This is a genomic window from Thermasporomyces composti (assembly GCF_003386795.1).
GTDB classification, from domain to species: Bacteria; Actinomycetota; Actinomycetes; order Propionibacteriales; family Actinopolymorphaceae; genus Thermasporomyces; species Thermasporomyces composti.
Genome location: NZ_QTUC01000001.1, coordinates 632,841 through 748,183 on the forward strand (window position 1 = coordinate 632,841; position 115,343 = coordinate 748,183).

Here is a 115,343-nt window from a genome sequence, read left to right on the forward strand (position 1 = left end):
AGCTTCTCGCTGGTGCAGATGGGGCTGGTCAGCGCCCGCCGGATCCTGACGATCATGGAGGAGGAGACCGAGCTCGACCAGAACCCCCACGGTCACCGCGGCCACATGCGCGGGGAGATCGTGTTCGAGAACGTCTCCTTCGGGTACGGCGGGGAACCAGTGCTGCGCAACGTGTCCTTCCGCGCGGAGCCCGGACAGACGATCGCCATCGTGGGCGAGACGGGGGCAGGCAAGAGCACCCTCACCAAGCTGGTCAACCGCATCTACGACGTCGACGAGGGGCGCGTGCTCATCGACGGGGTCGACGTTCGCGAGTGGGATCTCGACGCGCTCCGGTCGCAGATCTCCACGATCGAGCAGGACATCGTGCTGTTCTCACGATCCATCGCCGAGAACATCGCCTTCAGCCTCGGTCAGCGGGTGAGCCGCGAGGACATCGTGCGAGCCGCCAAGGATGCCCAGGCCCACGGCTTCATCGAGGAGCTCGAGGACGGCTACGACACGGTCATCGGTGAGCGCGGGGTGACCCTGTCCGGCGGTCAGCGCCAGCGGCTCGCGATCGCTCGCGCGCTGCTCACCGACCCGAGCATCCTGATCCTCGACGACTCCACCAGCGCCGTCGACAGCGCGACCGAGGACGAGATCCAGCGGGCCATTCGCCGCATCCTGCACGGCCGCACCACCCTCCTCATCACGCATCGGCTCGCGCAGATCCGCTGGGCCGACAAGGTCCTGCTCCTCCAGCGTGGCCGGATCGTCGACCAAGGCACCCACGAGGAGCTGTACGAGCGTTGTCCGCTCTACCGCCGCATCTTCGCGCACTACGACGAGATGGCGCCCGCCTCCGGAACCTCCGGCGCGACCGCGGCACCGGCAGGCCGACCACCCATCGCCGGCGACGGTTCCCTCACTCACGGTGACCTCGCACCAGGTGACCTGGGAGTCACCGATGGCGGGGTCGTGTCGCGCGACACCACGAGGCGGCTGGACGGTCACGCTCGACTCGACGGTGGACACCTCGACGGGCACGACCGCGAGCATCGGGACCCGCACGCCGACGGACCCAACGGCGCGGTCCGGACGGTCACCGAGGAAGCGCTCGCCATGCCCGCGCACAGCCACGACGGCGAGGAGCACTGATGGGCTTCATCCTGGACGGCCTCGACGCCGAGGACTACGACCGGCACTACAACGACCTCGACCTGCTTCGGCGGATCTTGGGCTACTTCCGCCCCAAGCTCCCGGCGATGGCGGTGGTCGCGGTGATGATCGTCGCCACCTCGTTGCTCCAGGCGGTCCTGCCGGTCGTCATCAGCTGGGGTCTCGACCGGCTCGTCGCCGACGACTCCAACCAGTTCCTCGCCCTGCTCGTCACGCTCATCCTGCTGTCGGGCGTGCTCGCCTGGGTCACGAACTTCGTCCGGCAGAGTCTGAGCGCCCGCGTCGTCGGCGACGTCGTGCTCCGGCTGCGGGAGGACGCCTTCGCGGCCGTCCTGCGGCGCGACATGTCGTTCTACGACGAGAACCCCTCGGGGAAGATCGTCAGCCGGGTCACGTCCGACACCGACGACTTCGCCAACGTCGTGACGCTGACCATGAACCTGCTCAGCCAGGTGCTGCTCGTGGGGTTCATCACAGCGCTGCTGTTCCAGCGTGACGTCGGCCTGGCTCTCATGACGCTGGCGATCACACCGGTCGTCGTGGGGCTGGCGCTCGGTTTCCGTCGGGTCGCACGCGAGACCACCCGTCGGGCGCAACGTTCGCTCGCCCGCGTCAACTCCAACGTGCAGGAGACGATGGGCGGCATCGCGGTGGCGAAGAACTTCCGCCAGGAGCAGACCGTCTACGACGAGTTCCGTCCCATCAACGAGCAGAACTACCAGGTGACGCTGCGCCAGGGCATGGTCTTCAGCGGCATCTTCCCGGTGCTGTTCCTCGTCGCCGGCCTGGGCACCGTCCTGCTCGTCTACGCCGGCGGGCGTCGGGTGCTCGACGGATCGGTCTCACCCGGGGACTGGTACCTGTTCCTGCAGGCGGTCGGGTTGTTCTGGATGCCGCTCACGAGCATCGCGTCGTTCTGGTCCCAGTTCCAGCAAGGCCTCTCGGCCGCCGAGCGCGTCTTCGCCTTGATCGACGCGACACCGCGGGTCGTCCAGACCGACGAGCGACCCGTCGGTCGGCTCGCCGGGCGGATCGAGTTCAAGGACGTCACGTTCGGCTACGTGCCGACCCAGCCAGTCCTCAAGAACTTCGACCTCACCATCGAGGCCGGAGAGATGGTGGCGCTCGTCGGCCACACCGGCGCGGGGAAGTCCACCCTCGGCAAGCTGATCACCCGCTTCTACGAGTTCCAAGGTGGCCGGATCGAGATCGACGGCCGCGACATCCGCACGTTCGACCTCCGCGAGTACCGCCGCCAGCTGGGTGTGGTCCCCCAAGTGCCGTTCCTGTTCTCCGGCACCGTCGCCGACAACATCCGCTACCCCCGCCCGGAGGCGACCGACGAGGAAGTGCGCCGGGCCGCCGAGCACATCGGCAACGGCGACTGGCTGGACGCGCTCCCCGAAGGACTCGACACCAAGGTGGGTGAGCATGGTCGCGCCTTGTCGATGGGACAGCGCCAGCTCGTCGCGCTCGCCCGGCTGCTCATCCAGGACCCCGCGATCGTCATCCTCGACGAGGCGACGGCCAGCGTCGACCCGCTCACCGAGGCGCAGATCCAGGAGGGACTCGACGTCGTCTTGCATGGCCGCACGTCGATCGTGATCGCACATCGCCTGTCGACCATCCAGCACGCCGACCGGATCATCGTCCTCCGCGAGGGCCGTATCGTCGAGGAAGGCGACCACGCAACCCTCATGCGTCTGGGCGGCCAGTACTGCGAGGTCTACAACACCTACTTCCGGCACCAATCGCCCAACTACAAGCCGGGAACCGGCTTCGTCCCCGTCCTGGGGTGAGTCATGGCCGGGAGCACATCCAGGCCCAGGCGTCCGCTCCGTCCGTCGGTGCCGAACCGAGCTCAGGCGCGGTCCGCCCAGGAGCCCCAGGACGCGAGGACGCGTGCCGTCTCGTCCCCGACCTCGAGCAGGCAGTGATCCGGCAAGCGAAGCCGCTCCCACGCCTCCAGATCGGGTGGTCGCCCGGTGAGGGCCGCGACGAGCAGCGTCCACGCGGTGCCGTGGCCCACCAGCACGATCTCCTCGCCCGGACAGCTCTCACGGATCCGAGCCACGACACCCACGACTCGTTCCGTGGTCGCCCTGGCGCTCTCCCAGCCGGGCGCGGCCGGCGTGTCCGGCTCCGTCATCGAACGGCGGACCAGCGCGGCCCACTCCGCGGTGTCCAGCCAGGCCCGCGCCGGCCGCGTCATCTCACGGAGCCCGTCCACGAGACCCAGCGCACCGTCGGTGAGCGCCCGCGCGGTCGCGAAGGCCTTCGGCTCGGGCGAGGAGAACCACCGGCCGCGCTCCGGTAGCACCCCGGACCGTCGGAGCTTCGTCACCCCCTCATCGGAGGGGTCCAGCGGCCACTCGGCCGCCCGCCGATCGTCGGGGCGCGGCCGCCCGTGGCGGACCAGATGGAGGCGCGTCATGGCGTCATCCCACCGGGACCAGCAGGCTCAGGACGAGCCAGCTCACCACAGCGGTCGGCAGGAGGGAGTCCAGACGGTCCATGACACCTCCGTGGCCCGGGAGCAGGCTCCCCATGTCCTTGATCCCGATGTCCCGTTTGAGCATGGACTCCACCAGGTCACCGAGCGTCGCCGTGACGGTCGCGACGGCCCCCACGACCAGCCCGGCCCACCAGGAGCCGTGCAGCAGGAAGACGACGCCCGCGACTCCCGCGACGAGGCAGCACAGGGTCGAGCCGGCCAGTCCCTCCCACGTCTTCCCGGGACTGATCGTGGGCGCGAGCTTGTGCCGTCCGAACAGCACTCCCGCCGCGTAGCCGCCGATGTCGCTGGCGACCGCGACGGCGACGAAGACCACGACCCGGAGCGGACCGTCCTCCTCGCGGAGCAGCAGCATTGCGAAGGCGGCGAGGAACGGGACGTAGAGCGCGACGAAGAGGCCAGCCGTGACGTCACGGACGAAACCCTCGCGGCCGCCGGGCAACCGCCCGACGCAGACCGCGAGGGCAGTGAGGCCGAGTGCGGCCACCAAGGCATGGGTCTCCCCCACGTAGGCGCCGACCAACATCCCGACCACCCCGGCCAGCAGGGGAAGCAACGGCAGCCGGACTCCGGCCGGCCGCAGCGCGCGGGACAGCTCGATCACCGCGACGCTCACCGCGACGACGACGAAGGCGACGAAGACCGCTTTGACGATGAAGAGCGACGCGGCGACGACAGCGGCCAGGAGCAACCCCACGCCGATAGCGGCGGTCAGGTTGCGGCCGAAACGATTACGGGACTTGCTTGGGACGTCGTCGCCCCCTCCACGCGGCTCGGTCACGATGTGTCGCGTCGTGTGCTGGCTCCGAGGTCGGATTCGGGTGTCCACGCCGCCCTAGACCTCGAGGATCTCTTCTTCCTTGTGCTTGAGCACCTCGTCAATCTGGGAGATGTACTTGCGCGTCTCGGCGTCGAGCTGCTTCTCGGCCCGGGCGACGTCATCCTCGCCCACCTCGCCGTCCCGAGCGAGCCGGTCGAGCGTCTCCTTGGCGTGCCGGCGCACGTTACGCACCGACACCCGCGCTTCCTCCGCCTTCTGGCGAGCGAGCTTCACGTACTCCTTGCGACGTTCTGCGGTCAGCTCCGGCAGCACGACGCGGACGACGTTCCCGTCATTCGTGGGGTTGACCCCGAGGTCGGAGTCCCGAATGGCCTTCTCGATCGCGCCCAGCGCGTTCTTGTCGTAGGGCGTGATGACGACGAGCCGCGCCTCGGGGATGTGGAACGACGCCAGCTGCTGGATGGGAGTCGGACTGCCGTAGTAGTCGGCTTGGATCTTGGCGAACATCGCCGGGTGGGCCCGGCCCGTGCGGATCGCCGCGAACTCCTCCTTGGCGACCTCGACGGCCCTGCCCATCTTCTGTGCCGCGTCGCGGAGAGTCTGGTCGATGGTCACGGTCGTGATCTCCTTGTCCCTCGGTTGCTCGGCCGTCGGCCGGCGGGTGCACTACCGGTGTGCGCACATGCCGACGCGTGATCGGACCCGTTCGTTCCATCCGGCACGGACGTCCCGATCGGTCGCCTCGCCGGGCCGACAGGCGGTCGACCAGCCGCCCGATCAGGCGTCGGCCGAGACGAGAGTCCCGATCCTCTCACCTCGAACGGCGCGGGCGATATTGCCGTCCTTGAGGAGGTTGAAGACGATGATCGGCAACCCGTGCTCCATGCACAAGCTAAACGCCGTCGCGTCCGCCACCCTGAGCTCACGGCGCAGGCATTCGGCGAAGCTGATCTGCTCGAACTTCCGCGCCTGGGGCGCGCGTTTCGGGTCCGCGTCGTAGACGCCGTCGACGGATGTCGCCTTCAGTAGCACCTCCGCACCGATCTCCAGGGCCCGTTGGGCCGCCACGGTGTCGGTGGAGAAATAGGGCATGCCGGAGCCGGCGCCGAAGATGACCACCCGACCCTTCTCCAGGTGTCGGATCGCCCGCCTCGGGATGTAGGGCTCGGCGATCTGCCCCATGGTGATCGCCGTCTGGACCCGGGTGTCGACCCCAGCCTTCTCCAGGAAGTCCTGCAGGGCCAGGCAGTTCATGACCGTCCCGAGCATGCCCATGTAGTCGGCGCGGGCGCGGTCCATGCCGCTCTGCTGGAGCTCGGAGCCTCGGAAGAAGTTCCCTCCGCCCACGACAGCGGCGACCTGGACCCCGCCCCGCACCACTTCCGCGATCTGTGCGGCGATGTTGGCGACGACGTTGGGATCCACACCCAGTTTGCCGCCGCCGAACACCTCGCCGGACAGCTTGAGCAGGACTCGCCGGTACGGCACCAGCGCGGACGTCGGACCGTTCGAGATCGTCTTGGTCGTCGTCACGAACCCACCCCCATGGTCACCTGCACGATCTCGCCTCCTGTCCGTCCGCCTCGCTGGCCCTGCCTCCTCAGGTCGGTGCGTACCCGACCCGCCGCGCCACGCGTGCGAACGGCCTAGGCCTGACCGACCTCGAACCGGACGAAGCGCGTCACGGTGACACCCGCTTCCGCGAGCAGCTGTCCCACGGTCTTCTTCTGATCGTGCACGGACGGCTGCTCCACGAGCACCGCGTCCTTGAAGAAGCCTTCCAGGCGCCCGTCGACGATCCGCGGGATTGCCTGCTCGGGCTTGCCCTCATTGCGGGCGGTCTCCTCGGCGATGCGGCGTTCGTTCTCGACGACCTCCGCGGGAACCTCATCCCGGGTGAGGTACTGCGGGCGCATCGCCGCCACCTGCATCGCGGCCGCCTTGGCGGCCTCCTCGTCGTCCCCCTCGTAGGCGAGGAGCACGCCCACCTGCGGCGGCAGGTCGGTGGCTCGGCGGTGCAGGTAAACGGTGGTCTTCCCGTCGAACACCGCCACCCGGCCGATCGCCAGCTTCTCGCCGATGACCGCGGCGAGACCGTCCAGCGCCTCACCAGCGGTCCGGCCGTCCGGCAGCTTGGCCGCGACCAGCTCGTCGGGCGTGCTCGGCCGCGTCTGGCTCGCGAGCGCGACCAGCTCGGCACCGAGCGCCTGGAACTGCTCGTTCTTGGCGACGAAGTCGGTCTCGCAGTTCAGCTCGAGCAGCGCGCCGTCCTTGGCAACGACGAGGCCGTTGCCCGCGCTACGCTCCGCGCGCTTCGCGGCCTTCGCAGCCCCTTTGACGCGGAGGATCTCGACGGCTCGGTCGAAGTCGCCCTCCGCCTCCTGCAGGGCGTTCTTGCAGTCCATCATCCCGGCTCCGGTCGCGTCCCGAAGCCGCTTGACGTCAGCGGTGGTGAAGGTGCTCATCGTGTGTGAGTCGCTCTCTTCGGTCGATGTCGATGTCGATGGCGTCGGTCCACACGGAGGAAGCCCGGGCTCTCAGGCGCCAGACTCGCTGGACGCCGCGTCGCCACTCTCACCCGCGGGCGACGACTCCGGAGTCGCGCTCGTACCCTCCGAGCCGGCTCCCTCACCTGCCGACTGCTCCGCGCTCGAGGCGCTTTCGGCCTGGGCCTCCGCGGTCGGCGCGCTCTCGCCACTCTCGGAGCGAGCGAGCAGCTCACGCTCCCACTCCGGCAGAGGCTCCTCGGCGCCCACCTGCGACTCGTCGCTCACGCCGGCCCGCGCCATCAGTCCATCGGCCACCGCGTCGGCCACGATGCGGGTCAGGAGGGAGACCGACCGGATGGCGTCGTCGTTGCCGGGGATGGGGAAGTCAACCTCGTCCGGATCGCAGTTGGTGTCGAGGATCGCGATCACGGGGATCCCGAGCTTCTTGGCCTCATCGACCGCGAGGTGCTCCTTCTTGGTGTCGACGATCCAGACCGCGCTCGGGAGCCGCTGCATGCGCCGGATACCCCCGAGGGTCCGCTCGAGCTTGTCGCGCTCACGCCGCAGCTGGAGCAGCTCCTTCTTGGTCATGCCCGAGCTGGCGACGTCGTCGAAGTTGATCTCCTCGAGCTCCTTCAACCGCAGCAGGCGCTTGTAGACGGTCTGGAAGTTGGTGAGCATGCCGCCCAGCCAGCGCTGGTTGACATAGGGCATGCCGACGCGCATCGCCTGCTCGGCGATGGCCTCCTGGGCCTGCTTCTTGGTGCCGACGAACAGCACCGAACCGCCGCGGGCGACGGTGTCCTTGACGAACTGGTACGCGCGGTCGATGTAGGACAGCGATTGCTGCAGGTCGATGATGTAGATGCCGTTGCGCTCGGTGAAGATGTAGCGCTTCATCTTCGGGTTCCAGCGTCGCGTCTGGTGCCCGAAGTGAACGCCACTCTCGAGCAGCTGCCTCATCGTGACGACGGCCATGGCCGCGTTTCCCTCCTTAGCGCCCGCGTGGGCGCGCTCTCGGTTCCTCGGCCGCGGCCGGACGGCCGTGGCCCCTGACGCTCGCGCACGTACCGCCCCGCGGGACTGTGCGGGGACCGAGAGACGTGCTCACGTCGAATGCGCGACGCGACAAGCGAGCGTGCGTAGTCTTGTCTTCTCCTGTTGCGGGCTTTCCGCCGATTTGCCCACCTGGCGACACGGTGTCTCCGGGCACCCCGTGCGCCGCCCGGTGCGGTGAGCCAAGCCAGAGCGTCGCGCGAACCAGCGAGGACCCCACGAACCGGCGGGCGCGGGCGGCGGAATTGCCCGCCAAAGTGTACTCGATCGCGGTGGACCGCCCCGCCCGCCGTGGCGTGGCGGCGATGTCCCAGGGCGCCGATTCGTCACCTTCACGGGGTCCACACCTTCACGGGGTCCACGCCGGACTCCGTTCCCTGACGAGCCCGTTGTCCACAGCCTCCCCGGACCGCGTCGTCGTCCACACCTCGCCTCATCCCACCTGGAGGCACCGCCACGTCCCCTTGACGATCACCTCCATGACGATCCCTGCACAGCGTTCCCCCGTCGTCACGTCGTGGCGTCACCGTCCGTTGCCCACGAACCGCTGGCTTCCCCCTCCTCAAGGCTGCTGGCCCCGCCCTCGGGCCGGCAAACCTTCCCAGCCGTCCCGCTGTCCAGGGCCCCGCCGCCGGTGGTGGCGCCGCCCGAGCACGGCGGACCGCCCGGACCAGGGCGAACGGTCGCAGGAGGGCGCCGGTGCCACGAACGGGGACAGTGGTGGTCCGGCGTCGCGGAGCAGGCGTCAGAGCCAGCGCCGCCGAGGCACCCGCTCTCGCCTCGTGGGCGCGATCGGGGCTGCCGTCGTCGCCCTCCTCGGCCCGACCGGCCCAGCCGAGCCCGCCCACGCAGCCGTCACCACGGGCCACGCCCTGTCGACGTCCGCGGACCGCTCGAGCTCCACGGACGGTGCCCGCTCGACCGTCACCTGGACGTGGCCGCTGTCACCACCTCAAATCGAACGCTTGTTCGACCCTCCATCCCACCCCTGGGGCGCCGGACATCGCGGTGTCGACCTCGCGGGGGCGGAGGGTCAGGCAGTTCGCTCGGCCGGGGCAGGCGTGGTCGTCTATGCGGGCCTTCTCGCCGGACGCGGCGTCGTGAGCGTCTCCCACGGGGCGTTGCGGACGACGTACGAGCCGGTGGCACCCGCCGTCCGCGCGGGGACACGGGTGGCCGCCGGAAGCGTCCTGGGCACCTTGACGACCGACCGGAGCCACTGCCAGCACATGGCCTGCCTGCACTGGGGCCTCCGTCAGGGCGACCGCTACCTCGACCCGCTGTCCCTGATCGCCACGGGTCCCCCACGGCTGCTGCCTCACCTCGGTCAAGATCGGCTTCCGCGGGCCAGTCCAGTCCGTGTCATCCGGTCGGGCGGGCGAGCGTCGGCACACGAGGCCACCGCGCCTGGCGTCTCGACCGCGATCTCCAGCCCAGCACCCGGATCAAGGCGCCTGGAGGACGATCGTTCGGCCGTCTCCGAGGCCCACTCAGCGACGCGGGCGGCCGCGGTGACGGCCCCCGCGCGAGCGAGCCGTGGCCGGTCAGGCGCAGAACTGGAGGACCAGCCTCGCGAGCCGGACAGGGACTCCGGCACGCGGAGTCTCACTGCCTTCATCGGGGGCGTGGTGGCGGGCGCGGCGACCGCGACACTCGTCGTGAGGGCGATGAATGCCCGCCGCTTGCCGTGGGAGAACCCGACGCCGCGTCCCCCTACCTCACCTGGCGCCGTGACCTCGGCTGACAGCACAGTCGTTCCTCTCCGTCGTAGCGAGCGCCCACCGACGGTGGCGGTCTGAGAGCAGCCCACCGCAGGTGGTGGCTGACCAGGTGTGGCGCCAGGCACAGGAGACGAAAGACCTGCCAAGAAGCACGGTGTCTCAGGCGCGCGGGTGGGCCTGGCGGTAGACGGCACGCAGCCGCTCGGCGGTGACATGGGTGTAGATCTGCGTCGTCGCAAGCGACGCGTGACCGAGCAGTTCCTGGACACTGCGAAGGTCCGCACCACCTTCCAGCAGATGGGTGGCGGCGGAGTGGCGCAAGCCGTGGGGACCGATCCTCGGAGCCTCAGGAAGATCCGCGAGTCTGGAGTCGAGGATCCGCCGAACCGTCCGGGGGTCCAGGCGTCGGCCCCGCACACCCAAGAAGAGCGCGGGACCGCTGTCGGCACGCGCCAACGCGGGTCGGCCGTGGCGGCGGTAGCTCTCCAACGCCTCCGCCGCCGGAGCGCCGAAGGGCACTGAGCGCTCCTTACCGCCTTTGCCGATCACGCGGATGACCCAACGCTCGTCGTCGATGTCGTCAAGGTCGAGAGCGACGAGTTCCCCCACCCGAATCCCGGTGGCGTACAGCAGCTCCAGGACCGCGCGATCGCGGCTCGCGACTGGATCGCCGTCGTCCGCCTTGCCAGCGATTTCGAGGAGTCTGCGCGCCTCGCTCTGCTTGAGGACAGCGGGCAGGCGGCGCTGGGCCTTCGGTGTCTTCAAGAGAGCACCTGGGTCGTGGTCGAGGACGCCACGGCGGTGGGCCCACGCCGTGAAGGTTCGTACCGCAGCCGCTCGACGGGCGAGGGTGGTCTGGGCCAGCCCGTCACCGCGCATGGTCCCCAACCAGGCTCGAAGGGATTGGAGCGTCAGGTCCACCAGCTCTGGCGACACCGCACCTGACTGGTCCTCGTCCACCGCGCCTGATCGGCCCTCCTCGTGAACGGGGGTTCGGGGCCTGTCGTGCTCGGAGGCCCGCTGCTCACCGGCACGCTGTCGGTGATCGTGGTCGTCGGGGACATGGCTGACCGTGGGCAGGTCAGCGTGTTCCGCTGCCTTCTCCGCCTTGGTCGGTCGCCCGCTCGCCGGCGTGACCGGCACACGGCGACCGCCGGCGGCGAGGTAGCGCATGAGGTCGAGTACGTCACCGATGTAGGCGCGGACCGTATGCGGCGAAAGCCCACGTTCGACGACGAGATGACGCTCGAACTCAGCGAGCAGCCGCACACCGGCCCGGCTCGGCTCGTCAACCGATGCCTGCTCGTGTCCTCGCATCTGCGTGTGACCCGCTGCGCTGCCGGCTTCCACACCTTGACCGTGAACGAAGTGCGCCGCCCATGGCAAGCGACGCGCGCCCACCTTTCCCTCGAACCTTCGCCACAAGGCGGGCCATCGCAAGCCACGGGAGGTGACCTGACAACGCGAGGGTGCGAACGACCGTCGGCGAGGGCGTGCACCTAGAGGCGTTCGCGGACCACCGTTGACACGTGCTTGCGGGTTCGGCGTTCCCGAGCGGACAGCCGCCAGCCGTTGCCCTGCTGTTCGACGAAGCCTGCCACGAGGAGATGCCCGAGCGCCGCGAGCGCCTCATCGGCTGACACACCCGCCGTGGCGGCGATGCTGGCCAGACCGCTGCCGCGTCGCACAGGCACGGCCTCGAGGACCTGGCGGGCGAGTGGGTCGAGGTCGTCGCGAGCGCGGCGCTCCCCCGTCTTGGGCGGCGCAAGGTCTTCACCAATGCGACCGATCTGCTCGGCGACCTCGGCAGCGTCGGTCACCACGACCGCCCCGCCGTCGCGGAGCAACCGGTGGACGCCCGCCGAGGCAGCGGACGTGACAGGGCCGGGCACACCCATGACCTCGCGGTGACAGCGCTGCGCCCAAGCAGCCGTGTTGAGCGCTCCGCTCCGCAGAGCCGCCTCGACGACGACTGTGCCGGCTGTCAGCGCGGCGATGAGGCGGTTACGGACGAGGAACCGCGGCCGTCGAGGCGTCGCCCCCAGCGGTGCCTCACTCACCAGCACTCCGTCCGCCGCGATCCACTCCAGCAACTGCTCGTGCGCGCGGGGGTAGGGAACGTCGACACCGCAGGCGAGCACCGCCACCGTGGGGCCGCCGGCCGCGAGCGCTCCCCGGTGTGCGGCGGCGTCGACTCCGAACGCGCCACCCGAGACGGTGACGATGCTCCGATCCGCCAGTCCGGAGGCAAGCTCGGCGGCGACGTACGTTCCGTACTCGGTCGCCGCTCGGGCGCCGACCACCGCGCAGGCGCGCTCGCTGAGGTGCCGGACATTCGCACGGCCGCGAACCCACAACGCCAGGGGGACTCCACCGCGTCCGTCGATGTCACCCGCTGTGGCCAACACCTCCAGGCACGGGGGCCACTCCTCGTCGCCGGGGCAGATCAGCCTGGCGCCCACCCGCTCGCCTCTCTCGAGGTCGCGGCCGCCGTCGGCGGTCGCCAGCCGTGCCTGGTACCCGCCAAGGTGGCGACTTGGGAACGTCCCTGAGCGAATGGCCTCCACCGCCTCCTCGGCACCGTGGTGGTCGACGAAGCGAGCGAGGACGAGATCACCAGGCTCACCCAGCCGAAGAAGGACTGCACGGGCACGCCGCTCGGCCTCCGTCACGCGTGGCGGCTCGTCCGTTCGTGGGGACTGGATCTTCCCCTGCCCGGTCATCCGACCCTCCGTTGGCGTTGGCGCCCGGCGAGCCGCGGCTCGTAGCCGAGTCGAAGGGTCAGAGCGGTGAGAACGTCTCGACGCCCGGGTCGAGCTCGTCCCGCGAGATCGGCGACTGTCCACGCGACGCGTAGAACTCGGTCGACGCCTCGGGCGCTGATCGCGCCCGACGCCAGCAGCTCTTCGACCGCCGGCAGTGCGTCGTGGTCGGGTGGCCAGCGACGGCGCAGCTCATATCCCGGGACATGGGCATTGAGGGTCCATGGCGTGTCCGCGTAGCGGTGGCGCTGTCGTTCGCGTGCGGCTCGCACCCGCTCCGCCACCACCGCAGTGGACTCGACCAGGCGCTGGTCGGCCACCATCTCCGCTCGCGCCACAGGCTCGACCGGCTGGTACAGATCTATCCGGTCACGGATGGGCCCCGAGAGCCGCTGCTGGTAGCGACTGCGTGCCTGAGGGCTGCAGGTGCAGTACAGGCCCTTGCCGTAGGCCTGACCGCACGGGCACGGGTTCGCGGCGAGCACGAGCTGGAACCGTGCCGGCATGCGTACCGTGCCACCAGATCGGGCAATGACCACCTCACCGTGCTCGAGTGGCTGACGCAGCGCGTCGAGGACGGATGGCTTGAACTCAGGGGCCTCGTCGAGGAACAGGACGCCCCTGTGCGCAAGGGAGACCGCTCCCGGCCGAGCCACCCGAGCCCCGCCACCGACGATCGCCGGCAACGACGCGGAATGGTGCGGATCGCAGAAGGGAGGGCGGGTGAGCAGCGGCGCGTCCGCTGGTAGGAGGCCCGCGACGGAATAGATCGCGGTCACCTCCAGGGCCTCGCTCAGCGTCAGATCAGGCAGGAGGCCAGGCAAGCGTTCGGCCAGCATCGTCTTGCCGGCCCCTGGTGGACCTGACAGGAACAGGTGGTGGCCGCCTGCGGCCGCGACCTCGAGGGCGCGGCGTGCGGCGGCTTGGCCGAGCACCTCGGCGAGGTCGAGGCGTTCGAGGTGGTCGGTGCGGCTGCGGAGCGTCTTGTCGTCGACGACCTCCTCGTGGGGGGAGGCGGGCTCGTCCGGCACCTCCTCGTCGCGCAGAAGGGCGATCGCTTGGCGTAACGAGCGGATGCCGAACACCTCGGCGTCTTGAACCAGCCGTGCCTCGGCGACGTTGGGCTCGGGGACAACGAACCGGCGCCGACCGGCGCACGACGCTGCGAGGACCGAGGGCAGCGTCCCGCGCACCGGCTTGACCCGACCGTCGAGTCCCAGCTCACCCAGCACGACCACGTCGTCCAAGGCGGCTCGGGGAACGACATCGGCGGCCCCGAGCACGGCCAGCGCGATGCTGAGATCGAAGTGAGCACCGGCCTTCGGCAACGTGGCAGGCGACAAGGCGACCGTGAGCCTGCGTTGCGGCCAGTCGTGCCCCGAATTGGCGACGGCGGCCCGGACTCGGGCCCGAGCTTCCGCCAGCGCGGCGTCGGGCAGACCCACGAGGCTGAAGCCGGGGAGGCCGTTGGCGATGTGGGCCTCGACGTCGACCATGTGCCCTTGAACCCCAGTGAGGGCGACCGAGTGTGCACGCGCGAGCGCCACGTCACTCCACCCCACGCACGTGCTCGATGACCGCCGGGGCCGCGCCACGTCGCAGAATGCCCACCACATCGATTCGGACCGCGCGAGGCCGGACCTGGTGCTCGGCGAGCCAACATGCGGCCAGGTGGCGCAGCCGCGTGACCTTCTCCCGGGTCAGCGCTTCCAAGGGCGACCCGTAGCCGAGCCCGGTGCGGGTCTTCACCTCGCAGACCACGAGGACGTCGCCATCGCGAGCCACGATGTCGATCTCGCCACGGTCACACGTCCAGTTGCGGGCGAGGACGACGAACCCGTTCGCCTGCAGGTGCCGGACGGCGAGTTCCTCGCCATGGCGTCCGATCAGGTCTTTCCGTCGCACCGACGTCACCTCCGGCCACCATGCTGCGGCCCACGGTGACCGGAGGCCGTGTCGTTCGACGGCGCTGTGGAGAAGAACGCCGGCGAGCGTCCTGTGGACAACCCGAGGCGCAGGGACGGCCGTCCGCCGATGTGCTGCCCACCGTCCGAGGGCGATCGTGGGGACGGTGCTGCGCAGACGACCCTGCTCCCGCGGACGGCCAGACGCCGCCCGCCTGCGCCCACGAGACGCCGAGGTCAGTCAGCCGAACCAGAGAGGCCGCGGCGGAGCCGTCGGCACGCCGCGCCGCGGGCCAGACCAGCCACCTAGAACCTGCGCCCTAGAAGCCGTCCTTGGGTGGATCGAAGTCGCTCTTCGCGAGCTCCTCGATGTTGACGTCCTTGAACGTGACGACCTTGACGTTCTTCACGAAGCGGGCGGGCCGGTACATGTCCCACACCCACGCGTCGGACATGGTGACCTCGAAGTACGTTTCGCCGCCCTCGTTGCGGACCTTCAGGTCAACGTGGTTGGCGAGGTAGAAGCGTCGATCGGTCTCGACGACGTATTTGAAGATGTTGACGACGTCGCGGTACTCCCGATAGAGCTGGAGCTCCATCTCGGTTTCGTACTTTTCGAGGTCTTCGGCGCTCATTACGCGCGCTCTCCTCCCCGACGCGGGATTCCCGCAGTCACATTCACCAAGTCCTCGTCCCTCGTCCCAGTCGACGGCGTGACGCCGGGCGCGTCCTCCGGGCCGACGGCTCCCGGGCCATTGTCACTCATCTCCCAGACACCAGCCGAACCCGGTGGGACACCGGCCGCGGCGGCCGCCCGCATGACGTTGACCCAGCGGAGACGATGGACGGGAGACACTCCGTGACGTTCTAGTGCCGCTTGGTGGTCAGGTGTGCAGTATCCCTTGTGCGTGGCGAAATCGTACGCGGGGTAACGCTCGTGGAGCTCGATCATGAGCCGGTCGCGTGTCACCTTGGCGATCACCGACGCCGCGGCGATGCAGGCGGCCACCCGGTCGCCCTTCCACACCGCCAAGGTCGGCACCCCGACGCCGTCGACCGGAAAACCATCGGTCAGCACGTACGCGGGCCGCTGGTCGAGGCGAAAGACCGCCCGTCGCAGGGCCTCGACGTTCACCCGGTGCATCCCGAGTCGATCGCACTCGGCGGGCGGAACCACGACCACCGACCAGGCCAGTGCCCGCCGCACCACCTCGTCGTAACACCGCTCCCGCGCCTTCGGGGTGAGCAGCTTGGAGTCGGCGAGTTCAGGAATCTCCCCTCGGCGCCCGGGAGGCAGGATGACTGCGGCCGCGACGAGCGGCCCCGCGCAGGCGCCCCGCCCGGCTTCGTCGACTCCAGCGACAGGTGCCATGCCGGCCCGCAGCAACGCGCGCTCGTAGGCGTAGATGCCTGCGTCCCTGCGAACCAGCACCCGCCGGGAAGGACGCATGCGACCTCCTCGGGATTCGATCGCCGGACTGCCTGATCACCGCTCGGACGGCGACACCCGCCAGCTCAGCCCATTGTTGCCCCGCGCTGCCACCCCAACCGGGTGGGGGCCGACCCCACCTTGCTGGGTCCGCCGTCCCGACCATGTGCCCGGCCGACCGAGGCTGCCCAGCCGACGGGGGGTGCCCAGCCGACGGGGGGTGCCCGGCCGACGAGGGTGGGGGCCCGGCCGCCCTGTCATCGGGTCGACCGCGGCGACCCTGGACCTCGGGGCGGACGCCTGGTGGGACCGCGGCGGCTTCGGTGATCGTGCGGACCTCGACGACAGCTGTCGTCGACGTGTGGGCGACCGGGCGACCGCTCCCCACGCCTCCGGTGACGTCGGAGGACGCGGCGGGTTCCCACCACGGGGACGACGGTCGCCACCGCCGCGGCGACCGGGGCAGAACCCACGGCGAACCCGGCCAGCGCGGCGGTGCCGGCGGTGTTCTCGGCCAGATCCGGCGTGGCTGGCGCGGCGAGGCCGGCCTCGGCGTAGGCCTCGGGCCGGTTGAGGAGGGCCAACCGGTCGAGCGGCCAGACGATCATGAAGGCCCGGCCGACCACCTTGTCGATCGGGATCGTGCCGTTGCCGGGGTCGGAGAGGTGCGCTCGCGAGTCGGCCGACTCCGACCGATGGTCGCCCATGACCCAGACCCGACCAGGTGGCACCACGATGTTGAACGGGTCCTGGGAGGGGACGTCACCCGGGTGGATGTAGGACGACTCTTCCAGGGGCGTGCCGTTGATCAGGATGCGGTCCTTCTCGTCGCAGCACTGCACCCTGTCGCCGGGCAAGCCGATGACCCGCTTGATGAAGTCCTTCTCGCCCACCGTGGAGAACCCGAACAACTCCCCCACCCGTTGGAGGGCTCGCTGGGCGAAGCTCCCGGGCTCCGGGACGACGACCTCGCTCTCCCACGAGTCCGCGCCGTTGAAGACGATGACGTCCCCGCGTTGGATCTCGCCCAACCGATAAGCGAGCTTGTTGACGAGCACCCGGTCGCCGACGAGGAGCGTGCGCTCCATCGACTCCGACGGGATGTAGAAGGCCTGGATCAGAAAGGTTCTGATCAGGAGCGCGAGCCCGAGGGCGAGTAGGACCATAACGGGCAGCTCACGCCAGAAGGAGCGCTCGTTGCCACGGTCACGAGAGCCCTTTCCGCCTGAGCCCTTGCCGCGCGACTCCTCATTGGACCCCACCTCGGCGCCCCTCCCCGAGATCAACCCACTACTCCGTGCGCGATCTTGGTCGCGCCCTGGGGCCCGAGCCTAGCTGGCAGGCTCACTGCCCGGGAGTTGGCTCCCGCCGCTCCTTGATCTTGGCGGCCTTACCGTGCAGTCCACGCAGGTAGTACAGCTTGGCCCGGCGGACGTCACCCCGCGAGGCGACCTCGATCTTCTCAATGATCGGGCTGTGCACCGGGAACGTCCGCTCCACACCGACGCCGAAGCTGACCTTGCGGACGGTGAACGTCTCCCTGATCCCCGATCCACTGCGCCTGAGGCACACGCCCTGGAAGACCTGCACCCGGGTCCGGTTGCCCTCGACGACCTTCACGTGAACTCTGAGCGTGTCGCCCGGCTGGAACGACGGGATGTCGCTGCGCAGATGGGCGGACTCGACGGCATCGAGCGTGGTCATGTCTCTCCTCGTGGTGCCACAGGTCACCATCGGGTTCATGCGGGCATGTCGAAGCTCGCGGGATTCGGCTACGAGGGCGGTCCCACGCTTCCCCTGTGGCAGAAGCGGGTGACTGCGGTACGGGTCCGCACAACGCCAGCGCCCAAGTCTCTCACACGGGCCGGTCGCCAGGAACATCAGCCCGGCGATCGCCGCCCGTGACCCCGGAACGCAGGGCAGAATCCCCGACCCAGCGTAGAAGCTGCGGGCGGTCCGTGGAGCCACCCGAGCGGATACACGGGACAAAAGGACGACGGAGAAGCGGAGACGACGCAGGCAGGCGGCCGGCACCGGCCAGCGCCGCCTCACTCCTCCGGTACCCACCCCTCCTCGGCCAGGACCTCCCGATCCCTGGCGTCCAGGGCCTCCGCGGGCAGGCGGGCCAAGAGGTCCGGCCGGCGGCGTGCCGTCCGGCGAAGCGCCTGGTCCCTGCGCCATCGAGCGATTCGACCGTGATGGCCGGACAACAGCACGGGCGGGACGTCGAGGCCTCGCCAGTGCGCCGGCTTGGTGTAGACGGGGTACTCGAGGAGCCCGCCGGTGTGCGACTCCTCGGTGAGCGACTCCGGGTTGCCCAGGACGCCGGGCAGGAGCCGGACCACCGCCTCGATGATCACGAGCGCCGCGGCCTCGCCGCCGGCGAGCACGTAGTCACCGATGGAGACCTCGTCGACCCGCATCCGCTGCCCGGCATGATCGATGACCCGCTGGTCGATCCCCTCATAACGCCCACAGGCGAAGAGCAGCCACGGCTCAGCGGCGTACTCGTCGGCCAACGCTTGTGTGAAGGGCACGCCAGCTGGCGTGGGGACGACCAGTCGAGGCTGTGGCCCGCCCGGAGGGGCGAGCGTGTCCAGAGCCTCCCCCCACGGCTCCGGCCGCATCACCATGCCTGGTCCGCCGCCAGCGGGCGTGTCGTCGACGGTGCGGTGCTTGTCGTGCGTCCACTCGCGCAGATCGTGAACCCGAAGATCCACTATGCCCGCCGCGACGGCCTTGCCGACCAGCGACAAGCGCAACGGCGCGAGGTAGTCGGGGAAGATCGTCACGACGTCGAGTCGCACCGGGCCTCCCTCGTCGTCAGGCTCGGCTGAGCCGGCCAGCACCCGACCATCACACCCCCGGTAGCCACAATCCAGACAGCCACACCCCGACAGCCCGGACGTCTCACCGGGAGTGCCTCAGCCACAGACAGCTCGACACCGTCTCGGGATCGTCCGGTCCAGCGGGCCCAGGACCAGGCCGGACCTCAGCGACGGCTGTGTGGCTGTCGCGCCCGTGTCACCTCATGTGGCGCCCACCAGGGAGGCCGTCGCGTCGGGGCCACCTTACGGGGAGAGGAGCCCCGGCGGCGGGTCGATGGTGATCGTCCGGGAGCCGAGGTCGACGTCGGGCACGATCTCGCTGACGAACGGGACGAGAACCTCGCTGCCGTCGTCGCGACGGACCGCGAGCAGCTCCTGCATGGGCAGGTGAACGACCTCGGTCACCTCACCGACCGGCTCACCGTCGACCGTTCGAACGCCCAGCCCGACGAGCTGGAAGTCGTAGAACTCGTCGGGGTCCTCCAGGCGCTCGTCCTCGGGGACATCGGCGACGAGCAGGACTCCTCGCAACCGCTCGGCGGCCGTCCGGTCGTGAATCCCCTCGAAGGAGACCAGCAGTCGCGACCCATGCCAGCGCGTGCTCCGAACGGTCAGCTGGCCGGCCTCGGTCGAGAACACCACACCAGGGGCGAAGCGAAGCTCCGGCGTGTCGGTGCGGACATCGACCGCGACCTCGCCGCGCACACCGTGTGCGCGCCCCACCCGTCCGACCACGACCTCCATAGGAGACCCGGCTCAGCGGCTGGGGCGCGCCTCGACGAAGTCGATGCGTGGGCTGCGACCGTTGCCGAGAGCGCCGATGACGGTACGGATGGCGGCGGCCGTCCGTCCCCGACGTCCGATCACCCGACCGAAGTCCTCCGGGTGCACCCGAACCTCGAACGTGCGCCCTCGGTTCCGTGAGTTTCGCACGGTGACGCGCACGTCATCGGGGTGCGTAACGATGCCGCGCACCAGGTGCGCCAGCGCCTCGGCGAGCATCGCCTCAGCCCTCGCTCTCACCCTCGTCCGCGTCAGACTGGGCGGCGCTCTCGCTGGCCTCGGAGTCCTGGGAGGCCGATGCCTCGGTCTCTTCGCCCTTCGACTTGCGGTTCTTCTTCTTGCTGCTCACCGCCTCACCCGCGGGCTCAGCGTGAGCCTCCCGCAGAGCCTGGTCGAAGAGAGCCCGCTTGTCGGGCTTCGGCTCGGGAACCCGCAGTGGCTCCGACGGCAGCGGCTCGCCCTTGAACTTCTGCCAGTCGCCGGTCTTCTTCAAGATGGCGAGGACCGGCTCGGTCGGCTGCGCCCCCACCGACAGCCAGTACTGCACGCGCTCGGAGTTGACCTCGATGTAGCTGGGGTCGGTCTTGGGGTTGTACTTGCCGACCTGGTCGATCGTCTTCCCGTCGCGCTTGGTGCGCGAGTCCGCGACGACAATCCGGTAGTACGGCGCACGGATCTTGCCCATGCGCTTCAGCCTGATCTTGACGGCCACGAGTGTGGTGTCTCCCTGTGTCGACGAAAGGATGACTAGCGCGTGCCGCGTGGGGGGACGGCACCGAAAGCTCCGGACGCGCGAACCGACGCTGTGAGAGGGCCTACGCCGGTCCGACTCAGCCCACTATTCTGCCAGATCTCCCTGGCGGCAGCTCAACACCCGGCCCTTCGCCCGGGTCGCCTCGGCCCACCAGGCGGTCCATGCCACCAGCCGACCACGGCGGGGCCGCGAGCGGACAACGCTCACCGGACAGCCCGCGGCAAGCCTGACGACGGTCCGGAAGCCTACGCGACGATCCGGCCGCGGAGCACGATTCGCGCTGGATGGGCCAGAACGCCCAAGTCGTCGAGGGGGTTGGAGGGGTAGACCACGAAGTCCGCCGGGGCACCGTCGTCGAGGCCGGCGTGGACGCCCAGCCACTCACGCGCCCGCCAGGAGCCCGCCGCCAGCGCGTCATACCTGGAGAGCCCCACACGCTCGTGCAGGAGTTGGATCTCCTTCGCGATGAGACCGTGCGGCAGCACACCACCCGCGTCGGTGCCGGCGTAGATCGGAACACCGGCCTCCGCGGCCGCGCGCAAGGTCTCATCCACTCTGGCGTACAGGGCCCGCATGTGCGCGGCGTACGCCGGGAACTTCACCTCGCCGCGGCTGGCGTACTCGGGGAAGTTGTCGATCTGTAGACGGGTGGGCACCAGCGCGACGCCGCGTTCGGCCATGGTCTCGACGAGGTCCGGAGAAAGCCCGGTGCCGTGCTCGATGCAGTCGATCCCGGCGGCGAGGAGAGCGGGGAGCGCGTCCTCGCCGAAGACGTGGGCGGTCACCCGGGCGCCCTCCTCGTGCGCCGCTGCGACCGCGGCGGCGAGCTCGTCGTCGGGCCAGCACGGCCGCAGGTCACCCATGTCCCGGTCGATCCAGTCGCCGACCAGCTTCACCCAGCCGTCACCTCGGCGGGCTTGCTCGATCACCGTCTCGACCAGCTCGCTCGGCTCGATCTCGACGCCGAAGTTGCGGATGTAGCGCTTCGGGCGCGCGATGTGTCGGCCGGCCCGGATGATGCGCGGCAGGTCGGGGCGCTGGTCGATCCACCGGGTGTCCGCCGCGCTTCCGGCGTCCCGAATGAGGAGCGTGCCGGCGTCACGATCTTGGAGGGCTTGGCGCTCCTGGACATCCTCCGGCACCGCGCCGTTGGCGTCGAGACCCACGTGGCAATGCGCGTCGACGAGCCCCGGGACGATGTAGCCCTCCGCGACGAGCTCGGCTCGGCTGACCGGGGTCTCGCTGATCCGTCCGTCGACGACGTAAAGGTCACGGTGGCGGCCATCGGGGAGGGTGACTCCCCGGACGCGGAACGTCTCCCCCGTGTGTGCCGTCACTGGCCGTCCTTCGAGAGCAGGTCGCGAATCTCCTTGGGCAGCTCGAACCCGTCGGGCGCCTTGGCCGAGGGACCGAGCAGGTCCGGCAGGTCGCTCCCGCCCAGTGGCGAGCGGAACGCCGCCGCAGCGTCGGAGCTCTCCGAGGCGGCGACGCTCTCCTGACGCGCCCGCTTGGCGGGGTTTCCGGACCGACCGGCACGCTGCTTCTTGCTCTTGCCCTTCTTGCCCTTACGGCCACCGCCTCCCACGCCCGGCATGCCGGAAAGCCCGGGCAGCCCAGGCATGCCGGGGAGACCCTTGCCCTGGCTGAGCTGGCTCATCACCTTGCGAGCCTCGAGGAACCGCTCGACCAGCAGGTTGACGTCGGACACGGTGGTGCCCGAACCCTTGGCGATGCGCGCTCGGCGTGAGCCGTTGATGATCTTCGGGTCGGCCCGCTCGGCGGGCGTCATGGACCGGATGATCGCCTCGATCCGGTCGAGCTCGCGGTCGTCGATCTGGTTGATCTGGTCGCGAACCTCGCCGAGGCCGGGCAGCATGCCGAGGATCTTCGACAACGGCCCCATCCTGCGGACCGCCTGCATCTGGGCGAGGAAGTCCTCGAGGGTGAAGCCCTTCTCGGTTTTGAGCTTGTCGGCGACCTCGGCGGCCTGCTTCTCGTCGAACGCCCGCTCGGCCGCCTCGATGAGGGTGAGGACGTCACCCATCCCGAGGATGCGGGACGCCATCCGGTCGGGATGGAAGACGTCGAAGTCCTCGAGCTTCTCGCCCGTCGACGCGAACATCACCGGCCGGCCCGTCACGTAGCGCACGGACAGCGCGGCGCCACCCCGGGCGTCGCCGTCGAGCTTGGACAGCACGACGCCGTCGAAGCCCACGCCGTCCCGGAACGCCTCGGCGGTCGTGACGGCATCCTGACCGATCATCGCGTCGACGACGAACAAGATCTCGTCGGGCTGGATCGCGTCGCGGATGTCGGCCGCCTGACGCATCATCTCCTCGTCGACGCCCAGGCGCCCGGCGGTGTCGACGATCACGATGTCGTAGAGCTTGCTCTTGGCGTACTCGACACTGCGCCGAGCCACGTCGACGGGATCGCCGACACCACTGCCCCGTTCGGGGGCGAAGACCGCCACACCGGCGCGCTGACCGATGATCTCCAACTGCTCGACGGCGTTCGGACGCTGCAGGTCGGCAGCCACGAGCAACGGCTGATGCCCCTGCTCCTTCAGCCAGCGACCGAGCTTGCCCGCCAGCGTGGTCTTACCGGCACCCTGGAGGCCGCAGAGCAAGATCACCGTCGGGGGTGTCTTGGCGAAGCGCAGTCGTCGGGTGTCGCCACCGAGGATCTGGATGAGCTCCTCGTGAACGATCTTGATGACCTGCTCGGCGGGGTTGAGCGCCTGGTGGACCTCCGCGCCCCGCGCGCGCTCCTTCACGTGGCCGATGAACTCCCGCACCACCGGAAGGGCGACGTCGGCCTCGAGCAGCGCGATCCGGATCTCGCGGCACGTGGCGTCGATGTCGGCGTCGGTGAGCCGACCCTTCCCGCGCAGGCGCTTGAACGTCGCTTCGAGACGATCCTGAAGTGTGGCGAACACTGTGGCAGTGATCCTTGGTCGACGTGTTGGGGTCCTGGCCAGGGTAGCCGTCCGGATCGGCGGAGGAAGACAGCTGGCCGGGTCGATTGTCACGGACGACCGCGTTGGCGACGGTCGCGCGTCGTCGTCCGCATCGCCGGCTTCGGGCCGGCCGCCGACCTCAGCGACATCTGCAGGGTACGACGAAGCTGGTCCGCTTCGTGCTCGCCGAGCGGCCGCCCGTCACCGGCTGTGAGGTAGAAGACATCGACGGCCTCACCGCCCCAGGTGCTCACGTGGGCTGAGCGGACGGAGCAGCCCGCGCGGGCCAGCTCCAGGCAGATGTCGCGGAACAGGCCGGGACGGTCGTGGGCGTGCACTTCGAGGACCGTGGCCCGGCTGGACGCCCCGGCCACGATCCGAACCTCGGGCGGAGGTTCGACCGCGGGCCCGGTCGCTCGCGTCCCGAGCAACGACGTCTCCGCGGGAAGGACGGTGGCCCGTCGCCGGTCGCGCACTCCGACGGGGCGGTCGCGCGTGTCGGTGGATCCGACCGCCTCGACCGCGCCGGTGATCGCCGCCCTCAGGCGTTCCCGAAGCGCCGAGGCGTCCGGCAGGTCGCCGGCCACCGTCCACACCGAGACGCCCATGTCGTCGACCGTGTGCACCGACGCCGTCCGCACCGAGAGCCGAGCCGCGGCAAGCACGCTCGCCACCGTGGCCAGCAGGCCCCGGCGGTCTCGTGCCACCACGGTCACCCGGATGGCGTCCGGCCAGACCTTCGGCTCCACCACGACATCGGGGACGCCGCGTCGAGCCATCGTCCGCTGCCAGGGCCGCAGGGGCGACGGCGATGGTGGCCGGCCACGGGCGAGGTGGCTGCGAACGCGCGAGACCAGCCGGCTGGTGAGATCCGCCCGCCATGGTGTCCAGGCCGCCGGGCCGGTGGCCCTCGCGTCCGCCTCGGTGAGCGCGGCCACCAGCTCCAACGTCTCGACATCGTGGAGCACGTCCGCGACCCCGCGGATCGTCGCGGGATCGTCGATGTCGCGACGCGTGGCGGCCTCGACGAGGAGCAGGTGGTGACGGACGAGGGTGGTCAGCGTGGCGACGTCCCGCGGCTCGAAGCCCCACCGTGACGCGATGCGCGGGACCAGCTTCGCGCCGACGACGCTGTGATCGACGAACCCGGTGTCACGGGTCGGACCAGCGCCACCCTTGCCGATGTCGTGCAGCAGGGCCGCGACGAGGAGCAAGTCCGGACGCTGGACACGGCGGACCAGGCGAGCCGCCTCGACGCAGGTCTCGAGCAGGTGTCGGTCGACCGTGTACCGGTGGACCGGGGAGTACTGCGGCGCCCAGCGCACCCGATCCCACTCGGGGAGCACGTCAGCGATCAGCCCGGCCTGATCAAGCGCCTCCCACACCGGCACCAGATCAGGGCCGCTTCCCAGCAGCGCTGTGAGCAACCGTCGCGCCTCAGCCGGCCAGGGCTCGGGCAGCGCCACACACTCGCGGGCCAGCTGTGCCGCCGTCCGCGGTGGCAGCAGGAGCCCGCGATCGGCGGCGCAGTAGGCCACGCGCAACGGCAGCAGCGGGTCCGCGCTCGGACGGGCGTCGACCGCCAGGACCACCTCCCCGTCGACCGTCGCGACTCCGGGTGCCAGCGGCCGGAGGACTGGCCCGGGACGCGGCCGCGGCCGTGGAACCCGGCGTTCCCACCGGACCGCGAGCGCTCGGCCAACCCTCCGCCAGGCGACGTCGAAGACCTGGTTCATGGCCCGCCCCAGCCGGAACACGTACCGCAACAAGGCGTCACGGTCGGGCAGTCCGCAGCCGCGCGCCACCTCCGGTTGGAGGTCGGCGATCAGCCGGTCCGTCGGTCGACGACCCGCCACCTGGTGGAGGACGTCTCGGATGTCCAGCAGCTCCGACCGCAGCCGCATGAGCGTGCCGTGCGGCACCTCCACCAGCCAGGTGGCCGCCAGTGCTCGGAGCACGACGCCGTCGCGTAACCCGCCACGCGCCTCCTTCAGATCCGGTTCCAGCAGATGGGCCAGATCTCCGAACCTCTCCGCGCGCTCCCGACAGCTCTCGGCCAACTCCGGGAGCCAGCGGTGAGCTTGGCGACGCCAGGTGGTGAGCAGCGTGGCGCGGAGCTGGAGGGTCAGGCCGGCGTCGCCCGCGACGTGGCGGGCGTCGAGCATCGCCAACGCGGACCGCAGGTCGGTTCTCGCCGCGTCGAGGGCCTCGTCGAGCGTCCGAACACTGTGGTCGAGGCGCGTTCCGTCATCCCAGAGCGGGTACCAGAGACGCTCCGCCACCGCGCCCACGTCCGGGCACCGTTCGTCGTGCAGGAGGAGAACGTCGAGGTCACTCGCGACCGACAACTCCCCACGCCCGTAGCCGCCGAGCGCGACGAGCGCCACGCCACGCCGTCGGCCCGAGCCGTCGCTCGCCCCCTCCTCCGCTGCGCCGGTGTCCTCGCCCGTCGAGCTGGTCGACGGAGGGTCGATGGCCGCGGTGAAGAGAGAGCGCAGCCGCGCGTCGGCAGCCCGCGTGCGCTCGGCACGCCGCGACGCCCACGGCGTCGCCCTCGAGGCGTCGTCAGGTGACGCTGAGGACGGCGATGGGGGGTGCCGTGTCGACGGATCGACCCGTGGCCGGCCGGTCCATCCCGTTCGGCCACGGGTCAACCGTTGAGACCTCGTCTGGTCTCTCACACCGCTACAGCGCGTCTGGTCCGCGCTCACCCGTACGCACCCGGACGACGGTCTCGACCGGAACGACCCAGACCTTGCCGTCGCCGATCTTGCCGGTGTGGGCGCTCTTGGTCACGACCTCGACGACGTCCTCGACGTCGTCGTCGTCCGTGAGGATCTCCAACCGAACCTTGGGCACGAGGTCCACCTCGTACTCCGCGCCGCGGTAGACCTCGGTGTGTCCCTTCTGCCGGCCGTACCCGCTGGCCTCGCTGATCGTCATGCCTCGGACGCCGAACGCCTCCAGCGCGGCGCGGACCTCGTCCAGCCGGTGCGGTTTGATGACCGCTGTGACCAACTTCATCGGGTCACACTCCCTTCGGTCTTCTCGGCCGGCCGCGCCGGACCAGAGGAGTTGTAGGAGTCGACCGGAACCTCCTGCCCGGACCGCTCCCCAGCGATCCGCCAGGTGCCACCACCGATCGTGCTGAAGTCGTAGGCGGTCTCAGCGTGCTCAGCGAGGTCGATGCCGTTGACCTCGTCCTCGGTCGAGACACGGAAGCCGATCGTCGCATCGATCGCCTTACCGATCAGCCACGACACCACGAACGAGTAGGCGAGCACCGCGACGACCGCCACGGTCTGCCGCCCGAGCTGGCTGAGTCCACCGCCGTAGAGCAGACCGTCGACGCCCGCGGGAGCGGCGGCCGACGCGAAGAGGCCGATCAGGAGAGAGCCCACCATCCCGCCGACCAGGTGGACGCCCACCACGTCGAGCGAGTCGTCGTACCCGAGCTTGGTCTTGAGGCTGACGGCCAGCGCGCACAGGACACCCGCAGCGACACCGATGACGAGCGCGCCGATCGGCGTCACCGACGAGCAGGACGGCGTGATCGCGACCAGGCCGGCGACGGCGCCGGACGCCGCGCCCAGAGTCGTGGGCTTGCCGTCGCGAATCTTCTCCACCAGGAGCCAGCCCAAGACGGCGGCTGCCGTCGCGGCCTGTGTGTTGATGAAGGCGACGCCGGCCGCGCCGTCAGCGGCGACCGCCGAGCCGGCGTTGAAGCCGAACCAGCCGAACCACAGCAGGCTCGCCCCGAGCAGCACCAGCGGGAGGTTGTGCGGGCGCATCGGCTCCTTCCGCCAGCCGACCCGCTGTCCGAGGATGAGCGCGAGCGCGAGAGCGGCGGCGCCGGCGTTGATGTGCACCGCGGTTCCACCAGCGAAGTCGATGGCACCCAACCGGTCACCGATCCAACCCCCGTTGCCGTCGTCGAAGAAGAACACCCAGTGCGCGACCGGGAAGTAGACGAGCGTCGACCACAGCGCGACGAAGACCAGCCACGCGCTGAACTTCGCTCGATCAGCGATCGCTCCCGAGATGAGCGCCACCGTGATGATGGCGAACATCGCCTGGAACGCGACGAAGACCGTCGAGGGAATCGTCCCCGACAGCGAGTCGTCGCCGAGCAGTCCGCGCAAGCCGACATTGCTGAGGCCACCGAGGAGGCCACCTCCGACGTCGGTCGAGAGTGCCAGCGAGAAGCCGTAGAGCACCCACAGGACGCTGACGACGGCGATGGCCGCGAAGTTCATCATGAGCATGTTGAGGACGCCCTTGGCCCGAACCATGCCGCCGTAGAACAGCGCGAGGCCGGGCGTCATCAGTAAGACGAGGGCGGCACTGGTCAACACCCAGGCGGTGTCGCCGGCACTAAGCTCGGGCATCGCTTCGCCTCCTGGAATGTGGTTTCCCACCCGTGGTGGGTGGGCCCGGTGGATGTCGAGCGCCCCATCCACGACGGCGTGGCGGAGCCGAACCCAGACGGACGCGGCCAGCGTGGTCCAGCACTGTTTCACGGGCGCGCGCGATCTGTTGCGCACGGATGACGAGACGAGGTCGACTGTGAAATCCAGGTGAACGGCAGCACAGTCGGCGGAGTGGGTCTCGCTACCCCGGAAAGGCCCTCGTGCAGGCCTTATGCGCGCACACGGTCAGTGCTGCTCGGCAGCAGGCCCAGGAGCACCAGCCGTGCGAGCCGCCGTCGCGGCCGAGGCGATCCACCTCCGTACGGGGCCGCGGTCGGAGTCGCGGAACTCGCGAGCTCGTGGAAGAACGTCACGAACTTCCCGGTGCGACAGGGTACGTCCCGCCCATACGGCGTGGATCTGGTAACCGTGGGGCACACCGCGAGGTCCCCAGGGTCAGGTAACCCGGAGGCGCTCATCGCCGAAAACGATGCTGTGGTCGCCCGCGACAACGTAGGAGGTCCGGTCCTCGCGATGGTGCACGTGCAGATGTGGGATGGCGCCACGCGGACCGACGACCTCGAGGACACCGAGGGCGCCATGCGGCTCCCTCGCCGATGCGAGGATGGACGTCACGCGAGGGTGGAAATGGTCTGTCGGAAGAACGGGTCGACCCGTCACACCTTCGCGCGAGACGCCGAACTGACGCGAGGTTCAACCGACGGCGCCCAGCCGGGAATCCGGCGCCAGCGATGTCAGTCCATCAGCCGGCGGACCGCCGACGCCACCTCCTCGAGCCGTTCCTCGGTCCGCTGCCGCTGTCGCTTGACCCACTCCTTCCCCTCCGCCGCGATCCCCTCGAGGATCGCGAGGGTGTTCGTGAGCCCTGACGCGTCCAGAGCAACCGTCGAGGGGACCCCAAGGATTTCACCGTCCCGCCCGTCACCGTCCGAGATCATGGCGTCGGACGGTGCCTCACTGTCCAGTCCTACCCCGCCATCCAGATACCTTTCGGCGAGCAGCTGTAGGTCGTCGTCCACCAGCGTGTCGTCGAGGAGCTGCGTGTCACCGAGTGCCACTTCGGTCACGGTCACCTCGATCGGATTGCCATCGACCAGGGTGAGCTGGAACGTCTGCCGAGAGCTAGCCAACCCGTCGACGCGGACCGCGGCGACCGCGTCGAAGCGGTAGTTGTGTCGCCCCATCACGCGGTGGGTCCCGTTGACGAAGTCGAGGTCCACATCAACCTGCCGCACCCCGTCGTCAGTCAACAAGAACAGCAGGAGCCGGTACCGGGAGTAACGCCATGGACCATCCAGGACCCTGGCCCGCTTGTAGGACTGAGCTGGTGACGCAAGGCAGGCGTGAGCGATCACCTGACTCGGTCGAAGCCCGCAACTTCGCATGACTTCGTCGAGGATGACTCTTCGGTCGCAGTCGAACCAGAACGCCACCAACGGGTCGGATGGCCGATCGGACAGCTTCCGCTCCCACAAGAAGTGACGGAGCCGACGACCGGCGAGCTCGTGCGCCCGTTCGAGAGCGTCGGCTCTTTCCCGCCTCCGTTCGGTGCTGATGTAGAGCCACGCCCACACGCCATAGATCGCGCCTACGACGGCGAGCACGGTCCAGGCGAGGCCAGGCAGTGGCGAGGCAGAGACGGCCCGGCCAGCCACCCGAAGTCCGCCGGCGGTCGCTGTGACGAGTCCGCCACCGCAGGCGAGCTTGACCCACCACGGAGTACGGAGCTCGTGGACGTACGCGGTGAGACTACCGTTCTCCCACTGCCTCCGGACCCTGCCGACAAGGTGACGAACTAGCCACGCGAGCTGATCGGCGTAGACCCGCTGCTCGCGGTAGATCTCGACGAGCTCGTCCCGCAAACGCTGCCGAATGCCGGCCGTGCCCTCCAGCCACACGTCACGGTCGGTGCCGGCGGGAACGTAGCGTGCGAAGTACCGGTCGAAGAGCTGGTCGACACCACTCGCGAACCCACCCGCTGGTGGACGGCGTCTGTGCCTGGAGGGGACGAACTGGGCCTCCTTGGCTTGGCGACGCTCAGTACGGAACCGCCATTCCGCTCCCGCCACGGCGAACGCCACCAGGCCGAGACCGAGGAGAAGCAGATCGAACCAGGGCGCGAGCGTCCCTCGCTGACCCGCCAGTGGTGCGAGCTTGCCCACGGCGAACAGGAACCCCGCCGTGCCGAGCGCCAACCGGAGCCAGTCACCCGCCGAGATCGCCGCGGGTCTTACCGGTGCGGCTCGGGGACCGGCTGGGGGCGGCTCGAAAAACTTCCACAGCCTCTCCCGCCTGTTCCAGGCTTCGCGACCGGCTTTGGCCCGGTCGACCGAGAGCTGCCACATCTGGTCGACCATCGATCCTTCGAGCAGGGCCCCGAGGTGGCCGACGATGAGGTCTCGTTGGCGCGGTGGAAGCTGGTCGAGCTGCTTGAGCAGCACCTCCGGGTCGGCAGCGGCCGGCGAGCCGAGCAAGCTCACGATCACTCGAAGGCCGGCCGTCCACTCGTCCTGAGTGTCCCGCCATGTAACGCGGTCACAGATGGACCGCAGCTGAGCCACGTCCTCCTTGCCCAGCTGCCGCAAGGTCCGCGCACTCAACAGGGCAAGCAGCCAGTAGAACCGCACCTGGTTGTTCTCATATCCGCGAGCCACGGCGTCCTCGATGTGCTCACGAGCCTTGTCCGGCAGCCCGGCATCGAGACATGCGACTCCGATCTCGAACCGCTTCTCTGGTGTGGCGTCTGGCGGAGCTTGGTAGACGATGTTGAGGTGGACCGCCTCGGTCTGGATGCCCACACGAGCGTTATCGCGCGCGATATTGCCACGGAAAGAGTCCTCGTCGCGCGTCAAGCCATTCATGATGACAACCCCTTGGCGACGGCGATGATCGTGGCCACCTTCGCGGCGAGGTCAGCGACGTCCGCGACCAGGCCCCGCAGCTTCTTGAGCGCCACCAAGGCCTTCGTGGGTGGCGATTCCTTCCTCAAGGAGTCGTCCGCGACGTCGAGCTCGGCTGTCGCGGCGGCATAGCTCTCCTCGTCCAACCGGCCGTCGCGATACGCCCGCTCGAGGAGCCGCCGAAGGTCGGCGAGGTCCGCCGCCAGGTCGATCGAGCGTTCTCGGTCACCGCCGACCACGACCGAACCTTGGATCGTTCCCGCCTGGATGCCCACCCTGGCGTTGCCGGTCGCGATGTTCTGGTGGACGACGCCGAACCGCTCAGATCCCATCCAGTCCGAGCTCACTCCGTCCGGGCCGATGCGCTGGAGCTCCCGAGGCTCAGGCGCCGTCCTCGCGAACTCGGGTCGCGCACGCGTGGCACCGACGGTCATCGGGTTTGCCTGGTCGCCTCTCGGCGCGGCGACCAGCTCGTCCACCAGCGCCACCGCGAAGGCAGCCGCGTGCGCGGCCGCCCGAGGTTGCCAGTTCTCGGCGTCCGTGGCCGCCTTCGTCCCGTCAGCCCGGTCGCTGATGCCCCGGATCACGACGACTGGGAGCGAACGGTTGAGGTGTGCCGCCTGTGCGACCCCAGCCGCTTCCATCTCGATGGCCAACGCGTCGTTGTAGTGCTCCCGCACCCACCGAGCCTGGTCGGAGATCGCCGAGTCGTGCACGACCTCACCCGCGGCGATGGGCCCGAAGTGGACTTTCGGTGTGTCGGCCAGGTCACGCGCCCACTCGTCACTGCGTGCCACGTGCTGGACGACCTGGCCCGCGACGTGCGCGATCTCCCACGCGCGGGGCCGCGCCTTCAGACCGTCGTCCTCGCTCGTGGCCCCGTGATAGGCGTAGACCTGCGAAGCGACCACGACGTCCCCGAGCTTGACGCTCGGCCACAAGGCTCCGGCGACGCCCACGAAGAGCACAGCGGCGGGACCGAACAGGTGGATGGCTCGCTCGGCCAGCACCGCCGCGGAATGGTTGCCCTTGCCCACCAAGCCGAGCGCGACCTGGCAGCGCTCGCCGAACTGCCCGACTTCGAAGCGCGTGCCGCCAGAGGCCCATTCCACGCGCACCTGACGCATCTTCTTCCGGACCGCCTGGTACTCCAGATTCAAGGCGGTGAGGATCACGACGTCACAGCTACTCATCGCCTCGGTCTCCCTCCTCGTCAGTGCCCGATTGGCCGGCGACGGGTTGGTCGGCGCCCGGTGGCTCGGGGGCTGGGCGAGTCATCGGCGGGTGCAATGTCTGTCGAGGACCGCGACGGAAGAGCTGCGCTGGACGACCCGTCTCGGTCTTCCTGGTGGCACCGACCGGGACGACGAAGCCCTCGACGCTCTTCACCTTCCGGTAGAAGTTCCGCGGGTCGAGGCGGACGCCCCAGACCGCCTCGTAGACCTGCTGCAGCTCTGCGATGGTGAACTCCGGGCCGCAGAACGCGGTGGCCAGTGCGGAGTACTCCAGCTTGTTCCGGGCGCGCTCGACGCCGTCGGTGAGGATCTGTCGGTGGTCGAACGCGAGCCGGGTGCAAGGCGACAGCGCGACGTCGACGGGCACCCAGCGTGCGGCGGACGCGTCGGTGCCGGCGACGGGCTCCGGAAGGCCGGGCGCGATCGCGAGATACGCGACGGAGATGACCCGCCCCCGTGGGTCCCGTCCGGGTGCGCCATAGGCGGCGAGCTGCTCGAGGTGCAGCGTGTCGGCGGTGAGGCCGGCTTCCTCGTTCAGCTCGCGGTGTGCTGCTTCCAGCAGGTCCTCTCCTGCGTTGTTCAAGAACCCGCCGGGGAGGGCGAGCTGCCCCTGGTACGGCTCGATCCCCCGCTCGACGAGCAGCGCGTGGAGTCGGCCCTCGCGCAGCGTCAGGATGACCAGGTCCACCGCGAGCAGCACGGCGGGAGGAACCCACTGATCGTCGATCACGGTCGCCAGCGTAGGTTCTTGTCACTTTGACAAGAAGCCCTCGAGCTGGCCGAAGGCGGTCAGGTCACCGGAGAGGCGCCATCCGGAATGGGCGACGTCGGGATGCCCGCCGACCATCGGCTTCCCTGCGCTTGAGCGACCAACGAGGAGCAACCTCGAATGGCAGAGAACGAACGCGACAGTCGGCGTCACAGTCCAAGCGCCAGACCTTCGGCGCGGGGATCGCTCCCGCCGACGAGCACGCCGGAGGATGGGTCGCGGGCGATGATTTGCAGGGCGCTCAGACCGCTCCACTCACCCTCGACGACGACCTGGTGCCCGCGGTCCCGCAACGCCTCCGCGAAGGCCGGGCCGAACCGTCCTTCCAGCCTCAGCTCGAAGCCGTTCGAGCTGGCCGGCGGTGTCGTGGTCACCCACTGGGGCCGCTCCACCACCTGCTGGACGTCCCACCGACCGTCGATGAGGCCCACCACGGCCTGGAGGTTCCACTGTGGCTGGCGGTCGCCGCCCGGTGTCCCGCCGACCACGACCACGCGCCCCTCGCCGTCGGCGACGAGGTAGCAGTTGAGCGTGTGCATGGGCTTCTTTCCAGGAGCGAAGACGTTGGGGTGCCGGTCGTCGAGCGAGAACGCCTGGGCTCGGTTGTTGAGCAGGACCCCGGTGTCACCCGCCACGACCCCACTGCCGAAGTTGCTGGCGACCGACTGGATGAGCGACACCATCACCCCCTCGGCGTCGACGACGCACAGGTAGGTGGTGTCACCGTCATCGAACACCCCGGGCGGGACGTCGACACTCGCGGGCTCGCCGATCGTCCGCGCTCGCTCCCGCGCCCAGTCCTTGGAGAGCAGCCGCTCGACCGGCGAAGGTCCGAACGCTGGGTCCTGGCAGTAGGCGTGGCGGTCAGCAAAGGCTCGCTTGATCGCCTCCACGAGGACATGGGTGGCCTCCGGCGTCGCGACGCCCATCCCTTGGATGTCGAACTCCTCGACGATGTTGAGCGCCTCGAGCATGATCAGCCCCTGGCTCGGCAGCGCCGTCTGGTAGACGGTGAAGCCGCGATAGGTCGTCGCGTATGGAGGCGACACCACGGTGCGGTGGTCGGCGAAGTCACTGGCCCGCAACGCTCCACCAAGCTCTTCCACCGCCACCGCGATCTGCTTGGCGATCTCACCGCGATAGAAGACGTCGGGGCCGGATTCGGCGATCGCCTCCAGCGTGCGGGCAAGGTCGTCTTGCCGCAGGACGTGTCCCGGCGAGGGAGGACGACCATCGGGCAGGAACACCTTCGCCGTCGCCGGGTACGCCCGGAGCAGGTCGGCGAAGGCGGCGATGTAGGACGCCAGCACCGGCGAGATGGCGTGCCCCCGGGCGTACTCGACCGCGGGCTCGACCAGCTCCGCGAACGACCGCGTGCCCCACCGGTCCAGGAGCGTGAAGTAGCCGTCGACCATGCCGGGAACCGTGATGGACAGCGGTCCGGTGCTGGGCATGCGTCCCCCTCCGGCCTGACGCATCCCCTCGAGCGTGGCGCCCCGGGGCGCGATGCCGCTGCCCTGGACGGACCACACCCGACCCGCGCCACCGTCGTCGCGAGGGTCGTAGACCAGTGCGAAGAGATCCCCGCCGAGCGCGCACATCTCGGGCATCACGACCGACGCCACGAGGCCTGCGGCGACAGCCGCGTCCACCGCGTTGCCGCCCCGGGCCAGCACGTCCAGCCCGGCTCTGGTCACCAGCGGATGCGCCGCCGCCACCATCCCGCGCCGCGCGAACACGGGAGCGACGCGGCGGCGGGGCCACTCGAAATCCGACGCATCCGTTCGTGGGAACCCAATCATCGCGCTCCCTTCGCGGGGACGAGGCGACCGGCGTACAGCAGCATGACGGTGAAGTTGTCGGCGTAGGGCGAGTTCTGCAGGATCGGATCGTCGTCCGGTGGCCACGAATCCACTCGGTGCCCTTCCAGGACCGGGTTGTTCCCGTAGCGCTCGAACAGCGGGACCATCGGAAGCAACTCGTTGAACGCCAACGCGAGCGAGGTGACCGTCCGTCGCTGAGCCTCCTCGTCCAGCCCTTCACCCGACTCGACGACCAAGCGCTCCAGGTCGACCGTGCCCAGCGCCTTCGTCTCCTGACGGAGCTCGAAGCCCATGCCACGCCCACCTTGGTTCGCCGCCACCGGGATGTTGTGGGTGAACAGGTCCTGGACGAACGCGAAGTGAGGGTGCGGGTGGGCCGACGTGCCCCACGCTTGGATGGCGAGCTCGAAGTTGCCCTTGTCGACGTCGATGGGCTGCTGGGTGTGGGTGACGCCCCGCCCGACCACCTCGATGCCGAACGCCGACAGCTGCGAGGCGACGTTCTCACCGGCGGCGGACCAGTCGGCGAACTCGGCGGGAAAGATCAGCTCGTACCGCGCCGGCCTCCCGTCCGGCGTCAGCCACCGCTCGCCCTCCTTGCGCCAGCCGGCCTGCGCGAGCAGCTCAGCGGCACGCTCCTGGTCATGCTCGTAGCGGTTCAGCAGGTCGATGTCGTCTGACGCCAGCCAGAGCGGCACCAGGTTGTCGGAGAACCCGGCCATGTACCGCACACCCTTGCCGGACCTCCCAAGGGACACTTCGCCGTTCTCGTCACGGTCGATCGCGTGGGCGAAGGCTTGACGTACCCGCACGTCGGTGAGCTCCTCGCACCTGGCGAGGTTGAACAGCAGGGCTGGTCCGGAGTAGATCGGCGGGCGAATGATCCGGAAGCCCTTGCGGACCAGTTGTCGCTCGGTCGCGACCGGGAAGCCGTGGGTGGCGTAGTCCATGTTCCTCGCCAGCACCACCGGCGTGATCGTGGTGGTCTCGCCGTTGTGGATGACGACCCGGTCGAAGGCCACCCGATCCGCGGCGTACCCCCTGGGGTTCTTGACCAACGTGAGCTCGGCGTTGGTGATCGTGTCGTAGTCGTAGTCGAACGGGCCGGAGACGATGGCCCGCTCGGGACGGAACGCCTGGAACTCCTCGTTGAGCCGTTTGCCTTCCGGCGTCTCGAGGTCCCCGCCGTTGCGGAACAGCTCTTCCGCCCGCCGCGCCCACGTGCCGTACGTCGCGTCCGCGTGGATGCGCTGCCGCAGGATGTAGCGCTCGAGCACGCTGGACGGCTTCTTCATCGTCACCACGACCGTGCGGTCATCCGCGGCCTCGACGCGGTCGATGTACTCCCACAACGAGTTGCGCATGATGCGCAGGCACCAGTACGTCGACAGCGCGTCCCGGCTCGTGATCGGCGTTCCGTCGCTCCAGGTGAGCCCGTCCCGCAGCGTGAACGTGAAGGTCCGCGCCGTCTGGTCGGTCTCCCAACGCTCGATGAGCATGGGTTCCCACGTCCGCTCCTTCCAGCGGTACATCGCGCCTGGCGTCATCACCAGGTCGATGTAGAAGTGGCCGCCCAGGATCGAGTCGGGAACGCCGTCCATCAGGTTGAAGTGGCCCTTGGGCGGCACCTGGTAGGCGGTGCCGCCGTGGAACACCGCGGGCCGAGCGGCGCCGCGGTCGGAATCATCGCCGCACGATGGGAGGGTCAGAGCACTCGCACCCCCACCGAGAAGGGCCAGCACGTGCCGGCGAGTGAGCGGGCGTCCCGAGACGCTCACGTGGTCGGGGCGACCAGAGCGCGGATGTGATGAGGCCACGCCACCCTCCACCTGCGTCGAGCACGGCGACCTCCCCGTGGGCGCCCAGGGGTACGTGCGGCCGCTTGTCGCTCAGGAGTCTTCCGCCAACTCAGGCGCAGGTGAAGGTTCGCGGTGCACCGCGTCCTCCATCGGACTCACGACACCAGGCGTCCAAGGTCACGAAACACCGCCGTCACGACGGCGCGCTTGGTGGACCGTGTCGGAAGTCCCGACCGCGATGGAGGGATGTCGTCGACGATCCGGAGCCACTCGGCGCCTCCTCATCGTGCGTCCTTCGACGGACGAGGCGGCCGAGGCGCAGCGGCATGACCGCGACGTTGTCGGCGTCAGGCGGGGCCCGCGCGGAAGGCGTGGCTCCCGCGGCAACCGGCGCTTCCGGACCCGATGCCCTCGAGACCAGCGGCCCGAGGGCGTCAGGCTGCACCCTCGCCTACCGCAGGGCCTGGTCGACGGCGGACAGGGCGGACGACAGGATGCCGAGCCCTTCCTCGATCTCGTCCTCGGTCACCGTCAGCGGCGGACCGATCCGGATGACGTTGCCGTACAGGCCGCCCTTGCCGACGAGCAGACCACCACGCCGGCACTCCTCCATCACCATGCTCGCCGCTCGCGGGCTCGGCTCGGTGCCACCCGGCTCGACGAGCTCGACGCCGATCATGAGCCCCTTCCCTCGCACGTCGCCGACCACCGCGAGGTCGTCAGCGCATGCCCGCAGCCCGGCCAGCAGCTTCCCGCCGAGCTTGGCGGCGTTCGCCTGCAGGTCGTGCTCGAGGATGTAGTCGAGCGTCGCCTGCGCAGCCGCCATGGTCAGCGGATTGCCGCCGAACGTCGACAGAGAGTTCGCGGTCAGCGCGTCCATGATCTCCGCGCGCGCCACCACACCACCGATCGGCAGGCCACCGGCCGCGCCCTTGGCGAAGGTGAGGATGTCGGGCACGATGCCGTGCGCCTGGTACCCCCAGAAGTGCTCGCCGGTGCGCCCCCACCCGGTCTGCACCTCGTCGGTGATGAAGAGGATGCCGTACTCGTCGAGCACCTCCTTCATGGCGGCGAACAAGCCGTCGGGTGGCGCGGTGAATCCACCCACCCCCTGGATGGGCTCGGCGATCATGCAGGCGACGTCGCCGGAGGTCATCGTCTGCAGGACGTCCCGGAGGTCGTCGACGCAGGCCTTGATGTAGTCGGCGTCCGACAGGTGGCGGAACGGGCTGCGGTAGCGGTACCCGCCGTGCACGTAGCTGACGTGGACGGGCGACAAGGACGTGGTCCCCCAGCTGCGGTTCCCCGTGACCGCGACGGTCGCGAAGGCCCGGCCGTGGTAGGAGTTGCGCAGGGCGAGAACCTGGTTGCTGCGGCGGTACGCGGTGGCGAGCAGCAGCGCCGCCTCGTTCGCCTCGGTCCCGGAGTTGACGAAGAAGACCTTCGCGTCAGGGATGCCCGACAGCTCGGCGACGCGTTCCGCGTACTCGACCTGACGGCGACCGAGGTAGGCGGTGGACGTGTGGACGACACCGCTTCGAAGCTGCTCCTCCACGGCCTTGGTCAGCTCCGGGAGCCCGTAGCCGAGGGAGTTGGTGAGGATGCCCGCGAAGAAGTCGAGGTAGACGCGACCGTCACCACCGGTGAGCCGACGTCCCTCACCGCCGACGATCTCGAGCGGCTGGTCGTAGTAGAGGGTCATCCACGCGGGCATCACCGCGCGGTGCCGGCTGAGTAGGTCGTCGTGGCTGTTGGTCATCGGGTCACCTCGGTTCCTCGCGCCTGGCTCCCTCGGCGTCTCAGTCGGCCAGCAGTGCGTCGACGAACGCGGTCGGCTCGAACGGCGCGAGATCGTCGGCACCCTCGCCCAGGCCAACCAGCTTGACTGGAACGCCGAGCTCACGCTGTACGGCGACGATGATCCCGCCCTTGGCCGTGCTGTCAAGCTTGGTGAGGACGATGCCGGTGACGTTGACCACCTCGGCGAAGACCCGTGCCTGGATGAGCCCGTTCTGACCGGTCGTCGCGTCGATCACGAGGAGGACCTCCGAGACCGGCGCCTGCTTCTCGACGACGCGCTTGATCTTGCCGAGCTCATCCATCAGACCGGTCTTGGTGTGCAACCGTCCCGCGGTGTCGATGAGGACGACGTCGGCCTCCTGCTCGATGCCGGCCTTCACCGCCTCGAAGGCCACACTCGCCGGGTCGCTGCCCTCCGGACCGCGAATGGTCGGGACACCGACCCGCTCACCCCAGGTCGCGAGCTGGTCGACGGCCGCGGCGCGGAAGGTGTCGGCGGCGCCCAGGAGCACGTCCTTGTCCTCGGCCACGAGGACCCGGGCGAGCTTGCCGACCGTGGTGGTCTTGCCGGTGCCGTTGACCCCCACGACGAGGACGACCGCTGGCTTTCCGCCCTGGCGCGCGACGTGCAGCGACCGGTCGAGGTCGGTGCCCACCAGCGTGAGCAGCTCGTCGCGCAGAATCGCCTTCGCCTCCTCGGGGCTCGCAGCGCCCTCCACGCGAACTCTCGTCCGCAGCCGCTCGATGAGCTCCTGGGTCGGCTTGACCCCGACGTCGGCGGACAGGAGCGTGTCCTCGATCTCCTCCCAGGTGTCCTCATCGATGCGGTCCCGCGAGAGCAGAGTGAGTAGCCCTCGGCCCAAGGTCGACTGGGATCGGGCGAGGCGCGACCGGAGCCGGACCATCCGTCCCTTGGCCGGGGCCGGCTTCTCGACCACCGGCGCGGGTGGCTCCTCGACGACCCCAAGATCGTCAGCGCCGGTGGGCGGACGCTCGTCGGTGACAACCCCGCCGCGTCCAGCCGCTCCCTCCTCCTCCCGCGTGCCGGCGGCACCACCCGTGGAGGTGGAAGAGGTCTGCCGCTGCTCGGGAGCTGTGGCCTGGCCGCCTCGCCGGCCCATAGCGACGAAGGCCGCGATGACGACGACCATGACGGCGATGACGATGGCTGCGACGACGTACTCCACGGTCGTTCATCCTCGCAGACGCGAGCTGGTCACACCGACCAGCCCGGGAACCTCCACCGCACCGCTACGCGTGGTTGGACGACGCGCACACGGATCGCACACCCTCACCGATCGTCGCGCGTCGTGCGGGAGCCCGTCACCCGCGGCCGGCGACGAACCCCCAGGTGCTCCGTCCGTTGGAGTCGCGCATCTGGGGAGGTCGGGGCGACGTTGCTCCATATGCCCTCACGTCCGCGCGTCCGTGAGGTTCCATGAGGGAGGGTCGACAGGTTCGGTGAGGGGGACGGCCATGGTCGATCGACCCCTGGGCGGCCAGGGTCGCCCAGGCGCGAAGCCCCGGTGCGTCCCGACTCGGGGATCGCCGTGACCCGCTCCGACGTCGCCGCACTGGTCCTTGCGGTGCGTTCGGGCGACCGTCAGGCGTTCGAGCCGCTCTACCGGGAGAACCTCGGCGCCGTCTACTTGGCCGTCCGAGATCAGCTGCGAGACCCCGACCGCGTCGCCGACGCGGTCCAGGAGACCTTCGCCCGTGCGCTCGCCTCCCTGGACAAGCTTCGCGATCCGGACCGGTTCCGGCCGTGGCTCTTGGCGATCGCCCGGCACACCGCCGTCGACTTCCGGCGCGGCCAGAACCGGGTGACGCTCGACGAACTGGCTGAGCACGACCTGGCGACGCCGGACGGCTCCGACCCGGCCGAAGTCGCCGCCCTGCGGGACACCGCGGCGCTCATCAGCGGCCTCGTGGTCGGCCTCTCGCAGCGGGACGCCCTCGCTCTCAGCCTGGCCACACTGGGTTTCGAGGTCGCCGACATCGCGACCGCCCTGCGGGTGACCCATGGCGCTGCCAAGGTGATGCTCCACCGCGCTCGGCGACGGCTGCGCGCCGCGCTCGTCCTCCGGCTGCTCGCCGGCGGCGCGACCGCGCGCTGCGCCGATCTCACGAGGATCCTGGACCGGGACGGGCCCCAGGCCGCCGCCCGCCACGCGGAAGCCTGTCCCACCTGCGAGAACCTGGCCCGACGGGCCGTCTACGGGTGACCGTCCCGGCGCGGCGTCGCACCGCCGTGGCGGGCTCAGCCGTGACCCATCGAGTCCGGCGTACCGCGACAGCGCGGACCGTCCTGTAACCGCGGGCCGGCTCAGCCGACGTGAATGGTGGGTGGACGCTAGCGAACCTGGGCCAGGGGGGTGGGTCCGGGCTCGCGCGGACGGCGACCATCCGACAAGGGGGACGGCGGATCCGTGGTGGACTGGGCTCCCAGGCCCCGCGGATCCGCCTTCTCGTCACCTGGTCCGCGCTCCTGTGGTCCGGTCCGGCCCACGGCCGCCTCGTCCGCGGTCGCGCGGACGGCCGCGGTGTGTCCGGTGTCTGGGTCGCTCAGGCCTTGGCGAAGACCACCCAGACCTGACCTGGCGCGAAGGTCAGTGGTTCGCCTGTCTCGGTCTCGAACGTCGTGCCGGACGTGGGGCTGGGGCGGGACCACCGCGCGTCGTACGCGCGCCCATCCCGGAGCACCAGAGCGCGGCCAGCGCCGACGGATTCGGTGTAGGGGGTGTTGTTCCCCAGCTTGTCGCTGAACCGAGACGGACGGATCGAGGTGTACTGCACCACGACCGTCGAGGCCTGCGGCGCCGGCCCGGAGGCCGACTCCAGCGGCTCACCGTCCATGGAGACGGTCCAGCGCCGGTCAGAGGTCGACCAGTGGAAGCTCACCTGGAACGCCGGGTAGTCGACGGTGTGCTCGGTGGCGGGCCGGCCGCCAGCCGGGGCCGGGCCGAACCGGAAGCCGATGTCCTTCGCGACGCTCGCCTTCGGCGCCTTCTCGAGCAGCTCCCCGGTCCTGGCGTACAGGTTGTGCGGCGCGGGACGTGTGCTGCCCCGCAGGTACGCCGATCCGGCGTGCGCGGGCGAGACGTCGTGGACGGGCGCGCGCCCGATGATGGGAAGCACCCTGCTGTGCGCCCCTGAGTAGGCGAACGCTGGCTCACCGAACTGGCGGAGCAGTTCCAGGTCGGATTCACGGGCACTGCGGATCGGCCCGATCAGCTCGGGGCGCTTGGACGAGAAGATCGCCAGGATGCGTCCGAGGCCACCCTCGACGGGCTCGATGTAGACGATGTCGGCGTCCGCCAGACCGGTATGCGGTCGAGCCGCCCGCACGTTGTCGAACTTCACCGCGAGGACGGGTTCGCGGTGATCGCCGGGAAGCCCGGTGAACGGCGAGATCGGTGCCGGCGTCGACGTCCGGGCGGGCGCGGTTCGTCGTGGAGTCGGAGAGGTCGCGGTCGGGGTGGCTGTCCTGGCGGGCTCGGGCTCGGCTGTCGGCGATGCCACGGGCGAGCCCATCACCCGTGGGACCGCCTGGGCCGAGCAGGCGGTGGCCGCGACCGCTGCTGCGACCGCCAGGATCGCGGGGAGGCGATATCGATTCATGACAATGACGGTTTTGTCTCACACAAACATGTCGTCCACTTTCCCATGACCTTTCCGTCCTTGACGAAAAAGGTCCCTTCGTATGGTCAGGCCATACGAAGGGACCCATCATGCACGATGGAGACCGACCAAAGACCAGGCCGGCTTCCATCCATTGGACACTAGTGAGCGCTCATTCTGGATGTTCAGCCAAAAACGAGATCAGCTGAATCGCGGAATGATCTCCTCGGCGAACCGGTGGAGCGGTTCGTGGTCGTAGGCCACGCCCGGAATGTAGGTGATGATGTAGTCCGAGCCGGCTTCGAGCAAGGCCTCCACCCGTGCCGCGATCTCGTCAGGCGTTCCCACGATGGACGACTTCGCCAGCTGTTCGAAGCTCATCCGCCCGCGGGCCTTCGCGGTCGCCTTCTCCGGGTCGGCCCCAGCCGGAATCGGAAAGACGTTGATGCTGGTGGACTTGATGATCTCGGTGTAGTCGCGGCCCAGCTTCTCGCAGTGGGCGCGCAGCACCGACGCCTTGTGCTTGAACGCCTCCGGGTCACCGCCGCCGAAGTTGGCCGCGTTCCCGTACTGGGCGACGAGCTTCAACGTCACCTTCTCGCCACCACCACCGATCCAGAACGACGGGTGGGGCTTGCGAACGCCCTTCGGCTCGTTGATCGGCTTGTCGATGGAGTAGTACTTGCCGTGGAAGACCGGCTCGTCCTCGGTCCACATCCGGTAGATGATCTCGACGGCTTCACGGAAGGCACCCATCCGGTCCTTCAGCTCCGGCCACGGGTAGCCGTAGGCCTTCCACTCGTGCTCGTACCATCCGGCGCCGATGCCGGCGTAGAGACGTCCATGGCTGGCCACGTCGACCGTCGACGCCATCTTCGCGAACAGGGCCGGGTGCCGGTACCCGTTGCAGCCCACCATCTGGCCGACGTGGACCCGTTGGGTGTCACGCACCAGCGTCGAGGTGATCGTCCAGCACTCGAAGGTGGTGTTGTGCGTCGGCTCAGGGACGGTGTGGAAGTGGTCGTAGACCCAGATCGAGTCCCACGGCCCAGCGTCCGCGGCCTTCGCGACCGCGGTCATCGCCTCGTACTGCTCGATCGGGTCAGCGATCTCGACCAGGTCCATCCGCCAGCCCTGCGGTACGAACACACCGAAACGTGGCGTCATCGCTCACTCTCCTGGTCTCGGCGTACCGGACATTCGTCGTGACCTTATCGGCCCAGGCAAGCGTCCTGCCTTGCGTGGGGCGCCGGCGGAGAGCAGACCAACCCAGGTCGACATACGACACGGCGTCGTAGGATGGAGAGCATGGCACGGCTGGGCAACCTTGAGCGCGACGTCATGGAGCAGGTGTGGGCCGCGGGAGCGCCGGTGACGGTGCGTGAAGTGCACGAGGCGCTCGCCAAAGACCGCGACCTCGCCTACACCACGGTCATGACCGTGCTCGACCGACTCGCGAAGAAGAACGTCGTCCGTCGAGTCCGGGACGGCCGTGCCTACCGCTACGAGGCTGTCGCGACCAAGGATCAGATGGTGGCCGACCTCATGCGCGAGGTGCTCGACGGCGCCGGAGACGGAGCCGACCGTACGGCCGCTCTGGTCCGTTTCGTGGGACAGGCCACCCCCGAGGAGGCCGCCGCGTTGCGTGAGGCCCTGAGTATGTTCGAGGACGACGAGACGAGCTCCCGCTCACGCCGGGGGTAGTAGCCCCATGACGCCGGTCATCCTGGGCCTCCTGGCGCTCCTGCTCGCCGGGCCGGTTCCCGTGCTGCTGGCGCGTGCGCAGTGGCCGCACCGCGTCCCCCGCGCGGCCATCGTCTTGTGGCAGGCGCTCGCGCTCGCGGCGGTCCTGGCGGCGTTGGGCGCGGGACTCTCCCTCGGTAGCGAGCTGATCCTGCAGCCCGAGCTCGGTCCGCTCGAGATCGCGTTGTACACCCTCGTGACGGTGCTCACCTGTGTCGTGGCGGGTCGTCTCTTCTGGGCGACCGTCAAGGTCGCGGTCCGCACCCGTGCGCGGCGTCGGCGACACCGTGAGCTCGTCGACCTGCTCGCCCGACACTTGCCGGCGACAGGAGTGGCTGGCGTGAGCGTTCCCAACATCCGAGTCCTCGCCGAGCGCACTCCCCTGGCGTACTGCCTGCCCGGCGTCCGTGGTTCTCGCGTGGTCGTCTCCGAAGGCGCGCTGGAGCGACTTCGCCCCGAGGAGCTGGCTGGTGTCCTCACCCACGAGCTCGCCCACGTCCGTGCCCGCCACGACTTGGTGGTCGAAGCGTTCACCGCACTGCGCGAGGCTTTCCCGAGCTTCGTTCGGCTCCGCATGCCGCTCGAGCAGAACCAGCTGCTCATCGAGATGCTGGCCGATGACGCGGCGCGCCGACGCGTGGGCGCGGCTCCCGTCACGCGGGCGCTGGTGACCCTGGCCACCGCGAGCGCCCCGGCGGGCGGCCTGGCCGCCGCGGCGAACGGGACGCTGCTTCCGCGGGTTCGCCGGCTCGCCGAGCCGGCGTCTCCACATCGCCTGCTGTCCGCCGTGACCTACCTCACCGCGGCGGCCATCGTGACGGTGCCGACCGTCACCGTCGCCCTACCCTGGCTGATCCGACTGGCCGACGCTCTTGCCTGACAGCGGCCGGAACTCCTCGTCAGCGGGCGGCCGCTGGCTCGGGAACGAGGGCGACGGAACGGAGTGATCGTGGCGTGGACGCGGTCGCGCCGGAGCGTGACGGTCGAAGACCGCGACCATCGCCAGCGTCACCACCGCAAGTGTCACGATCATCAACAACGCTCCTGCTACCGCAAGCACATCTCTAGGATGCCTCCGCACCTGATCGCAAAACCGGGTGGCTCGCCGCACGCCATTCGCCAGTCACGTCGCCAGGTCGCCAGTCACGTTGTCAGGTCGCCAGTCACGTCTCAGGTCAAGGCCCGCACGATCTCCTCGGCTGCCCACTGGAGTGACACGGGACCACCGAAGAACCACGTCCTGGGCCGTAGGGCGCGGACGCGCTTCGCCTCCACGAACTCCAGGTCCCGCCATTCGGTCGTGGCGGCGAGTGTGCCGGAGACGATGTCGTCGCCCTCCACCGGGACGTACAGGAACTCCGCCATCGCCACCGCCCGCAGGTCCGCCACCTGCACCGTGGACAGGCCGTCCGGCTCCGGTCGGCCCCGCCACGGGTTCTGCAAGCCCAGGCGAGCCAAGAGATCACCGGCTAGCGACGTTCGAGCGAACACGCGGATGACGGGCAGGCCGCGGTCGGCGTAGCTGATGGCGACGACTGTCGGCGTGTGCGACCAGCCCACGTCGGCAAGAGCCTTCCGCGACCGGTCGATGGTCTGGTCCAGCCGGGTCAGGACTCGCTCGGCTTGGGCGCGTCGCCCGACGGCGCGGGAGAGCTCGATGAACGTCGTCCGCATCTCCTCCCACGCCGACATGTCGGGGCGCTGGGGATCGAACACCAGGACCGGGGCGATGAGCCGGAGGGCGTTGATACGCCCCAGCGGACGCGAGCGGTCGGTGACGATGAGGTCCGGTTTCAGCGCCCTGATGACATCCAAGTCCGGCGTCTCGCGCTTCCCGACGTCGCGGACCGAGGCCGGCATGCGCGGTGCTCCGCCGATCGTCGCGTAGCCCGCCTTCTCCGCCACGCCGACCGGCGTAACACCGACGGCCAGCAGGTTCTCGGCGTAGGTCCACTCGAGCGCGACGACCCGGCGCGCCGGGCCGTCCAACCGCACCTCGCCCGTCGCGTCCCGCACGACGAGGCCTCGCCCGGCGCGCCGCGCGTCGCTCGGTCTGGGCGACCCGCTCGGGCTCGACGAGGCCGGACTCGCCGAGGCAGTGCTCGCTGGGCTCGCTGTGCTGTTCGGTCGTGCCGGAGTCTCCACGGTCGTGGGCGTACGAGAGCCGTGCGGTCGTACCGCATCGGAACTCGTGCCCCCACCGGTGCATGACGCCAAGCCGACGACGAGCAGGACGCTGGCCACGCAGCGGGACACACGTTGGACAGACACGGCAGTCGCCTCTCGCCGGATGGACTCCTCCACCGGGTCCATACCCACGACGACGGTCCCGGTGAGGTGGGTGCTCGGTGAGGTGGGTGCCGCCGTGGCCTGACAAGACACGCGACGTCGACCACACACGACGTCGACCACGCAACGTGAGCCGCCCACGCGACCCCACCAGCGGTGTCTGACACGCCCGGCGGCTGTCAGGCCGGCTCGGCCTCCCGCAACCGCTGGCTGATCACCGTGGAGACGCCGTCCCCCCGCATCGAGATGCCGTACAAGGCGTCAGCGATCTCCATCGTCCGCTTCTGGTGGGTGACGATGAGCAGCTGGCTGTTCTCCCGCAGCTCCTCGTACAGCTCCAGCAGACGACCGAGATTCGTGTCGTCCAGGGCCGCCTCAACCTCGTCGAGGAGGTAGAACGGGCTGGGGCGAGCCTTGAACAACGCGACCAGGAACGCCACCGCGACGAGCGACCGTTCCCCACCGGACAGCAGGGACAGCCGCTTGACCTTCTTGCCCGGGGGGCGTGCCTCCACCTCGACGCCGGTGGTCAGCATGTTGTCCGGGTCGGTGAGGACCAAGCGTCCCTCGCCGCCGGGGAACAGCCGCGCGAACACCCGCTGGAACTGCTCCGCGGTATCCCGGTAGGCCTCGGTGAAGACCCGTTCCACCCGGTCGTCGACCTCGCGGACGATCTCCAGCAGGTCCTTGCGGGTCTTCTTCAGATCCTCCAGCTGCTTGGAGAGGAACGCGTGGCGCTCCTCCATCGCCGCGTACTCTTCCAGCGCCAAGGGGTTGACCTTGCCCAGCTGGGCGAGCTGACGCTCCGCGGTTCGGTACCGCTTCTCCTGCTCGGTGCGGTTGTAGGGCCTGGTCTCGACCTCGTCCGCCTGCTCGCCGGACGCCTCCGCCGGTTCCCCGGGAGCGCCCGGCGGACGAGGCGTGACGGGGACGGGCACGTGCGGTCCGTAGTCGCGGACGAGCGTGTCCGGATCGATGCCGAGCTCGTCGACGCACCGCTGTTCCAGCTGCTCGATCCGCATGCGTTGCTCAGCCCGCGCCATCTCGTCCCGGTGGACGGAGTCGGTGAGCTCGTCGAGCTCGGTGGCGAGCGCACGGACTTTTTGTCTGACCTCTCGCACCTCAGCCTCGCGGGCGGCGCGGACCCGCTCGGCCTCCTCACGCTCGCGACCCGCCTCGGCCAGCGACGCCTCCAGCCGGGCCAGAACCTGCTCTGTCGCCGCGAGGACCGCGCTCGCCACCTGAGCGGAGCGGATGCGTCGCTCGCGACGCGCCTGGGCGCGTTCCCGTGCGGCGCGCTCCTCCCGAGCGGCACGCTCGAGAGCTTCGGCCCGGCCGCTCAGGGCTCGGGCGCGCTCTTCGGCGGTGCGCAGCCCGAGCCGCGCCTCCATCTCGCGCTGCCGAGCCTCCTTGGCTGCTTCGGCGAGCCGGTCACGCTCGTCGGTCGAGGGCTCCTCCTCGGGAACCTCCTCCGCGGCGGCCAACCGCTCCTCCAGCTCCGCGAGCCTGGCCTGGTCGCGCGCCATCTCCTCCAGCGCGTCGTCGATCGCCTTGGCGAGCCGCTCCGCCTCCGCCGTCGCCGACCGTACGGTCGACCCCAGCTGGCCCAGCCGCTCGGTGACCGCGGCCACCTCGGCGTCCGACTCGTGCAGCCGCGCGAGGGTCGCCTCCACCTCGGCGGCGACCACGGCCCGCTCCTCCTCCGCCGCAGCCCGCTCCGAGCGCAGCCGCTCGACTCGCTGGGTCGCCTCGCGGAGTCGCTCGGCCGCGTCATCGACCGCCGCCTGCACCTCCAGGAGGCTCGGTTGGGCGCTGGAGCCGCCGTGCCCGACGTGGGTGGCGAGCAGGTCACCCTCGCGGGTCACCGCCACGACGTCGGGCAGGGCGTCAACGAGCGCGCGGGCGGCCCGCAGGTCGTCGACCACGGCCACCTTGTGCAACAGCCGCCTCAACGCGGGCGTGAGCTCGCTTGGCGCGCTCACGACCTCGACGGCGTAGCGCGCGCCGTCAGGCAGCGCGGGCCACTGCTCGGGATCGTCCGCGGCCGTGGGTACGACACCGCCGATGACGAACCCGGCCCGGCCGAGATCGTCCGACCGCAACCGCTCCAGGCTGTGGACCGCCGCGTCGACTGACGCCACCGCGACGGCATCCGCCATGCGGCCGAGCGCGGCCGCCACGGCGGCCTCGTATCCGGGTTGGACCGTGAGCAGCGCAGCCAGCGAGTCCAGCAGGCCAGGCCCACGCTCGCTCGCCAGCAGCGCGGCCGCGCCGTCCTTACGGGTGAGTCCGAGCTCGAGCGCCTCCTTGCGGGCGGCCAGCGCGGCACGCTCCCGCTCGGCCTCCTGCTCCTCGCGACGCAGGGTCGCCAGCCGCTCCTCGACCGCCTCCAGTGCCGCGCAGGCGCTCTCGTGCTGAGCGTCCAGGCCTTCCTCGCCGGCGTCGAGGCTGGCCATCCGGGATTCGAGGACGGCGAACTCCTCCTGCGCTTGTGCCGCGCGCGCCTCGGCCTCCTCACGGGCCTGGGTGAGGCGCGCCAGCTCACGGTCGCGAGTCTCGAGCCGGCCCCGGACGGTCTCGACCTGTCCGGCCAGCCTGGCCAGACCCTCACGGCGATCGGCAGCCGCTCGCAGAAGCGCCGCCACTCGACGCTCCTCAGCGGCGTGTGCCGCCTCTTGTTCCTGCCGGTACGCGATCGCCTGGTCGAGCGCCGCCTGGTGGGCCTCGATCTCGGCCGCGATCGCCGCTTCCTCCTCGCGGATCACCGCGGCCTCCGCCTCGAGTTGGTCCGGATCGCGACCCGACGTCTCCTCCTCGGGTTCCTCGGCGAGGTTCCGGATCCGCTCGGCGGCGAGGCTCGCCGTACCGCGGAGGCGCTCTCGAAGGCTGGACAGGCTGTAGTACGTCTCTTGGGCCGCCGTGACCCGTGGCTGGTCGGCTCGAAGGGCCTCCTCCAGCTCGGCCTCGGTCTGCCGAGCGAGCATGAGCTCGTGCTCCACGGCGGCTCGGCGTTGTCGGACAGCTTGCTCGTCGGCGATGTCCTTCGCCAGCGCCTCACGGAGCTGGACCAGGTCGTCGGCGAGCAGGCGCGCCTTGGCGTCACGCGCCTCCGCCTGAATGAGGGCCGCCTTACGCGCCGCTTCCGCCTGCTTCCCGAGCGGACGTAGCGCCCTGCGAATCTCGGTGAGGAGGTCCTGCAGACGGGTGAGGTTGCCCTCGGTCGCCTGAAGCTTACGGAGCGCCTTCTCCTTGCGCTTGCGGTGCTTGAGAACACCGGCCGCTTCCTCGATGAAGCCGCGCCGCTCCTCCGGTGTCGCGTGCAGGATCGTGTCAAGCTGACCCTGCCCCACGATCACGTGCATCTCCCGACCGATGCCGGAGTCCGACAGCAGCTCCTGGATGTCGAGGAGACGGCAGGTCTGGCCGTTGATCGCGTACTCCGAGCCGCCGTTGCGGAACATGATCCGGCTGATCGTGACCTCGGAGTAGTCGATCGGGAGTGCGCCGTCGGAGTTGTCGATGGTGAGGACGACTTCGGCACGACCGAGCGGTGGCCGCCCGGCCGTGCCGGCGAAGATGACGTCCTCCATCTTCCCGCCGCGCAGGCTCTTGGCGCCCTGCTCCCCCATCACCCACGCGATGGCGTCGACGATGTTGCTCTTCCCGGAGCCGTTGGGGCCGACGACGCACGTGATGCCCGGCTCGAAGCGCAGAGTCGTCGAGGAGGCGAACGACTTGAACCCCCGAAGCGTCAGGCTCTTCAGATACAACGACGACTCCCCTTGACACTGTCGGACGGCGGTCGGACGAAACCCCGCACGACGATACCGGCGCGCGGTGGCCGAACCGACGGCAACGCGCGCTGAAGGACCCCGGACATGGCAAACGGGACGCCACGAGGCGTCCCGTCGCTGATGCTGTCCGTCGAGGCTGGTCCACGGACGAGCCCGGAGAGCTCCCTTACGTCAAAGCGGGTTCCTGCTGCGTGTCGATGGTCAACAGTTGCCCACCGTGAATCGCCGCGCTGAGGGAGTCGTTCTCTGCCTGGAGCCGCATCACGTGCGCCTCCAGCTCCGATACTCGCTGCTGCAGACGTCGCACCTCGGAGACCAGACGGGGGTCAGGGCCACCGACGTGGCCGAGGAGCGCTTTCGCCATATGGGGTCCTCCACGCTGAGTGACCGGAAGGTGGGTCGCAAATCTCCGCAGCACTCGAGATGGACAGGGAGTGCAGGCGGTGAACCTAGGTTCTCACTTCGACGGCCGTGACGTCAAGGTGACCACATAGATACTCAACGTAATTGACCTGTCGCGCTTCCCATACATCCCGACATACCCGACTTACCAACGCCCACGCCGTGGAGGCCGCTGACAACGCGGACACGTGAAGGAGGAGCGATTCATAAATGGATCACGGCGAATCGGCGTGCCACAACGGCGACACGGCTGTCCCTCTCGACCGTAGACGGCCAGCTCGCGCTCGAAGTAGCCGCTACGGCCATTGACGTCGACGTACAAGCTGTCGAACGACGTACCGCCTGAGTCGATCGCCGCCACCATGACAGCGCGGACCTCCGCCAGCAGCGTGGAGACCTCGCGAGGACGCAGCAACTCGGTGGCCCGCGCGTAGTGCAGTCGCGCACGCCACAGTGCCTCGTCGGCGTAGATGTTGCCCACGCCGGAGATCAGCGTCTGATCGAGCAAGGCACGCTTGACGCCGGTGCGTCGTCGGCGCAGTGCGGCGACGAACGCCTGATCGTCGAATTCCGGATCGAGCGGATCTCGGGCGATGTGGTTGATCTCCGCCGGAAGCCGCGCACCACCCGTACTGATCGACAAACCGCCGAACATTCGCTGGTCGACGAACCGAAGCTCAAACGGGGTGCGGCCCTCTACCGGCACGAACGAAAAACGTACGCGCAGATGCCGCTCGTCTTCCGATCCAGGCTGTCGGAGGACGAACTGGCCGCTCATCCCGAGATGAGCCAGAAGCGCGTCACCCGAATCGAGCGGAAGCCACAGGTACTTCCCGCGCCGACACGCACCGAGGATGCGGCGCCCGATCAGCCGGTCGCAGAAATCTCTGGGTCCGGCGAGGTGACGTCGGACCGATCGGGGATGTCCGACCTCGACGGCCGCGATGTGAGCTCCGGCGACGAAACGCTCCAAACCACGCCGGACGACCTCCACCTCGGGAAGTTCGGGCATCCCAGGCAGTCAGGCGTCGCTGGAACGGCTTTGCGAGCCGCCGGTCCCGTTCCCAGCGCTGTCGTCGGTGCTCTCGCCCAGCATGGCGCGGATCGCCGTCCAGGCCGCCTCGGCAGCCTTCTGCTCGGCCTCCTTCTTGCTGCGGCCGACCCCGGAGCCGTAGTCGGTGTCCCCGACCACGACGTGGGCGGTGAAGACCTTCTCGTGGTCGGGGCCTTCCTCCTCCACGACGTACTCCGGCACGCCGAGAGAAGCCCGCGCGGTCAGCTCCTGCAGGCTGGTCTTCCAGTCCAGACCAGCGCCCATCCGCGCGGACGCCTCCAGCAGCGGGTCGAAGAGGCGGTGCACGAACTCCGACGCCAGCGGGAAGCCACCGGCGAGGTAAACGGCACCGATGACCGCCTCGACGGCGTCGGCCAAGATCGAGGACTTGTCTCGCCCACCGGTCGCCTCCTCGCCCCGACCGAGCCGGAGGTAGCTGCCGAGATCCAGCGAGCGTGCCACCCCGGCCAACGCGCGCATGTTGACCACGGCGGCCCTCAGCTTGGCCAACTGGCCCTCGGACAGGTCCGGATGCGTCCGGTACAGCGCGTCGGTGATGACGAGCCCGAGGACCGCGTCCCCGAGGAACTCCAGGCGTTCGTTCGTGGGCAGGCCACCGTTCTCGTAGGCGTAGGAACGGTGGGTCAGCGCCCGCTCGAGCAGGTCGCTGTCCAGGCTGACCCCAAGCTTCTCGCAGAGCTCCTCGTACGCCATCGTCGCCCCGGGGCGGTCCACGGAAGGCTCAGACGTCGAGCACCTGACGACGGGCCCTCCGCGGGCCGTACTGGCCGCACGACGGGCACGCATGGTGCGGGAGATGCGGGGCTCGACACGCGGCGTTGGCGCAGATGACCAGCCGAGGCGCCGCGGCCTTCCACTGGGCCCGCCGGCTGCGGGTATTGCTCCGCGAAACCTTCCGCTTCGGAACGGCCACGGCACTACTCCTTCACGTCCGGTCGCCGGATGACCCGGCGCCCTCATCACGACGGTCGTTCGAACTCGGGTCAGGTGACTTCTTGTTGGGGGCTTCGACCTCGGTGGAACCCTCGTCCGCGAGGAATCGCGCGAGAGCGCTCCACCGGGGGTCGATCTCCGCCTCGTGTCGGTGCTCGGGCTCGTCGGCGAGACGCGCGCCACAGCGGACGCACAGTCCAGGACAGTCGTCCCGGCACAGCGGCTGGAACGGCAGTGAGAGGATCACCGCGTCCCGGACGGTCCCCTCGAGGTCGAGCAGGTCGCCCTCGAGCCGACTCGCCTCGTCGTCCTCGACGTCGCTGTCAGGGTACGCGTAGAGCTCCTGGAACTCGACCGACGTGTTCCGTTCGATCGGTTCGAGGCAGCGTACGCACTCCCCCACCAGCTCCGCCTGCACCACACCGGAGGCAAGGACGCCCTCGACTACCGCCTCGAGCCTGACCTGGAGCTCCAGTGTGCTGCCCTCGAGAACGCCGAGCACCTCGGTGCCTAGACCAGCCGGCGCGGGGACGGAAAGCGTCAGAACCCTCTGCGACCCCGGCCGGCGGCCGAGCTCGTGGACGTCAAGGACGAGCGGCGCCTGAGGGTCGAGAGTGCTCAAGGCGTTTTTGCTTTCGTTCATCGCACGCGGCAGATCTCGGCCCCACCCGAGGCCAGTCATCGAGCGTACCGGACGATGTCCGGCCCACTCAAACCGGGCCTTGGTCGAAGCCGGTTGCCCAGGCAAATCATACCCATCCGGACAAGCCACCCGATGGCGACTCGGTTAGGTGGGCAACGGCGGGCTCTCCCGGTCGTCGGCGAAGGTGTCGAGCCCGCTGCGGTCGCGCAGGCGCTCCCGACCTCGGACCACCGCCTCCAGCGTCTTGCGCAGCGAGTGCTCGAAGCGGCCCAGCTTCTCCTCGATGAACTGGTTGACCTCCTGCGGGGTGGGTGGTGGGACCTGCGCCTCCGGCGACGCGCCGGCCGCCTGCACCAGCTCACGGCCACGCGCCACCTGCGCCAGGATCTTGTGGAGAGCCATCTCGAAGCCGGCCAGCTTCTGGTCGACGTAGTCGTCGACCTCCCGCCGCAGCCCGTCGGCCTCCTCCCGGGCCTCGGCGAGCAGCTGCTCCGCCGCGCGCTGGGCGTCTCGGTGGATGTCGGTGTTGCGGATGATCGCCTCGCGCTCCCGGCGCGCCTCCTCGATCAGCCGCGCCGCCTCCGCCCGCCCCTCCTGGATGGCGGCTTGGCGCTGCTCCAGCACCTCACGGGCCTCGGCGAGCTCGGCCGGCAGCATGCGGCGAACCTCGTGGAGTCGCGCGAGCAACTCCTTGCGGTTGACGATGCAGGACGCCGACAACGGCACCGACCGCGCCTTCTCCAGGGTTTGGCACACCTGGTCGAGCTGCTGCCGCACGTCCACCGCTCTCTGTCCCTTCGACGGACCCGGCTCACGCATCGTGTCCGTCCTTGCTGGCACCGAGCCGTGCCGCCAGCCGACGCAGGACGTGGTCGGGAACCAAGCCGGACACGTCTCCTCCGTACGTGGCGACCTCCTTGACGAGGCTGGATGACAGGAAAGAGTACTCAGGGCTGGTCGGGACGAAGACCGTCTCGATCCCCGCGAGGCGGAGGTTCATCTGGGCCATCTGCAGCTCGTAGTCGAAGTCGCCGACCGCGCGGAGACCCTTGACGATGGCTTGGATGCCATGCTCGCGGCAGAAGTCCACCAGCAGACCGTCCACTCGAGCGACCCTCACCTCGGGCAGGTCCTTGGTGACCTCGCGGAGCATCTCGAGCCGCTCCTCCACCGTGAACAGCCCGGGCTTGCGCGGGTTCACGCCGACCGCGACGGTGATCTCGTCGAAGAGCCGGGCTGCGCGGACGATGACGTCGAGGTGTCCATTGGTCACGGGGTCGAACGACCCCGGACAGACGGCACGGTGCACAAACGCCCCCCAACCGCTTTCTGGCACCCGTCCGTGACGGACACGAGCGGGACTTGTCGTTCAGGTACGACCGTCACCCGGCCGCGGCGCGACCGTACCAAAGGGCGGTGTCGCCGTACCGGCGGACGCGGTCGGCGACGAAGCCCGGCGGCCAGGAGAACTCCCCGGTGCGGGTCGAGCGCTCGACGACAACCGCCGCGTCCGGAGCCAGCCACCCATGGTCGCGGAGCGCGATGAGGACCTCGGTGACCGCCTCGTCGGCGAGCGCGTACGGGGGGTCCAGGAAGACCACGTCGAACGGCTCACCACCGGGCGGAGGCCCGCTGACCAGGCGTTCGACCCGGTCGAGCAGGAGCTCGGCGCCGGGCAACCCGACGGCACGCAGATTCGCGCGGGCGACACTGGCGGCACGTCGATGCGACTCCACGAGCACCACCGCGGCGGCACCGCGCGACAGGGCCTCGAGCCCGACGGCGCCACTGCCGGCGTACAGGTCGAGGAACCGACTCCCAGTCAGACCACCCAGATCAGCTTCGAGCGAGGCGAACAGCGCCTCGCGGACCCGGTCCGAGGTCGGCCGGGTGTCCCGCCCCTCCGGCACGGCCAGTCGGCGTCCCCGGGCCTGTCCAGCGACGATGCGGCTCATCGCGCCCATCTTGCCAAGCGCTTCGGCACCACCCGGCACGCTCGCGACCCTCGACGACCCAAGACGCTGGCCAGCCGAGCGGCCCGCCGAAGGTGCGGCGGGCCGTCCTCCCAGCCTGCTCGCGTCTGCTCGAGACGGTCAGGTCTTCTCGAGGTAGTCGGCGCGAACGTCACTGCCCAAGGCGTCGACGACCTGGCGCAGCGCCGGGTGACGGACGAGCTCCGGGTCCTCGGCGACGAGAGCGGCCGCCTCCGCGCGGGCGTCGGCGATGACGCGTTCGTCGCGGATGACGGAAAGCATCCGAAGGCTCGACCGCCGTCCGGATTGCGCCGCGCCCAGCACGTCACCCTCCCGCCGCTGCTCGAGGTCGAGTCGGCTGAGCTCGAACCCGTCCGTGGTCGACGCCACCGCGTCCAGCCGAGCTCGGGCGGGCGAGCCGTCTGCCGCGTCCGTGACGAGCAGGCACAGACCCGGGTGCTTTCCGCGGCCGATCCGACCTCGCAGCTGGTGGAGCTGCGAGACCCCGAACCAGTCGGCGTCCATGATCACCATGACCGAGGCGTTCGGCACGTCGACGCCGACCTCGATGACGGTGGTCGCGACGAGCACGTCGATCTCACCGGCCGCGAAACGGCGCATCACGGCGTCCTTCGTCTCCGGCGGCTGCCGGCCGTGCAGCACCTCGACAGTCAGCCCGGCGAGTGGGCCCTCGGACAGGATCGTCGCCAGCTCCAACAGGCTCACCGGCTCGGGCCGCCCCGACGAGGCGCGCCCAGCCGGCTGACCGTTGGTCGAGCCAGCACCGCGCAGGAGCTCGAGGACCGACGCTCGGCCCTGGGGCTGCTCCGTCCCGTCGTCCTCGTCGTCCCCGATACGGGGACAGACGACGTAGGCCTGCCGTCCCTGGGCGACCTCCTCCCTCACCCTCTCCCAGACTCGGGCGAGCCAGGCGGGTTTGCTGACCGGGACGACGACCGTCCTGATCGGGGCGCGCCCCTTCGGCAACTCCGTGAGCGACGAGACCTCCAGGTCGCCGAAGACGGTCATGGCGACCGTTCGTGGGATCGGTGTCGCGGTCATGACGAGCACGTGGGGTGGCGCCTCTCTCCCCTTCGCGACGAGGGCGGCCCGCTGCTCGACGCCGAAGCGATGCTGCTCGTCGATCACCACGAGCCCAAGGTCGGCGAAGGTGACCTTCTCCTCCAGCAGCGCGTGGGTTCCCACCACGATGCCGGCCTCGCCGGAGGCGATGTCGAGCAAGGTCTTGCGACGCGCTGCGGTGCTCTGGCCGCCGGTGAGCAAGGCGACCCGGGTGCCGTGCTCGGCGCCGCCGAGCATGCCGCGCTCGGCGAGCGGTCCCAGGAGCGCGGTGATCGATCGATGGTGCTGCTGAGCCAGCACCTCGGTGGGAGCCAGCAGAGCCGCCTGACCGCCAGCGTCGACCACCGTGAGCATCGCGCGGAGCGCGCAGATCGTCTTGCCGCTGCCCACCTCGCCCTGGAGGAGCCGCTGCATCGGGTGGTCACGGGCGAGGTCGGCTGCGATCGTCTCACCGACTGCGCGCTGCCCGTCGGTGAGCTCGAACGGCAGCTGCCGGTCGAACGCCGCCAGCAGCCCGTCGGGCCGGGCGACCCGGGGCTTGGCTGGCAGGGCGCGCGTGGCGGAGCGCCGGCGGGCCAACTCGACCTGGAGCACGAACGCCTCCTCGAACCGGAAGCGCTCCCGGGCCGCCCGCACGTCGTCCCACGTCCGCGGTCTGTGGACGGCCACGAACGCGTCGCGCAACGAGAGCAGCCCTCGACGTCGGCGAAGCTCCTCCGGCAGCGGGTCAGGAAGCTCGCCGAGGCCGTCCAGGACCCGCCGGACGCACCGGGCGATGGTCCACGTCGCAACCTGAGCCGTGGCCGGGTAGATCGCCATGAGTTCACCGGCGAACGCCTCGACCACCTCGTCGTCCGCGTCGGCATCGTCTCCGAGGAGGACGAAGTCGGGGTGGGCGAGCTGGCGCTTGCCCCGGTAGGTGTCCACCCGCCCGGCGAAGAGGCCGCGTCTGCCGACCTGCAGGTAGCGCTCGCGCCACGGCTGGTTGAAGAACGTCAGCGACAGCCGCCCGCGACCGTCGGTGACCACGACCTCGAGGATGTGCCCGGAGCGGCGCCGCATGCGCCGACCGGTCACCCCGGCGATCTCCGCCATGACCGTGACGTCCTCGCCGGGGACGAGCTCGTCCAGGTTGGTGAGCTCGCCCCGCTGGACGTAGCGACGTGGATAGTGGCGCAGGAGGTCACCGACCGTGGCGAGGTTGAGCTTCTCGATCAGGAGGCTCCCCATCCGCCGGCCGAGGACGTCGGTGAGGCGGGTGCTCACGGTCACGTCTTGGGGACGAACCTGCGCCATCACTCCACTCCCGACACGCGACTCCTCAGCCGCCTCCCCAACCGAGGACGTCTGGCGCCCCACGCCGCGAGGCGCCCACCGCCACGCTAGCGAGGAGCACCCCCAGGACGTGGGACCACGCCACCGAGCGGTCGGGGCGGACACCGCCCTCACACGATCACCGGCACGCACGAGAGCACGCCTCCGGGCGACCACGAGCCTCCGGCGGCACGAGGCCAGCGCCCGGGGACGGCGCGGCCACGGGAGAGCGGCGAGGTGGGACCGCACCGGGGTTAGGACGGCGGCGAGAGCGGGGACAGGCGGCGATGGTGAGGCGGAGGCCAGTTGGCGCGGAAGCGTCCCGGTCGGTTACGCTCAACCGGTTGCCCGCGAGCGCCACCGGTGGCCGATGAGCACCATGGTGCGGGGCACTGATCCAGGATCGAAGACTGCTCAGGAGAGTCTGCGGTGGCTGCCATCTGCGACGTTTGTGGCAAGGGACCCGGCTTCGGCAACAAGGTGTCGCGCCTCGGTGTGCGCGCGATGAAGCGGCGGGTCAAGAGCCGCACGCCGCGGCGGTTCAACCCCAACATCCAGCGGGTCCGCGCCGCGATCAACGGTGGGACGAAGCGGATCAACGTCTGCACCGCGTGCCTGAAGGCCGGGAAGGTCGCCCGCGCCGCCTGACCCGCATCCGCTCGGCGACGGCGGCGTCCGCTCGACGGCGCTGTCCCGACCATGAGGCCGGTCACCCAGGTCGGGGTGGCCGGCCCCTTGGTGTGCCCTCTGGTCGTGCGTCTCTTCCCCAGTCGTCGGCGTTCCCGAGTCGTCGGCCGGCAGGACGGGCGATCCGTGCCGCCCTCGCCCGTCCTGCGACCTGGAAGCGTCAGCCGAAGTGATCGTGCCCGGCCGGGCCCTCGTACGCCGCGCCGTCGACCGTGACCGCGGGCTCGCCCTCCAGCACCCGGCCGACCACGTTCCAGTGCGGCGGAAGGGAGACGTCCGCGGGGAACGTGCCGGCCAGCGCGTGATCCTCACCGCCGGTGAGGACGTACGACAGCGGCTCAGCACCCACGGCCGCAGCGACCGCCTGGATCGGCTCAGGGAGGTCGAACCGGGAGGAGTCCAGGTCGATGGCGACACCGCTCGCCACGGCGATGTGCCCGAGGTCGGCGAGCAGCCCGTCACTGACATCGATCAGCGCGGTCGCCCCCAGGCACGCCGCCTCCGGTCCCGCCGCGTACGGCGGCTGGGGCCGGCGATGGGCCTCGACGAGGACGCGCGGTGACCGGAACCCTCTGCTCAGCACCGTCAGGCCAGCCGCGGACCACCCAAGCCGCCCACACACCGCGACCTGGTCGCCCGGTCGGGCGCCCGAGCGTGTCACCGCCGCTCGGCCCTGGAGGGAACCCATGGCGGTGACGGCCGCGACCACAACGCCGGAGGCCACGACGTCGCCGCCGGCGACGGCGGCCCCGACCTCCTGGCACTCGTCGCGCAACCCGTCGGCGAACTCCACCGCCCACGCGACGGGCAGGTCCGGCGGAGCCCCGAAGCAGACGACGACAGCGGTCGGCGTCGCACCCATGGCCGCGACGTCGGCGAGGTTCTGGGCGGCGGCCTTGCGGCCGACGTCGTACGCCGACGACCAGTCCCGACGGAAGTGGCGACCTTCGACGAGCATGTCGGTGGTGACGACCATCCGACCATCGCTCGCCGCGACGACGGCCGCGTCGTCTCCAGCACCGAGCTCGACCTGCGGCGCATCGCGGAGCCGCTCGCGGATCAGGTCGATCAGCCCGAACTCACCGACGTCGGCGAGGGTTTGTCCTTCGCCCGCCCGCGTGGGCGTCCGCTGCGTGCCGGTCACGTGTCGTCCTCCCACTTCGCCGACTCATGGGGTGCGGACCTGAGTCACCGCATCGTCGATCCTCGGTGGCGTGCTCCGTGCAGGGTCCGACCACCGCTCGACAGCTGGGTGGTGCACGACCCTAGTGCTCGACCGGTGTGCATTGCCGAAAGACACGGATCGGTGGGTCTTGGGGCTCTCCCTGAGGTGTCCACTCGCCTGGCGGCTCGTCAAGCGAGGCGCCCGTCTCCAGTCCTGGCCGCACCAACGCTGGCGGCCTCGATCCGACCTCGCGCGATACCGTGGCCACGACCTGATCCGTCCAGGGTCCGCGCCGCGCGACCGCGTGGCGCGGGTCCGCGAGCCGGGGAGGCCGCCCAGTGGTCGTCCACGCCTACATCCTCATCCAGACCGAGGTCGGCAAGGCGGCCGAGGTCGCTGCGAACATCGCCAAGATCAAGGGAGTGACGCTCGCTGAGGACGTCACCGGCCCGTACGACGTGATCGTGCGCGCGGAGGCCAACAACGTCGACGAGCTCGGCAAGCTGGTCATCGCCCAGGTCCAAGGGGTCCCTGGTATCACGCGTACATTGACCTGTCCCGTCGTCCACGTGTAGCGCACCGACCTGCCGTGTCCCGATCCGCCCGGCACTCACGAGGCCTCGCGGCCGGTGTACGTGCGGCCGCCACGGCCGGCGGTCTCCTCGTCTTTCTCGCCGGCTGCGGTGCCGCGCCTGTCTCCACCGAGCCACCGCGTCCCACGGGAGCTGCCGCGACCGCGTGTCGAGCTCTGCTGAGCGATCTGCCCGACACCGTGCAAGGCCAGGACGCGCGGCCGGTGGAACCCGCCGACGCCCTCGCCGCCGCCTGGGGTGATCCGCCGATCGTGCTTCGCTGCGGTGTGGAGCGTCCCGCGCGACTGCGGCCGTCCTCGCCCTGTCTCGAGGTCGACGGCGTCGGGTGGTTCCCGCAGCAGGCGGCGCGCGGCCACCTCTTCACGACCGTGGGCCGGTCAGCCTACGTCGAGGTTGCGGTTCCCGAGGCGTACCAACCAGCGGCGGAGCCCCTGGTCGACCTGGCTGACGCCATACGGCGTCACATCCCGGAGCGGCGCCCGTGTCAGTGACCCGGTCCGCGACCACCCGGTCCATGGGCGGCTTCCATGGGCTATTCCATGGACTGAAGGTGGGGCGTCCTCGACTCGTTCAGCGAAGGCCCAACGGTCGGCGCAGCGCGAGCTGGACCAACCGGTCGACCAGGCTGGGATAGTCCAGCCCGGAGGCCGCCCACATCCGGGGGAACATCGAGTACGGCGTGAACCCCGGCATCGTGTTGATCTCGTTGAGCAGCAGGGTGCCGTCCTCGCGGAGGAAGAAGTCGACCCGCGCCAGCCCTTCCACCGACAAGGCCTCGAAGGCTCGGATGGCCATGTCCTGGACCTCCTGAGCGACGGACGGCTCGAGGTCCGCCGGCAGGCGTAGGTCGACGTGGGTCTCGTCGTCGAGGTACTTGGCCTGGAAGTCGTAGAACTCGTACTCGGTGTCGTAGCAGATCTCGGCGACCACGCTCGCCTCAGGCCGGCCCCCGTCGAGGCTCTCCAGCACGCCACACTCGATCTCGCGGGCGTTCAGGACAGCGGCCTCCACCACGACCTTGGGGTCGTACCGGCGCGCTTCCTCGACCGCCTCGGGGAGGTCGGCTCGCTGGCGAACCTTGGTGATGCCGATGCTGGAGCCTCCCCGTGCCGGCTTGACGAACACCGGGTAGCCCAAGGAGTCGACCGCCTCCTGGCACGCCGCCCGGTCGGTCTCCCATGCGCGACGCGTGATGACGGTGTACGGGGCGACCGGGAAGCCGTTGGCTTGCAAGATGAGCTTCGCGTAGTGCTTGTCCATCGCCACCGCGCTGGCCAGCACTCCCGCGCCGACGTAGCGGACGCCCGCCATCTCCAGGAGGCCCTGCAGCGTGCCGTCCTCCCCGAACGGTCCATGCAGGACCGGGAAGACCACGTCGATGCGGCCGAGGGCGGTCGGACCCGCCGCCGGGTCGAGACAGACGAGCCCTCTCTCGTCGTCGTTGGCCAGGACGACCGCCGTGCCCTTCTCGTCGACCTCGGGCAGCCTCCCCGCCTGGATCACCAGTCGCTCGGGCTCGTCGCGTTCGAGCACCCACCGCCCGTCGGTGGTGATCCCGATCGGGACCACGTCGTACTTGTCTCGGTCGAGCGCACGCAGCACGCTGCCCGCCGTGACGCACGACACGGCGTGCTCCGAGCTCCGGCCGCCGAACACGACCGCCACCCGGGGCTTGCTGCCCGTCGCCCCGTCCCGCGTATCCGGGCTCCGCTCCAACTCACTCATCGCCCTGACCCTACTCATCCTTCGAGCCGATCGGCGTCATCGCCGCCAAGTACAGGTCAGCAAGAATCCCGCCATGCCCGATTCCACGCAATCTCTCGCCCTTTCGACACGGAGCGTCACCGCGGGCCGCCCGCGCCGAGATCCCGACGCACCGCTCAACGCGCCCCTGGTGCTCGCCTCCACCTACGTCGCTGGGGGCACGATGGAGTACGGCCGCTACGGCAACCCCACGTGGGAGGCGTTCGAGGAGGCCCTTGGCGCACTCGAGAACGGACGGGCCCTCGCCTTCTCGTCGGGCGTCGCCGCCATCGCCACGGTGCTCGACCTCGTGCCCGTGGGTGGGGTCGTGGTGGCGCCGCGCCACGCGTACCTGGGCACGTTGGGTCAGCTGGCCGATCTCGAGGCATCGGGCCGGATCGCCGAAGCGAGACTCGTGGACGTGGCAGACACCGACGCCGTCCGTTGCGCGGTCACCGGCGCCGACCTGCTCCTCGTCGAGTCCCCTACGAACCCGGCCCTGGAGATCGCGGATCTCCCGGCGGTCTGCGCGGCAGGGCGAGCCGAAGGCGCCGTCGTCGTGGTCGACAACACCTTCGCGACCCCGCTGCTGCAACGGCCGATTGACGTGGGAGCCGACATCGTCGCGCACTCCGTCACGAAGTTCCTGGCCGGACACGGCGACGTGGTGATGGGCGCGCTGGTCACCGCGCCAACCCCTCGAGGCGATGAGCTGTACGGCAGGCTCGAGGAGCGGCGCAAGCGGTTCGGCGCGATCCCCGGACCGTTCGAGGCCTGGCTCGCGCTCCGGGGCATGCGGACGCTGCACGTCCGGCTCGAACGGGCCTGCGCCAACGCCGCCGAGCTCGCCGACCGGCTCAGTCGTCATCGCGCGGTGGAGCGCGTGCGCTATCCGGGCCTCCCCACTGACCCCGGCCACGCACGCGCCCGGGACCAGATGGACGGCTTCGGCGCCATCATCTCGATCGAGGTCCGGGGCGGCCTCGCCGCGGCAGATCGAGTGACGCGCATGACCCGCCTGTGGGTCAACGCGACGAGCTTGGGCGGAGTGGAGTCGACGCTGGAACGGCGCCGGCGCTGGCCCGGCGAGAGCCCGACGATCCCGGACAATCTCGTCCGCCTGAGCGTCGGCATCGAGGACGTCGACGACCTGTGGGCGGACCTGGACGCCGCGCTCAACGCCGTCGCGGAGGACGCCGGCTCTACTTGACTCGGCGCCGCTTGCGTGGGTTCCCGGTCGTGGGCAGGTTGGCCTTGCTGGGGTCGAAAGGCTCGGCGGGTGGAGTCTCCCCTCGCAGTCCGGCCACCATCGCCGTGAGGGTGCCCATGACGAGAGCCGTGGCCTTCTTGAGCATCGAGGGCGTCATCTCCTGGCCGCGGAATGCCGAGAGGTCGATCGGTGGGCCGGCGACGATCCGCATGGTCTTCCGGGGTAGCAGCTTGGGCAGCTTGGCGTAAGGCATCAGAACGTCCTGCGCACCCCACTGCGCGACAGGGACGATCTCACAGCCGGTGCGGAGGGCGGTTCGGACGGCGCCAGTCTTGCCCACCATGGGCCACAGGTTCGGATCCCTGGTGATCGTGCCCTCTGGGTAGACGACGACGCACTCGCCGCGCTCCGTGATCGCCTCACAAGCCTCTCGCAGCGCGTCGCCGGCCGTCCGCGATTCACGGCGAACGGGGATCTGCCCTGCCGAGCGCAGGAACGGGCCCACGAGCGGGATCTCGAACAGCGACGACTTCGCCAGGAAGCGGGGGGCGCGACCGGCGTCGTGCAGAAAGTGCGCGATGGCCAACGGGTCGAAGTAGGACAGATGGTTGCTGACGACGATGACACCTCCCTCGGCGGGGATGTGTTCGACTCCTCGCCAGTCTCGTTTGGTCAAGACCTGAAGCGCTGGACGCAGGACGGCCGCGGCGATGTCGTAGCACAGTCCGGTCCTCGGCAAGGGCACGCTGTCCTCCTCGTCGGCCATCGCCCGCGCGTCAGAGCGCGGGCAGTCGGCGGGATCGGCGACGTGAGATGTATCCACGCGCTCGTGGTCACAGTCTGGACGACCGGGCAGAGCGCTGCACGAGTGGTCGGCGACACCTCACGCCTCCGATGGTTCCCCTCCCGCTCGCTCGTGGTGCACCCGGGCAGCGGAGCTCGGGTTTCCCTCTGGGAAGATCGAGCTGATGTCGGCACGTTCCACCCAGGACCACGGCGCGTGGACGGTCGTGGTTCCAGTGAAGTCAGGCGCGGTGGGGAAGTCCAGGCTCGCCTCCTTCGCCGGACCTCACCGCAGCCACCTCGCGCGCGCGATGGCGCTGGACACGGTGAGCGCCGCCCTCGCTTGCGCCCGCGTGGCCGAGGTGATCGCGGTGACCCCGGATCCCGACACGGGAGCTCAGCTGTCGGCCCTCGGTGCCGTCGTGGTGTCGGACGAGCCGGGCCTGGGCCTCAATGCGGCGCTGACGTACGGAGCGAAGCTGGCGCGGGACCGCCGGCCCGGCTGCGCGGTGGCTGCGATGCTCGCCGACCTGCCCGCTCTCCGTCCAGACCAGCTTGACGTCGCGCTCGAGGCGGCCGAGGCCCACCCCACGGCGTACGTGGCCGACGCGGCCGGTGTCGGGACCACGCTGTACTGCGCCGGGCCGGACGCGGCGTTCTCTCCCCGCTTCGGCCCCGGGTCACGGGAGGCGCATCGCACGGCGGGGGCGGTCGAGCTCGACCTCGCCGACATCCCTACGGTCCGCCAGGACGTCGACACGGAGGCGGACCTGCGGGCGGCCGTGCGGCTGGGGGTGGGACCACGCACACGGGCCGCCCTCGCACCGCTCGAAGGGCTAAGCTCCGTGCTCATGCAGGCGACGGTGCGTTCCTTCGACCCCGAGAGCCGGTCGGGCACCGTGCTCACCGACACCGGCGTCGAGCTCCCCTACGACGCCAGCGCTCTCGTCGGCTCCGGTCTGCGGCACCTTCGGATCGGCCAGCGCGTGGCGCTTCAGATCGAAGGAGAGGGAGCCGACCAACGGGTCCGCTCCCTCAGCCTCTACACGATGTCCGCTTGACCGGGTGGGTTCCTCGGGCGCCCGGCTGCCCCAGTACTGGGTGGCCCAGGCTCGTAGACATGGCGAAGGACCGGCCACCCTAGGGTCTCCGGTCCTTCATCGTCTGCCGTGTGACGACGTCACGCTCAGCGCTTGGCCGTGCGGCGGGTCGTCGTCCGCTTCGTCGCGGCCTTCTTGGCCGTCGCCTTCTTGGCCGTGGCCTTCTTCGCCGTCGTCTTCTTGGCGGTGGTCTTCTTCGCCGTCTCCTTCGCGGCCTTCTTGGTCGCCCGCTTCGCTGCCGTCCCGGTCGCGGCCTTCTTCGCCCCCGCGGTGGCCTTGGTTGCGGTGGCCTTGGCCGTCGTCAGCTTCGGCAGCTTCTTCGCGCCGGACACCACCGCCTTCAGCTCAGCGCCAGGTCGGAACTTCGGGACCGACGTCTTCTTGGCCCGCTTGCGCTCTCCCGTGCGTGGGTTGCGGACCATGCGGGCCGGCCGATCGATCTTCTCGAACGCGCCAAACCCTGTGATGGCGACCTTCTCGCCAGCGGCGACAGCGCGCGTGATGACGTCGATGACCGACTCAAGCGCGTGCTGCGCTTCCTTCTTGTTGCCGTCGAAGCGCGTCGCGAGCACCTCGACCAACTGAGACTTGTTCACTGCTTCCCTCCGTGAACGGGGTCGTACGAGCGAGCCTGCGCCCGATCCATGCGCACGTTATGGAATCTAGCGCCCGTACTCAAACATCAGCGAGCGAAGGATCCTTGTGTCGCACGTGTTTGCGCCCTCCGACGGGTCTCGCGAAGGCCCCTGACGTGGTTGCCGTGATGGTGGCGGAGACCGACATGAGAGGCCGTAAGCCGCTTGCTGGCATGGGCGATGACAGCCGCGACAACCGTCGTCGAGCGACGCCCCGCGGACCCGATCCAGCCTCGCCAGCCCGACCAGCGCACCCCCCGACACATCCACGTCCGGTCGCGAAAACCCCTTATTTCATTGGGTTTCTGCGATGCTTCGCGGGTACGAGCGGGCGGCTTGGCGAAGGTCTTGGAGGGCTGTCCGCGCGCGCCGGCCGGCCGGAGGCGGCGACGCGGACGACGCCCAGGTCGTGGGCCACGAAGGCCTTGCACGACAACGGTCGAAGGCGTCCGAGACGGTGGGGAGGACGGCAGATCGAGCCGACGATGAACCGAGGTGAAGTCCGTCACAACACGGGCGTGTCGCGCCTCGCCCGGTCGTCCAGGCGTCAGCGCGACACGCCCGAAGGTGGTCAGTCCCGGATCAGCTCCGGATCGGAAGGGTGGTGGGACGCAGCGGCGATCGCCGCGCCTCGTAGGCGGCGATGGCGTCGGCATGGCTGAGCGTGATGCCGATGTCGTCCAGGCCTTCCATCAGCCGCCAGCGCGTGTAGTCGTCGATGTCGAAGGACTCCCGGATGGCGTCCTCGCCCTCGCCGGCGAGGATCAACCGCTGCTCCAGGTCCACTGTCACGAGGAGGCTGGGATCCCGCTCGAGCGCCTCCCATAGGCGGTCGACCACCTTCTGGTCCACCACAGCGGCCAGCAGGCCGGCCTTGCCCGCGTTTCCGCGGAAGATGTCACCGAAGCGCGACGAGATGACGACCCGGAAGCCGTAGTCCTGCAGAGCCCAGACGGCGTGCTCCCGGGACGAGCCGGTCCCGAAGTCAGGCCCGGCGACCAAGATGGACGCGCCCTGGGACTCGGGGCGGTTCAGGACGAAGTCCGGGTCGCTCCGCCACGCGGCGAACAGGCCGTCGGCAAAGCCGGTTCGGGTCACCCGCTTCAAGTAGACGGCCGGGATGATCTGGTCGGTGTCGACGTTGGATCGCCGAAGCGGCACGGCCTTGCCGGTGTGAACGGTGAACTTCTCCATCGCAGTGACTCCTGTCAGCGCGCGCCAACGGACGGCAGGTCGGCTGGTGAGGCGAGATGGCCGGCCACGGCCGTCGCGGCGGCCACCAAGGGCGAGACGAGGTGAGTGCGCCCACCCTTACCCTGCCGACCCTCGAAGTTGCGGTTGGAGGTCGAGGCGCTGCGCTCACCAGGAGCGAGCTGGTCGGGGTTCATGCCCAGGCACATCGAGCAGCCCGCGCCGCGCCACTCGGCGCCAGCTTCCTTGAAGATGACGTCGAGTCCCTCGGCCTCAGCCTGCAAGCGGACCCGGGCGGAGCCGGGGACCACGAGCATGCGAACGCCTTCGGCGACCTTCCGGCCGCGGATGACCTCCGCGGCCGCACGCAGGTCCTCGATCCGTCCGTTCGTGCACGAACCGAGGAACACCGTGTCGATGCGGATGTCCCGCATCGGCGTACCCGGCTCCAAGCCCATGTACTCCAGCGCCCGCTCCGCGGCGGCGCGCTCGGTCGGGTCGCTGAAGTCCGACGGGTCCGGCACCTGACCGCCTAGCGGAACCCCTTGGCCGGGGTTCGTCCCCCACGTGACGAAAGGCGTCATCGTCGAGGCGTCCAGGCGCACCTCGCGGTCGAACGTCGCGTCGGGATCCGTCACCAGCCCGCGCCAGTAGTCCAGCGCCGCCTCCCAGTCGGCGCCTCGAGGAGCGTGCGGACGGCCCTCCAGGTAGGCGAAGGTCGTGTCGTCGGGAGCGACCATGCCGGCCTTGGCGCCCCACTCGATGGACATGTTGCAGACGGTCATCCGACCTTCCATCGACATGGCGCGGAAGGCCTCGCCGCGATACTCCACGATGTGCCCTTGGCCGCCGCCCGTGCCGACGTGAGCGATGAGCGTCAGCACGAGGTCTTTCGGCGTGACACCTTCAGGGAGCGTGCCGTCGACGGTCACCGCCATCGTCTTCGGCCGAGCCTGCGGCAGCGTCTGCGTGGCGAGGACGTGCTCCACCTCGCTTGTGCCGATGCCGAACGCCAGGGCGCCGAAGGCACCGTGGGTCGAGGTGTGGGAGTCACCGCAGACGATCGTCATGCCGGGCTGCGTGAGGCCCAGCTGTGGCCCCACCACGTGGACGATGCCCTGGTCGGCGTCTCCCAGCGGGTGGAGTCGGATTCCGAACTCCTTGCAGTTTCGACGCAACGTCTCGACCTGGGTGCGCGAGACCGGGTCCGCGATGGGCTTGTCGATGTCGATCGTGGGGACGTTGTGGTCCTCGGTCGCGATCGTCAGATCGGGACGACGCACTGTGCGGCCAGCGAGTCGGAGCCCGTCGAAGGCCTGCGGGCTCGTCACCTCGTGAATGAGGTGGAGGTCAATGTAGAGGAGGTCGGGCTCACCGTCGGCGCGACGCACGACGTGCTCCTCCCAGACCTTCTCTGCCAGGGTTGTCCCCATTTGCTGCCTCCAGACGGGATGAATTGGCCATCCGGATGCGCCAGATCCGGCACCCGGGCTTGCGTCTCGCCATCCGAGACGTCAATATCGAGTCATGGACAACTCTAGCGGAGTCGGCGTTCTTGACAAGGCAGCGCTGGTTCTCGGAGCTCTGGAAGCGGGTCCAGCCACCCTCGCTGGTCTCGTCCAGATCACCGGACTGGCTCGACCCACAGCCCACAGGCTGGCGGTCGCACTCGAACACCACCGTCTGGTCGCCCGAGACATGCAAGGGCGGTTCATTCTCGGCCCACGCCTGGCCGAGCTCGCGGCTGCCGCAGGAGAGGACCGACTGCTCGCCGCGGCCGGGCCGGTCCTCGCGCGGCTCCGCGACATCACGGGGGAATCGGCCCAGCTGTTCCGGCGGCAGGGCGAGGCGCGGGTCTGTGTCGCGGCGGCGGAACGTCCCACCGGACTTCGGGACACGATTCCAGTCGGAACCCAACTGACCATGCAGGCTGGCTCCGCGGCGCAGATCCTGCTGGCCTGGGAGGAGCCTGAGCGCCTGCACCGCGGGCTTCAGGGCGCGAAGTTCACCGCCGCGACGCTCGCCGCCGTGCGGCGTCGAGGGTGGGCCCAGAGCGTCGGCGAGCGCGAACCCGGGGTGGCCTCGGTCTCCGCGCCCGTCCGGTCGCCGTCGGGAAAGGTCGTGGCCGCCGTCTCGGTGTCCGGGCCGATCGAGCGACTCTCTCGCCAGCCGGGTCGGATGCACGCACCGGCGGTCATGGCGGCGGCCGAGCGGCTCAGCGAGGCGCTCCGCCGGTCCGCCGACTGAGACCTCGCCCTGGAGTGGCGCCGTGCCGGGCGACCGGCCGGCGCCTCCAGGCGCAGGGAGGGCTGGTCGAGGGTGGGAGTCCCACGGGGTGTGCCGTCGGCGCCCGGCCCCGCCGCCCGCGCATGGCGCCCGGCCCGTCACCATCGGCCGATCACGTGATCCATGAAAACGCCTGGCTCGCTGGGGGAACGTCGACACGTGCCCGGATCGGTCGGGCGATCACAACACAGAGGCGGCCTGGGCACCGCGAGGCGCTCCAGACCGCCAGAAGCCGTAGCCCCGACCGGATTCGAACCGGCGCTACCGCCTTGAGAGGGCGGCGTGCTAGGCCGCTACACAACGGGGCCGTGGAGGTGAGCCAACTGTAGCAAGGGTCTTGCCAGCTCGCTCGCTGGGGTACTAGGACTCGAACCTAGACTAACGGAGCCAGAATCCGTCGGGCTGCCAATTACCCCATACCCCAATGGGTTGGCCCGGCACGTACCGGAGCGGACCGCGAAGCAGGATACCGGAGTCCAAACCCAGACCCCAAGCCGGGCACCTCGTTCGCCTTTCGCCCCGTTCTACCCGCCCTTTAAAGCCAGCGTCCGCCTCCGCCCGAGCTCACTCCCAGCCGAGCCGTGTCCGCTGGCCGACGGGCTTCCCGTCTCACGGCGTCATCGTCGTCAGACGCCGACCTCGCGCTCAAGCGCCCGCCGAATCCGTGCCAGGGTGCGTTCCTTGCCCAGCAGCTCCAACGATTCGAACAGTGGTGGGGACACCCGGTGACCGGTGACAGCGACCCGCACGGGAGTGAAGGCGTGTTTGGGCCTACGGCCGAGCTCCTCGATCAGCACCCGCCGCAGCACCTGTTCGATGGAGCCCCGGTCCCACGAGTCGACGGCAGCGAGCGCTGCCTCCGCCGCTTCGAGGACCGGCGCCGTCTCCTGGGTGAGGACCCGGGCGGCTGACTCCGGGTCGACCCGGAACAGGTCCTCCCGGATGAAGAGGAAGGCCAGCATGTCGGCAGCGTCGGTGAGCCGCACCAGCCGCTCGCGGACGAGCGGCACGGCCGCACGGAGCAGCCGAGCCTGCTGGGTGGTCGGAGGGTCGTCGACGAGCCCACTGGCGCGCAAGAACGGCAGGAGACGACTCGCGAGGTCGTCGGGAGCAAGGCTGCGGATCTTGTCGCCGTTGATGGCGTCGAGCTTGCGCGGATCCAGCCGACCGGCCGTCGCTCCCACCCGACGCAGGTCGAACAGCTCGACGATCTGGTCCAGGGTGAGGTCCTCCCGGTCGTCGCCGGGTGACCAGCCGACTAGGGCGAGGTAGTTGACGACCGCCTCGGGCAGGTACCCGTTGTCGCGGTACCAGGAGATGGCGGCCGAGCCGTACCGCTTGGACAACGGCTTGCCGTCCGGCGCGAGGATGTACGGGCAGTGGGTGAAGACCGGGATGTCGTCGTCGGAGACCCCCATCGCCTTGTAGATGGCGATCTGCCGCGGCGTCGAAGCGAGCAGGTCGTCACCGCGGATGATGTGCGTGATCTGCATGAGGGTGTCGTCGACGGCCGCAGCGAGGTTGTAGAGCGGATAGCCGTCCGCCCGCATGATCACGAAGTCGGGGATGTTGGCGTGGTCGAACACCACCTCCCCGCGGACCGTGTCGTGAACGACCGTCCGACCTGGCGCCATCCGGAAACGCACGACCGGCCGGCGACCCTCCGCTTCGAACGCCGCCACTTGTGCCGCGGTCAACTGCCGGCAGCGACCGCTGTACCCGGCCGGCAGGCCCTTCGCCCGCTGCTCCTCGCGCTCGGCGTCAAGCTCCTCTTGCGTGCAGTAGCAGTGATAGGCGACGCCGTCGGCGAGGAAGCGACGTACCCACTCGTGGTAGATCGACAGCCGCTCGCTCTGCAGGTACGGACCGAACGGGCCGCCGACGTCCGGCCCCTCGTCCCAGTCGAGCCCGAGCCAGCGCAGGTCGGTGAGGACTGAGCCGATCGCCTGCTCGCTCACCCGAGTCCGGTCGGTGTCCTCGATCCGGAGGACGAACTGCCCACCGGTGTGCCGCGCCCACGCCCAGGCGTACAACGCCGTACGGACGTTGCCGACGTGCAGATCACCGCTCGGAGACGGCGCGAACCGGGTCCGAACCCGTCTCGCCGGCTCTCCGTCAGCCACGGCGGATCACCCGGTTGGTCAAGGTCCCGATGCCCTCCACCGTCACCGAGACCTCGTCGCCCACCTCCATCGGCCCGACGCCCGCGGGCGTCCCGGTCAGGATCACGTCCCCCGGCAGCAGCGTCATGAACGAGCTGACGTAGGTGACGAGGGAGACCACGTCGTGGATCATCTGGGAGGTCCGCCCCGACTGCCGCACCTCGCCGCGCACCGTCGTGGTGATCGCGAGGTCGCTGACGTCGAGCTCGGTCTCGATCCACGGGCCGAGCGGGCAGAAGGTGTCGAACCCCTTGGCTCGGGCCCACTGCCCATCGGCTCGCTGGAGGTCGCGCGCTGTCACGTCGTTGCCGCACGTGTAACCGAAGATGACCTCTGGGACACGCTCGGGCGGCACGTGCCGGCAGATCCGCCCGATGACGACGGCCAGCTCGCCCTCGTAGTGCAGGTCGCTTGTCTCCGGCGGATAGACGATGCCGTCGCCGGGTCCGATGACGGAGGTGTTCGGCTTGAGGAAGACCAGCGGGTTGGCCGGCACCTCGTTGCCGAGCTCGGCCGCGTGCTCGGCGTAGTTGCGGCCGATGCCGATCACCTTGCTGCGCGGGATGACGGGCGCCAAGAGGCGGACCTCGGACAGCGGGAACCGCTCACCGGTGAACTCGACGGGTCGGTAGAGGGGGTCGCCCTCGAGCACCGAGACGACCTCGGCGCCCTTCTCGCCCTCGACGGCGCCGAACTTCGGATCCCCACCGGCGCTGAACCGTGCGATGCGCAAGGCCACCCTGCCTTCGTGATCGACTGCCTTCGTGCGTGCTCAGACCTCCCAAGGATCTCGTAGCGTACTCGCCCGGCTCGCTCAGTCGCCGGCCTGCCGGCCTTGAGCCCGTACCAGCCCGTACGTCACGCCATCGACCAGCGCCTCCCAGGACGCCTCGACGAGGTTGTGGCCGACGCCGACGGTCTCCCAGGAGTCCTGGCCGTCGGACAGCTCGATCAGGACTCTGATCACCGCGTCGGTGCCGTGTCCGGACTCCAGGATGCGGACGCGGTAGTCGATCAGGTCGAACTTCTCGACGACGGGGTAGGCCTTTCCGATCGCGCCCCGCAGGGCACTGTCGAGCGCGTTGACCGGGCCATTGCCCTCCGCGGTGACGATCATGCGCTCGTCACCGGCACGCAGCTTGACGGTGGCCTCGGACACGGCTTCCTGGCCGGGGCGGGAGTCGGTGATCACCCGCCATGACTCCACCTCGAAGAACGATGGCCGTGCGCCGTCGACCTCCTCCATGAGGAGCAGCTCGAACGACGCGTCCGCGGCCTCGAACGTGTAGCCGCACGCCTCCATCTGCTTGACTCGATCGGTGATCCGGGTGAGGAGCTCCCGGTCGTCGCCCAGCTCGTAGCCGAGCTCGCGTCCCTTGAGCTCGATGCTGGCGCGACCGGCCATGTCGGAGACGAGCAGGCGCATGTCGTTGCCGACGTCGGCTGGGTCGATGTGCTGGTAGAGGTTCGGGTCCACCTTGATCGCGCTGGCGTGCAGACCCGCCTTGTGGGTGAACGCCGACGCGCCGACGTAGGGCTGGCGAGAGTACGGCGGGACGTTCGTCACCTCCGCCACCGCGTGGGCGATCCGCGTCGCCTCCCGCAACGAGGACTCGGGGACGAGCTTGCGGCCCCGTTTCAGCTGGAGGTTGGCGACGATGCTGATGAGGTCGGCGTTCCCGGTCCGCTCGCCATACCCGTTGAGCGTGCCCTGCACGTGCGTGGCACCCGCGTCGACCGCGGCGAGGGTGTTCGCGACCGCGCAGCCGGTGTCGTTGTGGCAATGGATGCCGAGGCGAGCTCCCGTTCCGTCGAGGACCGCTCCGACGATCTCACCCACCTCATCGGGCAGCATGCCGCCGTTGGTGTCGCAGAGCGCGATCACCTCAGCACCGGCCTCGGCGGCGGTCCGGACGACCTCCAAGGCGTACGCCGGGTTGTCGCGGTAGCCGTCGAAGAAGTGCTCGGCGTCGAGGAAGACCCGCTGCCCGCCCGCACGAAGGAACTCGATGGTCTCGCGCACCATGGCGAGGTTCTCCTCCAGGGTGGTGCGCAAGGCGAGCTCGACGTGCCGGTCGTGGCTCTTCGCGACCAAGGTGACGACGTCCGCGCCGGAGTCCCGCAGGGCCTGGACGAGTGGGTCGTCCTCCACCTTCAGGCCGGGGCGACGGGTCGAGCCGAACGCTGCGAGCGTCGCGTTCCTCAAGGTCAGCTCGGTCTTGGCCCGGTTGAAGAACTCGGTGTCCTTGGGGATGGCGCCAGGCCACCCTCCCTCGATGAAGCCGACTCCCAGCTGGTCGAGGTAGCGGGCGATGACGAGTTTGTCCTCGACTGAGAGGTTGAGTCTTTCTTGCTGCGCCCCATCACGCAGCGTGGTGTCGTAGACGTGGAAGTCGTTCATCGGGTCGGGCTCCTTGGGACATGGGCGAGCGTTCCAGACAAACAAAAAACCTCTCGCGGGTGCGAGAGGTCTGCGCGCGGGACGCCGAAGCGCCCAGCGCGCCTAGCTAATAATCATCGTCGACAGCACGTTGGAAAGTCTGCCACATCCGACGTGGTCGGCGTCAATCCCGCCGTGTCACCATCACGTCACCCAAGGGCGTATAGGTCGGGGACCTGCGGTCGACCGTCGACCGCAGGTCTGGCACACGGATTCCCCGTCGGGCGGGGCGTCTCGTCCGCGTTCCCGCTGTCCGGCGGCGCCGCCGCGTGACACACGGTCGCCCGCGCCGCCGCAAGCGGACCTGACGGTCGGAGCGAGCGGCTCATCAGCGGCCTCGATCGCTGGACTGTGCTCGAGGGAGCCCGACCATTGGCCCAGGAGAGCCGGCCGTCTGACGTCCTCGCTAGGCCCCCGACGGGTCGACCTCGAGGCGCGCGGGATCGAACTCCCCGTCCTTCGCCCCTGCCAGGAACGCCTCCCACTCCGCGGGGGTGAAGACCAGCACGGGACCGTCGGGGTTCTTGGCGTGCCGCATGCCGATCAAGTCGTCGACGAAACCGACCTCGATCTCCGCGTCCTCGCTGGCCTTTCGCCATTCGGCCCTGCTGGCGTCGAAGGTGCCCTTGAGGGGGTGCGTCGTGGTGGCGTTCGATGTCTCCGCCATGGCCTGCTCTCCTCTGCCCGAACGTACGGAAGCTCAACGTACTCCCGCACGCTTCAACGAGCGGGGGACAGCACGGCAACGTGCCGTCTCGATACAGGCAGTCACACCGGGAGCTGCGTGGGGTGTCAGCAGACCCGGTGCAACCACCCATGCGTGTCGTCGGCTCGGCCGTACTGGATGTCCAGCAGCTGCTGGCGCAGGCGAGCGGTCACCGGGCCACACTCGCCCTTGCCGATGGTGAGCTGGCCGCCACGCCACTTCAACTGACCGACCGGCGTCACCACGGCCGCCGTGCCGCACGCGAACACCTCGGTGATCCGCCCCGTCGCCACGCCTTGCCGCCACTCGTTGATGTCGACGCGGCGTTCGTCGACCTTGTACCCGAGGTCGGCGGCCAGCTCCAGGATTGCCGCCCGTGTGACACCCTCGAGGATGGTGCCGGTGAGCTCGGGGGTGACGATGAGGCCGTTGTCGTAGACGAAGTAGATGTTCATGCCGCCGAGCTCTTCGACCCACCGGCGTTCGACGGCGTCGAGGAACACCACCTGGTCGCAGCCGTTCTCGATGGCCTCCTGCTGTGCCAGCAGGCTGGCGGCGTAGTTTCCACCGCACTTGGCCGCGCCCGTCCCTCCGACGGCGGCCCGGGTGTACTCCTCGGACAGCCAGATCGACACCGGCTTGACGCCCGCGGCGAAGTACGACGCGGCCGGAGAGGCGATCACGGCGAAGGTGACGTCCTGGGCGGGTCGCACGCCGAGGAACGGCTCGGAGGCGAACATGAACGGCCGCAGATACAGGCTCTTCTCCCCGCCCGAGGGCACCCAGTCCTGGTCGGTCTGGATGAGCAGATCGAGCGCGCCGACGAAGTCCTCGACGGGAAGCTCCGGCAGCGCCATGCGGCGTGCCGAGCGCTGGAAACGGGCGGCGTTGACGTCGGGACGGAAGGTCCAGATCGAGCCGTCGCTGTGTCGATACGCCTTGAGGCCCTCGAAGATCTCTTGCGCGTAGTGGAAGACCGCGGTCGCCGGGTCGAGAGAGAACGGCCCGTAGGGCCGGAGGACCGCGTCGTGCCAACCGCGCTCCGGCGTCCAGCGGGCGGTGATCATGTGGTCGGTGAAGAACTTGCCGAAGCCGGGGTTGGCGAGGATCTCCCGCCGACGCTCGGCGGGCGTCGGCGAGGTCGTGAGCTCCCGGCGGAACTCAAGACGTGCGGTCATGGCTGCACCGTATCCAATCGTCAAGGTGGCGTTCCATCAGTGTGCGCTGGCCGAGGACGGCACTGACGCCCGCCCCACCGGTGAGGGGATCCCGGTGGTCCGCGACGTCTCACCTGGAGCGCTGAACGCCACGAGGCGCGATCCCCACAACAGCGGGACGGCGAGCTCGTCGAGCCGGACGCGCCGCCCCGAACCCGTCAGCGGCGGCGTCGCGGTGGGTCGGCGCGTGGACTCGGCGAGCTCTAGCTGGCTACTCGCGCGGCGATGGCGTCGCCGATCTGCGACGTCGTGCGAGCCGGACCACCGGCACGGGCCGCGAGGTCGGCGACCACGGCCTCCTCGACCTTGCGGGCGGCGACGGACGCGCCCACGTGGTCGAGCAGCAGGGCGGCGGACAGGATGGCGGCGGTCGGGTCAGCCTTGCCTTGGCCGGCGATGTCGGGGGCGGAGCCGTGCACGGGCTCGAACATCGACGGCGCGGTCCGGTCGGGGTTGATGTTGCCGCTCGCGGCCAGTCCGAGTCCTCCGGTCACCGCGGCGGCCAGGTCAGTGATGATGTCGCCGAAGAGGTTGTCGGTCACGATGACGTCGAAGCGCTCCGGCTCGGTGACCAGGAACATGCTCGCCGCGTCCACGTGCAGGTAGTCGACGGCGACGTCGGGAAACTGCTCGGCGACCGCGTCGACAGTGCGAGACCACAAGGAGCCGGCGTTGACCAAGACGTTCGTCTTGTGGACGAGCGTGAGCTTGCGGCGGCGCGCTTGGGCCCGCCGGAAGGCGTCGCGGACCACCCGCTCGACTCCGAAAGCGGTGTTGACACTCACCTCGGTGGCGATCTCCTGGGGCGTTCCTCGGCGAACCACGCCGCCGTTGCCGAGGTAGAGGCCTTCGGTGCCTTCCCGGACGACGACGAAGTCGATCGGCACGTCCTTCGCCAACGGCGTTGGGACTCCCGGGAAGCTGCGAGCCGGGCGCAGGTTGATGTAGTGGTCGAACTCGAAGCGCAGGCGCAGCAACAGACCACGCTCGAGGATCCCCGGCGGGAGGTTCGGGTCATTGGGGCGACCGCCCACAGCCCCCAGCAGGATCGCGTCGTGGCCGCGCAGCTCCGCCAGCACGGAGTCGGGCAACACCTCGCCCGTGGCGAGGTACCGCTGTGCCCCGAGGTCGTAGTGGGTCGTCTCGATCTTGATGTCGTCGACGGACACGCAAGCGTCGAGAACCTTCAGGGCCTCGGCCGTCACCTCCGGGCCGATGTAGTCCCCTGGGATCACCGCGAGGCGGATGCTTCGGGCCATGGTGTCACCGTACCTACCTTGTCCTTGTTCCGATCGTCGTCCCACTATCCAAGGCACGCGTCCTGACCGCGCTCACGGGTGGGGATCAGGCGGGCCCGGACTCCGCCGCTCTTCCTCGCCTGGTTCGAGGTAGACCATGGCGCGGCCACCGTTGTCACGCCGGTCCAAGGCCTCCTGCACCGCTCGGTAGGCCAGCTTTTGAGCCTCGGTCATCGATTACCTCCTGCGCGTCGGCGTGCGGGGCAGGACTCGGCTCGTGCCGCACGACACCAGCGTGAGAATAGTTGGACGCCCAAGTACTGTCTCGCCAGTCGGGCAGCTTTTCACATGTTGAGACACTCTCCATCGGGCGTCGAACTCTGCCACACTCTTGGCGCATGAGCGCTCCACCAGACCTGCCCGCTGTCGTCGCGCGTGCTCACGCGCTCTCGCGCCAGCGCGGCTTCGTCTCCTCGTGCCGCAACGAGACCGGCCGGCTGCTCGCGAGCCTCGCGGCGTCCCGAACCGGAACCCTGGCGGAGTCGGGCACGGGATGTGGCGTGGGCTCCGCCTGGCTCCGCAGCGGTATGCGAGAGGGCTCGAAGCTGGTGACGGTCGAGCGGGACGCCGGACTCGTGGAGGCGGTCCGCGAGATCTTCGCCGACGACCAGTCGGTCACCGTACTCGAGGCCGACTGGACGGAACTCGCGCCCTATGGGCCCTTCTCCCTGCTTTTCCTCGACGTCCGGGAGGCCAAACGCGCGGGCCCGGACACTGTGGCCGACCTGGTGGAGCCGGGTGGGTTCGTGGTCCTCGACGACTTCACGCCGTGCGCCACCTGGCCACCGATGTTCCAGGGCCGGGTCGACACGATGCGCCAGGTCTGGCTCACCGACCCTCGCTTCACCACCGTCGAGGTAATGGTGGCCTTCGACGCGAGCGTGCTCATCGCGACCCGACGCTGAGCCGAGCCGGTCCGAGCCCTTCCGGTGGCGGGCACCCCGCAGTCAGTGGCGGCCTGAGGGCGACCTCTTCGGCACAACCGCTCAGCGGAACCTACTCCGTGAGGTCGATCGCCCGGACGTCCTCGGCGTCGATCTCGCGCGCGATCGCGTCGAGCGCGGTTTGCGGGATCGTCGAGTCGACGGTCATGGCGACCAGCGCCTTGCCGCCCTTACGGTCGCGGCTGACCTGCATGCCCGCGATGTTGACGCCGGCCTCGCCGAGGATACGGCCGATGACGCCGATGACACCGGGCCGGTCGACGTACTTCAGCACCGCCATGTGCTCGGTCAGCTCGATCTCGATGTCGAAGCCCTCCACCTCGACCAAGCGCTCGGCGTGCTTGGGGCCGACCAGCGTGCCGCCGACCGAGACTTGCCGACCGCTGGCGAGCGTGCCGCGAAGTGTCACCAAGTTGCGGTAGTCCGGGCTGTCAGGATTCCTGATCAGGCGTACCTCGACACCGCGCTCGGCCGCGAGCAAGGGTGCATTGACGTAGGAGACCTGCTCCTCGACGATCCCCGCGAACGCGCCCTTGAGCGCCGCCAGCTCGAGCACCTTCACGTCGCTACCGCTGATCTCACCCCGGACCTCGACGTCGAGCTGCACCGCTACCTCGCCGGCCAGGGCGGTGAAGATGCGCCCCAGCTTCTCCGCCAACGGGATCCCGGGTCGGACGTCCTCCGCGATGACTCCACCTTGAACGTTGACCGCGTCGGGCACCAGCTCGCCCGCCAAGGCCAGACGGACCGACCGCGCCACCGACACGCCCGCCTTCTCCTGGGCCTCCTTGGTGCTGGCCCCCAGGTGTGGGGTCACCACGACGTTGTCCAGCTCGAACAGCGAAGACTCCGTACAGGGCTCCTGCACGAACACATCGATGCCGGCGCCGGCGACCCGACTGTCCTTGAGCGCGACGTACAGCGCGTGCTCGTCGATGATCCCGCCCCGCGCGGCGTTGATGATCAAGACGCTCGGCTTGACCTTCGCCAGCTCCGCCTCACCGATGAGCCCGACGGTCTCGGGCGTCTTCGGCAGGTGCACGGTGATGACGTCGCTGGTCGTGAGCAGCTCCTCCAGCGGCACCAGCCGCACACCCATCTGGGCCGCACGTCCGGGCTGGACGTAGGGGTCGTAGGCGATGACCTTCATGCCGAACGCCGCGAGCCGCTGGGCGACCAGGACGCCGACGCGCCCCAAGCCCAGCACGCCGAGCGTCTTGTCGAACAGTTCGACGCCGGTGAACCGGCTGCGTTGCCACTCCCCCGACCGAAGCGACGCGTCAGCCGCGGGGATGTGTCGCGCCACCGCCAGCAGCAGTCCGATGGTGTGCTCGGCCGCCGAGACGATGTTGGACTGCGGCGCGTTCACGACCATGACGCCGGCCTGCGTCGCAGCCCGGACGTCGACGTTGTCCAACCCCACACCCGCACGTGCGACGACCTTCAACCGTCGGGCGACGCCCAGCACCTCGGCGTCGATCTTGGTCGCGCTTCGGATGAGCACGGCGTCGACGTCGACGATGGCCGCCAGAAGCTCGGCGCGGTTCGCGCCGTCACAGAACCTGATCTCGAAGTCCGGGCCGAGCGCCTCCAGCGTCGCGTCGGACAGCTGCTCGGCGATCAGGACGACGGGCTTGCGTCTCTCGTCTGGGTCGAGGGCCTGCGAGGTGTACGTGGGGTCCACGTCGGTGCCTTCCAGTGAGGTGGAGGACGGACGCTCTCACGAGCACGACCCTGGGCCCGCCATCCACCCCAGGATAACGAGCGGCGATGGCTCTCCGCAGGTTCTCGCCGGAAAGTGCCATCCGCCTGGCGAGACGTTCAAGCGAGGGCCTGTTCCCGAAGCGTCGGATCGGGAACAGGCCCTCGGCGACTCCTCGGTCAGTGGCGAGCGGCCGTGCCCTCCACGTAGTCGTCGTCGTGGCTCTTGACCCACGCCATGAGGGACCGCAGCCGCCGGCCGACCTCCTCGATCGGGTGCTGCTCGGCCTGCTCCCGGAGCTTCTTGAACTCCGGGGCACCAGCGTCCTGGTCCTCGATGAAGCGCCGCGCGAAGGAGCCGTCCTGGATCTCGGCGAGGATCTCGCGCATACGCTCCTTCACCGACGCGTCGATCACCCGCGGGCCGGAGACGTAGTCGCCGTACTCCGCGGTGTCCGACACCGACCAGCGCTGCTTGGCGATGCCGCCCTCGTACATCAGGTCGACGATCAGCTTGAGCTCGTGCAGGCACTCGAAGTACGCGATCTCGGGCTGGTAGCCGGCCTCCACGAGGACTTCGAAACCGGCCTGGATGAGGGCCGACACACCGCCGCACAGAACGGTCTGCTCACCGAACAGGTCGGTCTCGGTCTCCTCGGTGAACGTGGTCTTGATCCCGCCAGCGCGCAGACCACCGATCGCCTTGGCGTAGGAGAGGGTGAGCGGCCAGGCGTTGCCGGTCGCGTCCTGCTCGACGGCCACGAGCACGGGCACGCCACGTCCCTCGGAGAACTCACGCCGAACGAGGTGACCCGGGCCCTTCGGCGCCACCATGGCCACGTCAACGCTGGCCGGCGGCTTGATGTACCCGAAGCGGATGTTGAAGCCGTGCCCGAAGAACAGCGCGTCGCCGTCCTTGAGGTTCGGCGCGATCGACTCCGCGTACAGCTTACGCTGGGCGGGGTCGGGCGCCAGGACGACGATCACGTCCGCCTCGGCCGACGCCTCGGCGGGAGTCAGGACACGCAGACCCTCCGCCTCGGCCTTGGGCCGACTCTTCGAGCCCTCGGGGAGGCCGACACGGACGTCGACGCCGGAATCCCGCAGAGACAGGGCGTGGGCGTGACCCTGACTGCCGTATCCGAGCACGGCGACTTTGCGTCCCTGGATGACCGACAGGTCGGCATCGTCGTCGTAGAAAAGCTCTGCCACAAGGTCTCCTTCGAAGTTCTCGTCTGCGACGCCGCGATCGTACGGCGCCACGGGTTGTCGGTCGGCCGCGAGGTCGAGCCCGGTCCGGTGGTTCGCCCGGGCGAAGCGCTCCGTCTCGCCGCTGTCCAGCGGGACGTCTAGCTCGTCGTCGCGCTCGACTGTGCCGTCAAGCTGGACTGGCCGATCGGGTCTGGGCGTGGCCGCTACGCCGACCGCTCGCCCAGCCGCTCCAACGAGCGCAGCGTGCGGTCGGTCATCGAACGACTGCCTCGTCCGATCGCGACCATGCCCGACTGCACCAGCTCGCGGATGCCGAACGGCTCGAGGACCCGCAGCATCGCGTCGAGCTTGTCCGGGCTGCCGGTCGCCTCGATCGTGACCGTCTCGGGGGTGACGTCGACGACCTTGGCACGGAAGAGCTGGACGATCTCCAGGACGGCGCCTCGGCTTTGGACGTCGGCCTTCACCTTCACCAGGATCAGCTCCCGCTGGACCGACGCGGACGGCTCCAGCTCCACGATCTTGATGACGTTGATGAGCTTGTTGAGCTGCTTGGTGACGTGCTCCAGCGGGCGGTCCTCCACGTTGACCACGATGGTCATCCGGGAGATCTCCGGGTGCTCGGTGGGGCCGACCGCGAGTGAGTCGATGTTGAAGCCGCGACGCGAGAACAGGCCTGCGATCCGAGCGAGGACACCGGGCTTGTTCTCGACCAGCACGGACAAGGTGTGACGAGACACGGGGCTTTCGTCCTTTCGAGAGGCTCAGACGTTCCAGCGGCGGTGGTGCACGGCTGGTCGCTGGATCACAGGTCGTCGTGCGTCCACTCGGGCGCGAGGTCACGCGCGATCTTGATGTCGTCGTTGCTGGTTCCCGCCGCGACCATCGGCCACACCATGGCGTCCCGGTGGACGATGAAGTCGACCACCACCGGCACGTCGTTGACCTCCATCGCCTTCGCCAGCACGTCGTCGACGTCCTCGGGACGCTCGCAGCGCAGACCCACGCAGCCGTAGGCCTCCGCCAGTCGAACGAAGTCGGGGATGCGGGTCACGACGCCGTTGGATTGGCTCCCGGAGCCGCCCCGGTGCAGGTCAGTGTTCGAGTACCGCTCGTTGTAGAAGAGGGTCTGCCACTGCCGCACCATGCCGAGGGAGGCGTTGTTGATGACGGCCACCTTGATGGGAATGCCCTCGAGCGCGCACGTGGCCAGCTCCTGGTTGGTCATCTGGAAGCAGCCGTCGCCGTCGATCACCCAGACCGTGGCGTCCGGGCGCCCGACCTTCGCGCCCATCCCCGCGGGAACCCCGAAGCCCATCGTCCCGGCGCCACCGGAGTTGAGGAACGTCCCGGGGTTCTCGTAGGAGATGAACTGCGACGCCCACATCTGGTGCTGGCCGACGCCGGTGACGTAGAGCGCCTCCGGACCCGCGATCTGACCGATGCGCTCGATGACGTACTGGGGAGCGAGCGACCCGTCCTCAGGCTTGTCGTAGCCGAGTGGGTAACGCTGGCGCCAGTCGTCGAGGACGCGCCACCATTCGGTGTAGTCGCCACGTCGACCCGCCGCGTGCTCCGCCTGGATCGCGACCACGAGGTCGGCGATGACCTCCCGACAGTCACCGACGATCGGAACGTCGGCGACGCGGTTCTTGGAGATCTCGGCCGGGTCGATATCGGCGTGCACGACTTTCGCGTGCGACGCGAACGTCGACAGCTTGCCGGTCACCCGGTCGTCGAACCGCGCGCCGAGCGCGATGAGCAAGTCGGCCTTCTGCAACGCGCCGACGGCGGCCACGGTGCCATGCATGCCGGGCATCCCGAGGTGCAGTCGGTGACTGTCGGGGAAGGCGCCGCGCGCCATCAGTGTCGTGACGACGGGAATCCCGGTCATCTCCGCGAGCACACGAAGCTCCTTGGCCGCGCGAGCCTTGATGACGCCGCCGCCGACGTAAAGGACAGGCCGTCGCGACTCGACGATCAGTCGGGCGGCTTCGCGCACCTGCTTGGCGTGCGGGCGGGTCACCGGACGGTAGCCCGGAAGGTCGACCGAGCTCGGCCAGGAGAACGTCGTCATCGCCTGCAAGGCGTCCTTGGCGATGTCGACGAGGACCGGTCCGGGACGACCCGTCGAGGCGATGTGGAACGCCTCGGCGATCGTGCGAGGGATCTCGTCAGCGTCGGTCACCAGGAAGTTGTGCTTGGTGATCGGGAGGGTGATCCCTCGGATGTCTGCCTCTTGGAACGCGTCGGTACCGATCGAGGTGCTCGGAACCTGTCCGGTGATCGCGACGATCGGCACGGAGTCCATGTACGCGTCGGCGATCGGCGTCACAAGGTTCGTGGCGCCAGGTCCGGAGGTCGCCATGCAGACGCCCACCTTGCCGGTGGCCAGGGCGTACCCCTCAGCGGCGTGACCAGCCGCCTGCTCATGGCGCACGAGGATGTGACGGATCTGCCGCGAGTCGAGGAGCGGATCGTACGCCGGGAGTACCGCGCCACCGGGGATACCGAACACAGTGTCAACCCCGGCCGCTTCCAGTGCCCTGATCAAGCTCTGGGCCCCGGTCATGTGCTCGCTCATGGTTGGCCTTTCTCGCGGGCGGATCGTTTTTCGGTGGGAAGCAAAAACCCCTCGGCCCGAAGGGCAACGAGGGGATGCGCGCTGGCTGGGAGCTGTGTGGATCGCTCAGCCGGCGCGCTCACGAAGTACGAGAATCTGGTCACGCACCCAAGCACAGTCTCGAATCAAGGCCTACCTCGTCAAGCTTCCTCGTCGCGTGTCTCGAATTCTGGACGCACCGTCCACCTCATGATCGCGACAGGGATGGACGCCGCTGGCTCGGCGAGGGCGCACGACGACCGCGGTGCGCCCTCGCCCCTGGCGCGCTTGCTCAGCCGCACACCGCGCCATGCGCGGCGGATTTCACCAAGCGGGCGTACTTGCCGAGCACCCCGCGCGTGAAGGTCGGCGGGATCGGCTGCCACTCCTTGCGCCGGCGCTCCAGCTCGTCCTCGTCGACCAGCAGGTCGAGCGTGCGCGTGGTCAGGTCGAGGCGCACCCGGTCGCCGTTCTGAATGAGCGCGATCGGCCCGCCGTCGCTCGCCTCAGGTGCGATGTGGCCCACGCACAAGCCGGTCGTGCCTCCGGAGAAACGGCCGTCGGTGAGGAGCAGGACGTCCTTGCCGAGGCCGGCGCCCTTGATGGCGCCGGTGATCGCGAGCATCTCCCGCATGCCCGGCCCGCCCTTGGGGCCCTCGTAGCGGATCACGACCACGTCGCCGGGCTGGATCGTGCCGTCCTCGAGGGCGTCCAACGCCGCGCGCTCCCGCTCGAAGACTCGAGCCGGCCCCTCGAACACCTCGGTCTCCACACCGGCGCTCTTGACGACGGCGCCCTCGGGAGCGAGCGACCCGCGCAGGATCGTCAAGCCGCCAGTGCGGTGGATGGGGTTGTTGAGGGCCCGGATGATCGTGCCATCCAGGTCCGGCGGCGCGACGTCGGCGAGGTTCTCCGCGACCGTCTTGCCGGTCACGGTGAGGCAGTCACCGTGCAACAGACCCGCGTCGAGCAGCGCCCGCATGACGACCGGGATGCCGCCCACCCGGTCGACGTCGGTCATGACGAAACGGCCGAACGGCTTGAGATCAGCCAGATGCGGCACCTTGTCCCCGATCCGGTTGAAGTCGTCGAGGGTGAGGTCGACCTCGGCCTCACGGGCGATCGCGAGCAGGTGCAGAACCGCGTTGGTGGAGCCGCCGAGCGCCATGACGACGGCGATGGCGTTCTCGAACGCCTGCTTGGTGAGGATCTTCCGGGCCGTGATGCCGCGGCGCAGCATCTCCACGACCGCCTCGCCGGAGCGCCGGGCGATGGCGTCGCGCCGCCGATCGACGGCAGGTGGCGCCGCGGACCCTGGCAGCGCCATGCCGAGCGCCTCAGCCGCGCTGGCCATCGTGTTGGCCGTGTACATGCCGCCGCAGGCACCTTCGCCGGGACAGATCGCCCGCTCCACCTCGTCGACCTTCTCCCGCGGGATCAGGCCTCGCGCGCAGGCCCCGACCGCTTCGAAAGCGTCGATGATCGTGACGTCGCGACCGTCGAGCTTGCCCGGCAGGATCGAACCGGCGTAGACGAAGACAGAGGCCAAGTCCAGGCGGGCCGCGGCCATGAGCATGCCAGGCAGGCTCTTGTCGCAGCCAGCCAGCAAGACGGTCCCATCCAGGCGCTCGGCCTCGACGACGGTCTCCACCGAGTCGGCGATGATCTCTCGCGACACCAACGAGAAATGCATGCCGACGTGACCCATCGAGATACCGTCGGAGACCGAGATCGTCCCGAACTCCAACGGGTAACCGCCGGCGGCGTGCACACCGTCCTTGGCGGCCTTGGCCAGCCGATCGAGGGAGAGGTTGCACGGCGTGATCTCGTTCCAGGAGGAGGCGACGCCGATCTGGGGCTTCTCCCAGTCCTCGTCGCTCATCCCGACCGCGCGCAGCATTCCCCGCGCCGCGGCACGCTCGAGCCCGTGGGTGACCTCCCGACTGCGCGGTTTGATGTCGTACGTCATCGTGCTTGGCTCCTCGTCGGCCACGAAGGGCGCCGGTGGCGTCCTGAAGACGTGGTGGCGGATACCGGCTGCGGTGGCAGGTCGCGCTCGCCGCAGGATCACTGTACGGCGGGCGTCTCGAGTCTCGGTCGCGTGGTCCGCGATGTGGAGCGGCGTGGCGTCGTCACCGCGGCGGCGACGACGAGCGCGACGCCCAGCATCGGGGTGACGGCGGCGACCAGCTTGTCCCCGAACGCGTACGTCAGCTCCACCCCTTGACCCCACGGCATCTGCTTGAAGACCGCCGCACTCACCCACAAGACGAACGCCGTCGCCAGACCCCGAACGAGCGGGGGAAGGACACGGTTTCGGATCGCGAAGGCGAGCGGCACCACCCAGACGAAGTGGTGGGTCCACGACAGGGGCGAGGCGAGCAGCGTGGCCACACCGCACAGCGACACGGCGAAGAGAACATGCCCTCGGCGATGCCAGAGCGCGGCCGCCCACGCGCCGACCAACGCGACGCAGGCGCTGAGGATCAGACCGAGCCGATGAGCGCTTCCGGTCTCGCCGAGAAACCGCAGCACAGCCGAGAGGATCGACTGGTTGAACAGGAACGACGTGTAGCCGGTGCGGGTGTCGCCGCTCAGCAGGATCTGCCAGAAGGCGATCGACTCCCGAGGCAGGGCCACCAGGCCGAGCAGCGTCGCCGCCCCCGCCGACAGCACCACCCACCGGGCGGTCCGCCACTGACGCGCCACCAGCAGGTAGACGGCGAAGAGAGCGGGGGTCAGCTTGATCGCCGCCGCGATCCCGGTGAGCACCCCCGCCGGCAGCAGGCGTCGCCCCACGAGGAGACCACTCAGGCGAGGACCGGGCACGAGGTCGAGGACGACCATCGCCATCAAGAAGACATTGACCTGCCCGAAGCCGATCGTCTCCCGAACCGGTTCGACGAAGAACACGCACCCTGTCGTCACCAAGCTGAGCGGCCATCCGGTCAGGCCGAGCCGGTACAGCACGGCGAACAGGACGATCGCCGTGGCCGCGAGCCACAGCGCCTTCAACGCCACGAGCGGGATCACGACGAGCGGCACGCACAACAGCGCCGCGAACGGCGGGTAGATGAACGCCAGGCCGTCCCGTGGCGTGCGGGCGGTGAGGATGTCACCGCCCTCCAGCAGGACCTGCCCCGTGTAGCGGTAGACCTCAAGGTCGACGACGCGCGGGTCCCATGGCCAGAAACCCTCGAACCGAACCGAGAACGGCGCCACGACGAGTGCCGCCAGCACGGGCGGAGCGGCGAGCGCGGCCACGCGCAGGAATGGAGTTCGCACCCTGAATCCCTGAACCTTCGAGCGGATGGCTGCCACCGACACGCTCACGGACGGGCTCCGTCAGTAGGCACCGGTCACCACGTTCGCTAACGGCTCGCCGGCGACGTATCGACGCAGCTGCGCGCTCACCAGACGACGGCCGCGCGGCAGGAACGCGGAGGTGTTGCCACCGACGTGCGGGCTGATGAGCACCCCCGGCGCGGACCACAGCGGGTGGCCCTTCGGCAGCGGCTCGGGGTCGGTGACGTCAAGGGCGGCCCGCAAGCGCCCGCTGACGAGTTCCGCGACGAGCGCCTCGGTGTCGACCACCTGACCGCGGGCGACGTTGACCAAGAGCGCCCCGTCCTTCATCCGGGCGAGGAACTTCGCGTCGACCAGACCTCGGGTCTCGTCGGTCAGCGGAACCAGGAGGACCACGACGTCCGCCTGCGGGAGCAGCTCGGGCAGCTGGTCGATCCCGGCCACCCCCTCCCGGGCGCTCCGCGCCACGCACGTCACCTCGCACTCGAACGGCGCGAGCCGTCGGCGCAGCGCCTGCGCGATCGAGCCGGCGCCGAGGATCAGCACCTGCTTGTCGGCCAGCGCCTCGCGTCGGCCCGCCACCCACTCGCCGGCGTCCTGCGCACGCACGAAGTCGGGGATACCACGGAGGCTGGCGAGGATGAGCCCCACGGCGAGCTCCGCCGTGCTCGCATCATGAACCCCGCGCGCGTTACACAGAGTGACACCGTCGCGCAGGTACGGCGTGACGTGCTCGACGCCGGCCGTCAACGTCTGGACGACCTTCAGCGCCGGCATCGACCTGATCAGCTCGACGGTGTGGCGGGGACCCAGGTACGGCGTCACGTAGAACTCCACCTCGCCGAGAGAGGCGGGCGGGTCGCCGGTTCCGTCGTAGACATCGATCGCCAGACCGTCGGGCAGCCCGTCGTACACCTCGGGTGGCTCGGGCAGCCAGACCCGCACCGGCCGACTCGTGCCGCGTTCGGATGTGTGGCTCATCGCTACGTGTCCTCGATTGTCCTGTCGTCCACCGAACCTCGATGCGGATCGCACCTCGGCGCGGGCATCGCTCGTCGCCACCGGCGACGTGGTGGCCCGGTCCACGAGCGCCCGACGTGCCGCCGGGCACAAGCCCCTAGCCTGACACGTGGGAATCCCGAAGCCGCAGGCGTCCCGTGGCCACAATGTGTCAGCCTCGACGGTGAGGGTAGGTCCCAGACCGAGCAGATCGTGAGGAGCCGCCCAGTGCGCCGCACCATCGTCCTCGCCGTCGCCGCCATCACCCTCGGGGTCACCGCCGGATGCGCGAACCCCTCGACGCCCGCCGCCTCGCCGCCTCCGCCCTCACCTCCGCCGCCCACGGCGAGGACGCCGGCCACCGCACGACCGATCAGCACCCCCACGCCCGTGAAGCCGGCCCGTCCCACAGTGGACGGCACGATCGTCGACGACCTCACCACCCCGTGGGGACTGGCGTTCCTGCCCACCGGTGAGGCCCTCGTGGCGGAGCGGGACACCGGCAGGATCAAGCTCATCGAGAAGTCAGGCGACACGACCACGGTCGGCCGGGTGAGGGGTGTGCGAGCCGTCGCCGAGAGCGGCCTGCTCGGCCTCGCCGTGGCCCCCACCACGGGCAACCGAGATCCGCTGGTCTTCGCCTACGTGACCACCGCGACCGACAACCGCGTCATCGCGATGCCGTACGACCGCGCCAAGCAGGAGCTCGGCAAACCACGCGTCATCCTGAGCGGCATCCCGTCCGGCGCGATCCACAACGGCGGCCGTATGACGTTCGGCCCCGACGGCTACCTCTACATCGGCACCGGAGACGCCTCTCACGGCGACCTCGCGCAAGACCTGGACTCCCTCGGCGGCAAGATCCTGCGGATCACCCCCGACGGCAAACCCGCACCAGGCAACCCGTTCCCCAACTCACCGGTCTGGAGCTACGGACACCGCAACGTCCAGGGCTTGGCGTTCGACGACGACGGACGCCTGTGGGCCACCGAGTTCGGACAGGACACCTGGGACGAGCTCAACCTCATCCAGAAGGGTGGCAACTACGGCTGGCCCGAGGTGGAGGGCATCGCCACGAAGCCCTCGCCGACGACGTCACCGAGATCAACCGCCACGCCGACACCGTCCCCCACGGCCGGCGAGAGCGACTTCATCGACCCTGTGGCGCAATGGCGGCCCGACGACGCGTCACCGTCCGGCCTCGCCTACGCCGCGGGTTCCCTGTGGATGGCCTGCCTGCGCGGCGAGCGGCTCTGGCGGATCCAGGTCGACGGCCCTCGGGTGGTCGGGAAGCCCCAGATGTTCTTCCGGACGAGCTACGGCCGTCTGCGCACCGTCGCCCTGGCGCCGGACAACACGCTCTGGCTCACCACCAGCAACACCGACGGCCGCGGCCGTCCAGCCGAGGACGACGACCGCATCCTGCGGCTACGGCTCACCCGGTGAGCGACGTCGGGCAGCCCTGGACACCGGCGCTCGACCTCGACGCGGCCGAGTCTCGGCGTGGTGAAAACTGGACATCGGAGGCAAAACACCCATACTGGCAGCGTCCGACGTGGCGTCTGTGGGCCGATGACCGCCCGTCCGGACCCCCGCGCGGGACACCGCGGCGGGGTCACCCACGGGAGGACATCATGCGTTGGAAAGCTCTCACCTTCGTGGTGTTCGCCCTGCTCGGTGTGATCTGGGCGGCGGCGGTCACCTGGCGGTGACGCGCGAGCGACGTGCATCCGCGTCGGGCACGTGGAGCCGGGACGGTGACGTGGTCCCCGCTCCGCTCACCCGGGTCGGCTGAGCTCACTGGCGTCCGCGGAGCGCACACCGGCGCTCCCACCGGCCAGGTCAGCTCACACCGAGCCGCTCGAGGATGAGCTGACGCACCCGGGCGGCGTCCGCCTGCCCCCGCATCTGCTTCATGACCGCACCGATCAGCGGTCCGGCCGCGGCGACCTTGCCACCACGCACCTTCTCGGCGATCTCCGGGTTGGCCGCGATGGCCTGGTCGACCGCCGCCCCGAGCGCGGCGTCGTCACTGACCACCGCCAGCCCACGGGCCGCCACGACCTCCTCCGGCGAGCCCTCACCGGCGAGCACGCCGTCGAAGACCTCGCGGGCTAGCTTGTCGTTGATCTTCCCGGCATCCACGAGCCGCTGGACCTCTGCCACCTGGGCCGGGGTGATCGGCAGCTCGTCGAGCTCGACGCCCGACTCCCGAGCCCGCCGGGCCAGCTCCCCCAGCCACCACTTACGGGCGGCCGCCGGCGTCGCACCGGCCTCGACCGTGGCCTCGACGAGGTGAAGCGCGCCGGCGCCGAGGATGTCGCGGAACTCCAGCTCGGTGAAGCCCCACGCCTCGAACAGCCGCTTGCGGCGCGCGCTCGGCGGCTCCGGCAACGTCGCCCGCAGCTTCTCGACCCACTCCGGATCCGGCGCCAACGGCACCAGGTCAGGCTCGGGGAAGTAGCGGTAGTCCTCCGCCTGCTCCTTGGAGCGACCAGGGGTCGTGATGCCGGTGTCCTCGTGCCAGTGCCGGGTCTCCTGCGTGATCCGCTCGCCCCTGGCGAGCAGCGCGGCCTGCCGGCAGATCTCGTAGCGCACCGCCCGCTCGACCGATCGGAGGGAGTTGACGTTCTTGGTCTCGGTCCGGGTCCCGAAGGCCGTCTCACCCCGTGGCCGCAGCGAGACGTTGGCGTCGCAGCGGAGCTCGCCCCGCTCCATGCGAACCTCCGACACGCCCAGGTCCCGCATGAGCTCCCGCAGCGTGGCGACGTAGGCGCGGGCGACCTGAGGGGCGAGAGCTCCGGCTCCCTCGATCGGCTTGGTGACGATCTCGATCAGCGGGATGCCGGCGCGGTTGTAGTCGACGAGGGAGTACTCCGCCCCGTGGATGCGACCGGACCCACCGACGTGGAGCGACTTGCCGGTGTCCTCCTCCATGTGGGCGCGCTCGATGCCGATCCGGAACGTCCGGCCCTCGACCTCCACCTCGATCTCGCCGTTGACCGCGATCGGCTCGTCGTACTGGCTGATCTGGAAGTTCTTCGGCATGTCCGGATAGAAGTAGTTCTTCCGGGCGAACCGACACCACGAGGCGATCTCGCAGTTCAGTGCCAGGCCGATCCGGATCGCGTACTCCACCGCCGCGGCGTTGAGGACCGGCAGTGAGCCCGGCAGACCGAGACACGTGGGGCACACCTGGGTGTTGGGAGGCGCGCCGAAGCCCGTCGGGCAGCCACAGAACATCTTCGTGGCCGTGCCCAGCTCCACGTGCACCTCGAGACCCATCACGGGGTCGAAGCGCTCGAGCGCCTCGTCGTACGACATCAGCTCGGTCGTGACGGTCATGAATCAACACCCTCGGCTACTGCGTCGGCGGTGGAGCGTCGCAAGGTCAGCCTAGTGGCGACCGATCGACAGTCGGTGCGTGCTGCGTGCGGTGAGACATCGGCGTCCGGGCTCACAGGGCGGGAGCCTGCTCCAGTAACGACCCGCCCCACCGGTCGACCAGGGCGGCCTCGACGGCCGCGCCGACCCGGTAGAGCCGATCGTCGGCGAGGACCGGCGCCATCACGTGGAGACCCACCGGCAGTCCGTCCTCGGGCGAGAGGCCACACGGGAACGACGCCGAGGCGTTGCCGGCCAGGTTGGACGGGATCGTGCACAGGTCGGCCTTGTACATCGCGAGCGGGTCGTCGACACGCTCCCCGAGGCGGAAAGCCGTCGTCGGCGTGGTCGGCGAGACCAGGACGTCCACCGACTCGAAGGCCCGCTCGAAGTCGCGCGCGATGAGCGTGCGGACCTTCTGGGCCTGGCCGTAGTACGCGTCGTAGTAGCCGCTCGACAAGGCGTAGGTGCCGATCATGATGCGGCGCTTGACCTCGGGACCGAATCCCGCTTCGCGGGTCAACGCCATCACCTCTTCGGCGCTCCTGATGCCGTCGTCACCGACCCGCAGGCCGTAGCGCATGGCGTCGAAGCGGGCGAGGTTACTCGAGCACTCGCTCGGCATGATCAGGTAGTACGCCGGGAGGGCGTAGACGAAGTGGGGGCAGGAGACCTCGACGACCTCGGCGCCCAGCTCCGCGAGCAGGTCGACGGCCTCCCGGAACCGCTGCTCGACCCCAGGCTGATACCCCTCACCGCCCAGCTCCTTGACCACGCCGACGCGGAGGCCGCGGACGTCAGCGCTGCGGGCCGCCTCGACGACGGGCGGTACCGGCTGGTCGATCGAGGTGGAGTCAAGTGGGTCGTGCCCCGCGATCACCTCGTGCAGGAGCGCCGCGTCCAGGACGGTCCGCGCGCACGGGCCCGGTTGATCGAGACTCGACGCCATGGCGACGAGGCCATACCGGGAGGTGCCGCCGTAGGTCGGCTTCACCCCGACCGTGCCCGTGACGGCGGCCGGCTGCCGGATCGAGCCACCGGTGTCGCTGCCGATCGCCAGCGGCGCCTCGAAAGCCGCCAGGCAGGCCGCCGACCCGCCCCCGGAGCCGCCCGGGACCCGGTCGGTGTCCCACGGGTTGCGGGTCGGCCCGAACGCGGAGTTCTCCGTCGACGAGCCCATCGCGAACTCGTCCATGTTGGTCTTGCCGAGGATCACCACGCCCGCCTCGCGCAGGCGCCGGACCACCGTGGCGTCGTACGGCGGGCGCCATCCCTCGAGGATCTTCGAGCCGCACGTGGTCGGCACGCCCTTCTGGGTGAAGACGTCCTTGAGGCCGAGCGGCACACCCGCCAGCGGTCCGAGGTCCTCCCCCGCCGCGCGACGCTCGTCGACGGCACGCGCCGCCGCCAGCGCGCCCTCGGTGTCGACGTAGAGGAACGCCCGCACTCGATCGTCGACCTTGGCGATGCGGTCGAGGTGCGCCTGGGTGACCTCCACAGCGGAGACCTCGCCGCTGCGGATCATCCCGGCCAGCTCGGCCGCGGACAGCTTGGTGAGCTCGGTCATCACGCCTCCTCGCCCAGGATTCGCGGCACCCGGAAGCGCCCATCCTCGGTCGCCGGCTCACCGTCGACCACCGGGGCGCCGGCGAGCGCCTCCTCCGCGGACAGACCCGGTCGAACCTCGTCGGGACGCAGCACGTTGGTGACCGGGACCGGATGAGACATCGGCGGCACGTCCTCAGCGGCGACCTCGCGCACCTGGGCGACCGCCTGCAGGATGACGTCGAGCTGGGGTGCGAGATGGTCGAGCTCGTCGTCGGTCAGGTCGATCCGGGCGAGGCGCGCCAGATGGGCGACCTCGTCGCGGCTGATCGCGGGCATGTCAGATGACCCTCCTGTAGGCCCTGGTCGGCAGCGTGGACCGGCCCAGCGTCGCTCTGTTCCACAGCACGGCCGCGGTCGTGGGCGTGCGCACTGCGTGGGCGTCCAGCAATCCTAGGCGGGCGTGGCGCCGCGACGCGCACGGGTGCCGAGCACCCCGAGCGAGGGGCCAGAAGAAATCGCCGGTCGCGTGCGCGCCCGGGAGGCGGACCAGGGCTGCCCCGCCGGAGGACTTTCGCGCGACAATCGCGTCGTGTACCTGCTCCGCGTCGTGCTCCCTGACCAACCGGGCGCCTTGGGCACGGTCGCCTCGGCCCTGGGCCACGCCGGTGCCGACATCGTCGCGGTCGACGTCGTCGCGCGTCAGCCCGACGGAACCGCCGTCGACGACTTCGTGGTCGAGCTACCCCTCGGCGGCCGGGCCGACTCGTTGGTGACCGCCTGTCAATCGGTGCCCGGCGTCCGCGTGACCTGGCTCTCGCGCTACGACTTCGGCGGCAAGCTCCGCCACGACCTCGAGGCCATCGAGGCGATGACCGAGCGGCCCGCCGAGGCCGACCGGGTCCTCGTCGAGCAGGTGCCGACCGTCTTCCGCGCCGACTGGGCGTTCCTCGTCAGCCGTGACGATGCGGAGAAGGCGGTCGTGCGGCACGCTACCCCCACCGCGCCGAAGCCGCCGGACGGCGACGCCTTCTGGCTGCCGTTGCACAGCCCGACCCGACTGGACATCCCCGACGAATGGGCGGACAAGGGGTGGCGCCACGTCGCGGCCGCCGCGGTCCCGGTCGGCGGCCCGAACCAATCGTTGGTCTTGGGCAGATCGGGCGGACCCGAGATCCTCGACTCGGAGCTGGCTCGGTTGGCTCACCTCGCCGCGCTCGCTCAGACGGTGACGAGCCTGTCCGCTGACGGTGACGAGCCGGGCGACAGCGCGTGAGCGGCTCGCGAGGAGCAGACACCGGCCGCTCAGGCGACCTGAACCGAGGAGCCGTCGAGGAAGTCGACGATCGAACGGCGCAGCCCCGCTGGGTCGAGGCCGTACAGCGCGTCGTGATCCTCCGGTGTGCCGTACCTCCGCAGCTCGATACGCCCGACGCCGAGCGGTAGCAACCGGTGCGGCCGGTCGACGAGAGCTTCCGCGACCAGCCGGGATGACGTGCCGGCCAAGTACGGCTCGACCAGCACCACGTCGACAACCCCCCGCGCGGTCACCTCGGCCAGCTGGCGAAGCCCGGCGAGATCGAAGGGGCGCACGGTGGCCGCGTAGGCGACGCTCACGTCCAGGTCGGCGGTGGCCCGCAGGACCGGGTCGAGCATGGGTCCCACCGCGACCACGACCGCCCGCTCACCGCGACGCACCACGTCGAGCGCGCCACTCGTGGCGGCGGGGCGGGCCTCGGCATTGCTCCGCGTGGAGAGCCGGATGTAGGCAGAGCGCGAGTCGCGCACCGCGCTCCGGAGGAGCTCGGCGACCTCGTCGGCGTGACCGGGCACGTGGATGGCCCAGCCCGGCAAGGTGTCGATGAGGGCCACGTCCCCCGGGGCCTGGTGGGTGCGACCACCCTCGGTCCAGTCGTAGGACGCGCCGACGCTGACGAGCACTGCACTGGCGTCCTGGTGGGAGAGGTCGAGCTTGATCTGCTCGAAGGAACGCTCGATCAGAAACGGCGCGTAGGAGTGGGCGATCGGCCGCATCCCCGTGAGCGCGAGCCCGCCCGCGACGCTGACCATGAGCGGTTCCCGGATCCCGACGTTGATCACGCGGTCAGGGTGCCGGCGAGCGGCGTCCTCGAACCGGTCCGTGGAGATGTCGGCCAGCACGACCGCCACCCGGCGGTCGGCATCCAGCAGCTCGCTGGCGACCGCCGCGAACGTCGTGCGCATGTCCGGTGTGGTCATCACGGCTCCTGTCCCTCTGTCTCGTGCGGCTGTGTCTCTTGCGGCCCGTCCCCGCGGCCTCACCCGAACTTCGGCTCCACGACAGCGACGACAACGTGGGGTTGACGCCGATCGGCTGACGTCACGGGAGCCAGGAGCGCGTCCTCGAGAGCGTCGTGATCGCGCCCGTCGACGGTGGCCGTCGTCCACCCGTTGACGCTGAAGCGGCTGGCGATCCCGCCCGGCCATCCGTGTGTCGCGGACTGGTTGTCCACCACGACGGTGGTGAGGTTTCCCAGTCCGACCGCTCCGGCGTACGCGATCGCCTCGTGGTTCGTGCCCTCGTCGAGCTCCGCGTCACCGACGAGGACGACGACCCGCGGGGAGGTCAGCCCTTGGGCTCGCAGGCCGAGGGCCATGCCCACCCCGAGCGGCAGCCCATGCCCGAGGGAGCCTGAGGAGATCTCGACACCTGGGATCAGGACTCGGTCGGGGTGGTACCCGAGCGCTGAGTCGAGCGCGCCGAACCGCGGCAGCCACTCGGTGGGGAAGAAGCCCTTCGCGGCGAGCACGGCGTAGTACGCCATCGGGCCATGCCCCTTGGACAGCAGGAAGCGGTCCCGGGTCGGGTCGTCGATGGTCGCGGGAGAGACGCGAAGCACCCGGTCGTACAAGACCCACAAGACGTCCAAGGTCGAGGTGGCGCTCGCGTCGTGCTTCTCGTCCCCCGTCATCATCGTGAGGAGCCGAGGAAGGTCGGCGTAGTCCAAGCCGAGTTCACTCGTCGTCATGCCTCGAGGCTGGCACGCGCAGCAAGCCGGCGGATCGGTCGCGTGACGAGACTCGAGTCCGACCTTCGGCCTAGGACGCTCGACCAAGAGAACGTGCGGCGCAGCGACGCCGACGCGTCGTCACCACGACCCCCGGGGCGGTGCGAAGTCCGGACGGACCGTGCGCATGTAACCCGCGTCGTCACGGCGGCGGATGCCACACCGCAGGTAGGTGTCGTGGAGGTGGGCCAACGCGTCGTGGTCGAGCTCCACGCCAAGGCCGGGCCCCTCGGGCACCGGCACGCTCCCGTCCACGAACCGGAGCGCTCCGGGTTGGACGACGTCGTCGACCGTCCACGGATAGTGCGTGTCACAGGCGTACGCCAAGGCCGGTGTCGCGGCCGCCAGGTGCACCATCGCGGCGAGGCTGATCCCCAGGTGGGTGTTGGAGTGCATCGACAGCCCGATCCCGAACGTCTGGCACATCGTCGCGAGGGCCTGGCAGAGGCGAAGCCCGCCCCAGTAGTGGTGGTCGCACAGCAGGACGTCGATCGCGTCGCGCTTCACCGCCTCCGGCAGATGTTCGAAAGCGACGACGCACATGTTCGTGGCGAGTGGCACGCGGGTGGTGCGGGCGACGTCGGCCATGCCGGCGATGCCCGGTGTGGGGTCCTCCAGGTACTCGAGGACGCCGTCCAGCTCCGCCGCGACCCAACGCGAGGTTTCGACCGTCCACGCGGCGTTCGGGTCCAGGCGCAACGGATGGTCGGGAAAGGCCTTTCGCAGCGCGCGGATCGCGGTGACTTCCTGCTCGGGTGGGAAGACACCGCCCTTGAGCTTGATCGACCGGAAACCGTACCGCTCCACCATGGCGCGTGCCTGCGCGACGACTCCATCCGGGTCCAGCGCCGGACCGAAGGCATCCGGCGGCTCCCCCGGATGTCCGCCCCACTTGTAGAACAGGTATGCCGCGAACGGCACCGTGTCGCGTGCGGGCCCGCCCAGGAGGTCGACGACCCGAACCCCGAGCGCCTTGCCTTGTGCGTCCAGGCACGCCACCTCGAACGGCGCGTACGCGGACAGCACCGCGCGCGACTGGGAGGCCTCCCCGGTGAGCCGGTCGGGATCCCGCGCGGCGACGCCGGAGACGACGGCTTCCACGGTGGCGCGAATGCCGTTGAGGTCGAACACCGACCTCCCGACGAGCGTGGGGGCGATCGCCCGGAGTCGCGCGAGCACGCTGTCGTCGCCGTACGTCTCACCGAGGCCGACCACTCCGTCGTCGCACACCACCTGGATGACGCTGCGCAGGGCGTAGGGCTGGTGCACGCCGGCGGCGTTGAGCAACGGTGGATCGCGAAAGGCGACCGGTGTCACCACGACATCGCGGATGATGGTCATGCGCTCCCCCTCGGTGTCTCACGACTCCCGACCGGCACGCTCCCGATCGGCGTGCCTCCGATCGGCGTGCTTCCGGCCGCCAGGGCGGCGAGCTCCGCGCGGGCGGTGGAGAGGAGCTCGCTCAGCTTGTCCACGTGCGCGGGATCGGGATCGACCAACGGTGGCCGCACACCGCCGACCGGCAGCCCGGCGAGCCGCGCGCCCGCCTTGACGAGCGCGACGGCGTATCCCGGCACCTGGTCACGGAGGTCGGCGAAGGGCAAATAGAAGACCCGCAGCAGCGTCTGGACCGTGCCCTCGTCGCCTGTGACGAGCGCCCGGTAGAACGCCTGCGCGAGGTCAGGCGCGAAGTTGTGCACCGCCGAGGAGTAGTGCTCCACGCCGATCGCGCGATAGGCGGCGGCGCTGATCTCGGCTGTCGGCATGCCGTTGAGGAAGTGGAACGTCGCCGCCTTCGGGTGACCGCTCGTGCGAACAGTGGTGACCAGCCGCTGTAAGGCGTCGACGTCCCCACGCCCGTCCTTGAGCCCCACCACGGTGGGGATGTCGAGCAGATCGCTCACCACCGGTGGCGGGAAGACCGCGGTCGACCGCTGGTACACGATCACCGGAAGGTCCGCTCCCGCTGCCGCGAAGCGGACGTACCCCAGCAGGCCGGCGGTGGTCGACGTCACGAGATAGGGCGGGAACAGCAGGACACCGTCCGCGCCGCAGGCCGCGGCCTGGGCGACGAGCTCCCGCGCGAGTCCCGCGCCGCCGCCCGCGCCGGCGACCACGGGCACCCGACCGTCCACCACCTCGACGGCCGTCGTCACGACGTCGCGATGCTCCCGAGGCGTCAGCGCCGGCAGCTCCCCCGTCCCGCAGGCCACGAAGACCGCCGCCGCCCCGGCCGAGACCTGCTGCTCCACGTGGACGCGTAGGACGTCGAGGTCCACCCGGTCTGCGGAGTCGAACGGCGTGAGCGGGAAGGACAACGGTCCGGCGGCGAATGTCACGACGTGCACACCGGGACCGTAGCGGCGAGCGGACGCGAGCAGGCTCGTCGTCTCACGCCCCTCGCTGCCAGGTGCGGCCATGTGGACGCGTGCACCGTCATGACGGTCAGGCATGCAGGACGGTCAGGCATGACGGCCAGGTGAGTGCCACGGCGTCCGGCCGGCTGGGCCCCGCTACGCCTCGGTCACGACATGCGCGCGGGCCGCGTCAGGTCCTTGCTCCAGCAGCACACGGAAACCGGCCTCGTCGAGGATCGGGATACCGAGGCTGCGCGCCTTGTCGTACTTCGACCCGGGCTTGTCACCGACGACGACGAAGCTGGTCTTCTTCGAGACCGAGCTCGACGCCTTTCCGCCACGGCTGGTGATCGCCTCGGTGGCCTCGTCCCGCGAGAAGCCTTCCAGGCTTCCGGTGACCACGACGGTGACCCCTTCGAGCGGACGCGGTCCTTCGTCGGTCCGGTCCTGGAAGCGGACGCCCGCGCGGCGCCACTTCTCCACGATGTCGCGATGCCAGTCGACGCTGAACCAGTCCTTGATCGAGGCCGCGATCGTGGGGCCGACGCCGTCCACCTCGGCCAGCTCCTCCTCCGACGCTGCCGCGATCCGGTCGAGGTCCCCGAACGCGCGGGCCAAGGCCTGCGCCGCGGTGGGACCGACGTGTCGGATCGACAGCGCCACGAGGACTCGCCACAGCGGCCGGGACTTGGCCTCCTCGAGGTTGTCCAGCAGTCGCCGAGCGTTGGCCGACAAGTCACCCGACTTGGTGGTGAAGAACTCCGACTGGGCAAGGCGCTCGGGCGTGAGGAAGAACAGGTCGCCCTCGTCGCGGATGAGTCCCTCCTGGAGCAGCGCCGTGCCGGCCTGGTAGCCGAGCACCTCGATGTCGAGGGCTCCCCGACCGGCCAGGTGGAACAACCGCTCACGGAGCTGCGCCGGACACGACCGGGTGTTGGGGCAGCGCAGGTCGACGTCGCTCTCCTTCTCGGGGCGTAGCTCGCTGCCGCACTCCGGGCAGTGGGTCGGCATGACGAACTCACGCTCGGTGCCGTCCCTGAGGTCGACGACCGGACCCACGATCTCAGGAATCACGTCGCCAGCCTTGCGCAGCACCACGGTGTCGCCGATCAAGACACCCTTGCGCTTGATCTCTTGGGCGTTGTGCAGCGTGGCGAACTCGACGGTGGAGCCGGCGACCCTCGTCGGCTCCATCACCCCATACGGCGTCACCCGCCCGGTGCGGCCGACGTTGACCCGAATGTCGAGAAGCTTGGTGTTCACCTCCTCGGGAGGGAACTTGTAGGCGATCGCCCACCGGGGCGCGCGTGCGGTCGAGCCCAGCTGGCGCTGCAGCGAAATCTGGTCGACCTTGATCACCACGCCGTCGATCTCGTGGTCGAGCTGGTGACGACGGTCGCTGTACTCGCGGGCGTAGGCGTCGACCTCGTCGAGAGTCCGACAGACGGTGACGTGCTCGCTGACCGGAATGCCCCAGGAGCGCAGGGCGGCGTAGGCCTCGGAGAGTCGGGTCGGCTGCCAGCCCTCCACGCGACCCAAGCCGTGCGCCACGAAGCGGAGAGGCCGTTGCGCGGTGACGCGAGGGTCCTTCTGCCGCAGGGACCCCGCCGCGGAGTTGCGCGGGTTGGCGAACGGCGGCTTGCCGGACTCGACGAGGCGCGCGTTGAGCTCCTCGAAGTCGCGCACCCGGAAGTAGACCTCGCCGCGGACCTCGAGCACCGACGGAACCGGCGGGTGGTCCGACCCGGCGGTCAGCCGGTGCGGCACGTCGCGGATGGTGCGCACGTTGAGCGTGACGTCCTCGCCGGTGCGCCCGTCCCCCCGGGTGGCCGCGCGAACCAGCCGACCGCCCTCGTAGACGAGGTCGACGGCCAACCCGTCGACCTTGAGCTCGCAGAGGAACTCCGCCTCGGCGCCGACCTCACGTTCGACTCGGGCAGCCCACGCGCGTACCTCATCACGGTCGAAGGCGTTGTCGAGCGACATCATGCGCTCGAGGTGCTCGACGGGGGCGAACTCCGTCGACCACGTGCCGCCCACCCGCTGGGTGGGCGAGTCGGGCGTGCGCAGCTGCGGGTAGGCCTCCTCGAGCGCGATGAGCTCCTGCCGCAACGCGTCGTACTCCGCGTCGGAGATCGTCGGACGGTCGAGCACGTAGTACCGGTAGTCGTGCTCTTCGATCTCCTGGACCAAGGCGGCGTGCCGCTCTTGCGCCTCGGCGGGAGCGGTCGCGACCTGCGTGCCGGGTTCCTCGCGGGGCACGGCGTTGGACTCGCTCATAGCTGCGAAGGGTACCGCCGCACCACCGACAGCACCGGTCCACGTGGCGGCCACCCGGAGGGAGGGCCGGGGTGAGGAACTGCCGAGCGGACGGGCGTGGTCGGCCCCGACGTGTCACGAGCGCTCGTCGTCGGGCGCGGTGGCGCTGTCCGGGCGGTCGTCCAGATGCGCGGCGACCTTGCGGACCAGAGTGAGGACGGTCCGCGTCCAGGCCGGCTCGGCTCCCGCGAGGCCGCAGGACGGCGTGACCACACACCCGCGAGCGGCGGTCTCCTCCGGAAACCCGAGCGTGCGCCAGAAACGCAGAACCGCCCGAGTCACCTCAAGGTCGGACGGCCCTCGCGGACCCTCCCGCGAGGGCTTCGTCGACGCGTCCTCAGGGCCGGGGACGGCGGGTACCGCTCCCACGAACAGCGTCACGCCCTGCTCGACCGCCGCCGCGAGCGCCTCGACATCCGCGTCACGGACCCGCGCCATGTCGAACGACAGGCCACGAGCCCCTCCGCGGACCAGCAACTCGAACGGGACCTCGGACCCGCAGCAATGCACGATCGGGATCGCCCCCTGTGCGTCGGCGGCGCTGACCACCTCGCGCACGAGCGCCTCCGCCTCGGGGTTGTCGACGGACCGGTAGCGGGAGAAGCCGGAGGGCGTCGGTATGGCTCCACTGAGCACGGCCGGCAGAGACGGCTCGTCCACTTGCAGCACGAGGCTGGCGCCCGGGACACGTCGGCGCACGTCCGCCAGGTGCTCGGTGAGTCCCTCCGCCAGGGACTGCGCGAGGTCACGTCGCGCGCCGTGGTCACCGAGGACTCGACCACCGCGCGGAAGCTCCACCGAGGCGGCGAGCGTCCAGGGCCCCGCGACCTGGACCTTCAGCGGGCCGGTGTAGCCCTGGGTCAGCTCCTCCAACGCGTCGAGGTCTTGGCCGAGCGTCGACCGAGCCCGCCGTTGGTCACGTCCCGGTGCGGCCGTGAGCCGCCAGCCGGCTGGCTGAAGGTCAACGCCCAGACCGACCAGCAAGGCGCACGACCGACCGACCATGTCCGCACCGGGTCCACGCGTCGGCAGCTCAGGTAGATGCGGAAGGTCGGGAAGCTCGCCGAGGACGACCCTCGTGGCCTCCATCGGATCGGTATACGGCAGCGAGCCCACCCCGCTCGCCGTTCCAGGTCCCCAGGGAAGCTCCACATCCACGGAGCACACCCTACGGCTGGTGTCACCGCGTCCTCGTCGGTACGCCTGTCAAGAACAGCACCGACTCGCGCGAGGGCGACGCCCGCCGGCGCCCGGCGCGTCAGGCCGCGGTGCGGGCGATGGTCGCCGAACCGATCACGCGGCTCCCGTCGTACAAGACGACAGCCTGCCCGGGCGCGACGCCGAAGGCGGGCTCCTCCAACTCGACGGTGAGCACGTCGCCGTCGACCCAGGCCCGGGCCGGCAGCGCCTCCGCGTGGGCCCGGATCTGCGCGTGGCAGGACACCACACCCTCCGGCGCAGGCCCGCACCAGCGTGGCCGGGTGCCCTCGATGGTGGCGACCCGCAGTCGCTCCCGTCGCCCCACCGTGACCGTGCGGGTGACCGGCTCGATGGACAGCACGTAGCGTGGCTTGCCGTCAGGCGCGGGCCGATCCAGACCGAGGCCGCGCCGCTGTCCCACGGTGAACGCGAAGCTCGACTTCCGGCGGGCGAGGACGGTGCCGTCCTCGTCCACGACCGTGGCGGGCCGCTCCCCGAGCTGACGAGCCAGGAACCCGGCCGTGTCACCGTCGGCCACGAAGCAGATGTCGTGGCTGTCGGGCTTGTCGGCCACCGCGAGCCCGCGAGCCGCGGCCTCGGCGCGCACCTCGGACTTCAGGGAATCCCCGAGCGGAAACATCGCGTGCGCGAGCTGCTCGGCGGTGAGCACCCCGAGCACGTAGGACTGGTCCTTGTCAGGATCGACCGCCCGGTGCAGCTCACGGCCGTGCGGGCCGTCGACCAGCCGGGCGTAGTGCCCGGTGCAGACGGCGTCGAAGCCGAGCGCGAGCGCCCGTTCGAGCACGGCCGCGAACTTGATCTTCTCGTTGCAGCGCAGGCACGGGTTCGGCGTACGGCCGGCGGCGTACTCGTCCACGAAGTCCTGGACGACGTCGGCGTGGAAACGGTCGGCGAGATCCCAGACGTAGAAGGGGATGCCGAGCACGTCCGCGGCGCGGCGGGCGTCGCGCGCGTCCTCGAGCGTGCAGCAGCCTCGGGCGCCGCTGCGATAGGACGCGGGGTTGCGGGACAGCGCGAGATGGACGCCGGTGACCTCGTGACCAGCGTCGACCGCTCGGGCGGCGGCCACCGCCGAGTCCACCCCGCCCGACATGGCGGCGAGTACCCGCATCAGCCCGACCCTCCGGCGACGGCGTTGACCAGCCCGGCGGCGCGTGCCCGCTCCACGACCGGCCCGATCGCCTCGCCGAGCGCCTCGACGTCGGAGCGGGTCGAGGTGTGACCGAGGCTGAACCGCAGCGAGCCGCGGGCCCGCGCCTCGTCCTGACCCATCGCGAGCAGGACGTGGCTCGGCTCCGCGACACCGGCCGAGCAAGCCGATCCCGTGGAGCACTCGATCCCTCGAGCGTCGAGCAGCAGCAAGAGCGAGTCGCCTTCACAGCCGACGAACGAGAAGTGGGCGTTGCCGGGCAGTCGGCGGCTCAGCTCGAACGACGGGTCACCGTTGAGCGTGGCGTCCGGCACCGCGGCCAGAACGCGTTCGACGAGCTCGTCGCGCAGCTGGCTCAGCCGGGCCGCGAGCTCGGGCTGGCGCTGGGTGGCGACCCGCACCGCCGCCGCGAAGCCGGCGATCGCGGGGACGTCGAGGGTGCCCGACCGTACCTCGCGTTCCTGCCCGCCGCCGTGCAGCAACGGTGTGAGAGTGATCTCCCTGCGGACCACGAGCGCGCCGACCCCGACCGGCCCGCCCAGCTTGTGGCCGGTCACCGTCATGGCGTCGACACCGGACGAGGCGAAGTCGACCGGCAGCTGGCCGACCGCCTGAACCGCGTCGGTGTGGACCGGAATGTCGAACTCGCGGGCGAGCGCCGCGAGCTCGCTGACCGGTTGGACGGTCCCGACCTCGTTGTTGGCCCACATGACCGTCAGCAACGCGACCGAGGCGGGATCCCGCTCGATGGTGGCGCGGACCGCCTCCACGTCCACGCGCCCCACGCTGTCGACGGGCAGCCACTCGACCTGCGCGCCGCACGAGCTCCCCAACCACGCGGCGGCGTCGAGGACCGCGTGGTGCTCGACGGCACTGACCAGGACGCGGCGACGGCGTGGATCGGCGGCGTTCCGGGCCCAGTACAGCCCTTTCACCGCCAGATTGTCCGCCTCCGTCCCGCCACTCGTGAAGATCACTTCAGACGGTCGAGCGCCCAGCGCCTCCGCGATCGTCTCCCGCGACTCCTCGACGACGCGGCGCGCGGCGCGGCCGGACGCGTGCAGCGAGGAGGCGTTCCCGACCGCGGGCAGGTGAGCGGTGACCGCCGCGACGGCCTCGGGAAGCATCGGCGTGGTCGCGGCGTGGTCGAGATAGACGGTGCTCATCGTCTCCCCAGCGTAGTGTCTCGCTCCTCCAGCGCCGTCGGCGAAGCCGCCACGCCGCGGCCACTGCGGAACGATCACCACGACGAGATCGCGCGGCGGGCACTCACACGGCGTCTTTCACCCCGCGTCCTTCACCCGGCGCCACCACTCCGGGCCATACCCGGACATGGGGTCGCCCTCGCCTCGCCGCGCCGTCAGCAGCTTTCGACTCGACCATCCGTCCCGGCCCACAGCACCTCGCGCGAGCGCGGCACAGCACGGTGGTCCCCATCGACCCGAGCTGACGTCATCGCCACCAGGCGTGGAAGTGGTGGACGGGGCCGTGGCCGCTGCCGACCTTCACCGCGTCGGCGGCGCGCAGGGACTGGGTGACGTACCGCTTGGCGTCCTCGATCGCGCTGAGCCAGTCCGGCCGGCGCGGGCGGAGCGCGGCGATCGCCGAGGACAGCGTGCACCCGGTGCCGTGGGTGTGGGTGGTGTCGACGCGAGGAGCACGCAGCCAACGGGACACGTCGCCGTCGACGTAGTAGTCGGCGGACTCCGCCGACTCGACCCGGTGCCCGCCCTTCAGCAGGACCCGCGCGACGCCGAGCTCACGGAGCGCGTCCGCCTGCCGGATGATCTCCTCATCCTCGCGCGCCGGCTCTGTCTCGAGCAGGGCGGCGGCCTCCGGCAGGTTGGGGGTCACGAGGTCGGCCAACGGCAGGAGGCGGTCTCGCAGGTCGCGCACCGCGCTCGCGTCGAGCAGCCGGTCGCCACTCGTCGCGACCATCACCGGGTCCAGGACCACGGAGGGCGGACGGTGCCGTTCAAGGAAGTCCGCGACGGTGTTGACGACCTCGGCGTTGGCCAGCATGCCGATCTTGACGGCGTCGACGCTGACGTCCGCGACGAGCGTCTCGAGCTGTTGGGTGATGAACGCCGTCGGCACGACGTGCACCCCGGTGACGCCATGGGTGTTCTGCGCCGTCAGCGCCACGAGCACAGCGGTTCCGTAGGCGCCGAGAGCTGAGAACGTCTTCAGGTCCGCCTGGATGCCGGCACCGCCGGACGGGTCACTGGTCGCGATGGTCAGGGCGATCGGAGGATTCATCACGCGCTCCCTCGAGAAAGGCGTCGCGCAACGTGCGCGCCGCCGCCATCGGATCGGGCTGACCGCAGATCGCGCTCACGACGGCGACACCAGCGGCCCCAACGGCTCGCACCGCCCCCGCCGACGAGGCGTCGATGCCGCCGATCGCCACACACGGCAGCGGCGCCGCGGCGCAGACCTCGGCGAGGCCACGCAGCCCGATCGGCGTTCCGGCGTCGGGCTTCGTCTGCTGGGCGAAGACCGGACCGACGCCGAGGTAGTCCACGGCCGCGAGCTCGTCGCGGAGTCGGAGGGTGGCGGGGCCACTCCGGTGGGGTTCGTCGTGACCACCACCGTCGTCCTCGTACAGATCGGCGACGTCGTGGACCGACAGGCCAACGTAGGCGTCCGGTCCCACGATCTCGCGCGCCGCCGGCGCGGGAAGGTCCCTCTGCCCCACGTGGACGCCATCCGCGCCGACAGCCCTCGCGACGTCGGCGCGGTCGTTGATGAGCAACGGGATGCCCAAGCCGGACAACGCCTCACGCAGCCGAAGGCCGAGCTCCACCAGCTCCCGCGCGCTGGCGTTCGGGTCACGAAGCTGGACCACCGTCACCCCACCGGCCACAGCGGCAGTCACCGTGTCCACGACACCGCGCGCCCCACACAGCCGGGTGTCGGTGACGAGGTAGACGGACAGATCAAGCGGTGGCGCGGACATTGTCAATGGATCCTTGCCGCGCGTCGGATCGTCGCCGCGTCGACCGCGTGGAGCTGGTCCACCAGCGCCACCGCGAAGGAACCAGGTCGGGTCGCCCCCGACGCCTCCGCCTCCTCGCCCGCCACGGTGAGGACGACGGTGGCGGACGTCGCGGCCAGCAAGGGGTCGTCGACGACGGCGAGGAATCCCGCCACCAGCGCGCCGAGCACACACCCCGCGCCGGAGACTTTCGACAACAGAGCGTGACCGTTGGCCACTCGGACGGTCCGCTGGCCGTCGGTCAGGTAATCGACCGGACCACTCACCGCGACCGTGGTGCCGTGCTTGCCGGCAAGTGCTCGCGCGGCATCACCCGCGTCGTCAGGTGACGCATCGGAGTCCACGCCCTTGCCACCGAAGCGTCCGGTGAGCGCGAGCACCTCGGATGGATTGCCGCGCACGACGGTCGGCGCCCAGATGTCGAGCAGCTCCGCGGCCAGCGCCGCGCGATAGGGAAGGGCTCCCGCGGCGACCGGGTCGAGCACCCACCGACCACCGATGTCGCGCCGAGCTCGCACAGCGGCACGCATTCCTTCGGCGGTGGCGTGGGTGACCGTGCCGATGTTGACGAGGACCCCGGCTGCGGCTCTCGCCAGATCGCCGGCGTCTGGTCCGTCCACCATCGCGGGCGAAGCACCCACCGCCAACAACGCGTTGGCGGTCAGCGGAGCGGCGACGATGTTGGTGAGACAGTGAACGAGTGGCTGCTCGGCCCTCAGTCGCTCGAGCGCGTCGGCGACGTGGTCGGCCGTGAGAGTGGTCGGCATCTGCGACGTCCCTTCGCCAGCATGACCTGGATCAGGTTCGACGGGTTTGATCTCAGCCCCAGTCCCACGGCGGAGCCTGGGACACCCCGCGTCACATCACTGCCGACCGTACCCGAAAGGCGATCTCAACGCGAGCGGGCCAGGATCCAGACTGTGCCGACGGATGTCAGCCACGGCGACGGCGGATCTCCTCGATGGCCTGGGGCAGGACTTTGTGGAGATCGCCCACGACGCCGAAGTCGGCCATCTCGAAGATCGGTGCTTCGGGATCCTTGTTCACCACGACCACGGTGCGCGAGGTCTGCATACCGGCGCGATGCTGGATCGCTCCGGAGATACCGGCCGCGATGTACAGCTGCGGCGACACCGTCTTGCCCGTCTGGCCGACTTGGTACGCGTGGGGGTACCAGCCCGCGTCGACCGCCGCTCGGGACGCGCCCACCGCCCCGCCCAGCACGTCGGCGAGCTCCTCGATGAGAGCGAAGCCCTCGGCAGATCCGACCCCGCGACCCCCGGCGACCACGATCGACGCCTCCGTGAGCTCGGGACGGCCGGTCTGGGCGCGCGGCGACCGTTCGACGATCCGTGCCGCCTTCGCCGCCTCCGAGACCGTGACCTCGACCTTCTCCTCGACCGGTTGCGCGGGCGCCGGCTCCGGCGTGGTGGCGTTCGGCTTGACGGTGATGATCGGCGTGCCCTTGGTCACCGCCGCGCGCACGGTGTAGGTGCCGGCGAACACGGACTGCGTCGTCACCGGGATGCCGTCCTCGCCAGGCTCCACGTCGACCGCGTCGGTCACCAGCCCCGACTCGAGCTTGATCGCCAGCCGACCCGCCACCTCCTTGCCTTCGGAGTCGGAGGGCAGGAGGATCGCGACCGGTTGAGCTCGCTCGGCGAGCTGGGCGAGCGCCTCAGCCTTGGGAGCGACGAGGTAGTCGGAGAGCTCCGGCTGCTCCAGCAGATAGACCTTCTGGGCGCCGAACGCGGCGAGGGTGCTCGTGGCCTGCTCGTACCCGGCACCGATGAAGACGGCGGACGGCTCGCCGAGCCGGCGAGCGATGGTCAGCAGCTCGGTGGTGGTCTTGCGGACGGTCCCGTTGACGTGGTCGACCAGGACGAGGACTTCGCTCATGGCACTTCCCTCACACGAACTTCTGCTCGGCCAAGAACGCGACGAGCGCCCGTCCGCCGTCGCCGTCGTCGGTGACGACGGTTCCCTTCTGTCGGGCCGGTCGCCGCTCGAACGACCGGACCGTCGACCAGGCGGCGGACAACCCGACCTCGTGCGCGTCGATGCCGAGGTCGGCGAGGCTCCAGGTCTCCAGCGGCTTCTTCTTCGCCGCCATGATCCCCTTGAAGGACGGGTACCGCGGCTCGTTGGCTTGGTCGGTGACCGAGACCACCGCGGGCAGTGGTGCCTCGATCGTCTCGGTGGCCGTCTCGCCGTCCCGTCGAACGCGCACGGTGCCGTCGCTGACCTCGACCGCCGCGGCGAACGTCACCTGGGGAAGGCCCAGACGCTCGGCGAGCATCGCGGGGACGACCGACATCCCGCCGTCCGTCGACGCCATACCGCACAGGACCAGGTCGACCGGTGAGGTCTCGCGGATCTTCGTCACCGCACGGGCGAGGACCAAGGACGTGGCGATCGCGTCGGAGCCGTGGATGGCGTCGTCGGACACCACCACGCCGCGGTCGGCGCCCATCTGCAAGGCCTTCTTGACTGCGGTAGCCGCGTCCGACGGACCGACGGTCACGGCGGTGATCTCGCCGCCGTGCGCTTCGACCAAGCTGAGGGCCGCCTCGATCGCGTGCTCGTCCAGCTCGCTGAGGACGCCCGCGACGTTGGCTCGGTCGACGGTGTTGTCCGCAGGATCGAAGGTGCGGTCGGCGGCCGCGTCCGGCACGTACTTGACACAGACGACGATGTGCATGTGGCGTCCGGCTCCTCCCTCGCTCGTCGGTCGGCGACCCGGCTCGCTGGGTCGGCTCGCGCTCCCAGCCTGCCAGGCGCGCGAGCCTCATGGGGCCAGGATGCCGACCCGACCCAGGCATGACGCTACTCGCGAGTAGCCTCGTTCGCCACTGCCGGACAGGTGTCTTTCCCGAGGCGGCCCGCCTCGGGAGCCCGCGGCCGACGGACCCGGCTCCCGAGGCCTGACGAGCGGCCCGCTCCGAGGCCTTAGAGGACGGCTCGCAGCGCCTCCGCCGTTCGCGCCACGGCGTCCCGAACCGGAAGCTCGCGCAGCTCGGCGTTGAACGGCTCCACCTTGACCGGTCCGGCGTACCCGATGTCGCGCAACGCACCGACGAAGCTGGCCAGGTCGATGACACCGGTCGCCCCGGGCAGCATCCGCGACAAGTCCTGTTGCTCGTCGCGCTCCAGACCGGCCGGAGCGTCGTTGAGGTCGACCGAGATGACCTGGCTGGCGGAGAGTTGCCGAATGTCGTCGGCGGTCTCGCCGGAGGTGTACCAGTGGAAGCTGTCGAGGATCACGCCGACATTGGAGCTGCCGACCGCGGCGAGCAGCTCGCGCACCTCAGCGAGGGTGTGCACGAACGGGTAGCGCTCGGTCGACCACATCGTCTTGGGGCCGACGTACTCCAGGCCGAACCGGATCCCGGCGGCGGCGAGCACCTCGTCCACGAGCGCCACCCGCTCGACCCAGCGAGCGAAGTTGCGGCGGTAGGTCAGGGTGTCGCTCATCGGTCGGATCCACGTTCCCGCGCGCGTGACACCCGCCGCGGCGAGCGTCGCGGCGTGCGCCTCGAGCTCGACCAGCTGCTTGGCGAACGTCGCGGCTTCGGCGCTGAGGTCGACCGGCACGCCGGCCACCCCCCAGCGCAGCCCACGGTCCGCGAGCTGGTCCGGCAGCTTGGCGAGCTCCTGCTCCGACAGCGTCCGCAGGTGCCGCAGGTCGGGTTCGACGGCGTCGAACCCGAACTCCGTGGCCAAGTCCACGACGGTCGAGAAGCCTGGGTCGAAGCCGAGCGCGCCCAGGCTGAGGCTGGTGAAGAACGTGCTGGTCGTGGAGCCTGTCTCGGCCACTGGTCGGTCCCTTCCTCGTGGTCAGCGGGTGTCGCGGCTGCGGCGGGTCGCCCGGCCGCGTCCGCGCCTAGCTTGGTCGGGCAGCAGTGTCGCGCACAAGCCAACCTCGGTACGGCGGCGAATCTCACGTCCGCCGGGCCGAAACTGGACCGCGCTCACGCCGAGGCGACTCAGGTCACGGGCGGATCAACCGTTCGAGGACGCGGCCCGCAACGAGGTAGACACCGGCAGCGATCCCCCAGTTGACGAGCACCTGCCGAACCTCGTCGTCGAACGTGAAGACGTCGGAGAACGGACCGACGAACTGAGCGCCGAGGGAGAGGACGCCCGAGACGATCTCGTTCCGCTCGTTCGCGCCGAGAGCGGTCAGGACCGCGCCGAGCGCGAGCACGAGGGCGGCGAGGACGGCCGCCGTGAGGACGGCTGTCGCGATCAGGTCCCTGAGCCGGTGAGTCACGGTGACGGCGGCACGCCACACTCCGCCGTCGCGGACATGGCGATGCTCGGCGACCGAGGTGGACGGCGTGGGCGCGGGTTGGACCGCCGTCGCACTTCCCGCAGCCGCCGTGCCGGTGTCGCCGCCTCTGGTGATGTTCGCCTCGTCCGCCATGGCCACTCCCTCCACGACGAGATCGAGGTTACGGCGGCGAGGCCGCGTGTGTCACACCGTGCGTGCCTGGGTGCGCTTACCTGGGTGACCGACGGTGGAACGGCACGGTGGCGGTGTGAGGCACACCCGCGGCTTCGACCCACGCTCGCGCTTCGACTGACGGTGTCGACCGTCGGGCGCCAGAGGGACCGGAAAGCACGGCAGTCGAACTGGGCCGGGCCCGAGATCGGGCCCGGCCCGGAGCGCTCACGAAGATCGCTACCCGGTCATGGGTCGAGCCCCTTGTCGGCCAGCCACGCGAAGGGGTCGATCGCGGAGTTCAGCCCACCACCGTTCGGCCGGACCTCCAGGTGCAGGTGCGGGCCGGTGACGTTCCCGGTCGCGCCCACGTACCCGATCACCGTGCCGGGTTCGACGGTCCCCGACGTCCGCTCGAACCCGGACATGTGGGCGTACAGCGTCACGGTGCCGTCGGGGTGGCGGACGAGGATCCGATTGCCGTACGCACCCTCCCAGCCGGCAGCGATGATCTCACCGCGGCCCACGGCACGGATGGGTGTGCCGCTGTCGGCCGCGAAGTCGAGTCCGTGGTGGTACGACGCCCACCTGTTGCCGCTCTGCCCGAACCGCCCCGTGAGGACGTACGACTCGATCGGCAGGACCCACTCGGGGTTGCTCCTCTCCCGGGCGGCCCGCTCCTCGGCGGCCTCACGAGCCTCCTCCTGCTCGGCGGTCTCGTCCTCCGGCCCGGCCTCCTTGCTCTGCTCGGTCTCCTTGTTCGGCTCGGCTTCCTTCTCCGGCTGGGCTGCCTTCGTCGCCTCGGCCTTTCGCGCCTCGGCCTTCGTCGTGGTGGCGGACTCCTCATCCCGGCCGGTCTTCTGCTCGACGCCCTCGGAGGACGGGCGGTCGGCCTTCTCCGGGTCCGCGTCGGCACGCTGAGCGGTGGTCTCCTTCGGCGCAGGCGGATCCTGCTTCGTGGTCCCCTCTGCCGGCGTCTGCTTCGCGTCGTCGGACTCCGCAGCGATCCGCTCCTTCGCCGATGTGGCGGAAAGCGCGGTGGTGGTCGACGCGCTCCTCGTCATCACGGCAACACTGGCGATCGCGACAATCCCCACCAAGGCGAAAGCGCCGACCAAGACCGTCAAAGGAATCGCGCGCCAGCGCCGATTGTGCAGCGTACGGACGATCTGCCGGAAATCCCTCAAAGCGTTTACCTCGAGATCTCGACGGCACACCCGTTCGCACACCAAGCGGCCAAAAGCCCTGTCCACGGAGCAGGCCCATGGCGGACGACACGCCGGCGGCGCCGAACGTCACCACATCGCGGCCCGCCATGTCGAACGAGCAGCCGTGCCCACACGCGGGCGGAGGGTCACCCGGGACAACCGCGATTCACGACCGCCGCGGCGGCGGGCGCCCTGACGGACAAGGGATTTATGACCATGTCGGTGGGTGCACCACGATCGACCCACCTGAGCCGACCGCACCGACTTGGTCGGTCGACAGTCCTAACAAAAGACCTTCGTCCCTTGCCAGCGCGGCTCGAAGCGATTTCTACGATCGAGACTCGTAGTTGCGTCAAGGTCAGCTTGCATCTAGGGTCGACGGACGTGTCACGACGGTCCGGACACTGATCGGCGCGGTCAGCAACAATGACGCGCCTGACCTTGACCAAAGGCGAGGCGTCGAACGTCCCACTATGGAGAGTTGTCCAAATCCGTACAGCAGTACGGCCGGGCGGAATGCGCCTACGATGATCCGTAGGACCACCTCACCATCAGGTGATACACATCACATTCCGTTCAGCGTCCGATCAGCACCCCGGAACGGCCAGACGCCCACACCGAGGAACGTGCAATGCCCAGATTCGGTGAGCTCGAAGAGCAGGTCATGATGCGCCTGTGGGCCGCCGACCGCCCGCTGCTGGTCCGCGAGGTCCGGCAGGCACTGCTTCCCGAGCGGGATCTGGCGCATACGACGGTCATGACCGTCTTGGACAAGCTGTACCGGAAGGGCTGGTTACGCCGGGAAACGAGCGGCCGGGCGTATGCCTACTCGCCGATCATGTCGCGAGAGTCGTACACCGCGACGCTCATGCACGAGGCGTGGGCCGCGGCCGAGAATCCAGCCGCCGCGCTGGTCTACTTCATCGAGACCATGACGAGTGACCAGCTCGACGCGCTGCGCGACGCGTTGCGCATCGTGCCGCTCGCGCGTCGCGACGGCTCCGACGCCACCAGCGACTCGCCGAGCTCGGCGGATCAGGCGGAACCGCGAACCGAGCGTCCGCTGGCTCACGACAGCACGGGCCAACCAGCGGTCGGCCCTGGCCGCTGAGCAGCCAGCCACGGCGTCGGCCCCCGAGCGACACGGCTCACGACACCGCCCCGCGCGCCCGTCGCGCCGCCTCCTCCGCGCCACGGGCCAGTCCGGCCAGGTAGGCCCGACGCGCGGCCTGCGCGTCGTAGGCGTCCCGACGGTTCTTCACGACGCGGGCTGGCACACCGGCGACCACGGCGTGGTCAGGCACCTCACCACGCACCACCGCGTGAGCGCCGACGACGACGCCGGTTCCGATCGTGGATCCGCGCAGTACCGTCGACCGGACACCCAACCAACAGTCTGGGCCGATCCGGACCGGACTCTTGACCAGCCCTTGGTCCTTGATGGGCCGGTCGAGGTCCGTCGTCACGTGGTCGAAGTCACAGATGTAGGTCCAGTCGGCGAGCAAGCAGGCGGCGCCGATCTCGACGTCGAGGTAGCAGTTGATCGTCACGTCCCGACCCAGGACGCACTTGTCCCCGATCCGCAGCGTGCCCTCGTGGGCGTTCAGCCGCGTGCCGTCACCCAGGTGGACGAAGCGCCCGAGGATGAGACGGCCGTAGCCGGGTCGGACTCGGACGTCGACATTCTTGCCGAGGAAGACCAGACCCTCGGTGATGACGTGGGGATGGCGGATCTTCAGGACGAGGAACCGCCAGTACCGCAGCAGGTAGGACGGGGTGAAGGCACGGTTGCGCAGGACCCACCGCAGACTCGCCCAGCTCAGGAACCGGGTCTGCCTGCGCCGTCGCACAAGGTCGACCCTAGCGCCGGCAGTGGCTCACACGGCTGCGCTCACCGCGAGCATCGCGCACGTGTCGCGTGAGGACCGCAGGTGGGTGGTGCGGGCTCCTCGGCCCGCACCACGCGTCGGCGACGTCCTAGAGAGCGCGGACGTTCTCCGCCTGCGGGCCCTTCGGGCCCTGCACGACGTCGAACTCCACTCGCTGCGCCTCGTCCAGGGAGCGGTAGCCGTCCGCGATGATCGCGGAGAAGTGGACGAAGACGTCCTGACCGCCGTCGACGGAGATGAAGCCGTAGCCCTTGTCAGCGTTGAACCACTTGACGGTTCCCTGCGCCATGGTGTGATTCCCCTCGCGGAGACGTTCGTGCGATGCCCGAACCTCACGAGCACCGAGTCGCCACGGGGCAAGCCCCGTGTGTCGATTCCCGCGGAAAGAGCTCATGGCGACAGGCGGACACGTGCCCGCGATGCGCGCAACCACTCTGACGCGCGTTGTGTCGAAACGACGAACGACCGCCTGGACGGTACCACGGTCGCGGAGCCCACGCCCGCGCGCATCGGAAGACTCCCGAGCTCGGCGACCGTGAGACGTCGGCGACGGTGGCTGGCTCGCCGCCGTCACGTCGCAGTGGCCGGACGCCGGCCAGTGATCGAGACGTTGTAGTAGAGCTCGTCAGGGACGATGGCCGCGAGCGCGCGGTCGAGGGCGGACAGCATGAGCCAGGTTCGGTAGGCGAAGGTCGCCCACCGGAGCCCGAGACGGTCGGGGTTGACCGCGTGTTCGAACGTCCGCACCGGCCACCCGAACCACGCGGCGGTGAGCTCCTCCGTGGTCGTCGACACGTCGACCGCACCCGCGCGGATCGCCGTACGTGCGAGCGTGTCCGGGTCGAACGTGTGCAGGTCGACGACCGCCTCCAAGGCGGCCGCACGCGACGACTCGTCGAGCTCCTCTCGCGGTCGTGCCCACCGGTCGCGTAGGAACGGCAGCTGGGTCACCCGCGTGCTGAGCCACCAGGTGGCACGGGACAGCCGTCGAGCCACGAAATCGCCGTAACGCGTCGGCTCGCCACAGATCACGAACCGGCCGCCGGGCTTCAGGACGCGCAGCATCTCGGTGAACGCGTTCTCCACGTCCGGGATGTGGTGCAAGACGGCGTGCCCGACGACCAGGTCGAACGTCCCGTCGTCGTACGGCAACCGCTCCGCATCGGCGACCCGACCCTCGATCTCGAATCCCAGCCGACGAGCGTTCTCCTTGCTCGCCTCCACCATGCCCGGCGACAGGTCCGTGACATGCACCTGGTCGATGACGCCGGCCTGCTTGAGGTTGAGGCTGAAGAAGCCCGTTCCGCAGCCCACCTCCAGGGCCGTGGGATACGGCCAACCGCCGGCACCGGCGACGGCGACGAAGCGGTCCCGGGCGTAGGCGATACAGCGTTCGTCGAACGAGATCGACCACTTGTCGTCGTAGGTCTGGGCTTCCCAGTCGTGGTAGAGCCGGTTCGCCAGCTTCGGGTCCGACCATGCCGCCTCCACCTCGTCGGCGGTGGGATGCGGGCGGGGCGTGTGCTCCAGCGGCCTGGTGACGCTGCGTCCGCCCGATGAGCGTCCCTCCAGCGAGCCTTCCTCTGGCGAGCCCTTCGCGGGCGACCCACTCTGCGGCGAGATCGACGCGGAAACGCTGTCGGACTGAGACATCGGTGACCCTTCGAGGTGGCTGGCGGGCGTGGTCAGCGGCCGGTGAACCGGGGCTGCGACTTGGTGACGAAAGCCTTCATCCCGATCTCGCGGTCCTGCGTCGCGAACAAGGCGGCGAAGGCCTGTCGCTCGATCTCCAACCCTGTCGCGAGGTCGACGTCGAGACCACGGTCGATCGCGTTCTTGGCGGCTCGCAGCGCACATCGTGGGCCGTCGACGAACTGCGCGGCCCACCGGCGGGCGGCCTGGTACACCGCCTCGCCTGGCTCGTGCGGATCGACGTCGACGACCTCGTCGACGAGTCCCATGGCCAGCGCCTCCCTGGCGTCGACCATGCGGCCGGTGAAGATGAGGTCCTTCGCTTTCGCCGGACCGATGAGCCTGGCGAGCCGCTGGGTTCCACCTGCCCCGGGAATGATCCCCAGCTTGATCTCGGGCTGTCCGAGGACGGCCGTGCTGGCCGCGATCCGGCGGTCCGCGGTGAGGGCGAGCTCGCAGCCGCCGCCGAGCGCGTACCCGGTGACCGCCGCGACGACCGGCTTGGGGATCCGCGCCACCGCGTCGAACGCGGTACTGAGCTGACGGGACCGGAGCTCCATGTCGGCGAACGACATGGTGGCCATCTCCTTGACGTCAGCGCCGGCGGCGAACACCTTCTCCCCGCCGTAGAGCACGACCGCGGCGATGTCCTCGCGTTCCGACACCTCGCCCGCCGCCGCCCGGAGCTCGTCCTGCATCGCGGTATCGAGCGCGTTCATCGGGGGCCGATCGAGCCGGATCGTGGCGACCCCCTCGTCGACGGTCAGACGTACGGACGCACCCACACGGCACCTCCTCCAGGTGACCGGAACCGGCACCGCGAGCCTACAAGAACGCGCGCCCAGCGGCGGCCGTCCACGACCGGCTGACGCCACTGCTCACCTGATGAGCGCGATCCCTCCCGATCGCGGGCCGCCGCATATCCTCATCAGCACAACATCAGACGACCGGACCACCTGGCTGGCGGATCGGACCGAGACAACCGAGAGCCAGATTGACGACCGAGAGACAGGAGTGAGTGACACCGGATGACGGGCTCAGATCCGCACCCGACGGAGGTGACCGAGACCGACCCTCCAGCCTTCAGCCACCGCGAGATCCTGCGCATCATCTGGGCCCTGCTGCTGTGTCTGTTCGTTTCATCACTGTCACAGACAGTGATCGCCACCGCGTTGCCCACCATCGTCGGTGACCTCGGTGGACAGGACCAGCTCGCGTGGGTCGCCAGCGCCGCGCTCCTCACCACCACCGTGTCGACGCCCTTGTGGGGCAAGGTCTCCGACCTGTACGGCCGCAAGCCGCTCATGCAGGTCGCGGTCTGGATGTTCGTCCTGACCTCAG

The 115,343-nt window shown here is 69.9% G+C and carries 102 protein-coding genes, 2 tRNA genes, 1 pseudogene and 1 riboswitch (2 of these 106 cut by a window edge); of the genes and pseudogenes, 17 read left to right on the forward strand and 88 right to left on the reverse strand.

All coding sequences use genetic code 11. The annotated features are described in order from the left end of the window. Positions 1–1,140, forward strand: partial view of an ABC transporter ATP-binding protein gene (locus DFJ64_RS02720; RefSeq protein ID WP_245940918.1) — the 3' portion only. 936 nt of this gene lie to the left of the window's left edge; the window shows 1,140 of its 2,076 coding nt (coding positions 937–2,076); its start codon lies off the left edge, out of view; it ends in the stop codon at positions 1,138–1,140. Further along, positions 1,140–2,960: an ABC transporter ATP-binding protein gene (locus tag DFJ64_RS02725; protein ID WP_115849009.1), complete on the forward strand. Its 1,821-nt coding sequence runs from the start codon at positions 1,140–1,142 to the stop codon at positions 2,958–2,960. Before DFJ64_RS02720 ends, DFJ64_RS02725 begins: the two co-directional genes overlap by 1 nt. Positions 2,961–3,022: 62 nt before the next feature. Here the strand turns inward: DFJ64_RS02725 and DFJ64_RS02730 are convergent, their stop codons facing one another. The 6 genes from DFJ64_RS02730 to rpsB all read right to left on the reverse strand — a co-directional run bounded on the left by DFJ64_RS02730 (position 3,023) and on the right by rpsB (position 7,924). Further along, positions 3,023–3,595 (reverse strand): histidine phosphatase family protein, encoded by a 573-nt coding sequence (locus DFJ64_RS02730; RefSeq protein WP_115849010.1) that lies wholly within the window; start codon positions 3,593–3,595, stop codon positions 3,023–3,025. A gap of 4 nt (positions 3,596–3,599) precedes the next feature. Continuing rightward, complete coding sequence (locus tag DFJ64_RS02735) at positions 3,600–4,457, reverse strand: phosphatidate cytidylyltransferase (protein ID WP_245940919.1); 858 nt, start codon at positions 4,455–4,457, stop codon at positions 3,600–3,602. A 54-nt stretch (positions 4,458–4,511) separates the two neighbouring features. Continuing rightward, complete coding sequence (gene frr, locus DFJ64_RS02740) at positions 4,512–5,066, reverse strand: ribosome recycling factor (protein ID WP_245941263.1); 555 nt, start codon at positions 5,064–5,066, stop codon at positions 4,512–4,514. Positions 5,067–5,234: 168 nt separating this feature from the next. Further along, complete coding sequence (gene pyrH, locus DFJ64_RS02745; protein ID WP_115851775.1) at positions 5,235–5,948, reverse strand: UMP kinase; 714 nt, start codon at positions 5,946–5,948, stop codon at positions 5,235–5,237. A gap of 155 nt (positions 5,949–6,103) precedes the next feature. Further along, positions 6,104–6,922, reverse strand: coding sequence for a translation elongation factor Ts (gene tsf, locus DFJ64_RS02750; protein ID WP_115849012.1), 819 nt, complete (start codon positions 6,920–6,922; stop codon positions 6,104–6,106). 72 nt (positions 6,923–6,994) lie between these two features. Continuing rightward, on the reverse strand, positions 6,995–7,924 hold the full coding sequence (rpsB, locus tag DFJ64_RS02755) for a 30S ribosomal protein S2 (protein ID WP_115849013.1): 930 nt from the start codon (positions 7,922–7,924) through the stop codon (positions 6,995–6,997). Positions 7,925–8,481: 557 nt separating this feature from the next. On the opposite strand from rpsB, the gene DFJ64_RS02760 reads away from it, so the two are divergent. Continuing rightward, entirely contained in the window at positions 8,482–9,801 is a 1,320-nt protein-coding gene (locus DFJ64_RS02760; RefSeq protein ID WP_115849014.1) for a M23 family metallopeptidase, read from the forward strand. An 81-nt stretch (positions 9,802–9,882) separates the two neighbouring features. Here DFJ64_RS02760 and DFJ64_RS02765 read toward each other — a convergent pair whose 3' ends face one another. From DFJ64_RS02765 to ftsY, 24 genes and pseudogenes are all read right to left on the reverse strand, one after another. After that, positions 9,883–11,073, reverse strand: coding sequence for a tyrosine recombinase XerC (locus tag DFJ64_RS02765; RefSeq protein WP_245940920.1), 1,191 nt, complete (start codon positions 11,071–11,073; stop codon positions 9,883–9,885). A 149-nt stretch (positions 11,074–11,222) separates the two neighbouring features. Beyond that, on the reverse strand, positions 11,223–12,446 hold the full coding sequence (dprA, locus tag DFJ64_RS02770) for a DNA-processing protein DprA (RefSeq protein WP_115849015.1): 1,224 nt from the start codon (positions 12,444–12,446) through the stop codon (positions 11,223–11,225). Then, positions 12,443–14,032, reverse strand: coding sequence for a YifB family Mg chelatase-like AAA ATPase (locus DFJ64_RS02775; protein WP_115849016.1), 1,590 nt, complete (start codon positions 14,030–14,032; stop codon positions 12,443–12,445). Before DFJ64_RS02775 ends, dprA begins: the two co-directional genes overlap by 4 nt. A 1-nt stretch (position 14,033) precedes the next feature. Beyond that, positions 14,034–14,390 carry a YraN family protein gene (locus DFJ64_RS02780; protein ID WP_115851777.1) on the reverse strand — a complete coding sequence of 119 codons (357 nt, stop codon included), beginning with the start codon at positions 14,388–14,390 and terminating at the stop codon, positions 14,034–14,036. 319 nt (positions 14,391–14,709) lie between these two features. Further along, complete coding sequence (locus DFJ64_RS02785; RefSeq protein WP_115849017.1) at positions 14,710–15,024, reverse strand: DUF2469 domain-containing protein; 315 nt, start codon at positions 15,022–15,024, stop codon at positions 14,710–14,712. Between the two features lie 173 nt (positions 15,025–15,197). Next, a pseudogene (locus DFJ64_RS02790) lies at positions 15,198–15,839 on the reverse strand (ribonuclease HII); the annotation flags it as partial. A gap of 236 nt (positions 15,840–16,075) precedes the next feature. Continuing rightward, entirely contained in the window at positions 16,076–17,080 is a 1,005-nt protein-coding gene (gene lepB, locus DFJ64_RS02795; RefSeq protein WP_115849019.1) for a signal peptidase I, read from the reverse strand. A gap of 82 nt (positions 17,081–17,162) precedes the next feature. Then, complete coding sequence (gene rplS, locus DFJ64_RS02800) at positions 17,163–17,522, reverse strand: 50S ribosomal protein L19 (RefSeq protein WP_115849020.1); 360 nt, start codon at positions 17,520–17,522, stop codon at positions 17,163–17,165. Between the two features lie 344 nt (positions 17,523–17,866). Next, positions 17,867–18,625, reverse strand: a complete 759-nt coding sequence (gene trmD, locus DFJ64_RS02805; RefSeq protein ID WP_115851778.1) for a tRNA (guanosine(37)-N1)-methyltransferase TrmD — start codon at positions 18,623–18,625, stop codon at positions 17,867–17,869. A gap of 264 nt (positions 18,626–18,889) precedes the next feature. Continuing rightward, positions 18,890–19,390 (reverse strand): ribosome maturation factor RimM, encoded by a 501-nt coding sequence (rimM, locus tag DFJ64_RS02810; RefSeq protein ID WP_115849021.1) that lies wholly within the window; start codon positions 19,388–19,390, stop codon positions 18,890–18,892. A gap of 12 nt (positions 19,391–19,402) precedes the next feature. Beyond that, on the reverse strand, positions 19,403–19,648 hold the full coding sequence (locus DFJ64_RS02815; RefSeq protein ID WP_115849022.1) for an RNA-binding protein: 246 nt from the start codon (positions 19,646–19,648) through the stop codon (positions 19,403–19,405). A gap of 4 nt (positions 19,649–19,652) precedes the next feature. Then, on the reverse strand, positions 19,653–20,141 hold the full coding sequence (rpsP, locus tag DFJ64_RS02820; protein ID WP_115849023.1) for a 30S ribosomal protein S16: 489 nt from the start codon (positions 20,139–20,141) through the stop codon (positions 19,653–19,655). Between the two features lie 287 nt (positions 20,142–20,428). Next, complete coding sequence (locus tag DFJ64_RS02825) at positions 20,429–21,520, reverse strand: amidohydrolase family protein (RefSeq protein ID WP_115849024.1); 1,092 nt, start codon at positions 21,518–21,520, stop codon at positions 20,429–20,431. After that, positions 21,517–23,121 carry a signal recognition particle protein gene (ffh, locus tag DFJ64_RS02830; protein WP_115849025.1) on the reverse strand — a complete coding sequence of 535 codons (1,605 nt, stop codon included), beginning with the start codon at positions 23,119–23,121 and terminating at the stop codon, positions 21,517–21,519. Before ffh ends, DFJ64_RS02825 begins: the two co-directional genes overlap by 4 nt. Before the next feature lie 89 nt (positions 23,122–23,210). Further along, complete coding sequence (locus DFJ64_RS02835) at positions 23,211–25,853, reverse strand: [protein-PII] uridylyltransferase (RefSeq protein WP_342768089.1); 2,643 nt, start codon at positions 25,851–25,853, stop codon at positions 23,211–23,213. After that, on the reverse strand, positions 25,828–26,166 hold the full coding sequence (locus tag DFJ64_RS02840) for a P-II family nitrogen regulator (protein ID WP_115849027.1): 339 nt from the start codon (positions 26,164–26,166) through the stop codon (positions 25,828–25,830). The genes DFJ64_RS02835 and DFJ64_RS02840 overlap by 26 nt, the downstream gene beginning before the upstream one ends. Then, positions 26,163–27,530: an ammonium transporter gene (locus DFJ64_RS02845; RefSeq protein WP_115851779.1), complete on the reverse strand. Its 1,368-nt coding sequence runs from the start codon at positions 27,528–27,530 to the stop codon at positions 26,163–26,165. The genes DFJ64_RS02840 and DFJ64_RS02845 overlap by 4 nt, the downstream gene beginning before the upstream one ends. A gap of 776 nt (positions 27,531–28,306) precedes the next feature. Beyond that, on the reverse strand, positions 28,307–30,370 hold the full coding sequence (locus DFJ64_RS02855; protein ID WP_245940924.1) for a hypothetical protein: 2,064 nt from the start codon (positions 30,368–30,370) through the stop codon (positions 28,307–28,309). Positions 30,371–30,429: 59 nt separating this feature from the next. Further along, positions 30,430–31,665 carry a 5'-methylthioadenosine/S-adenosylhomocysteine nucleosidase family protein gene (locus DFJ64_RS02860; RefSeq protein ID WP_115849030.1) on the reverse strand — a complete coding sequence of 412 codons (1,236 nt, stop codon included), beginning with the start codon at positions 31,663–31,665 and terminating at the stop codon, positions 30,430–30,432. Then, entirely contained in the window at positions 31,658–32,437 is a 780-nt protein-coding gene (locus DFJ64_RS02865) for an NUDIX hydrolase (protein ID WP_115849031.1), read from the reverse strand. Before DFJ64_RS02865 ends, DFJ64_RS02860 begins: the two co-directional genes overlap by 8 nt. A 188-nt stretch (positions 32,438–32,625) precedes the next feature. Beyond that, positions 32,626–34,215, reverse strand: coding sequence for a gamma-glutamyltransferase (gene ggt / locus DFJ64_RS02870; protein WP_211310471.1), 1,590 nt, complete (start codon positions 34,213–34,215; stop codon positions 32,626–32,628). Positions 34,216–34,274: 59 nt separating this feature from the next. Then, positions 34,275–35,954 (reverse strand): ABC transporter substrate-binding protein, encoded by a 1,680-nt coding sequence (locus DFJ64_RS02875; protein ID WP_245940925.1) that lies wholly within the window; start codon positions 35,952–35,954, stop codon positions 34,275–34,277. 595 nt (positions 35,955–36,549) lie between these two features. Then, on the reverse strand, positions 36,550–37,857 hold the full coding sequence (locus DFJ64_RS02880; protein WP_115849034.1) for an aspartate aminotransferase family protein: 1,308 nt from the start codon (positions 37,855–37,857) through the stop codon (positions 36,550–36,552). A gap of 40 nt (positions 37,858–37,897) precedes the next feature. After that, entirely contained in the window at positions 37,898–39,049 is a 1,152-nt protein-coding gene (gene ftsY / locus DFJ64_RS02885) for a signal recognition particle-docking protein FtsY (RefSeq protein ID WP_425452209.1), read from the reverse strand. 399 nt (positions 39,050–39,448) lie between these two features. Between ftsY and DFJ64_RS02890 the strand changes: the two genes are divergently transcribed. After that, positions 39,449–40,123 (forward strand): RNA polymerase sigma factor, encoded by a 675-nt coding sequence (locus DFJ64_RS02890; protein ID WP_170152474.1) that lies wholly within the window; start codon positions 39,449–39,451, stop codon positions 40,121–40,123. 340 nt (positions 40,124–40,463) lie between these two features. Here DFJ64_RS02890 and DFJ64_RS02900 read toward each other — a convergent pair whose 3' ends face one another. Continuing rightward, positions 40,464–41,519 (reverse strand): DUF3048 domain-containing protein, encoded by a 1,056-nt coding sequence (locus tag DFJ64_RS02900; RefSeq protein ID WP_245940926.1) that lies wholly within the window; start codon positions 41,517–41,519, stop codon positions 40,464–40,466. 201 nt (positions 41,520–41,720) lie between these two features. Further along, positions 41,721–42,686, reverse strand: a complete 966-nt coding sequence (locus DFJ64_RS02905) for an LLM class F420-dependent oxidoreductase (protein WP_115849038.1) — start codon at positions 42,684–42,686, stop codon at positions 41,721–41,723. Positions 42,687–42,827: 141 nt separating this feature from the next. Between DFJ64_RS02905 and DFJ64_RS02910 the strand changes: the two genes are divergently transcribed. Together DFJ64_RS02910 and DFJ64_RS02915 are read left to right on the forward strand one after the other, a co-directional pair. Next, positions 42,828–43,223, forward strand: a complete 396-nt coding sequence (locus DFJ64_RS02910; RefSeq protein ID WP_281268481.1) for a BlaI/MecI/CopY family transcriptional regulator — start codon at positions 42,828–42,830, stop codon at positions 43,221–43,223. A gap of 7 nt (positions 43,224–43,230) precedes the next feature. Next, on the forward strand, positions 43,231–44,142 hold the full coding sequence (locus DFJ64_RS02915) for a M56 family metallopeptidase (protein ID WP_115849040.1): 912 nt from the start codon (positions 43,231–43,233) through the stop codon (positions 44,140–44,142). A 290-nt stretch (positions 44,143–44,432) separates the two neighbouring features. Here the strand turns inward: DFJ64_RS02915 and DFJ64_RS02925 are convergent, their stop codons facing one another. The 11 genes from DFJ64_RS02925 to recG all read right to left on the reverse strand — a co-directional run bounded on the left by DFJ64_RS02925 (position 44,433) and on the right by recG (position 56,750). Then, positions 44,433–45,278, reverse strand: coding sequence for an ABC transporter substrate-binding protein (locus tag DFJ64_RS02925; RefSeq protein WP_170152475.1), 846 nt, complete (start codon positions 45,276–45,278; stop codon positions 44,433–44,435). Positions 45,279–45,730: 452 nt separating this feature from the next. Then, the gene (gene smc / locus DFJ64_RS02930; RefSeq protein ID WP_115849043.1) at positions 45,731–49,321 is read right to left on the reverse strand and encodes a chromosome segregation protein SMC; all 3,591 of its coding nucleotides are present in this window, start codon (positions 49,319–49,321) and stop codon (positions 45,731–45,733) included. 190 nt (positions 49,322–49,511) lie between these two features. Then, positions 49,512–49,709: a hypothetical protein gene (locus tag DFJ64_RS02935; protein ID WP_115849044.1), complete on the reverse strand. Its 198-nt coding sequence runs from the start codon at positions 49,707–49,709 to the stop codon at positions 49,512–49,514. A 183-nt stretch (positions 49,710–49,892) separates the two neighbouring features. After that, entirely contained in the window at positions 49,893–50,759 is an 867-nt protein-coding gene (mutM, locus tag DFJ64_RS02940) for a bifunctional DNA-formamidopyrimidine glycosylase/DNA-(apurinic or apyrimidinic site) lyase (RefSeq protein ID WP_115849045.1), read from the reverse strand. Between the two features lie 9 nt (positions 50,760–50,768). Next, positions 50,769–51,608, reverse strand: a complete 840-nt coding sequence (gene rnc / locus DFJ64_RS02945) for a ribonuclease III (protein WP_170152476.1) — start codon at positions 51,606–51,608, stop codon at positions 50,769–50,771. Further along, positions 51,544–51,735, reverse strand: a complete 192-nt coding sequence (rpmF, locus tag DFJ64_RS02950) for a 50S ribosomal protein L32 (protein ID WP_115849047.1) — start codon at positions 51,733–51,735, stop codon at positions 51,544–51,546. The genes rnc and rpmF overlap by 65 nt, the downstream gene beginning before the upstream one ends. A gap of 12 nt (positions 51,736–51,747) precedes the next feature. Next, positions 51,748–52,398, reverse strand: coding sequence for a YceD family protein (locus DFJ64_RS02955; RefSeq protein ID WP_115849048.1), 651 nt, complete (start codon positions 52,396–52,398; stop codon positions 51,748–51,750). Between the two features lie 144 nt (positions 52,399–52,542). Then, positions 52,543–53,217 carry an ATP synthase subunit B family protein gene (locus DFJ64_RS02960; protein ID WP_115849049.1) on the reverse strand — a complete coding sequence of 225 codons (675 nt, stop codon included), beginning with the start codon at positions 53,215–53,217 and terminating at the stop codon, positions 52,543–52,545. After that, positions 53,210–53,707, reverse strand: a complete 498-nt coding sequence (coaD, locus tag DFJ64_RS02965) for a pantetheine-phosphate adenylyltransferase (RefSeq protein WP_115849050.1) — start codon at positions 53,705–53,707, stop codon at positions 53,210–53,212. Before coaD ends, DFJ64_RS02960 begins: the two co-directional genes overlap by 8 nt. 73 nt (positions 53,708–53,780) lie before the next feature. Further along, a complete protein-coding gene (gene rsmD / locus DFJ64_RS02970; RefSeq protein ID WP_115851781.1) occupies positions 53,781–54,353 on the reverse strand; it encodes a 16S rRNA (guanine(966)-N(2))-methyltransferase RsmD in 573 nt (190 codons plus the stop codon). 138 nt (positions 54,354–54,491) lie between these two features. After that, positions 54,492–56,750, reverse strand: coding sequence for an ATP-dependent DNA helicase RecG (gene recG, locus DFJ64_RS02975; protein WP_115849051.1), 2,259 nt, complete (start codon positions 56,748–56,750; stop codon positions 54,492–54,494). 447 nt (positions 56,751–57,197) lie between these two features. Here recG and rpmB point away from each other — a divergent pair, with 447 nt between their 5' ends. Then, a complete protein-coding gene (gene rpmB / locus DFJ64_RS02980) occupies positions 57,198–57,416 on the forward strand; it encodes a 50S ribosomal protein L28 (protein ID WP_115849052.1) in 219 nt (72 codons plus the stop codon). Positions 57,417–57,615: 199 nt separating this feature from the next. Here the strand turns inward: rpmB and DFJ64_RS02985 are convergent, their stop codons facing one another. Beyond that, positions 57,616–58,599 (reverse strand): thiamine-phosphate kinase, encoded by a 984-nt coding sequence (locus tag DFJ64_RS02985; protein WP_115849053.1) that lies wholly within the window; start codon positions 58,597–58,599, stop codon positions 57,616–57,618. 359 nt (positions 58,600–58,958) lie between these two features. Here DFJ64_RS02985 and DFJ64_RS02990 point away from each other — a divergent pair, with 359 nt between their 5' ends. Both DFJ64_RS02990 and DFJ64_RS02995 read left to right on the forward strand, forming a co-directional pair. Next, entirely contained in the window at positions 58,959–59,195 is a 237-nt protein-coding gene (locus DFJ64_RS02990; RefSeq protein WP_115849054.1) for an Lrp/AsnC family transcriptional regulator, read from the forward strand. A 14-nt stretch (positions 59,196–59,209) separates the two neighbouring features. Further along, positions 59,210–59,704 (forward strand): DUF3515 domain-containing protein, encoded by a 495-nt coding sequence (locus DFJ64_RS02995; RefSeq protein WP_115849055.1) that lies wholly within the window; start codon positions 59,210–59,212, stop codon positions 59,702–59,704. Between the two features lie 79 nt (positions 59,705–59,783). Here DFJ64_RS02995 and DFJ64_RS03000 read toward each other — a convergent pair whose 3' ends face one another. Beyond that, on the reverse strand, positions 59,784–60,938 hold the full coding sequence (locus DFJ64_RS03000) for a D-alanine--D-alanine ligase family protein (protein WP_115849056.1): 1,155 nt from the start codon (positions 60,936–60,938) through the stop codon (positions 59,784–59,786). A 73-nt stretch (positions 60,939–61,011) separates the two neighbouring features. On the opposite strand from DFJ64_RS03000, the gene DFJ64_RS03005 reads away from it, so the two are divergent. Continuing rightward, positions 61,012–62,166: a trans-sulfuration enzyme family protein gene (locus DFJ64_RS03005; RefSeq protein ID WP_115849057.1), complete on the forward strand. Its 1,155-nt coding sequence runs from the start codon at positions 61,012–61,014 to the stop codon at positions 62,164–62,166. On the opposite strand, the gene DFJ64_RS03010 is transcribed toward DFJ64_RS03005, so the two are convergent. Beyond that, a complete protein-coding gene (locus tag DFJ64_RS03010) occupies positions 62,159–62,989 on the reverse strand; it encodes a lysophospholipid acyltransferase family protein (protein WP_245940927.1) in 831 nt (276 codons plus the stop codon). The two genes, DFJ64_RS03005 and DFJ64_RS03010, sit on opposite strands and share 8 nt — an antisense overlap. A gap of 145 nt (positions 62,990–63,134) precedes the next feature. Between DFJ64_RS03010 and cofC the strand changes: the two genes are divergently transcribed. Then, positions 63,135–64,010, forward strand: a complete 876-nt coding sequence (gene cofC, locus DFJ64_RS03015; protein ID WP_115849058.1) for a 2-phospho-L-lactate guanylyltransferase — start codon at positions 63,135–63,137, stop codon at positions 64,008–64,010. Positions 64,011–64,135: 125 nt separating this feature from the next. Here cofC and DFJ64_RS03020 read toward each other — a convergent pair whose 3' ends face one another. The 3 genes from DFJ64_RS03020 to leuC form a co-directional block, all read right to left on the reverse strand. Next, a complete protein-coding gene (locus DFJ64_RS03020; RefSeq protein ID WP_115849059.1) occupies positions 64,136–64,645 on the reverse strand; it encodes an HU family DNA-binding protein in 510 nt (169 codons plus the stop codon). A gap of 621 nt (positions 64,646–65,266) precedes the next feature. Further along, on the reverse strand, positions 65,267–65,878 hold the full coding sequence (gene leuD / locus DFJ64_RS03025; RefSeq protein WP_115849060.1) for a 3-isopropylmalate dehydratase small subunit: 612 nt from the start codon (positions 65,876–65,878) through the stop codon (positions 65,267–65,269). A 14-nt stretch (positions 65,879–65,892) separates the two neighbouring features. Beyond that, positions 65,893–67,308 (reverse strand): 3-isopropylmalate dehydratase large subunit, encoded by a 1,416-nt coding sequence (leuC, locus tag DFJ64_RS03030; protein WP_115849061.1) that lies wholly within the window; start codon positions 67,306–67,308, stop codon positions 65,893–65,895. Between the two features lie 94 nt (positions 67,309–67,402). On the opposite strand from leuC, the gene DFJ64_RS03035 reads away from it, so the two are divergent. Continuing rightward, positions 67,403–68,122, forward strand: a complete 720-nt coding sequence (locus tag DFJ64_RS03035) for an IclR family transcriptional regulator (protein ID WP_115849062.1) — start codon at positions 67,403–67,405, stop codon at positions 68,120–68,122. 274 nt (positions 68,123–68,396) lie between these two features. On the opposite strand, the gene DFJ64_RS03040 is transcribed toward DFJ64_RS03035, so the two are convergent. The 9 genes from DFJ64_RS03040 to DFJ64_RS19335 form a co-directional block, all read right to left on the reverse strand. Then, positions 68,397–68,469 (reverse strand) — tRNA-Glu (locus DFJ64_RS03040). Positions 68,470–68,513: 44 nt separating this feature from the next. Then, a tRNA-Gln gene (locus DFJ64_RS03045) sits at positions 68,514–68,585 on the reverse strand. A gap of 202 nt (positions 68,586–68,787) precedes the next feature. Beyond that, positions 68,788–70,284, reverse strand: coding sequence for a glutamate--tRNA ligase (gene gltX / locus DFJ64_RS03050; protein WP_115849063.1), 1,497 nt, complete (start codon positions 70,282–70,284; stop codon positions 68,788–68,790). Further along, on the reverse strand, positions 70,277–71,056 hold the full coding sequence (locus tag DFJ64_RS03055) for a fumarylacetoacetate hydrolase family protein (protein ID WP_115851783.1): 780 nt from the start codon (positions 71,054–71,056) through the stop codon (positions 70,277–70,279). Before DFJ64_RS03055 ends, gltX begins: the two co-directional genes overlap by 8 nt. Before the next feature lie 81 nt (positions 71,057–71,137). After that, a complete protein-coding gene (gene cimA, locus DFJ64_RS03060; RefSeq protein WP_115849064.1) occupies positions 71,138–72,724 on the reverse strand; it encodes a citramalate synthase in 1,587 nt (528 codons plus the stop codon). A 445-nt stretch (positions 72,725–73,169) separates the two neighbouring features. Further along, entirely contained in the window at positions 73,170–73,430 is a 261-nt protein-coding gene (locus DFJ64_RS03065) for a DUF397 domain-containing protein (protein WP_115849065.1), read from the reverse strand. Between the two features lie 125 nt (positions 73,431–73,555). Continuing rightward, on the reverse strand, positions 73,556–74,647 hold the full coding sequence (locus DFJ64_RS03070; protein ID WP_115849066.1) for a branched-chain amino acid aminotransferase: 1,092 nt from the start codon (positions 74,645–74,647) through the stop codon (positions 73,556–73,558). 242 nt (positions 74,648–74,889) lie between these two features. Then, entirely contained in the window at positions 74,890–75,945 is a 1,056-nt protein-coding gene (locus DFJ64_RS03075; protein WP_115849067.1) for a 3-isopropylmalate dehydrogenase, read from the reverse strand. 72 nt (positions 75,946–76,017) lie between these two features. Then, a complete protein-coding gene (locus tag DFJ64_RS19335) occupies positions 76,018–76,158 on the reverse strand; it encodes a hypothetical protein (RefSeq protein ID WP_170152477.1) in 141 nt (46 codons plus the stop codon). A gap of 164 nt (positions 76,159–76,322) precedes the next feature. Here DFJ64_RS19335 and DFJ64_RS03080 point away from each other — a divergent pair, with 164 nt between their 5' ends. Continuing rightward, positions 76,323–76,889, forward strand: coding sequence for an O-methyltransferase (locus tag DFJ64_RS03080; protein WP_115849068.1), 567 nt, complete (start codon positions 76,323–76,325; stop codon positions 76,887–76,889). 91 nt (positions 76,890–76,980) lie between these two features. Here DFJ64_RS03080 and serA read toward each other — a convergent pair whose 3' ends face one another. The 7 genes from serA to DFJ64_RS03115 all read right to left on the reverse strand — a co-directional run bounded on the left by serA (position 76,981) and on the right by DFJ64_RS03115 (position 86,730). Beyond that, positions 76,981–78,612, reverse strand: coding sequence for a phosphoglycerate dehydrogenase (gene serA, locus DFJ64_RS03085; RefSeq protein WP_115849069.1), 1,632 nt, complete (start codon positions 78,610–78,612; stop codon positions 76,981–76,983). A gap of 197 nt (positions 78,613–78,809) precedes the next feature. Continuing rightward, on the reverse strand, positions 78,810–79,841 hold the full coding sequence (gene ilvC / locus DFJ64_RS03090; RefSeq protein ID WP_115851784.1) for a ketol-acid reductoisomerase: 1,032 nt from the start codon (positions 79,839–79,841) through the stop codon (positions 78,810–78,812). 203 nt (positions 79,842–80,044) lie between these two features. After that, positions 80,045–80,581: an acetolactate synthase small subunit gene (gene ilvN, locus DFJ64_RS03095; RefSeq protein WP_115849070.1), complete on the reverse strand. Its 537-nt coding sequence runs from the start codon at positions 80,579–80,581 to the stop codon at positions 80,045–80,047. A 65-nt stretch (positions 80,582–80,646) separates the two neighbouring features. Next, positions 80,647–82,425: an acetolactate synthase large subunit gene (locus DFJ64_RS03100; protein WP_115849071.1), complete on the reverse strand. Its 1,779-nt coding sequence runs from the start codon at positions 82,423–82,425 to the stop codon at positions 80,647–80,649. Between the two features lie 310 nt (positions 82,426–82,735). Then, positions 82,736–84,412 carry a dihydroxy-acid dehydratase gene (gene ilvD, locus DFJ64_RS03105; RefSeq protein ID WP_115851785.1) on the reverse strand — a complete coding sequence of 559 codons (1,677 nt, stop codon included), beginning with the start codon at positions 84,410–84,412 and terminating at the stop codon, positions 82,736–82,738. Between the two features lie 98 nt (positions 84,413–84,510). Continuing rightward, positions 84,511–85,728 (reverse strand): glycosyltransferase 87 family protein, encoded by a 1,218-nt coding sequence (locus DFJ64_RS03110; RefSeq protein WP_170152478.1) that lies wholly within the window; start codon positions 85,726–85,728, stop codon positions 84,511–84,513. A 60-nt stretch (positions 85,729–85,788) separates the two neighbouring features. Continuing rightward, entirely contained in the window at positions 85,789–86,730 is a 942-nt protein-coding gene (locus tag DFJ64_RS03115; RefSeq protein ID WP_115849073.1) for a 2-hydroxyacid dehydrogenase, read from the reverse strand. Positions 86,731–86,976: 246 nt separating this feature from the next. Here DFJ64_RS03115 and DFJ64_RS03120 point away from each other — a divergent pair, with 246 nt between their 5' ends. After that, positions 86,977–88,194 carry a PQQ-dependent sugar dehydrogenase gene (locus DFJ64_RS03120; protein WP_115849074.1) on the forward strand — a complete coding sequence of 406 codons (1,218 nt, stop codon included), beginning with the start codon at positions 86,977–86,979 and terminating at the stop codon, positions 88,192–88,194. A gap of 396 nt (positions 88,195–88,590) precedes the next feature. Here the strand turns inward: DFJ64_RS03120 and gatB are convergent, their stop codons facing one another. The 3 genes from gatB to gatC form a co-directional block, all read right to left on the reverse strand. After that, positions 88,591–90,093: an Asp-tRNA(Asn)/Glu-tRNA(Gln) amidotransferase subunit GatB gene (gene gatB / locus DFJ64_RS03130; RefSeq protein WP_115849076.1), complete on the reverse strand. Its 1,503-nt coding sequence runs from the start codon at positions 90,091–90,093 to the stop codon at positions 88,591–88,593. Positions 90,094–90,205: 112 nt separating this feature from the next. Then, the gene (gene gatA, locus DFJ64_RS03135; protein ID WP_115849077.1) at positions 90,206–91,699 is read right to left on the reverse strand and encodes an Asp-tRNA(Asn)/Glu-tRNA(Gln) amidotransferase subunit GatA; all 1,494 of its coding nucleotides are present in this window, start codon (positions 91,697–91,699) and stop codon (positions 90,206–90,208) included. Next, the gene (gene gatC / locus DFJ64_RS03140; protein ID WP_115849078.1) at positions 91,699–92,016 is read right to left on the reverse strand and encodes an Asp-tRNA(Asn)/Glu-tRNA(Gln) amidotransferase subunit GatC; all 318 of its coding nucleotides are present in this window, start codon (positions 92,014–92,016) and stop codon (positions 91,699–91,701) included. The genes gatA and gatC overlap by 1 nt, the downstream gene beginning before the upstream one ends. Positions 92,017–92,269: 253 nt before the next feature. Between gatC and DFJ64_RS03150 the strand changes: the two genes are divergently transcribed. Then, complete coding sequence (locus DFJ64_RS03150; protein WP_115849080.1) at positions 92,270–92,953, forward strand: ACT domain-containing protein; 684 nt, start codon at positions 92,270–92,272, stop codon at positions 92,951–92,953. A 29-nt stretch (positions 92,954–92,982) separates the two neighbouring features. Here the strand turns inward: DFJ64_RS03150 and DFJ64_RS03155 are convergent, their stop codons facing one another. The 16 genes from DFJ64_RS03155 to DFJ64_RS03230 all read right to left on the reverse strand — a co-directional run bounded on the left by DFJ64_RS03155 (position 92,983) and on the right by DFJ64_RS03230 (position 110,277). Next, positions 92,983–93,915: a transketolase family protein gene (locus tag DFJ64_RS03155; protein ID WP_211310472.1), complete on the reverse strand. Its 933-nt coding sequence runs from the start codon at positions 93,913–93,915 to the stop codon at positions 92,983–92,985. Positions 93,916–93,974: 59 nt separating this feature from the next. Then, on the reverse strand, positions 93,975–94,685 hold the full coding sequence (locus tag DFJ64_RS03160; RefSeq protein WP_115849081.1) for a thiamine pyrophosphate-dependent enzyme: 711 nt from the start codon (positions 94,683–94,685) through the stop codon (positions 93,975–93,977). Positions 94,686–94,805: 120 nt separating this feature from the next. Beyond that, entirely contained in the window at positions 94,806–96,065 is a 1,260-nt protein-coding gene (locus tag DFJ64_RS03165) for a glucarate dehydratase family protein (RefSeq protein ID WP_115849082.1), read from the reverse strand. Then, positions 96,062–97,144 carry a 5-dehydro-4-deoxyglucarate dehydratase gene (locus DFJ64_RS03170; protein ID WP_115849083.1) on the reverse strand — a complete coding sequence of 361 codons (1,083 nt, stop codon included), beginning with the start codon at positions 97,142–97,144 and terminating at the stop codon, positions 96,062–96,064. Before DFJ64_RS03170 ends, DFJ64_RS03165 begins: the two co-directional genes overlap by 4 nt. A gap of 93 nt (positions 97,145–97,237) precedes the next feature. Beyond that, positions 97,238–99,361 (reverse strand): NAD-dependent DNA ligase LigA, encoded by a 2,124-nt coding sequence (gene ligA, locus DFJ64_RS03175; RefSeq protein WP_115849084.1) that lies wholly within the window; start codon positions 99,359–99,361, stop codon positions 97,238–97,240. A 114-nt stretch (positions 99,362–99,475) separates the two neighbouring features. Next, the gene (locus DFJ64_RS03180) at positions 99,476–100,558 is read right to left on the reverse strand and encodes a methionine synthase (RefSeq protein ID WP_342768092.1); all 1,083 of its coding nucleotides are present in this window, start codon (positions 100,556–100,558) and stop codon (positions 99,476–99,478) included. Positions 100,559–100,658: 100 nt separating this feature from the next. Next, a complete protein-coding gene (gene mnmA / locus DFJ64_RS03185) occupies positions 100,659–101,732 on the reverse strand; it encodes a tRNA 2-thiouridine(34) synthase MnmA (RefSeq protein ID WP_115849085.1) in 1,074 nt (357 codons plus the stop codon). Continuing rightward, the gene (locus DFJ64_RS03190; protein WP_115851788.1) at positions 101,732–102,937 is read right to left on the reverse strand and encodes a cysteine desulfurase family protein; all 1,206 of its coding nucleotides are present in this window, start codon (positions 102,935–102,937) and stop codon (positions 101,732–101,734) included. The genes mnmA and DFJ64_RS03190 overlap by 1 nt, the downstream gene beginning before the upstream one ends. A gap of 286 nt (positions 102,938–103,223) precedes the next feature. Next, positions 103,224–104,030: a bifunctional hydroxymethylpyrimidine kinase/phosphomethylpyrimidine kinase gene (gene thiD, locus DFJ64_RS03195; RefSeq protein WP_115849086.1), complete on the reverse strand. Its 807-nt coding sequence runs from the start codon at positions 104,028–104,030 to the stop codon at positions 103,224–103,226. Then, positions 103,993–104,730: a thiamine phosphate synthase gene (gene thiE / locus DFJ64_RS03200; RefSeq protein WP_115849087.1), complete on the reverse strand. Its 738-nt coding sequence runs from the start codon at positions 104,728–104,730 to the stop codon at positions 103,993–103,995. The genes thiD and thiE overlap by 38 nt, the downstream gene beginning before the upstream one ends. Before the next feature lie 2 nt (positions 104,731–104,732). Then, positions 104,733–105,536 (reverse strand): hydroxyethylthiazole kinase, encoded by an 804-nt coding sequence (thiM, locus tag DFJ64_RS03205; protein WP_115851789.1) that lies wholly within the window; start codon positions 105,534–105,536, stop codon positions 104,733–104,735. Beyond that, positions 105,528–105,635: riboswitch (TPP riboswitch) on the reverse strand. (Overlaps the previous gene by 9 nt.) A gap of 67 nt (positions 105,636–105,702) precedes the next feature. Further along, positions 105,703–106,668 (reverse strand): electron transfer flavoprotein subunit alpha/FixB family protein, encoded by a 966-nt coding sequence (locus DFJ64_RS03210; RefSeq protein ID WP_115849088.1) that lies wholly within the window; start codon positions 106,666–106,668, stop codon positions 105,703–105,705. A gap of 10 nt (positions 106,669–106,678) precedes the next feature. Continuing rightward, positions 106,679–107,470, reverse strand: coding sequence for an electron transfer flavoprotein subunit beta/FixA family protein (locus DFJ64_RS03215; protein WP_115849089.1), 792 nt, complete (start codon positions 107,468–107,470; stop codon positions 106,679–106,681). A 248-nt stretch (positions 107,471–107,718) separates the two neighbouring features. After that, positions 107,719–108,585: a sugar phosphate isomerase/epimerase family protein gene (locus tag DFJ64_RS03220; RefSeq protein ID WP_115849090.1), complete on the reverse strand. Its 867-nt coding sequence runs from the start codon at positions 108,583–108,585 to the stop codon at positions 107,719–107,721. A 175-nt stretch (positions 108,586–108,760) separates the two neighbouring features. Beyond that, positions 108,761–109,195 (reverse strand): hypothetical protein, encoded by a 435-nt coding sequence (locus DFJ64_RS03225; RefSeq protein ID WP_115849091.1) that lies wholly within the window; start codon positions 109,193–109,195, stop codon positions 108,761–108,763. A gap of 266 nt (positions 109,196–109,461) precedes the next feature. Continuing rightward, on the reverse strand, positions 109,462–110,277 hold the full coding sequence (locus DFJ64_RS03230) for a M23 family metallopeptidase (RefSeq protein ID WP_147304572.1): 816 nt from the start codon (positions 110,275–110,277) through the stop codon (positions 109,462–109,464). 775 nt (positions 110,278–111,052) lie between these two features. On the opposite strand from DFJ64_RS03230, the gene DFJ64_RS03235 reads away from it, so the two are divergent. After that, entirely contained in the window at positions 111,053–111,532 is a 480-nt protein-coding gene (locus DFJ64_RS03235) for a BlaI/MecI/CopY family transcriptional regulator (protein WP_115849093.1), read from the forward strand. Between the two features lie 37 nt (positions 111,533–111,569). On the opposite strand, the gene DFJ64_RS03240 is transcribed toward DFJ64_RS03235, so the two are convergent. The 4 genes from DFJ64_RS03240 to DFJ64_RS03255 all read right to left on the reverse strand — a co-directional run bounded on the left by DFJ64_RS03240 (position 111,570) and on the right by DFJ64_RS03255 (position 114,787). Then, on the reverse strand, positions 111,570–112,271 hold the full coding sequence (locus DFJ64_RS03240; RefSeq protein WP_115849094.1) for an acyltransferase: 702 nt from the start codon (positions 112,269–112,271) through the stop codon (positions 111,570–111,572). A 127-nt stretch (positions 112,272–112,398) separates the two neighbouring features. Further along, the gene (locus tag DFJ64_RS03245; RefSeq protein WP_115849095.1) at positions 112,399–112,599 is read right to left on the reverse strand and encodes a cold-shock protein; all 201 of its coding nucleotides are present in this window, start codon (positions 112,597–112,599) and stop codon (positions 112,399–112,401) included. Positions 112,600–112,880: 281 nt separating this feature from the next. After that, the gene (locus DFJ64_RS03250; RefSeq protein ID WP_115849096.1) at positions 112,881–113,963 is read right to left on the reverse strand and encodes a class I SAM-dependent methyltransferase; all 1,083 of its coding nucleotides are present in this window, start codon (positions 113,961–113,963) and stop codon (positions 112,881–112,883) included. 32 nt (positions 113,964–113,995) lie between these two features. After that, positions 113,996–114,787: an enoyl-CoA hydratase/isomerase family protein gene (locus DFJ64_RS03255; protein ID WP_115849097.1), complete on the reverse strand. Its 792-nt coding sequence runs from the start codon at positions 114,785–114,787 to the stop codon at positions 113,996–113,998. Positions 114,788–115,030: 243 nt separating this feature from the next. Between DFJ64_RS03255 and DFJ64_RS03260 the strand changes: the two genes are divergently transcribed. Beyond that, positions 115,031–115,343, forward strand: the 5' end (the start) of a protein-coding gene (locus tag DFJ64_RS03260; RefSeq protein ID WP_115849098.1) for an MDR family MFS transporter. 1,340 nt of this gene lie beyond the right edge of the window; 313 of the gene's 1,653 nt are visible here — the first part of the coding sequence; the start codon lies at positions 115,031–115,033; the stop codon falls past the right edge of the window.

Bases quoted from the DNA above. Each gene is read 5' to 3' on its own strand.
- DFJ64_RS02725 (WP_115849009.1), top strand. From the start codon at position 1,140: ATGGGCTTCATCCTGGACGGCCTCGACGCCGAGGACTACGACCGGCAC.
- DFJ64_RS02730 (WP_115849010.1), bottom strand. From the start codon at position 3,595: ATGACGCGCCTCCATCTGGTCCGCCACGGGCGGCCGCGCCCCGACGAT.
- tsf (WP_115849012.1), bottom strand. From the start codon at position 6,922: ATGAGCACCTTCACCACCGCTGACGTCAAGCGGCTTCGGGACGCGACC.
- rpsB (WP_115849013.1), bottom strand. From the start codon at position 7,924: ATGGCCGTCGTCACGATGAGGCAGCTGCTCGAGAGTGGCGTTCACTTC.
- DFJ64_RS02760 (WP_115849014.1), top strand. From the start codon at position 8,482: ATGACGATCCCTGCACAGCGTTCCCCCGTCGTCACGTCGTGGCGTCAC.
- dprA (WP_115849015.1), bottom strand. From the start codon at position 12,446: ATGACCGGGCAGGGGAAGATCCAGTCCCCACGAACGGACGAGCCGCCA.
- DFJ64_RS02785 (WP_115849017.1), bottom strand. From the start codon at position 15,024: ATGAGCGCCGAAGACCTCGAAAAGTACGAAACCGAGATGGAGCTCCAG.
- rplS (WP_115849020.1), bottom strand. From the start codon at position 17,522: ATGACCACGCTCGATGCCGTCGAGTCCGCCCATCTGCGCAGCGACATC.
- rimM (WP_115849021.1), bottom strand. From the start codon at position 19,390: ATGGAGGTCGTGGTCGGACGGGTGGGGCGCGCACACGGTGTGCGCGGC.
- DFJ64_RS02815 (WP_115849022.1), bottom strand. From the start codon at position 19,648: ATGCTCGCCGAGGCGCTGGCGCACCTGGTGCGCGGCATCGTTACGCAC.
- DFJ64_RS02840 (WP_115849027.1), bottom strand. From the start codon at position 26,166: ATGAAGTTGGTCACAGCGGTCATCAAACCGCACCGGCTGGACGAGGTC.
- DFJ64_RS02845 (WP_115851779.1), bottom strand. From the start codon at position 27,530: ATGCCCGAGCTTAGTGCCGGCGACACCGCCTGGGTGTTGACCAGTGCC.
- DFJ64_RS02860 (WP_115849030.1), bottom strand. From the start codon at position 31,665: ATGAGTAGCTGTGACGTCGTGATCCTCACCGCCTTGAATCTGGAGTAC.
- DFJ64_RS02880 (WP_115849034.1), bottom strand. From the start codon at position 37,857: ATGACCAACAGCCACGACGACCTACTCAGCCGGCACCGCGCGGTGATG.
- ftsY (WP_425452209.1), bottom strand. From the start codon at position 39,049: ATGGTCGTCGTCATCGCGGCCTTCGTCGCTATGGGCCGGCGAGGCGGC.
- DFJ64_RS02900 (WP_245940926.1), bottom strand. From the start codon at position 41,519: ATGAATCGATATCGCCTCCCCGCGATCCTGGCGGTCGCAGCAGCGGTC.
- DFJ64_RS02905 (WP_115849038.1), bottom strand. From the start codon at position 42,686: ATGACGCCACGTTTCGGTGTGTTCGTACCGCAGGGCTGGCGGATGGAC.
- DFJ64_RS02910 (WP_281268481.1), top strand. From the start codon at position 42,828: ATGGCACGGCTGGGCAACCTTGAGCGCGACGTCATGGAGCAGGTGTGG.
- DFJ64_RS02915 (WP_115849040.1), top strand. From the start codon at position 43,231: ATGACGCCGGTCATCCTGGGCCTCCTGGCGCTCCTGCTCGCCGGGCCG.
- DFJ64_RS02935 (WP_115849044.1), bottom strand. From the start codon at position 49,709: ATGGCGAAAGCGCTCCTCGGCCACGTCGGTGGCCCTGACCCCCGTCTG.
- mutM (WP_115849045.1), bottom strand. From the start codon at position 50,759: ATGCCCGAACTTCCCGAGGTGGAGGTCGTCCGGCGTGGTTTGGAGCGT.
- rnc (WP_170152476.1), bottom strand. From the start codon at position 51,608: ATGCGTGCCCGTCGTGCGGCCAGTACGGCCCGCGGAGGGCCCGTCGTC.
- DFJ64_RS02955 (WP_115849048.1), bottom strand. From the start codon at position 52,398: ATGAACGAAAGCAAAAACGCCTTGAGCACTCTCGACCCTCAGGCGCCG.
- DFJ64_RS02960 (WP_115849049.1), bottom strand. From the start codon at position 53,217: ATGCGTGAGCCGGGTCCGTCGAAGGGACAGAGAGCGGTGGACGTGCGG.
- rsmD (WP_115851781.1), bottom strand. From the start codon at position 54,353: ATGAGCCGCATCGTCGCTGGACAGGCCCGGGGACGCCGACTGGCCGTG.
- recG (WP_115849051.1), bottom strand. From the start codon at position 56,750: ATGGCGCAGGTTCGTCCCCAAGACGTGACCGTGAGCACCCGCCTCACC.
- DFJ64_RS03000 (WP_115849056.1), bottom strand. From the start codon at position 60,938: ATGAGTGAGTTGGAGCGGAGCCCGGATACGCGGGACGGGGCGACGGGC.
- DFJ64_RS03005 (WP_115849057.1), top strand. From the start codon at position 61,012: ATGCCCGATTCCACGCAATCTCTCGCCCTTTCGACACGGAGCGTCACC.
- cofC (WP_115849058.1), top strand. From the start codon at position 63,135: ATGTCGGCACGTTCCACCCAGGACCACGGCGCGTGGACGGTCGTGGTT.
- leuD (WP_115849060.1), bottom strand. From the start codon at position 65,878: ATGGAGAAGTTCACCGTTCACACCGGCAAGGCCGTGCCGCTTCGGCGA.
- leuC (WP_115849061.1), bottom strand. From the start codon at position 67,308: ATGGGGACAACCCTGGCAGAGAAGGTCTGGGAGGAGCACGTCGTGCGT.
- DFJ64_RS03035 (WP_115849062.1), top strand. From the start codon at position 67,403: ATGGACAACTCTAGCGGAGTCGGCGTTCTTGACAAGGCAGCGCTGGTT.
- cimA (WP_115849064.1), bottom strand. From the start codon at position 72,724: ATGAACGACTTCCACGTCTACGACACCACGCTGCGTGATGGGGCGCAG.
- DFJ64_RS03065 (WP_115849065.1), bottom strand. From the start codon at position 73,430: ATGGCGGAGACATCGAACGCCACCACGACGCACCCCCTCAAGGGCACC.
- DFJ64_RS03070 (WP_115849066.1), bottom strand. From the start codon at position 74,647: ATGACCGCACGTCTTGAGTTCCGCCGGGAGCTCACGACCTCGCCGACG.
- DFJ64_RS03075 (WP_115849067.1), bottom strand. From the start codon at position 75,945: ATGGCCCGAAGCATCCGCCTCGCGGTGATCCCAGGGGACTACATCGGC.
- DFJ64_RS19335 (WP_170152477.1), bottom strand. From the start codon at position 76,158: ATGACCGAGGCTCAAAAGCTGGCCTACCGAGCGGTGCAGGAGGCCTTG.
- DFJ64_RS03080 (WP_115849068.1), top strand. From the start codon at position 76,323: ATGAGCGCTCCACCAGACCTGCCCGCTGTCGTCGCGCGTGCTCACGCG.
- DFJ64_RS03100 (WP_115849071.1), bottom strand. From the start codon at position 82,425: ATGAGCGAGCACATGACCGGGGCCCAGAGCTTGATCAGGGCACTGGAA.
- ilvD (WP_115851785.1), bottom strand. From the start codon at position 84,412: ATGACGTACGACATCAAACCGCGCAGTCGGGAGGTCACCCACGGGCTC.
- DFJ64_RS03115 (WP_115849073.1), bottom strand. From the start codon at position 86,730: ATGAGCCACACATCCGAACGCGGCACGAGTCGGCCGGTGCGGGTCTGG.
- gatB (WP_115849076.1), bottom strand. From the start codon at position 90,093: ATGACCGTCACGACCGAGCTGATGTCGTACGACGAGGCGCTCGAGCGC.
- gatA (WP_115849077.1), bottom strand. From the start codon at position 91,699: ATGACCGAGCTCACCAAGCTGTCCGCGGCCGAGCTGGCCGGGATGATC.
- gatC (WP_115849078.1), bottom strand. From the start codon at position 92,016: ATGCCCGCGATCAGCCGCGACGAGGTCGCCCATCTGGCGCGCCTCGCC.
- DFJ64_RS03155 (WP_211310472.1), bottom strand. From the start codon at position 93,915: ATGACCACACCGGACATGCGCACGACGTTCGCGGCGGTCGCCAGCGAG.
- DFJ64_RS03160 (WP_115849081.1), bottom strand. From the start codon at position 94,685: ATGACGACGAGTGAACTCGGCTTGGACTACGCCGACCTTCCTCGGCTC.
- DFJ64_RS03165 (WP_115849082.1), bottom strand. From the start codon at position 96,065: ATGACCATCATCCGCGATGTCGTGGTGACACCGGTCGCCTTTCGCGAT.
- DFJ64_RS03170 (WP_115849083.1), bottom strand. From the start codon at position 97,144: ATGGCCGCACCTGGCAGCGAGGGGCGTGAGACGACGAGCCTGCTCGCG.
- ligA (WP_115849084.1), bottom strand. From the start codon at position 99,361: ATGAGCGAGTCCAACGCCGTGCCCCGCGAGGAACCCGGCACGCAGGTC.
- mnmA (WP_115849085.1), bottom strand. From the start codon at position 101,732: ATGCGGGTACTCGCCGCCATGTCGGGCGGGGTGGACTCGGCGGTGGCC.
- DFJ64_RS03190 (WP_115851788.1), bottom strand. From the start codon at position 102,937: ATGAGCACCGTCTATCTCGACCACGCCGCGACCACGCCGATGCTTCCC.
- thiD (WP_115849086.1), bottom strand. From the start codon at position 104,030: ATGAATCCTCCGATCGCCCTGACCATCGCGACCAGTGACCCGTCCGGC.
- thiE (WP_115849087.1), bottom strand. From the start codon at position 104,730: ATGTCCGCGCCACCGCTTGATCTGTCCGTCTACCTCGTCACCGACACC.
- thiM (WP_115851789.1), bottom strand. From the start codon at position 105,536: ATGCCGACCACTCTCACGGCCGACCACGTCGCCGACGCGCTCGAGCGA.
- DFJ64_RS03210 (WP_115849088.1), bottom strand. From the start codon at position 106,668: ATGAGCGAAGTCCTCGTCCTGGTCGACCACGTCAACGGGACCGTCCGC.
- DFJ64_RS03215 (WP_115849089.1), bottom strand. From the start codon at position 107,470: ATGCACATCGTCGTCTGTGTCAAGTACGTGCCGGACGCGGCCGCCGAC.
- DFJ64_RS03225 (WP_115849091.1), bottom strand. From the start codon at position 109,195: ATGGCGGACGAGGCGAACATCACCAGAGGCGGCGACACCGGCACGGCG.
- DFJ64_RS03230 (WP_147304572.1), bottom strand. From the start codon at position 110,277: ATGACGAGGAGCGCGTCGACCACCACCGCGCTTTCCGCCACATCGGCG.
- DFJ64_RS03235 (WP_115849093.1), top strand. From the start codon at position 111,053: ATGCCCAGATTCGGTGAGCTCGAAGAGCAGGTCATGATGCGCCTGTGG.
- DFJ64_RS03245 (WP_115849095.1), bottom strand. From the start codon at position 112,599: ATGGCGCAGGGAACCGTCAAGTGGTTCAACGCTGACAAGGGCTACGGC.
- DFJ64_RS03250 (WP_115849096.1), bottom strand. From the start codon at position 113,963: ATGTCTCAGTCCGACAGCGTTTCCGCGTCGATCTCGCCGCAGAGTGGG.